This window comes from Paractinoplanes tereljensis, from assembly GCF_016862435.1.
Lineage (GTDB): Bacteria > Actinomycetota > Actinomycetes > Mycobacteriales > Micromonosporaceae > Actinoplanes > Actinoplanes tereljensis.
Window position 1 is genome coordinate 339,539 of record NZ_BOMY01000034.1, and the last position, 98,338, is coordinate 437,876.

The following is a 98,338-nucleotide window of genomic DNA, read 5'->3' on the forward strand; positions in this document are numbered from 1 at the left end:
CGCGGCGCCGCTCTGCCCGCCGGCCGTGTCCAGGTCGTAGTGGACCTTCGACGGCGCCAGCGCGGCCACCGCCCGGGCGTCGTACCAGAGCGTGCCCGGCTCCTTGTCGCCCGGATAGCCAGCGATGTTGACCACCCGCTCGGCCAGTTCCTCGTCGGGAAACACGCCGAAGCCGAGGGTGCCGACAGTGTCGCCAATCGGAGTGGGCACCACGATCGCGGCATAGTCGTAGTTCTGGTCGCCGCCGTTCGCCCACCCGTGCACGGTCCAGAAGCGGTTCGCCGTGACGGCGCCGAACGGCAGGGCCGTACGGTTGCGCCCGGGCATCACCTGAATGCTCAGCACCCAACCATTGCGCGCCGCCACCGGGCTGTTGTTGATGTAGACGCAGTGCCCCGCGGTGGCCAGCACGTGCGGGGCGATGAACCAGCCGGTGCCGATCCACTGCGACCCGTCCCGCGCTGTGATCAGCAGCGACGCCATGCTCGACCACGGATAACGGGCGGTGTCCGAGACCGCGACCCGGTCGTCGGCCCCATGCACTGTCTCCATCTGCATCTCGCCGCCGAACGAGGCAACGCCGATATCGGGCAGCACGGCATCCGGCGCAAGCAGCTCACCGGCCGCCTCCCGGCGTAACCCAGCAATCGACTCCACCACGCCGTTCGGCTCGATCGGCTCGGCCCGGCCCGGAACCGGAGGCGACAGCTGGACTGCGCCTTCGCTCTCCTCCTCGACCGGCACATTGGTGATCGGGGCGTGCGGGTCCACCACGCCTGCGACATCGCCCATTGTCTCTCCCCTTACATGTGCCGTGACCTGCATCGACGTGGTGTCGCCGTAGAGAGCGAAGCGTCACACCGGACTTGCCATGGTGTCGAGGCTGGTGTCCTAGATCCGGCCGGTCACGGCCTATCACCCGTTCGGGGACGCGCAGGGAAACCGTCAAGACTCCGGCATTCAGTGATGTCACGCTGATGTGCGATCTGACATTCAGCCCGGACGGGCGGAAGCTGGCCGCTGACTGGCAGTTGACGCCGCAGCGCCCGCGACCCCCTCCGGCCCCGCCTATAGTCGGGACGTGCAGCGTGTCCTCGTCGTGGCAATGTCCGGGGCGGGGAAGACCACCGCGGCGGGGCGGCTGGCTGATGTTCTCGGGCTGCCGTTCCACGAGATGGACGCCCTCGCCATCGGCCCCGGCTGGGCGACCCCACCGACCTTCGTCGCCGACGTCGAGCGCATCGTCCGGGAGCCCGGCTGGATCTTTGATTCGTGGGGGCCGCCGGACGTGCGCGACACGATGTGGGCCGCCGCCGACACCGTGGTGTGGCTCGACTATCCCCGCCGTGTCGTACTGCCCCGGCTGCTGCGCCGGTCCCTCTCCCGCTCGTGGCACCGGGAGAAGATCTTCGGCGGAAATGTCGAGCTGTGGCGCGACTGGCTGTCCCCGGTGCACCCGTTCTGGCACGCGGTGACCAACTTCGCCGCCCGGCGCGCCTACCTGGCCGAGCGGACCGCCCGGGAGACGCACCTGCGGACCGTTCACCTGCGCACCCCGGCCGAGTTCGACACGTGGCTCGCCCTAGTCGTGGGCGATGGCGCGTAGGACATTGAGGCGGGCCGCGCGGGCCGCCGGGGGCAGCGAGGCCAGCACGCCGGTGACGACGGCCAGGCCCAGGTAGGCGCCCATCCGGTCCAGCGGCACGACCAGGTCGGTGACGCCCTGGGTCTGCAGGGCCCGGACCGTGGCGGCGCCCAGGGCGGCGCCGGTCAGGACGCCCAGCAGGGCGCCGAAGATGGAGATCACGGTAGCTTCGGCGGCGGTCATCAGCATGGTCTGGACCCGGTGCAGGCCGACCGCGCGCAGCAGACCTAGCTCGCGGGTGCGTTCCAGGACCGACAGGGCGACAGTGTTGACGATGCCCAGTACGGCGATCACGACGGCCAGGGCCAGCAGCAGCTGCACGATCCGCAGGAGACGGTCGGCCTTGGCGTTCTGCTGGGCCGTGTAGGCGGCGCGGTCGCTCACGACCACTTCGGGGCTGTCCGCGAGCAGGGTCGTCAGCTGCTGCTTCGCCGCGGCCGCGTCGGCTCCGGGGCGCAGCCGCACGAAGGCCTGGGTCGGCTGGCCGGAGCGGAACCCGGCGGCCGCGGAGGCGGGCAGCAGCCATCCGTTGAGCAGATCGGTATCGGTGTAGACGCCGGCCAGCGTGTACTGCCGGGCCTCACCGCGCGGCAGCCGGACGGTCACCCGGTCACCGACGTGCGGGCCGGCTGCGGTCACGTTGCGCTCGTCGACCAGGATCTGGTCGGCGGCGAGGGTGCCGATCCGGCCGGCGGCCACGGTCAGCCCGAGCATGTCACGCAGTGCGGGAACGTCGGTGACCGTCTCCACGTACGCCCGCTGCCCGTCGATGTCGGCACCGCCCTCGCCCAGCCCGGTGACCGCCTGCACGCCGGGCAGGGCGGCGATCCGGGTGAGGACCGCCGGGTCGAAGCCGGCCCGGCCCGCCCCGTTGGCGTCGCCGCTGATCATCAGGTCGGCCCGCACCTGATCCTCCACGAGCCGGCCGACGCTGGTCGTCGCGGAGACGAACACGGTGGAGATCCCGGCGAGCAGCGCGACCCCGACCATCAGGGCCGCGGCCGTCGCGGCGGTGCGCCGCGGGTTGCGCCGGGCGTTGAGCCGCGCCAGCCGCCCCGGCACCGACCAGGCGAACACCCACCCGATCAGTCCGGCCGCCGGCCGCGCGGCGGCCGGCGTGAGCATGACCGTCCCGGCGAACCCGGCACCCACCCCGCCGAGCAGCAGGGACGCGCTGCCGCCGGCGTAGCCGAACCCCAGCAGCCCGGCTCCGGCGGCGAACACGACGGCTCCGGCGACCGTGAGCCTGGTCAGCGGCCGTTCGGGTGCCTCGGTGTCGCGCAACGCGGCGATCGGTGGCACCCGCGCCGCGTGCCTTGCCGGCACCAGCGCGGCCAGCATGGTGACGAGCAGTCCGACGGCGAACGCGGCGCCGACCGCGCTGCCCGGCACGACCAGCGGCGCCCGGGCCACCAGAGCACCGACTCCGATTCCAGCGGCCAGCCCGGCGACCGAGCCGGCGAACCCGACGAGGGCGGCCTCGGCGAGCACCGAGCCGATCAACTGACGACGGGAGGCACCCATGGCGCGCAGCAGCGCGAGTTCCCGGGTGCGCTGCGCGACGAGCATCGAGAAGGTGTTGAGGATCAGGAACGCGCCGACGAACAGGGCCACCCCGGCGAATCCCAGCAGGAGGTCGTTGGTCAGGCTCAGCGAACGGCCACGGTCGGCGCCGTCGGCGATGCTGACCTGTTCCCCGGTCCGGACCCGGTAGCCGGAGCCGAGGGCCTCGGCGACCCGCTGCCGCAGCTCCGGCGCGGACACGCCGGCGCGGGCGGCGACCGAGATCGACGAGTACGCGCCCGGCGCGCCGAGCATGACCGTCTGCGCGACCGGTTCGGTGAACGCGACCACCTGCTGCTCGGTGTCGGGGTAGTCGAAGACGCCGACGACGGTGAACGTGCGCTTCGGTCGCAGGGTCAGAACCGCGGCCTGGTCGCCGACCCGCACACCGGCGGTCCGGGCGAGCGCGGCACTGATCGCGATCTCGGTGTCGAGTCCCGGGCCGCGCCCGTCGCGCAGCTGCGCCGCGCGGCCCAGGCCCGGCCAGCTGACGCCCAGGCGGGCCTGATCCGGCGAGGACACGACCTTGCCGGATGCGCCGATCAACCGGGCGCCGTCGGCGGACACCACGCCGGTCGCGGCGGCCACCCCGTCCACCGTGGCCAGCCGGGCGGTCAGTGCGGCCGGCACGCCGGCGGCGGAGATCGGGTCGGCCGAGCTCACCACCACGTCGGTGCCGGCCTGCACCCGGCGGGCGACGTCGGTGTAGGAGCCGCCGAGGGTGGCGGTGAGGATCAGCGCGCCCGCAACGAACGTGACCCCGAGCATCACCGCCAGCCCCGACAGCATCAGCCGGCGCCACCGAAACACGGTCCCCTTGACGATCATTCGCAGCACCGGACCATCCTCGCCCGCGGGCGGTGCCCGGTCGTCAGACCTCAGAACGACGCCATGGCCGTACTGATCTCGGGGAAGGTCCGGATATCGCCTCAGGGTCACACGCCGACGGTCAGAGCGATGCTGAAGCCCTTGGTTACCGAGCCGGTTACCGAGGCCATCTCCTGGGTGTAACCGTCGGAGAAGACGTTGTCGGTCTTCAGGCTGACCTGGGCCAGGTTCTTCTTGCTGGCGCTGTAACCGGTGGTGGCGTAGACCTTCGAACAGACGTCGGCGGGCAGCGCGACCTGGGAGGTGTGCAGCTTGTTCTTCACGCTCGACGCCTTGGCCAGGCTCGGGTAGACCTCGAAGTGGATGTGCGGCCACCGGCCCGAATAGCAGGCGGGGAAGACGCTGAGGAAGGTCACCCAGCCGTTGCTGTTGGTGGCCTGGATCCCCCGCAGGTAGTTCTCCGCGGTGACACCCTTGCCGTACAGCGAGTAGAGACCGTCGCGGTTGCAGTGCCAGAGGTAGACCGCGAGGCCCGCGGCCGGCTTGCTGGTCGAGGCGGTGAGCAGCTTCAGCTTGATGGCCACCGGGATGCCCTTGGCCACCCCGGTCGCCGTGCCGAAACTCTTACGGATGTTGCTGCGCACGATGCCCGACTTGGTGAGCACGTTCGGCCCGTTGGAGCCATCACCGGGGTACGGTCCGGCGGTCTCCTCCGGGATCGTCTTGAGCGCCGCGTCGGCCGGCGAGGCCAGCGCGCCGACGGCCAGGGCCGCCACTGTGGTGCCTGCCGCCACCCCGAGTAGTCGCCGCCGGTGCATCAGCGGAATGTCGTGGGACAGGCCCATGTCGTGGTCGTGAAGTTCCTCGTGCTCGCTGTTCATTGTGGGTCTTTCCGCTTGGCTCGTACGGCTTTTGCCGCACAACGGAACGATCGGCAGCCCGCCCGGCCGGCTAAGCCGGCCGGGCGGCTCGACGGAGAACTACGGCGTCAGCCAGCGCAGCGGGACCGCGGCGGCCAGGGCGGCGTAGCCGGTGGGGTTGAAGTGCAGGTGGTCGCCGCTGTCGTAGGCCGGGTTCAGCTGGCGTGGGGTGGCCGGGTCTCGGGCTGCCACGTCGACATCCCGGTCCAGGCGGGCCAGGACACTGGGGCCAGGCCGTCGTTGAGGATTCGGTTGCCGCCGGCGGCCTGGTTGAGGATGGCTATTCGCTGGCGGCGGGCGAACAGCTGGTCGGGCCAGCGGTCGTTGCCGTTAGTTGTCGAACCTCGGCCGTCGGTCAAGGAGTCGCCCACTACGGATCCGAGTTGAGTGCACTCGATCATGCCCGGGGGCGCCTCGTCAGACTCTCGCTGCGCCGTGGCCAGCACCGTCATGATTAAGGCGGCTCACTTATTTGCACTCAAGCGTCTTGCGAATTACCTCTTTTCGGCATCAGCGTTCACAACAGCCATCCACCCCTCCGCCTCGTAGGGAACATAACCAATTACACTGCTGAACGGCTGACGCCATTCACGTTCGTTGAACCACTGCGGAGACTCTTTGACGACCCAATCTTCAATGACCCACGGAACTCTCCACCACCCCAGACCTTCACGCTTGCAGACTAGGGCGATCCTTATTGGACCTTCGTAGTCCTTCTTGGTTGCGACGATAAATACGCGCTTACCGAAGAGTGGCCAGCCCACGTGGCCGTTGTTGTCGTTGGCTGTTTCTCGGAGAAGAGGTGCCAGGCTTGCCGTGACCTCCCGCAGGGCATCGTCCGCCGAGCGGATGTTGCCATCAGCGTCTAGGTAACGCTGTTCGGGACGGACCCATCCGACGTAGTCGATCAGCACCTCCAACGCTGTCCTGCGCGCTCAGACGTCGCCCTCACTCGATCGCCGCAAGGATTGCCGCGGCGGGTCCGGCCGCGTCATGCAGGGAGCCAGAATGGTTGTGGCCGATGGCGTCGAGAACCCGGCGTAAACGCGGCCGAATCGGACTGGGACAGGAACAGCCTGACGATGGTCAGGTGACCAGTCTGCAGGTGTCGAACGACAGGCAGCCGCAGCCTGCGCAGGCCGTGAACTGCGTCCGGTCGCGTTCCAGGCGGGCGATGCGTTCGTCGACGGCCTTGCCCCAGCATTGGGAAGCTCGTTGCCAGAACGCGCGGGTCGGGGCGATGCCCTCGGGCAGGAACGCCAGGACCTCGCTGATCTGAGCGAGGGTCATGCCGACGCGCTGCGAGGCTCGAACGAACGCCACGCGGCGCAGCGCGTTGTCGTCGTAGCGGCGCTGGTTGCTGGCGGTGCGATGGCTGGTGATCAGGCCCTGCCGCTCGTAGAAGCGCAGTGTCGAGGCGGGCGCGCCGCTCCGGCGTGACAATTCGCCGGTCGTGAGCATCGGCATGGTGTCGGCCGTCACCAGGTCAGCGTAGCGCTTGACGTGAACCTTAGTTCACCACGAAGCATGGCCGTCATGACAGACACCGAGCAGGCCCTGGTGATCGGGGCGAGCGGCAACATCGGCCGGCACGTGGTGCGGATGCTGCGTGACCGAGGTTTGGCGGTACGCGGGCTGGCCCGCGACGTGAGCGACCTGCCCGAGGGCGTCGACCGGGTCAGGGCGGACGTGCGGGACCTCGGCGCGCTTCGCGCCGCTGTGCGGGACGTCGACGCGGTACTGCTGGTGTGGCCCTTCATGGCGGCCGACGGCATCGACGAGGTCGCGGCCGTGATCGGCCGGCCGGGGCGGCGGGTCGTGTACGTCTCGGCGATGAGTGTGCGCGATGATGCCCCGCCCGAGCGCAACGGCGTGTGGGGCCAGGTCGAGGACGCGGTCCGGCGCAGCGGCGCCGACTGGACGTTCTTGCGGGCGAGCGGTTTTGCGACGAACACCCTGCAGTGGGCGCCGGCGATCCGGGCCGGGCGCCCGGTGCGGATCCCGTATCCGCATGCGGCTCGGTCGCTCATCGACGAGCGGGACATCGCTGACGTCGCGGTCCTGGCCATGACCTCGCCCGGCCACGCCGGGCGTGCCTATGCCCTCACCGGGCCGGCGGCGGTCACCCAGGCCGAGCAGGTACGGCTGATCGGGGCGGCGGCCGGTCGACCGGTGCCGGTCGAGGAGGCCGGACACGACGAGGCCCGGGCGGAAATGCTGAGCTGGGCTGATCCCGGCTTCGCCGATGCCGCCCTGGCGTACTGGGCCTCGTTGGTCGCCACGCCCGAGCCGGTGACCGACACGGTACGGGAGTTGACCGGATCGCCGGCCCGGTCGTTCGCGTCGTGGGCCGGTGACCACGCTGCCGACTTCCGTCCGCTGCCGGTCGAGGAGGTCGCCCGGCGCTACGTCGAGGCGTTCCGCGCCGGGCGGATGGACCGCGCGGTGACCCTGACCGACCCCGGCCTGGTCCGGATCGCGCCCGCCGAGACCGGTGGCGAGCGCCTGGAGTTGGGCGGTCTGCCCGACATCATGGCCAACGCCGAGCGGCTGACCGCGGACCTGGAGATCCACACCGAGACCGTCGAGGGCCCGTTCGTCGGCGGCGATCGCTTCGTGGTCCGGTTCACTTTCGATCAGACTCACAGCCCGACCGGGCGGCGCGCCGAGGCGACGAAACTGTCTCTGTACACCGTTGCCGGCGGCGCGATCGTCCGCGAGGAGGTCAGCTACTTCGATCCCCCGACCCCGCCGCGCTGAACGGCACGGCTCCGGCCGGAGCGGCTCGCGACGGCCGGGAAGCCGTCCACGAACTGCACGAGCCAAGATCGGGTGTACGGATTTGCCGCGATCCGCGTGCTGGCTGGCTGCGGTGAGTGATGAATGGGAGCTGGTATTTCGCTTGTGTCGTTCCGGTCTTGCCGGGCCGGCGCGAACGACTGCACCGTGGCGGCTACCTGACTCGCCGTGAGGCGATCGCCGCCCGGGACGGCCTGCTCGGTGACGGAGACACGGTCACCGCCGAAGGCTGGACGATGCAGCCGTGGTTGCGGTACTGGTTGACCACCCGCACGAGGATCCGCCCGATTGGTGGCATCGGGGCCGGAGGCCTCACTCCGGACATACCAGGAGCCTGGCGCGGCATCGGGGTCGCCCACCGAGGCCGCAACCGGCTCGCTGCCCCTTCTGTCGTGCTTCGGGCAAAACCGCTGTATTGCGGCAGGCATCGCGCGCCCGTCGGCGCGGGGGCTCCTGTCCGTGCCCGCCGCGCTGATGCCGCGCGCACGGATCTGTTTGAGCCGGATGCCCGGCTGATGATCGTCGCTGCTGACGGAATCCGGTGGGCTGGGGAGGTGGGCGAGCCGCGATGACTCACCCATCGGCCGGCGCGTACTTCGCAATGTGCCACATGGCACCTTGAAACATGGCGGAACACCCGAAGACTTTGATTGACTGGTTGCAGCTGTTCGGAGAGGGCCGAGAGGGTCCGAACGGCACTTGGCGGCAACCGAGTGCCGTAGAGGCGCCCAAAGCGCTCCTTTTCGGAGTTCCACCTTCCGATCATGGGCTCGACAACACATCATCTCCGTAGGTACGCGACTTCGCTGGCTGCAGTTCGCAGCCAGCGAAATTGCACAATGGAGTTTCACTCCATCGTCTCGACGTTGAAGGACCTCATGGCTGAGGATGACTCGCCCACCGTTGCGCGACGTCGCGTGCGCATTGCGCTGCGCGAGGCGCGCGAGGCGGCCGGGTTTGCGCAGAGCGAGGTCGCCGAGGAGATGGAGTGGAGCCTAAGCAAGGTCATCCGGATCGAGAACGGCGATGCGAGCATCGCTCCGAATGACTTAAGGCCACTGCTGGCGTATCTGAATGTGAAGGACAGGGCGCAGGTCGCCACTCTGATCGAGTCGGCGAAGATCGCGCGGACGCGGCAGCGGCAGGCCTGGTATCAGACGCCGGAGTATCGCCAGTCCCTCACCGATCCGCTGCACAAGCTGATCGAGTACGAGGCCGAGGCGGCCTCGATCCAATTCTCGGTGTTCCACATACTCGGCTCGTTGCAGATCATGGAGCACCCCTCCGTGCTGATCGACATGTGGAGCGAGGATCTCGAGCAGAGCGGGTACCGCTTGCAGGCGCGGAAGTTGCGGCGTGACGCGGCTCTCGGCCGGGTGGGCCTATCGCGGATGACCGCGCTCTTCGACGAGTCGGCGTTCCGCACGCGGGTGGCCGGGACGGCTGTGCCGCGAGCACAGTTGCAGGAGCTGATCCGGATGTCCGAGATCGCCATGCGGGCGGTGCGAATGGTCCCATTCTCGACACCGGTAGCGATGTCCTACAACGCCAGGTTCGACAATCTCTTCCTCGCCGACGATGGTGACCTGTCCTGCGCGGTGATGTATCGCGAGACGGGCACCACCGACGAGATCCTCGAGGACGCCGCGGTTGAAGACGGGAGGTGCGCGGCATCACCTCACCGGACGCCGCAAGCCCTCGATTCGACCGCTATAAAAAGCTCTGGAACGCAGCCCGCAATGAAGATGACACAATCGCCTTTATTGCGAGCGGTATTCGCAAGTTGGTGTGACCAAAAGTCACTCTATAGACCAATCCAGAGAATCTTATTTCACCAGACAAGTAAGCTGACTCGGAAGGTCAGGGTTAACAGCCGTGGCGATCCAGTTGATCGCCGCACTAATCTTCGTAGTATTTTCCCTCGTGATAGTTCTCGGCTTCGCGGACCGCCAATCGAAGCAGTCCGCCGGACGTAACTGGAGGCTAATCCTCCAGGTCGCCCGACTCCTGAGAATTGAGTTCATCATGGGTGAGCGAAGCGACGTGCGGCAAGAGGGCAAGGTTCCCGACAAATCCGTCGGCAGCACCGAGCCAGGTACTTTGAAAAATGCTCCGGCACTCTCGGAGGGCGAAATAGGCAAGACGAAAGACGTCGGGCCAGCGAACTAGATCTGACGGGTGGGTGACCTGCTATTCGAGCGGGTCACCCACTAACTTTGAAACCTCGCCAGCCGTCCGGCAAGATTGTCGCCACGCCGTTTCGCCGCGCGGGCCGGCGCCGTGGATGACCAGGATGGTTGTGATTGTCTTGCTGTCGGCGGGTTCGGGAAGTGACTTCTCCGAAGAGCCGATGTGGGGATGAGAGCCGGTCACGCTGGAGTTCGTTGACGTTCCCTGGTGTCCTCCCGAACCCGGCGCCGTCGCCGTGGTGGCGTCGTTGAGCATCTGCCGGTAGACGATGTCGGACAGACGCCGTTTCAGCGCCCGCATCGCTTCCATCGACGTCTTCCCGGCTGCTTTCTTGCGGTCGAAGTAGGCGCAGCCTTCGGTGGGATTGCGCAGCTGGACGGTGGCCATGATGTGCAGGACCCGGTTGATCGGCCGGTTCCCAGCCCGAGAGTGCCGGCCACCCGGATAGGGACGCTGCTGGACTTGCTATAGCTATTCGGCGTCCCTGATCAGCTGGAGCGCTGCGGCAAGTCTCTCGGCATGGATGGCTGGCCGCTGGTTGGCCAGCGTGACGGCCTCGCGGCCGGCGGCTTTTGCCTCGGCGGGACAGTCAGCCATCAGGAGCCACGTACCGTGATCGACGAGGACGTCGATCAGCTCACCCGTGTACGCGGCGGGGTAGGTGGCGACCAATGTCCGGTATGCCGCGAGCGCTTCCGCGCTCCGGGCGACGGCATCGATCGGCCGGTCGGCACGCGCCAGGAAATATGCGTGGCTCTTGACCGCCTGGGCGAAGTCATGCCGATACGCATCCGGATTGCGGTCGGCGAGTTCGCGGTAGATATCCACCACCTCGGCGCTGGCCCGCACCGCTTCTTGCGGCATCTCTCCGTCGTCCAGGTAGAGCGCGTAGTTGGACAAGGCATGCGCCAGGCTGGTGTTGTCAGCTCCCGGGCATGCCTCGACGACCCGACGGACAAAGTTGATCGTATCGGCGTAAACCTTCGGTTGTATCTCCAGTTGGCCAGCCTTCGCTCTCCAGGCGAGTTGGTTGATCATGGCGTGCACGAGGATGGGAAGGTATTCGTCCGGGTCGTCGTCCCCGAGTTGCACGAGCACCGCGATCGCGCTCTCGTTGATCTTTCCCGCGCTCTCGAGCAGTCCGAGTTCGGCCTGGTTGACTGCGAAGTTCACTCCGTTGATGACCAACTCACCCCGGTACCTGCCGGGGTCGGAGGCTTCCAGCGCCTCATAGATCTCGATGGCTTGACCCCAAGACTGGCTGGCGGCCAGACGGCGATTTGTCTCTGCAAGCCGCTGCGCGTGCAGGGCCAGCCACGCCGCACGCTTGGGCCGTGGGGTCTCGGAGCTGTGCTGGTCGATCACCATCCGAGTGAGGAATACGCCGACGTCCTTCAACTCGTCCGATGGCGTGGACAGGCTCAGCGCAAGCTCTTCCAGTCGAGGCAGGTCGATCACGACACGGCTCAGAAGGTTCGCGACCAACGGGGCGAATTGCCCGGGAAATCGTGGAGCTACGCGTAGCGCGGCGCCGGCCATGGTGACCGGGTCAGTACGCAGGACCGCCTTGATCAGCTCACTGCCCGGGTCCGCGCGACCCAGCACGGTCAATGCCCGTTCAGCTTGCGTGGGCGAGGCGCCGGCCAGGGCGGCCTCCAGATCAGCCGGTTCCATCGCGGTGAGTACCTCAACGGCAAGGCACTCCGCGAGCAGGTCAGGCTGAAGCGTTCCGAGGAATTCTCCGGATTGTTCGTCCGCCGGGTACATCTCCGAGAGCCATCGTTGCCACACCAGCGGTTGGTCACCCTCAAGTCGCCGCCCGAGACCGGCCAGCTCAAGGACATCGGAGGCGCCGAGCAACGTGGCCACGGTTACCGACCGGCGGAGTACCTCGTCCGCCAGTCCGACGTCACCTGGCAAGGCGAGTCCGGCGCGGTGGGCGCTGGTTCGCCAGTAGCGCGCCTCATGCAGCAGCAGCTCCGACAGCACATCAGGTCGACGTTGTTGGTCACCGGTGCCGTCCAGAACCGAAAGAAGGGCAGCTGCATGTAGACGCAGTACCGATGTGGCGGCCGGGTACGGCGGGAAGCGGAGCCGGCCGGGCACCTCGATTCCCAGTTCGGCGCCGAACTGGGTCGCAGCGCTGTAAAGCATCTCGCCCGGCTCGAGCTCACCGACGTCGGCGGCCAGTTCGATCACATTGCCCGGCGTCGTGAGGCTGTCCAGGACCATGCCCTGCTCGGGATAAGCGGCTGAAAGGGACGTCCACCACGGACCGGCGGTACGTGCGATCAGCAGCATCCGAACGCGGTTCTCCCTCTCCCCCGCCGCGGTGTAAATGAGCTCGGCGAGATACCGCGGGTCGCGCGACTCGGCGTAGTCGATGATCAGTAGGAGCGGGCTGTTGTCGTCGCGGCTCGAGAGATATTCGGTCGTTGCGGCCTCGCGCCCAAGAGCAATTGACAGCTGCTCCCCACTTTCGCGGTCTGGACGTCACACGGGACGCGAACTCGCGGGCCAGCCGGGTTTTCCCAAAGCCGCCTGGCGCCGCGAGCAGACGAACCGGTGCAGCGTCGGGGTCGTCCGCCCACTCGGTGAGCAGCAGCAACTCCTCCGCACGGCCGAAGAACCGGACGACCGGCCAGGCCGGATGTAGCAGCCACACCACTGAGCGGTGCAGCTCACCCACCCGCAGCCCCTCGATGTCGTGGCGAGGGCGATCGCGACCACGAAATAGCTCGACGATGGTCGGAGCGAACGTGCCGGCCAGAGTAGCGACCGCACCGGTGACCACGGCAGCCGGCGCCTTGCCATCCGCGACCAACGCGAGGACGGCAACGACGGCAACCGCGCCCACCACTCCGCCCACGAGCAACCGCGCCAACCACCCGACTCGGCGAGACGTCACGCGAAAACGGTACTCGCACCGATCCACGAGTCCGTGTTCTCGCCAGGGACGTTCATCGATAGATGGCCGGCGACCCCTTGTGTTCTCGGCGTGGGCGGATTGGTCAGGGAGCCGGGCGTGCGTGGCGGCGGGACCGCCCGGCTCGACGGAGAACTACGGCGTCAGCCAGCGCAGTGGGACCGCGGCGGCCAGGGCGGCGTAGCCGGTGGGGTTGAAGTGCAGGTGGTCGCCGGTGTCGTAGAGCGGGTTCAGCTGGCGTGGGGTGGCTGGGTCTCGGGCGGCCACGTCGAAATCGGCTATCTCGTCGAAGATTCGGCCTCGGCGGATTTCTCTGTTCAGGAACTGGCGGGAGGCCTCTCGCAGGCCGTCGGGATCGTCGTAGCCGGTGTTGCCGCCGAACGGGGTTATCGTCGCGCCGTAGACCGTTATGTCTCTGGCATGTGCTCGCTCTGCTATCTGGGTGAAGGCGAACAGCAGGTCGTCGGTCACCTGCTTCTGGGCGGCCGGCGTCGCTGCGGCCGTGCCTATGTCGTTCACGCCCTCGAACAGGAGCATGCGGTCTACGCCGCCGGTGGCCAGAACATCCCGGTCCAGGCGGGCCAGGACGCTGGGGCCCAGGCCGTCGTTGAGGATTCGGTTGCCGCCTGCTGCCTGGTTGAGGATGGCTATGCGCTGGCGGCGGGCGAACAGCTGGTCGGGCCAGCGGTCGTTGCCGTTGGTGGTGGAGCCTCGGCCGTCGGTCAGCGAGTCGCCGACTATCGCCAGCGCCGGCGCGCCGGCCAGGACCTCTACGCCGCTGATCAGGTACCAGTGGTCGGCGCGGGTTGCGGTGGGCAGGTCCGGAGCGGTCAGCAGGTTGCCTTTGACCAACCATGACGACGTACGGGAGCCGGGGTGTGAAGTTAGATTCAGGGTGGCCTGGCCGTCGGCCAGATAGACCGTGATGGACAGGTTTTCGCCGGTGTGCACCGGGAGGGCGACCGGGTCCGAAACCACCTGGGCTCCTACCGGGACCACCACTCCGGGGCGGCCGCCGAAGGTCAGTGGACGGAGGCTGCCGGGGACCACCCCAGGAACCCCGGCCAGCCCGTCCGTGGGGCGGCCCAGTGCGGCCGCGGTGATCGGCAGCGCGGCGCCGCCGAACGCGTTGGAGAAGCGGACCCGCACCCGGGGGCCGCCGATCGTGATGTGCACCGTCTGGCGGAGGGTGGTGTCGGTCAGGACCGACGCCGCACCGGTGAACGGGGCCGGCGGCAGGTTGCCGGGCTCGGTGAGCTGCGGCATCGCCACCCACGTGTGCACCCAGCGGCGGGACGACGAGGCCACCGCCGGGCTGCTGAGGGTCAAGGCGGCCGGAACCGCGGCGCCGCCGACCCCGAGAAGTGTGCGTCTGCGCATGTCAGGCCTTCCGGCTCTCGGGCGGGCCCAGGTAGCTGTACTTGACGCCGCCGGTGTCGACCACCAGGCGCTGGACGATGACGGTCGGGTCCACCGCCCAGAAGGTCACCGTGTGTTTGCCGGGGGCGGCGACGGTGTGGGTCGTGGTGGTGCGGTTGATGTTGTCGGAGGTGTTGCGGGCCCACTGGCGGTTCATCGTCGTGTCGTTGGCGCCGGTTGCCGTGGTCACGTTGACCACCTGCGGGGTGGCGCCGTCCACCGAGATGGCGTATTTCAGGCCGTCGGTCGGGCGGGTGTTGTTGCGCGGTGACAGGTAGGCCGTGATGGTTACCGGGCCGCTGCTGGTCAGGGTGACCGGGTAGTCGAGCCTGCCGGTGCCGTCGAGCGAGACCAGGCCGTTGCCGGTCTTGCCGATGCCGGGCAGCAGCAGCCAGCTGCCGGTCTTGCGGCGGTAGTGGTCGGCCTCGATCGCCACGTAACCGTTGGCCTCCAGGAAGCCGGCCGGCTTCAGCGCGGACCGGGAGACCGACACGGGTACGACCGTGGTGGTGCCGGCTCCGGTGATGGTGACCGGAACCTCGGTGACGCCGAGTGGGGCATGCCGCCAGTCCACGGTGATCACCGGTCGCACCTGGTCACGCACGGTTCCGGCGGACGGGGTCACGCGCAGCCACGGAGCGCCGCTACTGATCGTGTAGCGGAACGGGGTCGTGCCCTTGTTGTAGACCTCGATGTGCTGCGCGGGCAGGCTCTGCCAGGGACTCAGGACCGGCAACGAGGCGAATACGCCCAAGGCCGGCTCGGAAGGGAGGGAAATCCGCTGAAGGTACGGGTAGATCTCGTCGGGCAGCGCCACATTGTTCAGTTCCGGCTGCTGCCACGGCGCGTTCGGGCCGTAGCGGGCGACATTCCCGTACCCGATCTTCGGTTGCAGTTGCCAGTTGTGCCATTTGCCGCCGGCCAGGGTGTTGTTGTAGTAGTCGCTCATCGCCTGATCCTCGGCGAACAACTCCTCGGCCCGGTCGGCCAGCGCATTGGTGGCGGCGCGGCCCTGCGACGCGTACCAGATGTTGGTGAATTCGGCCCGGCGCAGGTCGTAGACGATCGCCGTGTCCTTCAGCGCGTAATAGACGAGCTGATAGAACGCGTCCTGCCAGGCGGCCGGCACTCTTGCGCGCAAACGATCAGCGCGGGAGGCGAGCGCCAGCCATTCCTCGGTGACCCGATCGATCTCGTCGTAGTCGGTGAGGCTGAACGGGGTGGCCTGATCGTCGTAGACGATCGCGGAGGAGTCGGTAGCCGGGTCCTTCGCGGGATCCACCGTGATTCGGCGGTTGAGCAGTTCCGGCTTGCGGCGGGACTGCAATTGCCCGTACTCCTCGAGCACCTCGGCGATCGCCGGCGCGAGTGCCGCGCCGAAGTTCTCGGCGGCGAAAGCCCGGGTCCACTCCCCCAGCCGGCCCACCGGCCAGGCCGACGGGTTCCAGGCGTAGTCGAGGAAGAACTGCAGGGGCAGTTCCTCGTTCTTCAGGTCGCCGACATTCACCGCCCAGAGCCGATCAACCCCGCTGCGGTACGCGAGATGAAGCTGTTCCCAGGTGTTGGTGAGATTGACGGTGTCGGCCCACTTGTAGTTACGCCCGTCGCCGACGTAGTCGAAGTGGTAGTAGATCCCGTAGCCACCGCTGCGGGCCGGCAACGAGGGGTCGGGCAGCTTACGCAGGTTGCCCCAGTTGTCGTCGCAGAAGACCACCGTGACGTCGTCCGGCGGCCGGTAACCCTTGTCCCAGTAGCGCTGCACCTCTTTGTAGAGGGTCTGCACCTGGGGCCGGCCGACCAGCCCGGTGTTCTGCAGAATGGTCCGCTGGCTGTCGATGATGGAGCTCATCAGGTCGATGCCGTCGCCGTCGGGCAGCGACACGTCGCCGTTTCCGCGCATGCCGAGGGTGATGACGCCCTCGATGTTCTCGTCCCGCATGCGTTCGGCGCCGAACTGCCAGTAGGCCTTGATGGCGTCGGCGTTGCGGCGGAAACTCCACTCGCGGGTGCCGGCCGGGTGCCGGTTCCATTCCTCGATGCCGCGCATCATCGGCGCCTCGTGCGAGGTGCCCATCACGACGCCGTACCGGGTGGCGGTGGCGTGGTTGAGCGGGTCGTCCTCGGCGAACGCCCGGCCCCACACGGCCGGCCACAGGTAATTGGCCTTGAGCCGCAGCATGGTCTCGAAGACCTTGGCGAAATAGTCGGCGTTCAGCCCGCCGGGATAGCCGGGCGCCTTACCGGGGCCGAAAAACGAAGGGGCCCAGGTGCCGGTGGCCGGGTTCTCGTCGTTGATGAAGAAACCGCGGTATTTGACCGCGGGCGTGCCCTGGGTGTGCCGGCCGGGCAGCACATAGAGGTTGTCGTGCTGGGCGGCCGGGACGTCGTCCCAGAAATACCACGGCGAGATGCCGATGTTCCGGGACAGGTCGTAGGCGCCGTAAATGGTGCCGCGCTGGTCGCTGCCGGCGATCACGAACGCTCGGCGTACGCCCGGAAGCGGGTTTTCGACGATCTGTTCGATCGTCGTCTCCCACTTGCCGAGGATGCCGGAGACATCCAATTTGCCCCGCGCGATGATCTTGTCGATGAGCGGGCTGCGACCGATGGTGCCGAGAATGATCGGCGGGTTCCCGTCCGAAATGTCCGACCCGGTGACCTTGTGGAGATCGCTGCGCAGGTCCTCGGCCACCCGGACCACGCCGGGGAAATCGGACTCGGACACCAGGACCGGCGCTCCGGCCAGCGCGAATCGCCCGGAACCACCGTGCGTGCTGACATAGCCGGAGGTCTGGTCGGGCGACGAAAAGGCGGACGACGAGGCGGACGCCGGGGACGGCACGGCCAGGACGGCCGGCGTGGCCAGCGCGCCGGCCAGCAGGGACCGCCGCTTCATCGGAAGAACCGCAGCGGTACGGCGGCGGCCATCGCGGCCATGCCGACGTCGTTCGGGTGCAGGTGGTCGCCGGAGTCGTAGGCCGGGTTGAGCCGGATCGGATCGGCCGGGTCGCCCATCGCCCGGTCGAAGTCGATCACCCCGTCGTACTCGCCGCCGGAGCGGATCCACCGGTTGAGCTGCTGGCGCTTGCGCTCGTTCTCGACCGTGTAGAAGCCGAGCGTGTCGTCTTTGAAGGGCAGAATCGTTCCGCCGTACGCCGAGAGTCCGCCCTCGTGCGCCCGGGCGATCAGCTGTCGATGCCCGGCGATCAGGTCGTCCGCACTGACCGCCTCGGACAGCGGCGCGATGGTGCCGGGGTGACCGAGGTCGTTCACGCCGAGCAGCACGATCAGGTATTGCCGGCCGGGCTGGGCCAGTACGTCCCGGTCGAAGCGCTTGAGGCCGTTGACGCCGAAGAAGTTGGCGAACGTCTCGGCGTCGCTGCCGGCCGGCGGGTTCGGGTCGTGCAGCAGGCGGTTGCCGGAGACGCCCAGGTTGGCGATGCCCCGGTCGATCCGGGCCGCGCGCAGCCGCTCGGCGAGCAGGTCGGGCCAGCGGTGGTTGAGGTTGGCGACGGTGTTGGCGCCGTTGGTGATGGAGTCGCCGAGGGTGACGATCGCGGCACCGCCGCGCTTGCGCACGGCCACTCCGGACAGGAACAGGTCCTGCTGCAGGGTGGCGACCGCGGTCACGGTGCGCGCGGCGGTGACGTCACCGTTCGCGATCACGTTGTCCTGGTAGGCGAACGCGGCGAGCGTGGTCACCGTCGTACGCTCCGGGAACCAGATGCTGATCGCCAGGTCTCCCCCGGCGGGCAGGCGAAGCCGGACCGGATCGCTGACCAGCGGCGCACCGGCCGGAATGGTCGCGCCGCCGTGCCCGGAGAAGGTGACCCGGCGGTCGGTGCCGGCGACGGTCGAGGTGCCCTCGGCGCGCAGGGCGACGTGCACGGCCCCGATGTGCAGCGGCGTCGTGCCGAACTCGTTGGTGAGCCGGATGCGCAGCTCGTCGCCGCCGGTGGAGGCGTGCACGACGTGCCGCACGGTCTGCCGGTCGAGGACGGTCGGCGTGCCCCGGACCGGAATGGTGGTAGGGACGGACGCCCAGGTGGCGACCCAATCCCCGGCGGGAGACGAAGCGGCCGACGGAGAAGCCGAGGCCGGGGAACTGGCGGCGACGGCGCCGGCGGCGGTCCCGGCGGTGAGGGCGAGCAGTTCGCGGCGGGTGGTGGACATCAGGCGACCTCCGTTGTCAGCCGCGGCGCTGCGGCAGGGTGAAGCGCCAGCCCTGGGCGCGCAGCTCGGGAATGATCTGGTCGACGGCCGCGACGGTCTGGCTGCGGTCACCGCCGCCGTCGTGCATGAGCGCGACCGCGCCCGGCGTGATCCGGTCCCGGATCCGCTGGGCCAGCACGTCGGTGCCCGGCGGAACCCAGTCCTCGATGTCGAAACGCCAGCCCAGCGGCTGCATGCCCAGGTCGGCGGCGACCTGCGGGGACTGTCCCCAGGCGCCGTAGGGCGCCCGGAAGTAGGCGATGTGCGCCCACGGCACGGCCTGGTGGATGAGCTTGCTGGTCTCGGCCAGGTCGGCCCGGATCTGCGCCGGGGTCAGGGCGCTCAGGTCGTCGTGGTGCAGCGAGTGGTTGCAGAGGGTGTGGCCCTCGGCGGCGATCCGCCGGACCACCTCGGGATGAGCCTTGACCTGGTCACCGACGAGGCAGAAGACCGCCTTGACGTGGTGCTTCCGGAGCACCTTGAGCAGGGCCAGGGTGTCGGGCGGGTTGGGGCCGTCGTCGAAGGTGAGGCTGAAGACGTTGCCGTGGCCTCTCGCCGTGTCGACGATGGCCGCGGTCGGCCCGCCGTGAGCGAGGGCCGGGGACGAGATGGCGGTCAGGGTGCCGGTCGCCGTGACGGCGGCGAGCAGGCAGCGAAAAAGGAAGCGGGACACGTGGAACCCCCGGGAGGACGGTCGGAAGTTTCGGAAACATGTCAGCCGAACATTCGTAACGTAGAGGCGTCGATCTATGCCGTCAAGCCTTGTTCGAGTTGATCTTCTATGGATTTACGTCATTGACGTGGGCGCCTGCGGCAACGAAGCTTTCCGGAAGTTACCGCAACTTTCGGTTCCACCACCGGAGGGAACGTCAGATGATTTCGATACGTCAAGGACTGGGCGCAGCCGCTCTCGCCGCGCTCACAGTCGTCGGTATGGCCTCTGTGCCGGCATCGGCCGGCGACACCGGGCTGCGGGCCGCCGCCCGCGGCACCGGCACCAAGATCGGCACCGCCGTGGACATGTCGGCGCTCGCCGCCGACGCGCCGTACGCGGCCGCGGTCGCCCGCGAGTTCGACACGGTCACGCCGGAGAACGTGATGAAGTGGGCCGAGGTCGAACCCACCCAGGGCACCTACAACTGGGGACCGGCCGACGACCTGATCAAGTTCGCCCGCAAGAACGGCCAGGCCGTCCGCGGGCACACCCTGGTCTGGCACAGCCAGAACCCGTCCTGGCTGACCGAGGCCAACTTCACCCCGGCGCAGCTGAAAGCCCTGCTGCGCAAGCACATCTTCGACGAGGTCGGGCACTTCAAGGGCCGGATCTGGGCGTGGGACGTGGCGAACGAGGTGTTCAACGAGGACGGCACCCTGCGGGACACGATCTGGCTGCGGGCGCTCGGCCCGAGCTACATCGCGGACGCGTTCCGCTGGGCGCACCAGGCCGACCCGAGCGCCCTGCTGTTCCTCAACGACTACAACGTCGACTGGCTCGGCCCGAAGAGCGACGCCTACTACGCGCTGATCAAGTCGCTGCGGGCGCAGGGCGTGCCGGTGCACGGTTTCGGCCTGCAAGGGCATCTGGGCATTCAGTACGGCCTGCCCGGTAACGTCCTGGAGAACGTGCGCCGCTTCGACGCGCTCGGCGTCAAGACGGCGTTCACCGAGGTCGACATCCGGATGATCATGCCGGCCGACTCGACCAAGGTGCAGGCCCAGGCGGAGGGCTTCGGCCTGCTGCTGCGGGCGTGCCTGCTGGTCCGCAACTGTGTCTCGTACACGGTGTGGGGCTTCACGGACAAGTACTCCTGGGTTCCGGGCGTCTTCCCCACCGAGGGCTCGGCCACGCCGTTCGACGAACAGCTGCAGCCGAAACCGGCGTACGACACCCTGCGGGAGACGTTCCTGCTGGCCAAATAGTCGCAAGGAGCGGGCGGCGGCGCGGATGCGCCGCCGCCCGTCTTTCTTCGGGTTACGCCGTGCTACAGGTCAGGTTGTTGACCGTCGGTGGCGCGGTCCCTGAACCCAGGAACCCGAAGGTGGTGTAGTTGTTCGCGGCTACCGTGCCGTTCCAGCTCGCGTTCTTGACCGTCACCAGCGAACCGCTGGTGGTGGCCGTCCCGCTCCAGAGCTGTGTCACGGTCTGCGACCCGGGGAAGGTCCAGGTCACGGTCCACTTGCTGATCGGTGTGCTGAGCGCGTGCACCATCACCTCGGCCTGGAAACCGCCGGTCCAGGCTCCGGTGATGTTGTACATCGCGGCACAGCCGGTCTCACCGGGTGCGCTGGTGGTGGGCGCGGTCGTCGGCGCCGTGGTGGGCGCCGTGGTGGGCGTGGTCGTCGGCGCGGTGGTGGGCGTCGTCGTCGGAGGTGTGGTCGGCGTGGTCGTGCCGCCTACTCCGGTGACCTCACCGTTGCCGCCGTCGAAGACGACGTCCGAGCAGCCGTAGAACGTCTCGGTGCTGTCCGACCGGGACCACACCGAGTAGATCAGGTGGTTGCCGGACTTGCCGGACGGCAGGGTGGCGTTCCAGTAGTAGTGCCCGGTGTCGGTGCCCGGCCCGCCGTCGGCCGGCGGGTTGGTCGCCTGGTTGAACGGCGTCGGTTCGAGATCGCTCCAGGCCAGCGGCTTGGTCGGGTCGTAACCGTCCTTCGTGATGTAGAGCGAGAACGTGCCCGGGTGCTTGGCCCAGTCGTTGTAGTCGATCTCGATCGTCTTGCCGGCCGTCAGGTGCGTCTTGGGCCAGTCGGTCCGGGCCAGGTTGAAGCCCGTGAAGTTGTACGGACCGCCGGTCCCGCCACTGCACAGCTGTCCGTCCGGCAGGAAGCCGGACACCCGGCCGGCCCCGTCCGAGCGGAGCACGGCGAACCAGTTGTACATCGCGGTGACGCCGCTCTGCGCGACCGCGGCCGCGCACGCCGCGTTCTTCGGCACGATCTCCCCGGTGCTGGTCTTGCCGTCCTGGTAGCAGAGCCAGGTACGGCTGCCCGGCGTCATCATCGTGCCGTGTGCCTCAGCGATTCCGGGCAGGACGAACGCCCCGCCGCCGATGGCGATCAGTGCCGCCACGGCGTACGAAAGCAGTCGCCTTCTGGTTTTTCTCATGGTGCCTCCTCTCAACCGTTCGGGAACAGCCGGGCGAAGTCGGCGTAGCCGGTGGCGACGTCGACCTGAGCCCAGAAGCGGTGGTAGTTGAACGTCGGTGCCGCACCGCCGTTGAGGTACGCCTGGACCTTGGGGAAGTCCGGGTCGTTCTTGTAGAAGGAGCGGATGTCCAGGAAGGACTTTCCGGGGGCGATCACGTCGCCGTTCGGCATCTTGCCGGTCCAGCCCGGCGGGATGTAGAGGCCCTGGCCGGTCGAGGCGTTGTAGACGTCGTCGAACCGGTTGTAGTCGGCGCGGGTCTCGGTGACCGACACGCCCTTGGCGTCCTTCTTCGTCCAGATCGCGTCGAGCAGGTTCTTCGCGGCCGTCTTGGCCGCGGTGTCCCCGGACTTGGCCGCGTAGTAGGTCAGCAGCTTGGCGAACGAGCCCGCCACACCGAGGTCCTGGCCCTTGCTGGTCACCGTCACGTGCAGACCGGTGTTGGCGGTCGGGCTGGCCGGCACCCAGGTGTTGGGCTTGCCGGACCACGACATGTCGGACGGGATGGAGAAGCTGGTGGCGCTGATGGTCGAGTTGGCCAGGGCCCACGGGACCCACTTGTCCAGCACCGACTTGGCTTTGGCGTCACCGGTCGTGTAGTAATACTCGGCCAGCCGCTCCAGCGACCAGGTCTGCATGCCGAACCACTGGTTGGACGGCGGGTCGGCGTAGACCGGGGCCTCGACGTAGGCCAGGCCGTAGAACGTCGGGGTGCCGGACGGCGGCGCCGAGTAGTTGCCGTTCCAGCTGTTGGTGGCACCACCGGCGATGGCACCCTCGGACGACTGCAGCCACTGGTAGAACTCGAGCTGCCGGTTCAGGCTGGCCTGCCAGTCCGCCTTCGCGGTCGCGCCCTTGGGAGCGAACGCACTGACGTTGGACAGGATGTAGGCGGCCATCGGGTTCTGGTAACCGAAGTGGCTCGTGCTCGAGCCGATCCGCCACGCCCAGCCGGCGCTGGTGTCGGTCGCACCGCCCCAGGCGTAGTACCAGGACATCAGGTTGTTGGAGGCGTTCTTGCCGGTGCCCGCCGCGCAGCTGGTCGAGGTGCAACCGGGCTGCTTGAAGTACTTGTCGTAGAACGAGTACCGCAGGTAGTCGCCCATCTTGGCGGCGTTGGCCACCGCGGCGGAGATCTGCGAGCCCTTACCCTGCGCGGTCGCCCAGGTGTACGCCCAGTACGCCGCCTGCACCGCGCGCGAGTCCGCGTCCGGCGCGTTGGTGTACTTCCACTGCTTGGCGTAGCTGGAGTCCTTGGTGAACAGGTCCAGGTAGCCGTTCGGGCCGCCGGCGGTGAACGTGTCGCAGGACGGCTGCGGGACGGTCTCCCACGTCGACTCCTGCTGTCCGCGCTGGAAGGTGTTGATGTACGCGACCCGGGTGGTCTTGTCACCGCAGTGCCCGAAGCCGTAGACGTTGTCGACGTCCAGCAGCCAGTGCATGCCGTAGATGTCGTCGGTGCCGTACGCGCTCTTCAACTCGGACGCGAGCGGGTCGGAACCGACCGAGACGCTGGTGTCCAGCGCCGACGGGTACTGCGACGGCAACGGGTACTCAGCCGCGTAGGTAGCCGGCTTCGACGCGTTGTAGTTCGCGTTGGTGGGCTGGTCGGCGTGCGACGGAATGATGTACTTCTCCATCGTCGACCAGGCCGCGTTGAACGGCGCCCAGTCCTCGGTGGCGTTCCCGTGCTCGGCCTCGAGCCACAGCCAGTAGCTGAACGCCTCGGAGGTGGTCTCGTGACCCTGGTCGGGCGCCTCGTCGATCAGTGTCTCGATCGAGTGGTACGGCACGCCCTCGGGGCTGAAGTAACCGTTGGCCGGGAGCTTGATGTCGTTGTACAGCTGAGTGAACCGGGCGTCGACCGCACCCGCCGTCACCACGTTGGCCTGCACCGAGACGGTCGTGTAACCGGTCGCGGTGGCCGCGAAGGTGGCATTGGTGCCGGCCGCGGCCGCGCTGGTGGCGGCGACCGTGACGGTCTGGCCGGTTGCGTAGTTGGCCGGGGTGAAGGTCAGCGACGCCGGGGTCGCCGACACCGTGGTGACACCGGCGCTGCGCGCGACGGCCACGGTGACGTTCGCGCTCGGCGCCGAGGACAGCGCCAGCTTGTACGTCGAGGTACCGCCGGGCGACACGGTGACGCTGGTGGCGTCCGCGACGATCGCCGGCGAGGTGCTGGCGTCGACGAAGACCGGCACGTCGGCCGTGCTGCTCTTGGTGCCGGCACTGTCGTACGAGACGGCCTGCAGGTGGTACGCGGCGGTCTGGGCCGGCACCCCGCTCCAGGTGTACGCGTACGGCGCGGCCGTATCGGTGTTGATCAGCAGGCCGTCGTGGTAGAACTCGACCTTGCTGATCGTCTGGCCGGTGGCCGCGGTCGCGGTGGCCGCGATCGGGATGCTGGCCGGCGCGGTGTACCGGGTGTTCGCGGCCGGCGACGAGATCGCCACAGTCGGCGCGGCGGCCGCGCCGTTGCACGCGGTGCCGTTGAGGCTGAACGCCGTCGGCACCGGGTTGGCCGTCCCGAAGGTGCCGTTGAAGCCGGTACCCACCGTGGCGTTGGTGCCGATGCTGCCGTTCCAGCTCGCGTTGTTCACCGTGACGTGCGCGCCGGACTGCGTATAGACGCCGTTCCAGCCCTGGGCCACCTTCTGCGCGGCGTCCGGGAAGTCGTACTCGAGCTTCCAGCTGCTCACCGGGTCACCGGAGTTGGTGATCTGGATGTCGCCGGTGAAGCCGCCGGACCACTGGCTCTGCACCTTGTAGACCACGGTGCAGCCGGCCGCCGCTTGGGCGGGGACACCCGCGGCCAGGGCAACGCCGGCACCGAGGACGACGGTGCCACCGACTGCCAGCCCTCGGCGCAAGCGCCTCAGGCGTCTCTCTCGTGGGAGCACGGGGGATTCCTTTCGTGGGGGTTGGGGAGCGACTCAGCTGGACGCTGAGCAGGTGATCGGGGAGGGAACCGGGTTGGTGGTGCCGACCGAGCTCGCCAGGAAGCCGAACGTGGTGGACCCGTTCGCGGCGAGCGTGCCGTTGTAGGAGGCGTTCACGACGCGGACGCCGGTGCCGGTCTGGGTGCCGGTGCCGTTCCAGACCTGCGAGACGACCTGGCCACCGGTGAACGTCCAGCTCACGGCCCAGCTCTTGGTGGCCGCGGAGCCGGTGTTCTGAACGACGACCTCACCCTGGAAGCCGCCGCCCCACTGGCCGGTCACCTTGTAGGTCGCGGTGCAGCCCCCGGTGGCGGGGGTGGTGGGCGACGTGGTCGGTGACGTGGTCGGTGAAGGCGATGACGTGGACGGCGACACCGTCGGCGAGGTGGTGGTCGGCGTCACGGTCGGTGACGTCGTCGGCGCCGTGGTGGCCGTCGTCGTCCGGTCCGCGTAGAAGATGCCGCGGCCGTTGGTGCCCAGGTAGACCCGCCCGAAGACGTTCGGGTCACCGGCGAGTGCGTCGCCGGCGTTGCCGTACTGGTGGGCGTCGTCGTTGATCCGGACCCACGAGGTGCCGGCGTCGTCGGAGCGGAAGACGCCGGTAACGCCGTCGACCGTGCCGACCAGGAAGATCGCCTTGTGCGCTTGGCCCGGGGCGGCCTTGCCGAAGGCGACGTTGATGCCCGAGGTCACCGAGGTGACCTTGGTGAAGGTGACGCCTGCGTCGGTGGATTTGAACAGTCCACTTTCGCCAGAGACCCAAACCTCACCCTCAGTTCCCGGTACGGCCTTCAAGTGCAGCCGGCCAGTGGTGGGCAGCGTTACCGACGACGCGGTGAACGTCGCCCCGCCGTCCTTGCTGGTGTAGAACTTCCCCGCGGCGTACGCGTAGAAGGTCTTGGGGTTGACCCGGTCCGATTCGACGATCGCGCCGGCCGGCAGGCCGGAGGAGGCGGTCCACGAGCTTCCTCGGGTGGTCGAGTAGTAAACCCCGGTTCCCTGCGGCGACCAGACCATGTACCCGGCGTCGGCACCGACCGCGATGGTTCCGCCGCCGGTCACCCCCGACGGCTCTTGACCCTGGTACCAGTTCTTGCCGCCGTCGGAGCTGATCCCGATGTGCGGGGCCGCATCAGCGTTTCCGACTCGCGCGAACACCGTGGGCGTGAGTTCGGCGAAGTCGAGAGACGTGTTGCTGCCCAGCGACGGGGTGTCGTGGAAACTGGCCTGCACCGCGTCGAGCGACGCGTGGTAGAAGCCGCCGATGTCGCCGAGCGCGCTGACCAGCGGCGCACCGGTCGGCGGGGCGGCCAGGTCGAGCACCGCGGTCTCCTCGAGGCCCTTGGCCAGCGGCTTGATCGTGATGGTCGAGCCGGTGTCCCAGTTCGTCAGGTTCGACGTGCTGTAAACGGTGGCGCCGGTGCCGTAGAACAGCCGGTTGGAGTTGAACGGGTCGATCGCGAGGGTCTCGTTCATCCAGCCGAGCTTCGGGGTGGCCTCCGGCGGCTGCGGGTTCTGGTTGAAGTCGAGCCACGGGTTGGCCGAGATGTCGATCGTGTACCGCTTGGACATGCTGGGGTAGCTCGTCCAGTCCCAGGCCCGGGTCCAGGTGGCCCCGTAGTCGGTGCTGCGGAAGAAGATCGCGTCCGGCCACCAGGAGATCTGGGTGGCGACCATCAGGGTGCCGGGCTTGAGCGGGTCGACGGTGAGCCCGGAGTAGCCGTAGTACGCGTCGGCGGCCGGGGTCGGCGTGATGTCGGTCCACGTACCCGTGCTGATCTGGTATTTCCAGACCTGTCCGGCGGCACCGTCGTACGGTCCGCCGGTGTCGCTGGTGGCGATGTAGAGATAGTCGCCCTGCACGACGCCCTTGTGCGCGAGATAGCCGGTTGGCTGGCCGGCGATCCGGGTCCAGGTGGTCCCGCCGTCGGCCGAGGTGTAGACCGGGTTGGCCTTGTCGCCGACGCCGACGAAGATGCGGTTGGCGGCACCGAACGTGACCCAGCTCAGACCCTGGTTCTGGTTGAGGTAGTTGTTGGTGTCGGCCGCGTCCTGCACGTAGTTGCCGGCGTTCGGGAACGCGGTCACCTTGCTGAACGTCACGCCGTAGTCGGTGCTGCGGTAGAGGCCGTTGCCGCCCTCGGCCGCGAAGTACACGTTCTTGTTGTTGTTCGGGTCGACGGCGAGCCGCTCGCCGACGCCGCGGCCGGGCATGTTGCCGCCGTTCTTGAACGGCAGCGTGGTGATCTGCCAGGTGTTGCCCTTGTCCGACGAGCGCAGGATGGCGCCGTTGTTCGGATCCCAGTCGTTGGTGTACATGCCGACCGCCGCGTAGACCCGGTTGGTGTCGACCGGGTCGGGCGCGATGGACAGCACGCCGTTGTAACCCCAGTTGTTCTGGCCGACCCAGTCGAGCAGCGGTGTCCAGCTCTGGCCGGTCTCGTTCCATCGGTAGGCGCCACCGATGTCGGTGCGCGCGTAGATCAGGTTCTTCTCGCCCGGGTTGAAGACGACGGCTGGGACGAAGCCGCCTCCGTCGATCCGGACGTTCTTCCAGTTGTACGGGTCAGCCGCGGCGGCCGAGGCCGTGTTGGGCTGGGCCAGGGCGACCGCCACCGCCCCGACTAACAGGGCGGCGACAGCCCCTCCAAGGGCAAGCCTTCTCATCCGGCACCTTCCATTGACGTACGTGCACATGGGAGCGCTCCCAGAAGCGTCGGGTGCCGGACACATCCCTGTCAAGACCTGGAAACCCGGAGTTGACAATCGTGGATATTTTGGCCGTCCCGGCCCCGGCCGCACCGCGCCTTTGTCATCCCGTTCTTGGAATTGACGCCGTTAAATTGCTTAAAAACGTTCAGCAACACCGCGAAATGGGGCGACCACTTACCGTCAACCTGATGGACGTTTTGGTCACCTGGATGCGTTTTCCGCGCCGTGTATCCTCTGGCCTGATTGCACGAGCGACACCGGGGGTAGACACGATCCGGCAAGCGGATCGGGCCGGCGGTGGAGGAGCGTTACATGAAGGTTTGCGTCGTCGGTACCGGCTATGTCGGCCTCACCACCGGGGTGAGTCTCGCTTTCCTCGGGCACCAGGTGACCTGCGTCGATCTTGACCAGCACAAAGTCGACATGCTCAACGGCGGACGCTGCCCGATCTACGAGCCGGGGATGGACGAGCTGCTCGCCGAGGCGGCCGGCAATCTGACCTTCACCACCAGCTACTCCGACGGCGTACCGGGCGCGGATGTGGTGTTCGTCGCCGTGCAGACCCCGTCGGCCCCCGACGGCAGCCCTGACCTGCGTTATCTGCGCTCGGCCGCGGAGAGCGTGGCGGGCAATCTCGACCACGACTTCACCGTGGTGGTGAACAAGTCGACAGTGCCGATCGGCAGCGGGAACTGGGTGGACGCGATTCTCCGGGAGTCGTTCGCGCAGCGCGCCGACCGGCCCGCCGGCTGCGAATTCTCGGTGGCTTCCAATCCCGAGTTCCTGCGTGAGGGCAACGCGATCCACGACACCCTCTTCCCCGACCGGATCGTGATCGGGTCGGACAATCCGCGCAGCCTCGAGGTGCTCAACCAGCTCTACCGGCCGATCATCAACCAGACGTTCACGGCGCCGAGCTTCTCGCCGCGCCCGGACGACATCGGCGCGGTCCCGCTGGTCTCCACCGACCTCGCCTCGGCCGAGCTGATCAAATACGCGGCCAACGCGTTCCTGGCTCTGAAGATCAGCTACGCGAACGAGATCGGCCAGCTGGCCGCCAAGGTCGGCGCCGACATCACCGAGGTCACCCGGGGCATGGGGCTGGACCAGCGGATCGGCTCGCGCTTCCTGCAGGCCGGCGTCGGCTGGGGCGGCTCCTGCTTCGGCAAGGACACCAAGGCCCTGATCGCCACCGCGGCCGAGTACAACTACTCGATGCCGATCGTCCAGGCCGCCCGCGAGGTCAACGACCGGCAGCGGCTGATCGCGGTCGAGCGGCTGCAGGACGAGCTGCGCATCCTCAAGGGCCGCAAGATCGGCCTGCTCGGCGTGGCGTTCAAGCCCAACACCGACGACCTGCGCGACTCGCCGTCGCTCGACATCGCCAATCTGCTGCTGGCCCGGGGTGCCCGGGTGCGGCTGCACGACCCGATCGCGGGCGAGCGCTTCAAGCGTGAGCAGCCCGATCTGGCCCCCTATTTCAGCGACACCATCGACGCCCTGTTCGACGACTGCGACGCGGTTGTGCTGGTAACCGAGTGGGCGCAATACCTCGAGCTGGACTGGAGCAAGTTCGTCGGCCTCATGCGCACTCCGATCCTGCTCGACGGCCGGCACGTGCTGGACGCCGACCGGATGGCGCGCCTCGGTTACAAATACTTGGCAATCGCCGGGTAAGCCCGTTTTAGCCGAGACACACCGGCCGTCCCATCGGATATCCCAGATATCCCGGCGGGGCGGCCGCTTTGCGACTAGGGTCCTCAGAGGGGCTTTGGGGGCGTGACCAGCGGTTCTCCCTTAACCGGTTAAGGTGATCGGGACACCGCTGCCGTATCGTTACCGAGTCGATCAAGCGGAAATCATTGCGCAACGTCCCGGTTACCTCTTGACTGTGAGCCAAGTAGCGCTTCGGACGGCGACGTCTTCGGACGTCGGAGGCGCGATTTGACATAGGGAGCGGTATGTTCGGTCAACCTACGAGCCCGCGTTTTCGGGCCGTGCTCGCCGGCACGCTGAGCGCCGGGCTGATTTTCAGCGTGGCAGCCTGCGGTGGCAGCGATGACTCCGACAGCGACACGACGACCGACGCCTCGGCGTCGGCGATCGACTGTTCGCCATACACCAAGTTCGGGGACATCAAGGGCAAGACGATCTCGATCTACACCGGAATCGTCACCCCTGAGGACACCCCGCACATCAACTCGTACAAGCCCTTCGAGAGCTGCACCGGTGCCACGGTGAAGTACGAGGGTGACAAGTCCTTCGAGACCCAGATCCTGGTGCGCGCCAAGGCCGGCAACCCGCCGGACCTCGCGATCGTGCCGCAGCCCGGCCTGGTCAAGCAGCTCGTGGCCACCGGCAAGGCGGTCGTGGCGCCCGACGAGGTCTCGGCCAATGTCGACAAGTTCTGGGGCAAGGACTGGAAGGCCTACGCCACAGTCGACGGCAAGTTCTACGGTGCCCCGCTGGGTGCCAGCGTGAAGTCCCTGGTGTGGTACTCGCCGACCGACTTCAAGGACGCCGGCTACACGGTCCCCACCACGCTCGACGAGCTCAAGGCGCTGAGCGACAAGATCGCCGCCACCGGCGCCAAGCCGTGGTGCGCGGGCATCTCCTCCGGTGACGCCACGGGCTGGCCGATCACCGACTGGATGGAAGACTTCATGCTCCGGCTGTACGGCCCGGAGGAGTACGACAAGTGGGTCAACCACACGATCGCGTTCAACAGCGCCGAGCCCACGGCCGCGCTTGACGCCGTCGGTGCCTACCTGAAGAACGACAAGTACGTCAACGGCGGCCTCGGCGACGTGAAGAGCATCGCCACCACGACGTTCCAGGACGCCGGCCTGCCGATCACCGAAGGCACCTGCTTCATGCACCGCCAGGCCAGCTTCTACGCGGCCAACTTCGACAAGAAGACCAAGGTGGCCGAGGACGGCGACGTCTTCGCGTTCTACCTGCCCGGCAAGGACGCCAGCAGCAAGCCGGTTCTCGGCGGCGGCGAGTTCGTGGTGGCCTTCGCGGACCGCCCCGAGGTCAAGGCGTTCCAGACCTACCTGTCGTCGGACACCTGGGCCAACACCAAGGCCAAGCTGTCCAGCGGCTGGGTCACCGCCAACAAGGGCCTCGACCCGAACAACCTGACCAACCCGATCGACAAGCTGGCGGCTACGATCCTGCTCGACCCGGCGACCCAGTTCCGGTTCGACGGTTCCGACCAGATGCCCGCCGCGGTCGGCTCGGACGCGTTCTGGAAGCAGGCCACCAACTGGATCACCGGCCAGGACACCAAGACCACGGTGGACAACATCGAAAAGGCCTGGCCGAAGTAAGCAATTGGTTTGAATAGCTCCACCGGGGCCGGTCGGGAGGAAAAATCTCCCGGCCGGCCCTACCCTCTCTCCTCTGAAATAAGCACGAAGGAGGTTCGGGTCGCGTGTTCAATGCCGCCTCCACCACCCCAGGCAAGCTTCTCCAGATGCTCGCGGCACTCCTGCTGTTCGCCGCCATCATGGGCGTCATTCTCTTCATCGCCGGACGACTCGGCCGCGGCAAGCGCGGCGACAAATGGGTGGGGTACCTGTACCTCGCGCCCGCCGTGCTGCTGCTGCTGGTCGGCCTGGTCTATCCGGGCCTGCGGACCATCTACGAGTCGTTCTTCGACGCGGCCGGCAAGGGCTTCATCGGTTTTGACAACTACAAAACCATCTTCAGTGACAAGGACGAACTCACCGTCCTGCGCAACACGGTGTTCTGGGTGGTGCTCACGCCATTCGTGGCAACCGCGGTCGGCCTCCTGTACGCCATTCTGGTGGACCGGTCGCCGTTCGAATCGGTGGCCAAGGCCCTGATCTTCCTGCCGATGTCGATCTCTTTCGTGGCGGCCTCGGTCATCTGGAAGTTCATGTACGAGTACCGGCCCGACCAGGGCAACGTGAAGCAGATCGGCCTGATCAACCAGATCATCGTCTGGCTCGGCGGAAAGCCGGTCCAGCTGCTGATCGAGTCACCACTCAACACGTTCCTGCTGATCGTCGTGATGATCTGGATCCAGGCCGGCTTCGCCATGACCATCCTCTCGGCGGCCATCAAGGCGATCCCGGACGACATCATCGAGGCCGCGCGGCTCGATGGCGTCAACGCGTGGAGCATGTTCCGGAACATCACGCTGCCGAGCGTGCGCCCGACCGTCGTGGTCGTGCTCACCACCATCGGTATCGGCACGCTGAAGGTCTTCGACATCGTCCGCACCATGACCGGCGGCCAGTTCAAGACCAACGTCGTGGCGAACGAGTTCTACAGCCAGACGTTCCGGGCCGACAACCAGGGTCTCGGTGCCGCGCTCGCGGTGCTGCTGTTCATCCTGGTCATCCCGATCGTGGCGTACAACATCCGCCAGGTCCGTCAATCGTCGGAGGCATGATGAGCACCGTTACTCCGCTGACGACCGACCCGGCCCTCAAGCCGAAGCCGGAGACGGCCGCCTCGATCGCCAAGAAGAAGCTCAGCTCGCCGTGGGCGTCCCTGGCCGCGATCGTGATCGCGGTGCTGTGGACACTCCCCACGTTCGGCCTGCTGGTCTCCTCGTTCCGGCCGGAGCGGGCGATCAAGCGCACCGGCTGGTGGACGTTCTTCAGTGACCCGCAGGTCACGATGGAGAACTACAAGGCGGTGTTCGGCCAGGACGGTGGCGTCAACCTGGGCGACTACTTCGTCAACTCGCTGGTGATCTGCATCCCCGCGGTGCTGATCCCGCTCGCGCTGGCGTCGATCTCCGCGTACGCCTTCGCCTGGATCAACTTCAAGGGCAAGAACTTCCTGTTCCTGGCCATCTTCGCGCTGCAGATCGTGCCACTGCAGGTCACCCTGATCCCGATTCTCGAGATCTTCGTGAAGCTGCACCTCACCGGCACGTTCTGGACGCTGTGGCTGGCCCACTCGACGTTCGCCCTGCCGCTCGCCATCTACCTGCTGCACAACTTCATGCAGGAGATCCCGGCCACCCTGATCGAGGCCGCCCGGATCGACGGCGCCGGCCATGTATCGATCTTCTTCAAAGTGATGCTGCCACTGCTCACCCCCGCACTGGCGGCATTCGGCATTTTCCAGTTCCTGTGGACCTGGAACGACCTGCTTGTCGCGCTGGTCTTCGCCGGCGGCGGCAACGAGGTAGCACCGATCACCCTGCAACTGGCCAACCTGAGCGGTACGCGAGGCACTGCCTGGCAGCTCCTCTCGGCGGGTGCCTTCGTCTCGATCATCGTCCCGGTGACGGTGTTCCTGCTGCTGCAGCGGTTCTTCGTCCGCGGCCTGCTGGCCGGCAGCGTCAAGGGCTAGGTTTTTTCGGCGGGGGGCCAAGGCCCCCCGCCTTCTTTCTTTCTTACGGCCGGATGTTCTCCAGGTCCGCCAACAGACTCGGGTGTACGGGCTTCCAGCCGAGTTTTTCCTGGGTGTAGACACTGGACGACGGCTGGTCGGTGGCGAAGATCGCGCCGAGCGGCCCGAAGTTCTCCTCCGGCAGCGGCTGGACCGGGAGGCCGAGCCGCCGCCCGATCACCGCGGCGATGTCCCGCACCTGATCGCCCTCGTCGGCCACGGCGTGCCAGGCCGTCCCGGCCGGCGCCTGCTCCAGCGCGAGCCGGAAGAGCACGGCCGCGTCGAGCGCGTGCACGGCCGGCCAGCGCTGAGTGCCGTCCCCCGGGTAACCGGAGACCCCGGCCTGCCGGGCGATCTGGGTCAGCAACCCGGCGAAGCCACCGGCACCGTTGTTGTGCACCGTGCGCGGGAGCCGGATGGCCGAGGTCCGCACCCCGGTCAGCCCGAGGATCGCGGTGACCGTGCGGCCCCGGCCACCGACGATGCCGTCGGTCGGCAGCGGATCGGTCTCGACCGACAGCCGGCCCGGCACCCACGGCGTGCCGGACACCGTGACCAGCGGCCGGTCGCTGCCCCGCAGCTCCTCCCCCAGGCTGGTCAGGGCGGCGGTCTCCTCGGCGACTGACCGCGCGACCGCGTCGGCACTGCTGAAGTCGTTGGAGAAGGCCAGGTGGATCACGCCGTCGGCACGGGCCGCCCCGGCCCGCACGGCGTCCAGGTCGGCGAGGCTTCCGCGCAGCGGCTCGGCGCCGGCCTTCTCGAGGGCCTGGGCGGACGCGTCGGAACGGGCGAGCGCGAGGACGGTGTGGCCGTGGCCGAGCAGCTCGGTGACGACGGCGGTGCCGATCAGGCCGGTGCCACCGGTGATGAAGACGTGCATGGAAGCTCTCCCGCAAGTGATGGGACTCTTGTCCCGTCAAACGCTACACCGCGATGGGACTGTTGTCCCATCACCTATGATGTAACCCATGGGTAGATGGGAACCGGGCGCACGCGAACGCCTCGTGCTGGCCGCCGTCGACCTGTTCACCGAGCAGGGCTACGACGCCACCACTGTCGCGCAGATCGCCGAGCGGGCCGGCGTCACCAAGAGCACGTTCTTCCGGCACTTCGCCGACAAGCGCGAGCTGCTGGTGGCCGGGCAGGAAGCGCTGAGCCTGCTGCTGACCGAGGGCATCGCCGAGGCACCGGCCGGGGCCGGCCCGCTCGAGGCGATCGCGGCCGGCCTCGAACGGGCGTCGATGGCGATGGGCCCGGTGAACCGCGAGCTGGCACCGCGGGTGAAGGCGGCCGTCGCGGCCAGCGCCGAACTGCAGGAACGCGACGCGCTCAAGAGCGTCAGCCTGGCCGCCGCGATGACCGCCGCCCTGGTCGCCCGGGGCGTGCCCGGCCCCACCGCGGCCCTCGCCGGCGAGCTGGGCGTGCTGGCCTTCAAGCGCGGCTTCGCCACCTGGTCCGAGGGCGACCACGACACCGGCGAGGAACTGGCACGCCTCACCCGAGCAGCCCTGGACGACCTGCGGGCCGCCGCCGCTGCGCTGGGCTGACCGCTCAGCCGGTGGATGGCAACGGCTACCGGTAGATCGTCGCCGCGGCCACGCCGCCGGTGACGGTGACCACCGCGCAGCCGATCAGCAAGGCCGTGCACAGCCGGTTGAGGTGTCGTCCGGAGAACGCGCCGGGCTGGTCGAGCATGGCGATCACGACACCCCACGCCACCGCAACGGCACCGATCATGAGCCCGAACATGTCACCGCATCTGCTGGCCGAGAATGATGGGACTACTCAACGCGACAATGGTGTCCGTGGTGGTGACCGGCGCCTGACCGCCCGGCGTCCAGAACATGAAGGCCCGGCGGGGTGGCGCAGCCGGATGGCAACGCCCGAATCGGGGATTTCCTTCCGGCGGGAACTTCGCCAACATGGTCGGTCGTGCATGGACAACGGTTACGCGGTGTGGCGTTCGCTGTCGTGGCAATGCTCGCGCTAGTCGTGGGGCTGTCGACGCTCGGGTCCCTGACGCTGGGCGACGTCGATCCGCTCGGTGCGGCCATCGGGTTCGCGTCGTTGCTGGTCGGCATCGCGTCGCTGGTGGTCGCGGTGCGGGCCTGGCGGCTGCAGCAGGCCGACACCGCGCTGCTGACCAAGCGGCTGGCCGGGCTGGTGCTGAGCCGGGAACAGCAGGCCCGGCGGCAGCTGCTCGGCGGGGCCGGTGACGCCATCGACGTGGTCTACGACCTGTACGCCGACGGTGCCCGCCGGCCGGGCCGGTTGAGCCAGGTGGCGGACCACTACCGCGCCCTGCAGCCGCGCCGGATGATGGTCGCCGGTGAGGCGGGCGCCGGCAAGACGGTGCTGGCGGTCGAGCTGATCATGATGCTGCTGGAGGCCCGGGCCGACGGCGACCCGGTTCCTGTACGCCTGTCGGCGTCGTCCTGGGATCCCGGCACGGTCCAGATGCCGCAGTGGCTCGCCGCGCACCTGGTCCAGGTCTACCGGCTGCCGCCCCGCTCCGCGCAGGCCCTGGTGGATGCCGGCCTGGTGCTGCCGGTCGTGGACGGCCTCGACGAGCTGGACGCGACCGAACGGCCCGGCTACGAGTCCCGGGCGGCGCAGGCACTGCGGATGTTCAACGCGTACGAGCTGTACCGCGGCAAGGCGCCGTTGATCGTGACCTGCCGCACGGGCCACCTGCGCGCCCTGGTCGAGGGCGGCAACCGGCTGGCGGACGCCGCCCACCTGGAGATCCGGCGGCTGAGCCCCGAGCAGATGCGGCAGTTCGTCACGTCTCGCGCGGCCTACGGCCGGCGGTGGTGGCCGGTGCTGGAGCGCATCGACCGTGATCCGTACGGTGCGCTGGCGACCGGCCTGGCCACCCCGTGGCGGCTGACGCTGGCCGTGACCGTCTACGAGCAGCGCGGGCCGGGCGGCGAGTTCCCGATGGATCCTGGCCGGCTGACCGATCCCGCGCTGAACACCGCGGAGAAGGTGCGGGATCATCTCCTCGCCATGTTCGTGCCCGCCACCCTGCGGAGCGTTACCGGCGTTCCCTACGACGCGGCGCGGGTGCAGCGCTGGTTGTCGGTGCTGGCCGGCCACCTGAACCGGAACCGGCAATCGCATCGGGGGCTGGGTGGCCGGCGTCTGTCCGGCACCGACATCGCGCCTCATGAGCTGTGGCCGATCGCGGGCCGGTGGTTGCCGCGCGCGCTCTCATTCACCCTCCTGCTCCCGTTCTGGCTTTACCACCTTTATACGTATTTAGACGAATTGCTGGACTCGCCGTCCTTCGGCAGCGCATTGCTGGTCGGCCTCCTGTTCACCGGCATCTGGCGGACCTGGTCCCGGCGGTGGCCGAAGCCCCGGCGGGCCGACCCCGCCCAGCTGCGCACCCCGGCGGGCCGGCTCCGGCTCATCCTCGCCATGGTCGGTGGGCTCGGGCTCGGGCTACAGCTGGCTCTCGAAGGCTTGACCCACATCTCGCCGTCGGGCCTGCTGTGGGATGCCGGCGAGGCCCTCGGACAGGGCCTGCTGTTCGGGCTCACCCTCGGCCTCGTACTCGGGCTCATGGACGGCGGTCCCGCCGCGACCGCCAGCCCACGGTCGATCATCCAGAACGACATCGCGCTCACCCTCGTGTTCGGAGCCGCCTTCGGGATCCGGAGCTGGATCGTGACCGCCTACCTGTCCGCGAGTGGAGACCTGCATGAGCAGACCGGCGTACTCGCCAGTTTCGGGTCCGGATTCCGGTTCGGGGTCCTCATCGCCCTGGCCTCCGGCACCGGCATCATCACCCTGCGGTACGCCGCCATGCTGCTGCTGACCCGCCGCGTCACCCGCCGCTGGCTGCCGTGGCGCCTGGGCCGCTTCCTGGACGCCTGCCACCGGGCCGGCCTGCTCCGCATCGCCGGCGCCGGCTACCAGTTCCGCCACCGCGAACTGCAGGACTACGTCGCCGCCCACCCAGCCTGAGCGGTCAGGCGGGCCGTTACCGCGGCCGGCCCCGCGTCAAGGCGTCGTCGGCGGCGGATGCGCCGCCGGAGGCGGTGACTCGAGCTGGCCCTCCTCGTCCGGCTCCGGGACCTGATGTTCTTCCCGGAGCAGCGCGATGAGCCGGAACGCCCTGCTGGATCGTCGTTCACCGCCCAGAAGTGCCACCCAGCAGGCGAGGTTGAGCGGCGAGAGCAGTCGGCCGAGCAGAAAGACCAGCATGGCAGCAATGCCGACGACGCGCGACTGGCCGATCACCTCGGCGATCCACGGTGGTAACAAGACAGGCTCCCCAACGAGATCGGGAGCAGTCCGTTCAACGCACGGCGAACTCCCGGAAGGCCAATGGGCTGGTCTTCCGGGCGGTGCTGGGTGCGCGGCTGCGGTGACAATGGACCGAGTGGTCCCCGCCGTGCAGAGGGAATGTGGTCACTGGTCGACACCTGACCCGAACCCGGAGCCTCCGGCGGAGCAGAACCAGGACGCGCCGCAGCAACGCCCGCGTCACCGCGGCGACCACCTTCGACCTCAGCGCGTCGGCGTCGTAGCGGGTTGCCTCAGGATCAGCAACAGTCAGGCGCGAGCTCTCGTCGGCGCCACTCCGTGCCGTCTCCACGAGCGTCGCGCCGATGCGCCGAGGCAGCCAATGCGAATCGGATCGTTCCGAATTCCGGTTGCTGAAGGCCACGGCCAATAGCTGGATTGGGGTCAGCCCTCGGCTGTGCGCACGGCGGAGGACGTCGGCCGTCAAACGCAACCGGACCGGTTGCAGGCCCGGCAGCTCGACAATCAGCTCATGCGCATCCTCGTCCGAGTGCACCCGCACCGTCGGCTCGGAGCCTGGGGCTTCCGATTTGAGGGCGTCACGCAGGGCTATGGCGACAGACTCCACCAGGTCCTGCAGATCGGCCCACTCCCCGGACATGATCCGAGCGTAGACGCTCCGTGCATATACGGCTACCGAGCGGTCAGGCCCGCTGATCTCCGCGCCGGCCGGCTGGGCGGCCAGAGGCTCGGCTCGTCCTATGTTCAGGCCGGGCGGGTCCAGTCGAAGGTTCGCTCTACCGCTCGGCGCCAGTTGCCGTACTCGGCTGTGCGGATTGCTGGGTCCATGGTCGGTAGCCACTGGGCGGCTCGGTGCCAGTTCTGGCGTAGGCCCTCCAGGTCGGGCCAGTAACCCACGGCCAAGCCGGCCGCGTACGCCGCGCCCAGCGACACCGTCTCGATGGCCAGCGGGCGGACCACCGGCACGTCCAGGACGTCGGCGATGAACTGCATCAGCAGGTTGTCGGCGGTCATGCCGCCGTCCACCCGCAGCGTGGTCAGGTCCAGGCCCGAATCGGCGTTCATCGCGTCCACCACCTCGCGGGTCTGCCACGCCGTGGCCTCAAGGACCGCGCGCGCCAGGTGGCCCTTGGTGATGTAGGAGGTCAGGCCGACTATCACTCCCCTGGCCTCGCTTCGCCAGTACGGGGCGTACAGGCCGGAGAACGCCGGGACGATGTAGCAACCGCCGTTGTCGGCCACCGTGCGGGCCAAGGTCTCTATCTCGGGGGCGCTGGCTATCAGCTCCAGCTGGTCCCGGAACCACTGCACCAGGGAACCCGTGATCGCGATCGAGCCTTCCAGCGCGTACGCCGCTGGTTGTCCTTGCATTTGATAGGCGACCGTGGTCAGCAGGCCGTGGGTGGAGCGGACCAGCTCGGCGCCGGTGTTCAGGAGCAGGAAGCTTCCGGTGCCATACGTGCATTTGGCCTCGCCGGGCGCGAAGCAGGTCTGGCCGAAGAGAGCTGCCTGCTGATCGCCTAGGGCGGCCCCGATGCGTACGCCCGGGAAAGCCGCCACCGCCGTCCCGAAGACCCCGACCGAGGGTCTTACCTCGGGCAGCATGGCCCGGGGAATGCCGAAGAACGCCAGGGCGGCCGGCGACCAGTCGAGGGTGTGGATGTCGAGCAGCATGGTGCGGCTGGCGTTGGTGACATCCGTGACGTGCAGGCCGCCGGTCAGTTTCCAGATCAGCCAGGTCTCCATGGTGCCGAAGAGGATCTCGCCGTGTTCGGCCCGCTCGCTCAGCTCGGGATGATGGTCGAGCAGCCAGCGCACGCGCGGCCCGGAGAAATAGGTCGCCATCGGCAGCGCGGAGTCGTGCTCCACCTGATCAGCGCCTTCGGTCAAAGACAAAGACCGGACCAAGCCATCGGTACGAGTGTCCTGCCAGACAATCGCATGGCCGACGGGGAGACCGGTGTCCCGCTCCCAGAGCACCGTGGTCTCCCGCTGGTTGGCGATGCCGAGGGCGGCCACCTGGGAGGCGGTGATGCCGGCCCGGCGCAGGGCCTCGGGAGCCAGCCGCTCCACGTTGCGCCAGATCTCGGCGGCGTCGTGCTCCACCCAGCCGGGCCGGGGAAAGTACTGCTTGTGTTCGTGCTGGGCCAGCGAGACCAGGCGGCCGCGGCTGTCGAAGACGATGCACCGGGTGGACGTGGTGCCCTGGTCGATGGTGACTACGAAACGCTCGGTCATGAGAGTCCTTACCGACGGGCGGCTCCCAGGTCCTGGGAGATGGCGCGGGCCGCGTCCCGGACGTAGGCGACCAGGTGCTGATGTGGGTGGTAGTGGCTGTCGCAGATGCGTTCGACCAGGCCGCTGATGCCCAGCGCGCCGACCACCAGGCCGCCGTAACCGCGGATCGGCGCGGCCACCGCCGCGATGCCGGGGGTCATCTCCTCGATGTCGGCGGCCCAGCCGGACTCGTGCACCCGGTGGAGTTCGGCGGCCAATGCTCGGGGGGTCAAGATCGTGCGGCGGGTGAAGCGGTCGAGTTCGCGGGGCGGGGCGACGGCCGCCGCCCGATAGGCGACGAGCACCTTGCCGAGCGCGGTGGCGTGCAGCGGCAGCATCGTGCCGACGTCGAGGGTCTGGAAGGTGTCGTCGGGGCGGAAGACATGGTGGACGACCTGCACCTGTCCGGCCAGGACGGTGCCGATGCGGACGGCCTCACCGCTGCGTGCCGCGAGCGGGTCGGCCCAGTTGATCGAGCGGGAGCGCAGTTCGTTGACGTCCAGGTAGTTGGCGCCCAGGTGCAGCAGGGCGGGGCCGAGCCGGTAGTGGCCGGAGACGCGGTCCTGTTCGACGAATCCGACGTGTTGCAGGGTGCGCAGGATGCCGTGGGTGGTGCCTTTGGCCAGGTCGAGCGAGCGGGCGATCTCGCCCAGGGGAAGGCGCCCCGATCCGCCCGACAGCAGGCGCAGGACCGCGGCGGCCCGTTCGATCGACTGCACTGTTCCGGGCACGTTACCGACTCTATGCCACGACGTGAACGCTCACCGTGATCAATGTTCGGTAATGCCGAACGGTCGTCATTGCTCGTGCCTGGACCGCTACCTAGCGTCCGGAGGATCGAGCAAGGAGGGCACATGGCGGAACGACTCAAGATTCCGGGGTTGCTGGGCGAGCTTGCCGCCGAGTTCGCCGGAACCATGATCCTCATCCTCTTCGGCGTCGGCGTGGTCGCTCAGGTAGCGGGTGCCGGCATCGGCGATCACGACAGTATTGCCTGGTCGTGGGGCCTCGGCGTGACACTCGGCGTCTACGTGGCGGCCCGGGTCAGCGGCGCCCATCTCAACCCGGCCGTCACCATCGCACTCGCGGTCTTCAAGGGCTTCGAATGGCGCAAGGTGGCCCCGTACGCACTCGCGCAGTTCCTCGGGGCGTTCGTCGCCGCCCTGCTGGTGCGCTGGAACTACACCGAGGTCCTGCACGCCGCCGACCCCGGCCTGACGATCAAGACGCAGGGCGTCTTCTCCACCCTGCCGGGCAACGGAACCCTCCCGGTCGGCGAGTGGGGAGCCTTCCGCGACCAGATCATCGGTACGGCCATCCTGCTGTTCCTGATCCTGGCCATCACCGACTCGGCCAACACGGCACCGCTCGCCAACCTCGCCCCGGTGGTCATCGGCCTTCTGGTGGTCGCGATCGGGATGGCGTGGGGCACCAACGCGGGGTACGCGATCAACCCGGCCCGCGACTTCGGGCCGCGACTCGCCAGCTTCTTCACCGGGTACGGCGGGGCAATGCGGGACCAGACGGGTTATCTGTACTTCTGGATTCCGATCGTCGCCCCCATTATCGGTGGATTGATCGGCGCCGGGCTGTACCAGGCACTGATCGGGCGGTTCCTGCCGTCCGACGCACCGCAGGAGCCGGGCGAGATCCCGACCCAACGCGACAACGTGGAGGCAACGCATGGCTGACTTCGTCGGCGCCGTCGACCAGGGCACCACCAGTACCCGCTTCATGGTCTTCGACCATGCCGGGAACGAGGTCGCCCGCCACCAGCTGGAGCACGAGCAGATCCTGCCGCAGGCGGGCTGGGTCGAGCACAACCCGGTGGAGATCCTGGACCGGACCACCACCGTCGTGCGGACCGCCATGCAGAAGGCCAACCTGCAGGCCAGCGATCTGGCCGCGCTCGGCATCACCAACCAGCGGGAGACCGCGGTGGTGTGGGACCGCACCACCGGCCGGCCCTACTACAACGCGATCGTCTGGCAGGACACCCGCACCGACCGGATCGCGTCCGCTCTGGACCGGGACGGCCGCGGCGACGTGATCCGCCGCAAGGCCGGCCTGCCGCCGGCCACCTACTTCTCCGGCGGCAAGATCCAGTGGATTCTGGAGAACGTCGACGGGGTACGCGCGGCGGCCGAACGGGGCGATGCCATCTTCGGCAACACCGACAGCTGGCTGCTGTGGAACATGACCGGCGGCGTGGACGGCGGGAATCACGTCACCGACGTGACGAATGCCAGCCGTACCATGCTGATGGATCTTGAATCTTTGCAGTGGGACGACGAACTGCTGGGCTTCTTCGGGATCCCGCGCTCGATGCTCCCCGAGATCCGGCCGTCGTCCGACCCGAACACCTACGGCGTGGCCCGCTGGCCCGGGCCGCTGGGCGGCGAAGTGCCGCTGACCGGCGACCTCGGCGACCAGCAGGCGGCTACCGTCGGGCAGGTCTGCTTCGCGCCGGGCGAGGCCAAGAACACCTACGGCACCGGCAATTTCATGCTGCTCAACACCGGCACCGAGCTGGTGCGCTCGGAGAACGGCCTGCTCACGACCGTCTGCTACAAATTCGGAGACGCAGCCCCGGTGTACGCGCTGGAAGGCTCGATCGCGGTCACCGGTTCGGCGGTGCAGTGGCTGCGCGACCAGCTCCACGTGATCAAGGACGCGGCCGCCAGCGAGGCCCTGGCCGCGTCGGTGCCGGACAGCGGCGGGGTGTACTTCGTGCCGGCGTTCTCCGGCCTGTTCGCACCGTACTGGCGGTCCGACGCCCGCGGCGCCATCGTCGGCCTGTCGCGGTTCAACACCGACGCGCACATCGCCCGGGCCACCCTGGAGGCGATCTGCTACCAGAGCCGCGACGTCGTCGACGCGATGGCGACCGACTCCGGCGTCACCCTCGACGTACTCAAGGTCGACGGTGGCATCACCGCCAACAACCTCTGCATGCAGATCCAGGCCGACGTCCTCGGCGTACCGGTCAGCCGTCCGGTGGTGGCCGAGACGACCGCGCTGGGCGCGGCGTACGCGGCCGGTCTGGCTGTTGGTTTCTGGAAGTCGACCGACGAGCTGCGGGACAACTGGAACGAGTCGCAGCGCTGGCAGCCGACGTGGTCCTCTTCTCAACGCGAAACCGGCTATGCACGATGGAAGAAAGCGGTCGAGCGCACTCTCGACTGGGTGGACGTGTCCTGATGGTCGCTCTGTCCCCGGAGTATCGGGCTTCGGCGCTGGCCGCGCTGGCCGGCGCCGAGCTCGACGTCCTGGTCGTGGGCGGTGGCGTGGTCGGCGCGGGCTGCGCCCTCGACGCCACCACCCGCGGCCTGTCGACCGGCCTGGTCGAGGCCCGCGACTTCGCATCCGGCACCTCCAGCCGGTCCAGCAAGCTGATCCACGGCGGGCTGCGCTACCTGGAGATGCTCGACTTCGCGCTGGTCCGCGAAGCGCTGCGGGAGCGCGGTCTGCTGCTCACCCGGCTGGCGCCGCACCTGGTCCGGCCGGTGCGCTTCCTCTATCCGCTGCTGCACCACGGCTGGGAACGGGTGTACGCGGGCAGCGGGGTCACCCTCTACGACACCATGGCGCTCGGTGGCGGACTCCCCCACCATCGCAACCTGACCCGGCGAGGTGCGCTGCGCGAATGCCCCGCGCTGAAGAAGGACGCGCTGGTCGGCGCGCTGCAGTACTACGACGCCCAGGTCGACGACGCCCGGCATACCATGTTCCTGGCCCGGACCGCCGCCGCCTACGGCGCGCACGTCGCGTCGCGGACCAAAGTGGTGGGTTTCCTCCGGGAGGGTGAGCGGGTCACCGGGGTCCGGGTTCAAGACCTGGAACATGACAAGACCTTCGAGGTACGGGCGCAGCAGGTGATCAACGCGACCGGGGTGTGGACCGACGACACCCAGGCCCTGATCGGCGAGCGTGGCCAGTTCCACGTGCGCGCCTCCAAGGGCATCCACCTGGTCATCCCGCGGGACCGCATCCAGTCCCGGACCGGGCTGATCCTGCGCACCGAGAAGAGCGTCCTGTTCGTCATCCCGTGGGGCCGGCACTGGATCATCGGCACCACCGACACCGACTGGACCCTGGACAAGGCGCATCCGGCCGCGTCCAGCACCGACATCGACTACCTGCTGGAACACGTCAACTCGGTGCTGTCCACGCCCTTGAGCCGGGCCGACGTGCAGGGCGTCTACGCCGGCCTGCGCCCGCTGCTGTCCGGCGAGTCGGAGTCGACGTCGAAACTGTCCCGCGAACACACCGTCGCCAGTCCGGTGCCGGGCTTGGTCGTGGTGGCGGGCGGCAAGTACACGACGTACCGGGTGATGGCCCGCGACGCGGTCGACGCCTGCGTGCACGGGCTGGGCCGCTCGGTTCCGGCGTCGTGCACCCACGACGTGCCGCTGCTGGGTGCCGAGGGATACCCCGCCCTGTGGAACCGCCGCCGGGTGCTGGCCGCCGAGTCGGGCCTGCACGTGGCCCGGGTAGAACACCTGCTGGGCCGGTACGGAACCCTGGTCACCGAGGTCCTGGACCTGATCCGGGCGGATTCGGCACTGGGCGCACCGGTCGAGGGCGCCGACGACTACCTGCGAGCCGAGCTCGTCTACGCGGCCAGCCACGAGGGCGCCCGCCACCTGGAGGACCTGCTCACCCGCCGCACCCGCATCTCGATCGAGACCTTCGACCGGGGTGTGGCCGCGGCACCGGTGGCCGCCGAACTGGTGGCCGGCGTGCTGGGCTGGACACCGGCGCAGACCGAACGGGAGATCGAGCACTACCGCCTGCGGGTCGAGGCCGAGCGGCGCTCCCAGGAACAACTCGACGACGAGACCGCCGACGCCGCCCGGCTCGGTGCACCCGAGGTGGTGCCGCTGAGACCCTAGACCCGCTCGAGGATGACCACCGGGATCTCCCGGTCGGTCTTCTTCGTGTACTCGTCGTAGTCGGGCCACACCTCGGTCATCGCCGCCCACCGGGCCGGTTTCTCGGCCGGGGTGGCGACCCGGGCGGTGGCCCGGAACCGGTCACCCTTGATCTGCACCTCGACGTTCGGGTCGGCAGTGAGGTTGACGAACCAGGCCGGCGGCTCGGGCGTGCCGCCCTTGGACGCGACGACCAGGTAGGCGCCCTCGAACTCCCGGTAGATCAGCGCGTGCGAGCGCTGCTCCCCAGACTTACGCCCGGTGGTGAACAGGATCAGGATGGTGGTCCCGTTACGCCAGTGATAGCCGTCCTCCCCGTTGGTCTCGAGGTAGCGCTCCACATGCGCAGCACCGTGCAAATCAATAGCTGAACTCATAAACCGACCCTACTGCGTGATCCCCTCCAGCAACCTGGCGAACGGATCAGGGTCACCATGCCGAAAGTCGGCGGCATGCCACTGGGACAGGAAGCCGGTCACCTGACCCGCGTACCCGGGCAGCTGAACCGGAATGATCCGCAGGTCACGCCGAGCGGACTCGTTAACCAGCAGTTCCTCTTCCATCTTCTGCCACATGCCCAGGCCGTGCGGCCCGAGGAAGATCGCGCCGGCCCGGACCCGGCCAATCTGCCGTTCGAGCTCCCCTCGCCACCGTGCGCCGGGCACGAGGTCGACTGGCGCGAACCAGGCCAGCACCCCGGCGTCCCGCAGCCGCCCGGCGATCTCCGCGACAGCGCCGTGGTCGGCCGTGTTGTAGGACAGGAAAACGTCGTAGTCCTGGGTGGCCTCCTTGCCACGGATCCGTGCCGTGTTCACGGCGGCCTCCCGGCCTGCGTCGGCGCTGGCGTTCATGTCCCGCACCGCGGCCGCATGGGTCAGCCGCTCCTCCCGGTCGAGCAGCAGGATCCGGGCCTCCTCGCAGTCGGCGCACAGCACGTCGATGGCGCCCCGCTCCAGCCGGCGGCGCACCACCGCCGGATCCACCCGGTAGGCACACTTCGGGCAGACGAAAAGCCGCTCCCGCCGCACCGAACCGTCGATCGCCCGGGCCCGCAGGTGCGCGTGCACGTAGTCCTCGAAGAGGTAGCGCGTCTCCTCACTGGAAGCCGCGTCGAAGAACACGGTCAGCTCGCCGCGCCCCTCCTCGGCCTGCACGACCCGCAGGCCGCACACCCCACCGACCTTCGCCCGATAGGTGCTCCCGTTGCGCCACATCTCGCTCTGCGAGTACGCCGAAACGCGCGACAACCGCACGACGAGCGTCGCGTAGACGGCGTGCACCGCACCGTCGAACCGGAACACCACGTCGGCCGCCTCCGGGTCGGCGTCGATCGGACGGTCCGCGGTGAGCTGCGAGGGAAACACCAGGTCGACGCCGCTGTCGCTGAACTCCCGCAGGCCCAGGTCATGCCTCAGCAATTCCTCGACGACCGCGATGAGTAGCAACCGTTCCTCGGCGGCCGGCAGGCGCCCGTCGCTCGGCATCGGGAAGTCACCGGCAAGTGCGCGCGGCTCGCTCAGGCAGCCGAGGCCGTCGGGCTGGGCGCGCGCCTCGTCGATGAGTGCGGACGCGTAGAAGTCCAGCATCTCCGGCCGGAGCAGGACGAAGTCACCGAACGACAGCCGGCGGAGCAGGTCGCGCAACTCCAGCAGCCGCACACACGCGTCGAAGCTCGGCCGCAGGCTTCCGTCGTCCGGTAGCGCCGGGTGGTGCCGCCGGAAGTCACGGAACAGGTCGCCGGCCGTGGCCAGGACCCGTTCACCGTCACGCTCCCCGACCAAGAACTGCTTGATCGTCTCGAACAGCTCGGTGGAGACCGACAGCGGCAGCGCCCCCCAGTCGATGGTGGCCCGGATTGCGGCGGCCAGTTCCGGGATCTGCCGCCCCTCCCGTGCACTCGTCTCGAAGTAGCCGACCAGACCCAGCTCGTCCCGCAGGGCAGCGATCCGCTTGTCGCCGGCCGGGACACCACCACGGTCGCCGCGGGCCGCCACCAGCAGCGCGGCCGCTCCGGACTGTTGGCGAAGGGCCCGAGCCCAGTAACGGACACCGGCGAACGGGTCGGTCTCGCTCCGCCCGTCGAAGACGATCAGGGCGGCGGTGGCCTCGGCGAGATGCAACTGATGGATCAGCCGGTAGCCGGACTGGCCGGCCATGTCCCACAGCAGGGTCTCGCGCCTCTCCACCCCGCCGTCCGGCAGCGCGACCTCGGTGTCCTCAAACGTGAGGACCTGGCGGGCGTGGGTGGAGTCGGTCGGGCGGTACGCCTGACCACTCAGCACCAGACCGAGACCCGACTTGCCGACGCCGGTCTCGCCGACCAGCACCACCTTGGCGTTGCGGTACGTCCGGCTGGGATGGGCCGGCCCGTCCAGGAGAGTGTCTACGTCGACCTCGTAGGTGTTGATGCGCCGGCGGATACCTCGGCGCCACAACGCCAGCATCGGGCCGGCCGGAGACGACGCGACGCCCCAGCCTTGGTTCCCCGCGTCGGCCAGACCGGCCTGCACCACCATCTGCCAGGTGTCGGTTCGCCAGCAGCGCAGTTCCCGCTGGTAGGCGGCACACAGCAGACGGTCGTCGGCCGAGAACGCGACGACGGCGTTCACCAGGCCTTCCAGCTCGGCAATGGAGTTACCCTCGGCGTCCCAGACACGCAGCATGGGAGAGTGCGCATCGGCCGCACACAGCATCCGGCCGTTCCACGACCAGGTCATGCCGGTGAGCGGGCGCGTGAAGTCGGCCAGCTTAACCGGGACGGCGTTCGGATCCGGCAGGATATGGGTGCCGGTCGGCCCCTGGACAACGATCTGGTCGCCGGCCGGTGACCAGTACACCTCGTCGGCGGTGTCCTTCAGGACCAGGTCGGCGGCGACTCCCCCACCGGTCAACTGAGTAACGTGGACCGTGCGCGAGCCATCGGCAATCGCCAGGCGCGCACCGCGGGACGAGAACGTCAAGCCGCCGGCATGCAGGCGACGCGACATCGGTTGCCGCCAGACCATCATGGTCAGCGAGCTGGTCGTGCGATAGACCTCCACTCCCTCTTGTCGCACGCACGCGAAGGTGGTGGCGTCGTACGGTGACCAGACCGCCGTGCCGACCGGATTCCGGTAAAGCGTTTCCGAGCGCCATTCGCGCCGCCACCTGCCGTCGTGGAACATCCATACCTCGGCGCTGTCGCTGATCACCAGGAGCCGTCGGCCGTCGCACGACCAGCTGCAGGTCAGCGGTTCGGCGGTGCTGGAGGACGGGGGCGGGAGCTGCGAACGCCAGGTGATCGCGGGGTGCAGGTCGCGCTGGGTTGCAGTCATTGGCCGATCCTTGGTCGTCAGGGCGAACGCCTTCAGACCGTAATCGGCACCGGCCTCCCGTTCGTATCCGTCGTGTGGGTGATGCCGGTTCAGTTCTCGCCTCGGCCGACAAGCCCGAGCGCAGCCGTCGCTGCCGCCGTGGCGAGGATCCAGCCGGCCACCTGCAGGACGTCCGCGACGATCTGCAGTCCCTCGCTTCGGTAGTGCCAGGATGACTTCTGGCCGAGGTCTACTACCGGCACCAGCAGGTCCATCGTGTACAGACCAGGGCTGAACCGGCCACAGTAACCGGGCTGATCGGCGACCGGGTCGGCGGCCGGCTTCACCACGCACTCGCTGCTGTTGCCGCGCGCGTCGACCACCGGGACCGGGTCCGGTCGCTCGGCCGGGGCCAGGAAGCCGAAGACCAGGAAGCCGGCCAACCACAGACCGGCCAGCCAGTACAGCGCTAGCTGCAACCGATACCCGTAGCCGACGGTGATCCGATACAGATAGCCGGCCACCGCGAGCGACCACCGGCGCATGCCCTGCGCCTCCGAGATGCGTTGCGCCCACTCGCGTTTGCGCATCTCGTACAGGATGCGGCGGGCCACCGAGTCGGCACCGGTGGCCCGGTAGATGGCGGCCAGCTGCAGATACGGCTGGGACAGCTGGCCGGTCGGCAGGGCCACGTCGGTGCGCAGCGTGGACGGCGGCGGCAGGATCTTGGTGCTTTCGAAGCGGCGGATCTGGGTGTGCCAGTCGGCGGTGCCGGGCCGGGCGTCCAGGTCGATGTGCACCTGGTATTCGAGTCCGTGCAGGTCCAGGTGGGTGGCCTGCCACAGGTTGGCGTTGTCGGTGAGCGAGATGACCACGGCCCGGGACATGTCGACGTTGCCGCGCAGTGGCTGGCCGGGCGCGACCACCAGGTCGGGGGTGCGCAGGCCGGCCAGGTCCAGCACGAGCAGGCCGGGGTCGGGCGGGTCGGCGGCCCGCCGGCGGCGCCGCCGCTGTTCCGGCACGCGCGGTGGGCCGGCCGCGCGGGCCGCGTCGATCGCCTCGGGGGAGGCGTCCCGCCGGGCCTGTTCGGCGGCGGCCCGCGCGGCCTCGATGCCGCCCTCGACCGCGGCCTCGGCCGCGTCGGCCATTGCCGACGCGATCATCAGGGCCCGTTCGCGGGTGGCGGCCACGTCGGCGGGAGCTTCGGCCGAGACGTGTACGGCGAGAGCGCCCAGTACGACATCCTTGAGCCCGACCGACCGCCGCACCACGGCCCGCCGCAGGCGCACCATCCCCTCGGCCCGGGCACCGTCGAACCAGATGTCCCCGCCGATCTCGGCCGCCCCGCCGTCGACCGACGCATCGGGCCGCCCGCCGGTGCGCAGGGTTTCCACCGCGACCTCGTTCCACCGCAGCCGGCATCGGGTCAGGTCGACGTCGCCGGCGATCCGGGCGTCGGTGATCCGCACCCCGCCGACCGCGTCGAGCCCGGACAGGTAGAGGTCGGAGCAGCTGGTGGTGGACGCGTCCAGCGCGAGCCCCTCGCCCGAGCTGATCTCGGCCTGGATGAACTGCACGGACCGGGAGATCCGGGCGCCGCGCAGCCCGACCACGCCCTGCGCGGTGAACGGCCGCCCGGCCGGGTTGCCCCGCACGGTCCCGGTGATCTCCGCGCCGATGAGGTTGAGCACCGGGTCGAACCCGCGCGTGCCGGGCCGGTAGATGCGCTGGTCGGTGCGGCAGGGCGCGCTGAGCCGGGCGCCGGAGACGAACACCGAGCCGGCCGTGACGTCGGCCAGCCGCAGCGAACCCTGGGCGGTGACCTCGCCGCAGTCGATGGTGCCGCCCACCCGGGCCCGGTGCAGGTTGAGGGCGTTGCCGCCGGGGTTGGTCAGGGTGGCCCGCTGCAGCAGCACGCTGTGCTGGATGCGGGCGTCCTGCAGGCAGATCTCCCCGGCGACGGCAGCGTCCGCGACGGTGACGTGCCCGCGTACGACGGCACCGTTGGCGACCACCGCGTACGCCTCGCCGGTGCGCCCCAGCGACGAGCCGTCGAAGCGCAGGTCGCCGCCGATCTCGGCGCCGGACAGGCGCACGCTGCCGCGGGCGGTGAACCCGGCGTCGAACTCGACGTTCCCGCGCACCTCGGCCCGGTCGAGTACGACCAGGGCGGTCGGGTCGAACTCGGCGTCCCCGCTCGGCCCGGCCGCCCGCCGCAGGCCGCGCTCGGGTTCGACGGCGGTGAGCCGGCCGGCGCTGAGGTCGACCATCCCGCCGATGACGACCCCCGGCAGGTAGAGCCGCCCGGTCACGTCGAGCAGGTCGCCGGTGGTGCGGTCGGAGCCGACCGGCCGGGCGTTGACCTCGGCGTGCACGATCGACCGGCGGGCCCGCTCGTGCCGCCGGTCGGCGCTGAGCGATCCGCCGACCCGCAGCTCGGGCCCGTTGAGCGCGGTGCCCGGCACCGCCCCGTCCGCGCCGCGCGCGGCCAGCCGGGAGCTGTCCAGTTCGAGGTCGCCGCCGATCCGCGAGTTGGCCAGGTCGAACATGCCCTGGCAGTCGATCCGCGGCGCGCTGAGCATGCCCCCGATGGTGAGCCGCCGCATCCGCACCGGGCAGCCGCGCGGCACGACCGAGATGGCGTCGGTGCGGTCCTGGGGCCCGAACGTCGACCCGTCGAGGTGCATCGACCCACCGACCCGGGCGTCGGTGAAGTCGATCCCCGACGGGAAGGACGACTCCTTGAGCCAGACCTCCAGGGTGATCACGCAGTTGGCGGCGTCCACCCAGGCCGCGGTGGTGCGGTCGAGCTGAAGACCGGGCAGCGACGCCTCGAGCAGGTTGAGCCCACCGCGCACGACGCACTCGATGAGGGTGAGCTGCACGCCGAGCGTCGACCCGCGCAGATCAAGGTCTCCGTCGATGGTGATGCCCTGCAGGTGGAGCTGCCCGGTCGGGTGGTCCTCCGGCCCGGGTGGTTGCAGCAGCGCCCGCCGCAGCGTGGCCGCGTCGATGACCCGCGGCCCGTCCACCACCCGCCCGTCCCGGCTGGCCGCGACCAGCTCCCGCCAGAGCGCGCCTTCCCCCGCCACCATGCGCGCCAATGTAACGGATCAATGCGACGCCAACCACGCAGCGTCGCGACGCTCGCCGGCATGGAAGGCCGATAAAGTGCCGCCATGAACGGGGACGCGGTTGGCAGAAACATGCCGTCGGTCGTATCGCTCGACGATCTGACCGCGATGATGACCGCCGATGAGGTGCACCGCTACGAGATCGGCCCTGAGGGAGCGATGTCCATCGTGCCGCCTCAGGGCTATGCCCATGCGATCGTCGCGACCAGGATCATGGCCTGGCTCGCGGCAGCGGGGGTGCCGGCGGAGCGGATCGCCCAGGCCGTCGGGCTGCGGATTCCGGGGCGCGACGGCGGCGTCGGCGGACGCATTCCAGACCTGGTCGTCTGGAGCAAGGCGCCATCGGACGGCGTCTGGCTGCCGGTCACCGGCGTGCTCCTCGTGCTAGAGATCATCTCGCCGGGCTCCGAGGGCGTTGACACGGTGACCAAGCGCAAGGAGTACGCGGTCGCCGGCATCCCGCAGTACTGGATGGTCGATCAGGATCCGGCCCAGACCGTCACCATGCACCGCCTCGACGGCGACCACTACACCGTGCACGCGACGATGCCGCTCGCCTGGGTCCTCAACACCGATCCGGCCGAGCACGGCCTCAGCTGACCCCTCAGCGCTGACTGACGCGCGGCGAGGCCGGCGTCACGGCTGGATCGGATCTCGACCGGAACAACACGATGGGGCCCCGGCGCCCCGACCGGCCCTCGATGTCAGCGGGTGACGCGGCGCCGAGCCCCGGGGATGCGGGGTGCCGCGCGGGGTCCCCGGCGCAGGAGCAGAGCCGCGATGCCGCCCGCCGGCAGCAGCAACCAGCAGGAGATCAGCCGGTAGATCAGCACGGCCGCGGCGGCGGTCGCGGCGGTGGCGCCGGCTGCGGTCAGGCCCGCCACCAGGGCGGTGTCGACCACGCCGACGCCGCCGGGGGTCAGCGGGACCTGGCGGACGATCTGCACGCCCAGGTAGATGCCGGCCAGGGTGGTGATGCCGACCGGCAGGCCGACCGCGCGGCAGGTGGCGGCCAGGCAGAGCAGGTCGGTCAGCCAGTTCAGGGCGAAGAACAGCAGGCCCGCCACCCAGTCGCGGGCGCGCAGCGAGGCGCCGGCCTGCCAGGCGTCGCGGGCCGAGGCCAGGAGGGTGCGGATCCAGCGGATGACCCGGCCGTTGCGGTGGGTGCCGACCGTGAACGACGGCAGGCGCCGGCCGAACAGGATCGCGAGCGTGGTGAGCCCGGCCAGGGCGGCGACCACGGCGAGGGGGCGCGGGCTGAGCAGCAGGGCCGGGTTGCGGCCGAGGACGGCCAGGCCGCCGGTCACGTAGAGCAGGGTCAGGCCGCCGATCGAGGCCAGACCGGAGACGATCATCGAGGCGGCGGAGAGCTCCTTGCTGACGCCGCCACGCTGGTACTCACGGACCGCGTAGCCGGCCGAGACCGCGGCGCCGGCCGGCATCGAGATGGAGATGGCGGTGCGGGCCAGGGTCACCGCGGCGGCGCGGCGGGCCGAGAGGCGTACGCCCAGGGCGCGCATCAACTGCCGCTGCTGCCAGGCGAACGCGGCCAGCGACAGTGCCTGAAGCACGGCCGCGAGGGTGACCCACCGGTAGTCGGCACCGGTGAGCCCGGAGACGAACGCCCGCGGATCGGGCAGCCGGCCCCACAGGCCCAGCGCCGCCAGCCCCAGACCGGCCGCGATCAGCAGCGGCAGACGCAGCCGCACCCACCACCGGCGCACGGCCGATGAGCGCGGCGGCTGTTGCTGGTCACGGGACACGTGGCGATCCTGGCAAACGAGGTCAAGATTCGGCTACCCCGTGTGACGTCAGTCGCCGGAGTAACCCCAGAAATACAGCTCGGCGGGCCGGCCGTACGCGTCATGAAGGGTCGCGCAGCGGCCTATGCCCCGATATTTAGCCAGGTCGGTGATCTTCTCGACGTGGTCATTGGTCAGTTGCGCGGTGCCGGCGGCCTCCATCGCCTCCTGTTCGGAGAGCGGGACGATGATGCCGTACTCGGGGTTGCCGTGTTCCTTGACCAGCGCCATGTACTCCTCGAAGGTCTCGTAGGAGTACGGCAGCCAGCCGTAGTTGGGCTTGTCGCCGTCGTCGAGCACCCGGTACATGTCGAGGATCGAGTGGGTGCCGGCCAGCCGGACCGTCTCCTCGGCCCACAGCTCGTCCTCGGTCTGCGGGCGGTTCGGGTAGTCGCGGGCCATCTTGCCGTCCTCGCCGGCCACCGCCCACCAGAACTCGCCGCTCTCGAAGACCTGCTGCCGCAACCCCACAAAAGCCGCATACCGGTCGGGCTGGTAGGGAACGTAATAGTCCCACCCGGAAGCGCCCAACGAATCCTCCTCAACGATCTTTTTCTCGCGGCACTGTACCGGGAGAGCGGGCAGGTTCACCCCTCTCCCCCGGCACAGTTATTCGCGGTCTAGCAGCGGCCGAGGTCCTGCCACTGCTGCGTCCAGCCCGGCTCGGATCCCTGGGTCCAGTAACGGGCCTTCCAGAGGTGCTTCCCGTCGCCGGACGGCGGCCCGCTCGGGTCCCCGTACCTGCTCTTCTCGTGCTTGACGAGGTTCCCCCCGGTGTAGACGGCGGAGAACTGCCACTCGGGCGCGTTGGTGCAGTCGGTGGCCGGCGGCGTGGTGGTGGGGGCGGTCGTGGGCGACGTGGTGGGAGTCGAACATCCGCCGGTCGCGTTCACCGTGTCGGTGAAGGCCGTCCCGGAAGATCGATACGCGGCGGCCGCCGAAGAAGCCGCCGACGGCGACAGAACCTGATTCTTGGCGAACAAAAGCCAATCAACCTGCTGGATGTACGTCGAGAGCCCGCCCGTGTGCGCCGCGGTGTCGATGAACCACAGGTTCCAGTTGATGGTCATCGTCTGGCGCGGATAGAACTTGCCGGAGTGGTCGCCGACCTGCACCCCGTCGATGAAATAGATCATGTGCCCGTTGGCGACCTGGACCACCAGGTCGTGCCACCCGTTGAAGCTCTGCCGCTGCTCGGAGTGCACGTTGTCGGCGTACCACGGGTCGTTGCGGTAGGTGTACCAGCTGGTCTGGTAGTTGATCGGCCCGGTCTCGCCCCACCCGCCGTTCGGCAGGTACTCGGAGATGTCCAGCTCGGAGTACGTCGGGTCGAGGTCGCCGTTGAGCGGGCTGATGGTGAAGAAGGTCTCGTTGATGTGATCACCATCGTTACCGAGCACTGGCGCGTCGGTGAACCGGATCCGGCTGGCGTAGGTCCCGTCCAGGAACCGCTTCTGGGTGGAGTAGAGCTCGGCCTGGTTGGTGCCGGCCCCAGTGCCGTCGGTCGACGCGGTCAGCTGCATGACCTGGTCGCCGTTCGAGGACGGAAAGGTGATGCTGTTCGCCGACCAGGTCGCGCCGGGCACGCCCGGCCCGCCGGCGTAGGTGCGCGGCGTCCAGCCGTGCGCGGTGAGGGACGAATCGGACGACGACCCGTAGTGGAAGTCGTCGAAGAGGTAACCGCAGTCGGCGGCCGAGGCGGTTCCGGTGGACAGGGCGACAATGCCCGAAGCCACCAGAACGGGGATCGCCCAAAGAGCCAGTCGACGTTTCATGGGCACACTCCTCCTCATTGAAAAAGGGGATGGGGGGACTTACTTGACCGCGCCGGCGGTCATTCCGGCGCGGATGTGGCGCTGAAACGCGACGTAGGCGACGAGCACCGGCAGCATGGCGATGGTCAGGCCGGCGAACAGTCCGCCCCAGTCGCTGCGATACCCCTGGCTGACCGACAGGGCGGCCAGACCCTGCGCCAGGACGTAGCGGTCCGGGTCGGGATTGAGAACCAGCGGAAGCAGATACTGGTTCCAGAGCCCGAGGAAATTGAAGATGCCCACCGCGACCAGGCCGGGCCGGGCGAGCGGCAGCATGACGCGGAAGAACACCCCGGCGTGCGAGCACCCGTCGAGAAAGGCCGCCTCGGCGAGCTCGCTCGGCAGGGTCCGGAAAAAGGCATGCAAGAAGAAGACCGTGAAGGGTACGGCGTAAGCCGCGTAAACCAGGATCAGGCCGGGATAGGTGCCGAGCAGCCCGAGTTGCTGCACCACGAAGAACAGCGGCACCAGGGCGAGGAACACCGGGAAGAACATCGCCGCGACGAACGTGTAATAGAGCAGCCGGTTGCCGCGGAACTGATAGCGGGCCAGGGCGTAGGCGACGAGCGCCCCGAGCAGCATGGTGAGCAGCAGCGCCCCGCCCACCACGATCAGGCTGTTCAGGAAATACCGCCCGATGTTCGCCTCCGACCAGGCGCGCGCCCAGTTGTCGAAACGTGGCGTCGACGGCAGCGACCACGGTTCGTTGAGGATCTCGTCGTCCGACTTGACCGAGGAGACGACCGCCCACAGCAGCGGAAGCGACGTCACCACGGCCCAGCAGAGCATCGCGATCTGCGGAAGCGGATTGAGCCGGCGGGTCATGCCAGTTCCAGCCGGTCTTTGCGCCCCGCGCGGAGAGCCAGAATGGCGAGGGTCAGGGTCGCGAAGAACAGCGCCACACCCATCGCCGAGGCATAGCCGAACTTCCCGTAGGTGAAGGCGTTCCGGTACAGCGACAGGCCGATCACCTCGGTCGCGCCGTCCGGCCCGCCCGGCCCGACGGTCATCACCTGCACGACCGCGAAACCGTCCAGGGCCGCGATCCCGAGATAGACGAAGGCGACCTGCACGGATTCCCGGACGAGCGGGATGGTGATCCGCCGGAACGTGGTCCACGATCCGGCCCCGTCGATCAGCGCGGCCTCGTACAGCTCGGCCGGAATGGCGTCGATGGCGGCCCGGAACAGCACCACGTAGAACCCGACCGACGACCAGATCAGCACCGCCATCACCGCGGCCAGCGCGAACGCCGGATCGGCCAGCCAGCTTTTCGTCAAGCCGCCCAGCCCGACCGCCCGCAGCCCGGAATTGAGAAGCCCGGTGTTCGGGTTGTAGACGAACCCCCACAGCACCGCGATGACCACCAGCGACAACAACTGCGGAAAGAAGTAGACGATCTGGTAGCCGGCCGAGCCGCGCCGGGTGCGCAGCAGCGACGCCAGGCCGAGGCCGAGCGCGATGGTGGCGATCGGCACGACGAGGAGCATCACCGCGTTGTTGCGGACCGCGTCGAGAAACAGCGAGTCGCCGCCGAGGCGGGCGTAGTTGCCCGCCCCGACGAAACGCGCCTCGCCCGCCACCCCGGTCCAATCGGTCAGGGACAGATAAAAGGCCTGGGCGTACGGCGAGAGAACGAAAACGACGTGCAGGACCAGCGCCGGCACCAGCGCGCCGAGCAGGAACCGCCACCGGCCGTGCCGCATCAGCGCGTGTATTTCTGCACGGTGGAGTCCTTGGCGAGGGCGTCGGCCGCCTTCTGGATACGGGTGGCCCAGTCGGCCGGTGAGAGGCGCTTGTTGACCAGTTCCCCGGTGGCGTCGTCGACGGCTTTGGCGAGCGGCGCGTACCACGTACGGAATCGGTAGGTGAAGGTGCCGGAACCGGCCGCGGTGACCGCGTCGCGCACCGAGCCCAGGCCGCTGGAAAGGGTGAGGCCGTCGGTGGCCCCGGCCACCGCGGGCAGCGTGGAATTGGCCTCGGCGAAGGCCTTGGCCGACGCCTTGGCGAAGAGGATCCGCAGGTATTCCTGGCCGCCGGCCGGGTTCTTGGCCTTGGCCGGCACCAGGAACGATTCGCTGGACGCGGCCTGCACCGCGGCGACCGGCAGCTTGTCGCCGGCCGAGCCCGGGACGGCACCCATCACCATGTCGAAACCGGCCGGGGCGATGCCTTTCTGCTCGCTTTCCAGCCACGATCCGCACGGGATGAACGCGGCCTTCTTCTGGCACCAGGCGGCCTGCGCCTCGGTGTGCGACAGCGCCTCCGAGCCGCTCATCAGATAGCCCTTGCCGGCCAGTTCGGCGAAAGCGGTGGCCGCCTGCACGAGGCCGTCCTGTTTCCAGGCGTTCGGCTGCAGGTTGTCGACCGCCTTGACCAGGTCGAGCCCGCCGGTCTTGGCGGCCATGCCGAGCAGCGGATCGTTTATGTACTCCGGGTATTTCCCCTGATAGGTCCAGGGCGCGACGCCGCTCTTCTTGATGGTCGCGCAGAGCGCGAGCATGTCGGTCCAGGTGGCCGGATAGGCCCAGCCCTTCTCCGCGAAGAACGACTTCGAAAACCAGAGACCCCAGACGGCGTACGTGAAATTCAGCGCGACAGTGGTTCCGGCGAAGGTGCCGTCCTCGACGACGCCGGGCAGCAGCGTGTCCCGTACCTTCTTACCGGGTTCGTCGAAGGCCGGCGCGTCCAGGAGCTCGGCGAGATCGGACACCTGATTCGCGGCGACCAGGGTGGCGATGTCGAGGCGGCCGGCGCCGGTGTTGTCGACGACGTCGGGCGGATTCCCGGCGACGAATCGGGGCTGGATCGCCTCGCCGACCTTCTGCAGACCCTTGTGGTCGACCTTGGCCTGCGGATATTTCGAGGTGTACTGGGACTCGGCTTTTACGGCGTACTCATCGCCGTACCCTCCCTTGAAAACGACCACCTCGAGCGGTGCGTCGGCCTTGACCCCCAGGGGGTTGTCGGCGGTTTTCGCGCCGGTCGCGACGGCTTCGCCGTCGTCCTTCTTTCCTCCCGTGACGCAGGCCGAGAGAAGGGGTGCGGCGACCGCGGCCGTCGCCGCCGTCTTAAGGAGGCTTCTTCGGGTGGGGTACGGTCTGAGCTGGGATTCGGGGTTCATTGGCGTGGGCCTTCTTCCCTATGCGGTACGCCGGATGCGCCCGGCGTACCGCGCTTCTATTTGCGCGTTGTGTTCCTTACCGCCGGGCACGTTGTCCGACAGGTAGACCGGCGGCGTAATGCCCGCCGCGAGGAGGTTGGCGACCACCTCGGTGACGATCTGCTGGGCGAGTAATGCGGCCGTGATCGAGGAGACGGCTCCTACGGCCCCTCCGCCGGGAAGCGGGAGGGTGGCGTCGCCGTAGGGGGCGCCGTTGTCGAGCGCGACGTCGGCGATATCGCCGAGCTTGCGGCCGCTGGGGTGGCGGGAATCGACGCCGGCCGAGTGCTGCGCCGAGGTGATGGCGACCAGGGTGTGGCCGCGTTCCTTGACGAGTAGCGCCATTTCGACGACGGCACCGTTGATGCCGGAGTTGGAGGCGATGACGAACGCGTCGTCGGGTTTGATCGGGGCCAGTTCGTAGAGGCGGTGGGCGATCTCGGTCTTTCTCTCGATGGCCGGATCGGCGAGGTCCTCCATTTCCGAGCCGCCGTAGAGGACGATGTCGCGCAGGGCGATCCGGTTCGTGGGGACCAGACCACCGGCCCGGCCGGCAATCTCCATCGCGAGAGCCTCGGAGTGCCCGCAGCCGAAGGCCTGGATCACTCCCCCGTTCCGTACGCTCGCGGTCAGGATTTTTGCGGCTTTGTTTTTTTCGTCCTGCTGGCCGGTGCCGACTCTTTTGACGATGGCCTCGAGCTGTCTCAGGTATTCGCTGCTGGTGACACTCACGCTGGTCCTTTCGGGCGGCCGCGCTTGCGGGACGGGATCTTCTCGGGCAGTCGGTGGGCGTCGACGGCGCGGACGGTGAGTTCGAGGGCCTCGGCGGTGCGCTCGTAGGTGCGCTGGGCGACCGCCACGTAGATCAGGTCGAGCACCAGCAGCTGCGAGTGCAGCGCGGAGAGCGCGGCCAGCCGGAACGTGGTCTCCTGCACGCTGGTGGTGAACACGACGTCGGCGACCTCGGCCAGCGGTGACCGACCGAAACTGGTCACCGCGACGGTGAGCGCGCCGTGGTCGGCCGCCTCGGCGAGGGTCTCGATGACCTCGCGGGTGCGGCCGGAGTGCGACAGTCCGATCGCGACGTCGCCGGGCAGCAGCAGGGCGGCATTGGTGAGCGCGGTGTGCGAGTCGGTGCGGTGCCAGACCGGAACCCGGATGCGCTCGAGCCGGAACGCCATCTCCCGGGCGGCGGTGCCGCTGGACCCGAGCCCGAAGATCTCCACCCGTTGCGCCGCCGCGATGGTGGCGGCGACCCGCTCGACGGCCGAGACGTCGAGGCCGGCCGCCGTGCCCTGGATGGCCCGGGTGTCGGCCGCGGTGACCACGTCGAGCACCGCGGCGAGCGGGTCGTCCGGGGCGATGTCCCCGCTGATGTCGGTCTCCCAGCGGGCCTGCTCGGCCCGCCCGGTCTCGGTGGCGATGGCGACCCGCAGGTTGGCGTAGCCCTTGAAACCGAGGGTGCGGCTGAACCGGGTGACGGTGGCGGTGCTGGTCCCGGACCGCTCGGCCAGGTCGACGATGCTGGCGTGGGCCGCGGTCTCCGGGTCGGCCAGGATCGTCTCGGCGATCCGGGCCAGAGCCTCCGGCATCTGCGTCCCCTCGATGCGCAGCCGCCCGAGCAGCCCGCCACTCTCACCCGTCACGTCGGTCATCCTTTTCATCGATTGCCGTTGCCGATGAAAATTACGACCACTCTGGACGCTAGTCAATAACTGTTAGCTATGTTTCGATCTGGCTCATGGATCTCGTCGTGGGGGTGGACGCCGGCGGCACCGCGTCGCGAGCCGTGGTGGCCACCGTCGATGGCTCGGTGGTCGGCCGGGGCGTCGCCGGGCCCGGAAACCCGCTGTCCGGCGGGGTTTCCGCAGCCTCGGCCGTGGGCGCCGCTCTCGTGGATGCGCTGTCCGGATGTGATCCGTCGCTGGTGGCCGGCGGGGTGCTCGGCCTGGCCGGCACCAGCGCTGTTGCCGATCCGGTGATCGCCGGCGCCTTCGACGCGATGTGGCGCTCACTCGGTCTAAACTGCCCGATGCGCATCGTCGGCGACGTGGTCACCGCCTTCGCGGCCGGCACACCGGCCCCGTCCGGGGCCGTGCTGATCGCCGGCACCGGCGCGGTGGCCGCCCGAATCGTCGACCACGCGGTCGTAGCGGTCGCCGACGGCTTCGGCTGGCTGCTGGGCGACGAGGGCTCGGGTCGTTGGATGGGCTTGCAAGCCTTGCGGTCCGCTGTCCGCGATTGGCCATCCACATTGGCCCTTTTGGTCGCCGCGCACGCCCGGGTCACTTCGGCCGATGCGCTGATCCGCTGGGCGCAAGCCTTGCCGTTCGCCGCTATCGACGACCTCGCCCCGGTCGTCTGCAACGCCGCTCGCAACGGTGACGCGTCCGCCGGTTTGATCGTTTCTGAGGCGGCCACCCGGCTGCTCGCGACGCTCGATCAGGTCGTCGCGGCCGCGCCCACCGGCCCGCCCTCGCCCGTGTCCGCCCGGCCCTCGCCCGCCCTGGCTTCACCCGCGTCTGCCCCCGCTTTGACCAGGCCGTCCTTGCCGGCGTCCGCTCCAACTCCGACCAGACCGGTTGTCCTCGCCGGTGGCCTGCTGGCGGGCGACACCCCGGTGCGCGAGGCCGTCGCGGAGACCCTGCGGAAACGTGGCACCACGGTCGGGACGAGCCGGGATCCGGCCGCGGCGGCGGCCTGGCTGGCGGCCCGCCCGCTGAGCGGATCCGGCGCTCCGGCCCTGCACGCCGCCCTGCTCGGCTGAGCCGCGACATCCGCTGTTATCGCATTGACACCTTTCTAAGCATCCTCTTGCAACCTTGACGAAAACTCTTCCAATCCATGCAAGCGATTGCTACGGTCCTCGTCAATATGAACGCGGGATTACGCCCGTGTCACCGGCTCCGACGCGTGGTGGCACGGGCCTCGCGTTCTTCGGCCCCCGCGTCAATCCTTCGATCGAGACGCCCCCTGAGGTCGTTGGAGGAGTCCCCGTGTCCAGAAAACGCCCCTGGTGGCTCGTCGCCCTTGTCGCGACGCTGACCGCCATCCCCCTGTTGGTCGCCCCGGCCTTTGCCGCCACGACCAACACCGTGAAGGTCTTCTACAAGCCGGCCTCGGCCTGGAGCACCGTCAACATCCACTACGCGCCCACCGGTGGATCGTGGACGACCGTGCCGGGTGTGGCCATGAGCGCTGCATCATGCACCGGCTGGTACACGAAGGACATCGACCTCGGCACCGCTACCGGGATGCAGACCACGTTCAACAACGGGTCCGGCACCTGGGACAACAACTCGGGGCGCAACTACAGCGTCGGGACCGGGATCGTCACGATCACCGGTGGCGTGGTCACCGCGACCGACCCCTGCTCCGGCACGGTCGTCGACCCGCCGGCCGGGGACAACACGGCCACGATCTTTTACCAGCCGGCGTCGTCCTGGGCCACCACCTACCTGCACTACGCGCCGACCGGGGAAGCCTGGACCACCGTGCCGGGTGTCGCCATGAACGAGACGGCCTGCACGGGGTGGGTCAAGAAGACGGTGGAGCTGGCTGCGGCTACTACGCTCGCGGCCACCTTCAACAACGGGTCCGGGACCTGGGACAACAACTCCGGGCGTAACTACAGCCTGACCGCCGGCACCTCGAAGGTCGCCGGCGGCGTGGTCACCGCCGATGCCACCGACCCGTGCACCGCGGTGCCGGCCGACACCACCGCGCCGACGGCGCCCAGCGGGCTGACCGCCACCGTCGACCACGTCACCGTGTCGCTCGGGTGGACCGCGTCGACCGACGACCGCGGGGTCACCGGTTACCAGATCACCCGCAATGGCTCGACCATTCTGACCAGTGGATACGCCTCGTACATCGACGGCTCGCTGGCCGCGAAAACGGCGTACAGCTATGTGGTCCGGGCTGTTGACGCGGCCGGGAATCTCTCCGCGCCCACCGCGACCGTCTCCGTCACCACCGGGGACGCGCCGCCGCAGGCGGCCGGCGGCAGCATGCTCGGCGGCGATCCGCGTAAGGAGACCATCTACTTCGCGATGACCGCGCGGTTCTACGACGGCGACACCTCGAACGACCGGGGTGGCAGCCAGGACATCAACTCGGGCAACGCGGCCAACCACGACCCGATGTTCCGCGGCGACTTCAAAGGGCTGATCGACAAGCTCGACTACATCAAGGGGCTCGGTTTCTCGGCCCTATGGATCACGCCGGTGGTGCTGAACCGGTCGGACTACGACTACCACGGTTACCACGGGTGGGACTTCTACCGGGTGGACACGCGGATCGAGTCGCCCGGCTCCACGTACCAGGACCTGATCGACAAGGCGCACGCCAAGGGCCTGAAGATCTTCCAGGACGTGGTCTACAACCACAGCTCACGGTGGGGTGCGAACGGGCTGTTCGTACCCAAGGTCTGGGGTGCCAAGGACGGCTCCTGGGACTGGATGTACTCCACCAAGGTCGACGGCGAGTCCTATGACCCGCTCAACGAGTTCCACGGCACCGACCCGACGCTGACCGCCGCGCAGAACCAGATGAAGCAGGGCCGCGCCTACAACGGTGACCTGTGGAGCACCACGGAACCGGCCGGCAACACCTGCCGGAACTGGGGCACGTTGACCGGGCAGTACAACCCGCAGGGGTACGCGATCCACAACTGCCAGTGGCCGTCGCCGACCTCCGGGATGTTCCCGTCGACGCTGTATCACCAGTGCTGGATCGGTAACTGGGAGGGTGAGGACGCGCGGTCCTGCTGGCTGCACGAGGACCTCGCCGACTTCAACACCGAGAACCCGGTGGTCCAGAAATACCTGATCGACGCGTACAACAAGTACATCGACATGGGTGTCGACGGGTTCCGGATCGACACCGCCGTACACATTCCGCGGGTCACCTGGAACCGGCGCTTCCTGCCGGCCCTGCAGAACCACCTCGTCCAGAAATACGGCGCGACGAAGGCCAATGACTTCTTCGTCTTCGGTGAGGTCGCCGCGTTCGTCAACGACAAGTGGAACCGCGGTTCGGTCAACCACTCGGCGCAGTTCTACACCTGGAAAGAACGCAAGACCTACGTCGACGACGACGTCCAGGCCGCGCTGGATCAATTCAACTACGAGAACAATCTGGGTACGGCCGGTCAGCCGACCAGCACCAACGCGTTCCTGAGCGGCAACACGTACCACGCCCCGGACCGCAGTCAGTTCTCCGGCATGAACATCATCGACATGCGCATGCACATGAACTTCTCCGACGCGTCCAACGCCTTCTACAACGGCAAGGACTCGGACGACTCGGTGAACGACGCGACCTACAACGTCGTGTACGTGGATTCGCACGATTACGGGCCGAACAAGTCGTCGTTCCGGTATTCCGGCGGCACCGACGCGTGGGCCGAGAACATGGCGCTGATGTGGACGTTCCGCGGGGTGCCCACCCTCTATTACGGCTCGGAAATTGAGTTCCAGGCCGGTAAGCAGATCGACTGCGGGGCGTCCTGCCCGCTGGCCACCACCGGCCGTGCCTACTACGGCGACAAGGTCGAGGGCACGGTGACCGCGTCCGATTACGGCGTGGTGTCCAGCGCCAGCGGGGCGGTCGCCACCACGCTGGCTCAGCCGCTGGTCAAGCACCTGCAGCGGCTCAACCAGATCCGCCGGGCCGTGCCGGCGCTGCAGATGGGGCAGTACTCCACGGAGGGCGTCAGCGGGAACATCGCCTACAAGCGGCGCTACACGTCCGGGTCGGTGGACAGTTTCGCGCTGGTCACCGTGTCCAGTAGTGCCACCTTCACCGGGATTCCGAACGGCACGTACACCGATGCCGTATCCGGGGACGTCAAGACCGTCACCAACGGGACGTTGACCGCTTCGGTCAGTGCCAAGGGCAACATGCGGGTGTACGTGCTCGCACTGTCCGGGAACCCGGCGCCTGGAAAGGTGGGCACCGATGGGCCGTACCTTCGCTGAGCTCCCACCCGTACGCCCGGCTCCTCGACCTTTGCCCTTGACCTTTGTTCTTCCGAAGCCCGCCACCTATCGTCCCTTCTCCCCCGTCGCAGGTCTGGCGGCGTCCGCGCCGCCGGCCTCGCGCCTGTCCCGGCCGTTCGCCGGCCCCCGTCTCCCCCTTCCGGTTCCCCTATCTGTCCCCGTTCCGGTCCCCATGGAGGTGTCCGATGACTCGAACCACCCGGCGCTGGGTGATACCTGGCGTGATGCTGTTGATGCTGGCGACAGCGCTGGTCGCGATCGGGCGGCCGCATAACGCCGACGCGAAGGCCGACGCCAACCCGGGCGCCCGAGACGTCATCGTACACCTGTTCGAATGGCCGTGGGCCTCGATCGCGTCGGAGTGCACCAATGTGCTCGGGCCGAAGGGGTTCGGCGGGGTGCAGGTGTCGCCGCCGCAGGAACACGTGGTGTTGCCGTCCTCCGGTTACCCGTGGTGGCAGGACTACCAGCCGGTCAGCTATCAGCTGGTCTCCCGGCGCGGCGACCGGGCGGCCTTCGCGTCGATGGTCTCCACCTGCCACGCCGCCGGGGTGAAGATCTACGTCGACGCGGTCATCAACCACATGGCCGGCGGGGCGTCGAACGGCACCGGCACCGCCGGGAACACCTACAGTCACTACTCGTATCCCGCGGTCGCGTACGGCAACAACGACTTCCATCACTGCGGCAAGAACGGCAACGACGACATCGTCAACTGGGCCGACCGGTGGGAGGTGCAGAACTGCGAGCTGGTCGACCTGTCCGACCTGGCCACCGAGTCGTCCTACGTGCGCGGCAAGATCGTCGGGTTCCTCAACGACCTGATCTCGCTGGGGGTCGACGGCTTCCGGGTCGACGCGGCCAAGCACATCCCGGCGTCGGACCTCTCCGCGATCTACGGCGCGCTCAGCGGCACGCCGTACATCTACCAGGAGACGATCGAGGGCGGCTCGGGTGAGGTCAGCCCGACCGAGTACACCGGCCTCGGCGACGTGACCGAGTTCCGCTACGGCGACGTGGTCGGCAACGCCTTCAAGGACGGGAACCTGTCCGGGCTGTCGTCGGTGTCGAGCCAGATGCTTGTCGCCTCCGGCGACGGGGTCGCTTTCATCGACAACCACGACACCCAGCGCAACGGCCGGGCCAAGCTGACCTACAAGGACGGTGTCTCCTATGCACTGGCCGAGGCCTTCATGCTGGCCTACCCGTACGGCACCCCTGCGGTGATGTCGTCGTTCACGTTCTCGAACGCCGACGCCGGCCCGCCGACCGCCGCCAACGGAACGACGAGCGCGGTCAACTGCTCGTCCGGCTGGGCCTGCGAGCACCGCTGGCGCACGACGGCCAACATGGTCGCCTTCCACAACGCCGCCGCCGGGACGTCGCTGACGAACTGGTGGTCCAACGGCGGAAACCAGGCGGCCTTCGGCCGGGGTGCGGCGGCCTACGCGGTGTTCAACCGGGGCGCTTCGCTGAACCGTACGTTCCAGACGTCCCTGCCGGCCGGCACCTACTGCGACGTCGCGAACGGCGACTTCGCGGGCGGCGCCTGCTCGGGCACCACCTACACGGTGAGCTCGTCGGGGACCTTCACCGCGACGGTGGCCGCGAACAGCCTGCTGGCGCTGCACATCAACGCCCGCACGTCGGGCTCGGTGCCGACCTCCGGCGCGACCACCACGCCGGGCGCGTGCACCACGGTAGCGACGTCGTTCGGCGTGAACGCGACCACGGTGTGGGGCGAGAACGTCTACGTGCTGGGCAACCAGGCCGCCCTCGGTAACTGGAACACCGCCGGCGGCGTGGCGCTGTCGTCGGCCTCGTACCCGGTCTGGACCGGCACGGTGAGCCTGCCGCCGAACACCACAATCGAATACAAGTACGTCAAGAAGAACGGCTCCGCGGTGACCTGGGAGTCGGGCACGAACCGCACGCTCACGACGGGTTCGTCGTGCACCACCGCGGTGAGCGACACCTGGCGCTCGTAGCGCCTTGCGTCTGGGCGTCCATGTTGACTCGTATTGATTGCGTCAACATGGACGCCCGCGCCTGTACATGTTGACTGTCAACATGTTCTACAGTCGCGCGGTGACGTTGGAGCGGGTGCGGGACGCGTATTCATCGGCGGCGGACCTCTACATCGGGCTGTACGAGGACGGCTGGCGGGGCGCACATCCCGACGACCTGGCCATCATCGGCGAGCATCTGTCAGGGCGGTCCGGTCCGGTGCTCGACGTCGGGTGCGGTCCCGGCCACTACACCGACTATCTCAGGTCGCTCGGCGCCGACGCGAGCGGGCTCGACATGGTCCCGAAGTTCATCGCGCACGCCCAGGCGAACCACCCCGACCTTTCGTTCCGGCTCGGCTCGATGGACGACCTAGGCGTTCCCGACCACTCGGTCACCGGCATCCTGGCCTGGTATTCACTGATCCACCGGCCACCCGCCGAACTCCCGGGCGTGCTGGCCGAGTTCCGCCGGGCCCTCACGCCGGGCGGGGCCCTGGTGGTCGGCTTCTTCGACGGGGACGAGGTCGAGCCGTTCGACCACCGGGTCGTCACCGCCTACCGCTGGCCGGCCGACGAGATGTCGAAGCAACTGGCGGCGGCGGGTTTCACCGAGGCCCAGCGAGCCCAGCGGGACACCGACCGACCCGACCGCAAGCTGGCCGCGATCGCAGCCACCGCCAACTGAAACCGGTCGCCGCGACCGCGGCGACCGCCGGCTGACACGGCCCGGGGCGGCCGGCTACGCCGAGTCCGGCGGCGGCAAAGCGATCAGGCTGGCGACGGCTCGAGGTCCGGCCGGATCAGGCTGTAGACGGCCAGGTCGAGGCGGCCGCCGTCGCGAGCGGGGAAGACGCTGCGCTGCACGCCCTCGAAGTGGAAACCGGCCGCGTCGGCCACCCGGCGCGACGCTATGTTGTCGACGGCGGCCCGAAGGCTGATCCGTTCGAAGGCGACGTCTCGCAACGCCCACTCAGCGACCGCCCGAGCCGCCTCTCCGGCGTAACCGTTCCCCCGGGCCCACGGGGCCGTCCAGTAGTGGACCTCGGCGATCCGGATCGACCAATTGACGCCGAACAGAGCCACGTGTCCAAGCAGCCGGCCGCCGTCGCGGGGCTCGATGGCCAGTTCCACTCCCAGGCCGTCCTGGCGTCGCTTCTCGGCGCCGGTGCACCATCCGGCCGCCGTTTCCAGATCGGCACCCGCGAACAAATAGCCGACCGACGCGGTACGGCCGAACAACTCGTCCTGCCACGCCTCGTGAACGTCCGCCGCGTCCCGTGCGCCGAACGCACGCAGGCGCAGTCGCGTGGTCACGATATCGGTCCGCGGGAACACCTCATCCGGCATGGAACGAACCTACGTGATCGACACCTCCGCGGGTGCCCGCCGGCCTTCGCATGCGTCCGGCAAGGGTTGCCGGCGACGGGCGACGATCCTCAGTTGGTCAGGGGGATGACGTACTGGATGAATCCGCGGTTCTCGGCGACCTTGTCGTAGAGATTACGGGCGACATGGTTGTCGTGCTGGGTGTGCCAGTACAGGCGGGCACAGCCGCGGGCGGTGGCCCACTCCTCGATCGCCTTGATGAGGACACGAGCGACACCCTGGCCGCGAGCCACGGGGTCGGTATAGAGGTCCTGCAGGTAGCACACATCGGCGGACGTCGTGCTGGCATGCGTGAGATAGTGCGCGATCCCGACGACCCGTCCGTCCGATGTGGCCGCGAGGCCGTGCAGGACGATGTCCTTCTGTATCTCCTGCCATGCCCGCGTCGCGTCCGCCTGTTCCAGGACCCGGCCGTAGAAGGCGTTGTATCCGCGGAACAACGACTCCCAGGCCGGCCGGTCGCCGGGAGTGAGAGGACCGACGGTGATCATGTTTCCTCCGGCTGGGAACGTAGCCATTCGACAACCTCGCCCGCGTGTCGCTCCGGCTCCGGGATCGGGTGGAAGACATGCTCGACCGCGCCGCCGGCGATGACCATGGTCAGGCGTCGGTACAGGGCAGTGCCGTCGGCGTCGAACGTCGGGAGCTTCAGCACGTCCCGCAGGATAAGGCTCGGGTCGGCGAGGATCGCGAACGGCAGGCGGAGCCGATCGGCCAGGAGCATCGAGGCCGCAGGCTGGGCACCTGGCTGATCGACAGCATCGTCGAGGACTTGTCCGCCTACTGATCGACGGGCCCGACCGCGCGGGTGCCCGTGGGATCATGGGCCGATGTCCGCCCACCTCCGGCTGTTCCTGGTGACAGTAATTGCCGGTGCCGCCGTGGCCGGGTGCTCGTCGGGCGGCGCCGGAAAGGACCCGGCAGTCGCGCGGGCCACCGCCACGCCGGACGCCTCGACCGAAGCTGGGCGGGACATCGAATGCACCCAGCGGGAGGCGCATGTGCTGACCACCTTCGCGCCCGCCGCGAACGATCTGGTGGTCGGCTCGATCAGCTGGCCAGGTCTACTCGGCTGGGCGAGCACCGATCCGGCCGCCCCGGACGGGAACCACAAGATCGGGGCGGTGGTCAAGGCGGGGAAGGTGGTCACGGTGTCCGTCGCGGACGGTACGGCCGGCCTCAGCTACGGACAGGGGTGGGGCTACTCGCCGGCACCGGCGGTGACGTTTCACGCCTGCGCCGATGCGGACACCGCCTTCATCGGCGGCTTCCACGTCCCCGAACGCCGCTGCGTGCCGCTGGTCATCACGGAGGATGGGATGCCACCGGCCCGAATCACGGTGTCGTTCTTCGCCGGCGCCTGCTGACCGGTTGTCAGCCGACGGGGCTGCCGGTCACGGGAGTGGCGCCGTACAGGGCGGCGACCCTGACCATGCCCGCCCAGCCGCCGTCGTAGCCGAGCAGCACCCGGGTGGCCGGGTCGGGGCCGTCGCCGTCCGAGCGCTGCACGATGTCGCGGAGCTTTGCCGCCTCCGTGGCGTCCAGGGAGACGCCGTGGTCGGTGCCGGTGGCCTGGACGGTGCCGAGCGAACCGTTCAGCACCACGCACAACCCGGTGCCGTCCACCTCGACGTAGTAGCTGTCGGCGTCGCACATCCCGATGAACCGGCCGATCACCCGGGCCGGTCGGCGGCCGGCACCACCGTGGTGATCGCGTCGTCCACGGTGTAGACCTCCACCGTGTGCAGACCCTCGGGAAGGGGTTCGTTGCCGGCGTGGGTCAGCACATAGGCACCGGCCGAGGCGATAGCCATGGCGACCGCGCCCAGGCTGAACAGCCAGCGCCGGCGGCGGCGATGCCGGCCACGTGCGTCGGGAGTCGTGCTCGGACGATCCATCGCGATGCTCGAAGTCATGGGCATCAACCTATGAATGGGCCACCCCCGACGGCGTGAGTCGGCGTACTCAAACCCGATTGGGTAGAAGCTTCGCGCCGGGCGTATCGGGCGGTATGAATACCGGATGGACCTGCGAGTATTTCCGCTTCCCAGTTTTGGGGCCGAGGACGTCGTCGTGGCCGCCGACGGGCGTGTTCTCACCGGGACCGAGGACGGCGTTATCTGGTGGATCGACCCGGAGAGTTCGGAGATCGGGCAGGTGCTCACCACCGGTGGGCGGCCGCTCGGGCTTGAATTCCTGCCGGACGGGCGGCTTCTTATCTGCGACGCCCGCCTCGGCCTGCTCGCCGCCGACCTCAAAGGCCGGGTCGAGACGCTTGTCGACACCGTTGGCGGGGAACGCATGCGGTTCTGCAACAACGCGGCGGTCGCTAAGGACGGGACCATCTACTTCTCGGACTCGTCCACCGTGCATCCGATCGACCGGTGGAAGGCCGAAGTCGTGGAGCTGACCCGGACCGGGCGGCTGCTGCGCCGGACGCCCGACGGTGAGGTCACCGTGCTCGTCGACGGGCTCTCGTTCGCCAACGGCGTTGCCCTGGCCGATGACGAGTCGTTCGTCGTGGTCGCGGAGACCGCGGAACGCCGGCTGACGCGCCACCACCTCGGCACCGGGAAGACGGACGTCTTCCAGGCCGGCCTGCCGGGCTACCCGGACAACATCTCGACCGGGAGCGACGGGCTCATCTGGATCACCGTCGCCAGCCCGCGCGACCCGGTCGTCGAGGGGCTTCAGCGGGGGCCGCTCTGGCTACGCCGGCAGGTCACCCGGATTCCCGAGAAGCTTCAGCCGGCCCCGAAACGTACGGTGCGCGTTCAGGCGTACGGCCGGGATGGGGTCTTGAAAAAAGATCTTGATCTTAAGACCGAGCGCTTTCACATGGTGACCGGCGTGCGGGAGCACGCCGGTCAGGTCTGGCTCGGCAGCCTGCATGAACCGGCCGTCGCGGTGCTCACGAACAGTGGTGCGTGACCGGCGACAGCCATTCCTTCAAGCTGGGTCCCAGGACCTTGTTCACGTCGTCGGTGGTCTTGATGTTCTTGAAGAAGGTGGCGTCCGCCGCCTTCTTCTGCAGGCTGTCGGCGGTCTGCTTACCGTCCGCCTTGATCTGCGCATCGGTGCTGCTCGCGGTGGCCGTGAGCACCGCGGTGGCCAGCGCGCCCAGCTTCTGCTGGGCGTCCTTCTGGGTCGCGGTGGCCGGGCCGGCCACCATCTTGCTGAGCGACTCGGCAAAAGGACCGACGTTCTTGGTGTACGCCTGACCCAGCGCCTCGCAGGATTCCTTCGTCTCGGCCAGTGCGGACGGCAGGGCGGCACCGGCGGGGGCCGGAGCGGCCTGCCCGCCACCGGGGGTCTGCCCGGCGGCGGTGCCACAGGCCGCCATGGTGCTCAGCGCACCGCCGACCATGAGCACGAGCAGGGCACGGCGCATGACGAAACCTCCAGGAAACGTGGTGAGGACCGTAGGCTACGACGGCCGGTACAGCGACGTCCATATATCTAAGCAAGATTTTGGGAGCGCTCCCAATCAGTAGGGTGAGCGGCATGCATCCCGCGCGGCGGTACAACTACTGGCTGGGCGGCCAGGACCACGGGCCGGCCGACCGGGCGTCCGGTGACGCGATCGCGGCGGCGTTCCCGATCGTGGCCGAGATGGCCCGGGCCAACCGGCGGTTCCTCGGGCACAGCGTCGCCTTCCTGGCCGGGCAGGGCGTCCGGCAGTTCCTCGACATCGGCACCGGACTGCCCGCGCCGGGTGACATCGCGCACGTGGTGCCCGGTTCGAAGGTCTTCTACGTCGACAACGACCCGGTCGTGAGCGCCCGGATGATCGGCCGGCCCTACCTCGAGGCGGACGTCCGCGACCCGGAGAAGATCCTGCGCGGGCAGACCCTCGACCTCACCCAGCCGGTCGGGCTGGTCATGCTGACCGTCCTGCACTTCGTGCACGACGACACCGAGGCCGCGCACGCGGTCCGCACGCTGCTGCGCGCGCTCGCGCCGGGCAGCTGGATGGTGCTCACCCACGGCACGATGGATTTCAGTACGCCGGCCGGCGTCGCCGCGTACGAGAAGATGTTCGCGGCCGGCGGCACCGACGTGCGGGCCCGCACCAAGGCCGAGATATCCGGTTATTTCGCCGGCACCGAGCTGGTGCCGCCCGGCCTGGGGCCGGTCGACCAGGCCTTGGTGACGAACGACCTGAACATTTACGCCGGGGTGGGACGCAAGCTTTAACGTTCACGTGCTTGGGTGTACGCCGTGACCGACACCGACGAGCTGCGGGGCAGCACCGCCTGGACCCGCCGCGTAGCCACCCCGCTACGGGCCTTCCTGCGCACCGAGGCCGGCAGCGCGGGCGTTCTGCTGGCCGCCATCGTGGTGGCGATGGTCTGGGCGAACGTGGCCGACGGCTCGTACGAGAGGTTCTGGCACACCGACCTGTCGATCCACCTCGGCGACATGAGCGTCGAGCTCACCCTGCGGGAGTGGATCAACAGTGGCCTGATGACCCTGTTCTTCCTGATCGTCGGCCTGGAGGCGCGCCGCGAGTTCGACCTGGGTGACCTGCGCGACCGGCGCCGCTTCATCCTCCCGGCGGCGGCCGGCATCACCGGCATGATCCTGCCGGTCTCGATCTTCCTGGCGGTCAACCACGGCGGGCCGGGCACGGCCGGCTGGGGCGTGGCGATGTCCACCGACACCGCCCTGGCCCTGGGCCTGCTCGCGTTGGTCGGCAAGCGGGTCCCCGACCAGGCCCGGCTGTTCCTGGTCACCGTGTCGGTGGTCGACGACCTGGTGGCGCTGATCGTGATCGCGGTCGCCTACACCGACGAGATCAAGCCGATGCCGCTGGTGGTGGCGATCGTGCTGTTCGCGGCCACCCTGGTGATGGCCCGGCTGAAGGTGCGCACCGGCTACGCGTACGTGCCGTTCGGCATCGCCATCTGGGGTGCGATGCTGGCCAGCGGCATCGACCCGGTCGTCTCCGGGCTCGCGCTGGGGCTGACCGCGGCCGCCTACACCCCGGCCCGCGGCGCCCTGGAAGAAGCCAGCAACGTGTTCCGGTCGTTCCGCGAGCAGCCCACCGCCGAACTGGCCCGGTTCGCCCGGGTCAGCCTGGTCCAGACGCTCTCCCCCAACGACCGGCTGCAGCGCACCTACCAGGGCTGGAGCAGCTACCTGATCGTGCCGCTGTTCGGGATCGCCAACGCGGGCATCGCGATCGACGCGCAGTTCCTGCGCCGGGCCATCACGTCACCGGTGACGATCGGGGTCTTCCTCGCGTACGTGCTGGGCAAGCCGATCGCCGTCACCGGCGTCTCGGCCCTGATCACCTGGTTGTCCCGGGGCCGGATCCGGCCGGCCGTGGGCTGGGCGTCGGTGCTGGGCACCGGCACCATCGCCGGGATCGGGTTCACCGTGTCGTTCCTGATCGCGGCGCTCGCCTTCGAGGGGCCGCTGCTGGCCGAGGCGAAGCTGGGCGTGCTCGCCGCGGCGGTGGTGGCCAGCGTGCTGACCTGGACCGAGTTCCGGATCACGTTCATGCTGCCGAAGGCGAAGCGGGCGGTGGCGCTGCTCGGCGACACCGACCAGCTGACCGACCTGATCCCCGAGGTCGACGAGGAACGCGACCACGTGCGCGGGCCGTCCGACGCGTCGGTGACGCTCGTCGAGTACGGCGACTTCCAATGCCCGTACTGCGGCCGGGCCGAGCCGATCGTCCGCGAGGTGCTGACCGACAACGACCTGCGGTTCGTGTGGCGCAATCTGCCGCTGACCGACGTACACCCGCAGGCGCAGATGGCCGCCCAGGCGGCCGAGGCGGCCGCCTGCCAGGACAAATTCTGGGAGATGCACGACCTGCTCCTGGCCCACCAGGACAAATTGCGGATCATGGACCTTCTTCGGTACGCCCAGGAGCTCGGCCTCGACGAGGAGAAGTTCCACGCGGACATGATGGCGGCCGGTGATGCCGGGCGGGTCGTCGAGGACGTGGAGTCGGCCGATCTCAGCGGCGTCTCCGGCACCCCGACGTTCTTCATCAACGGCCAGCGCCACTACGGCGCGTATGACGTGCACACCCTGAAAGAGGCGATCCGGCTAGCGCGCGTCCGGGCCAAGATCGCCGCGCGGCGCCGCTGATTTTAAGAGCGGCCCGCCGCCACTAGCTCTCGGCGGTCCGCCGCCGGCTTCGTCGTTTCCGCCAGAAGTACGCGAGGAGTACGGCGGCCGCCAGCGCGACTGCCACCACCAGATAGCGGCTGACTGTGGTGGCGATCTCCTCGAGGTGGTCGCCGGCGAAGTAGCCGGCCGTGGACCAGCAGCCCACCCAGAGGGCCGCGCCGAGCACGTTCCAGACCAGGAAGCGGCCGAACGGCATCCGGGTCGAGCCGGCCACCACGCCGTTGAACTGCCGCAGCCCCTCCACGAACCGGGCGACGACTACCATTTTGGGGCCGTGCCGGGACATGAACGACTCGACCCGGTCGAGGCGGTGCGAGGTCAGGCGTACGTACCGTCCGAAGCGCAGGAGCAACGGCCGGCCGCCACGCCGCCCGATCCAGTAACCGACGCTGTCGCCGACGGCGGCCGCGACGAAGGCGGCCAGCGCGACCACGAAGATGTTGAGATGGCCACGGCCGGCGTAGGCCGCGCCGGCGATGATCGCCGTCTCCCCCGGCGCCGGGATGCCGAAGCTCTCGATGAAGACGATGGTGGATATGCCGGCATAGCCGAACCGGTCCACCGCACCGAGCAACTCGAGCATCTGCCCACCGTAGGCTTCGAACCGGCCGGTAACCCAGCGCAGCGGCGGACGTCACTACGCCGGTTTTGTCCCGGTGAGAAGCATGGTGCGCCCGAGGACCTTGTGGTGTCGCAGCGGGAACGGCAGCGTGACCTGCTCGGCGAGCGGGGTGTACTCCTCGGTCCCGGGCGGCGGCGTGAAGTTCGGGTAGTAGGCGCGGTCGGCGAACGGGTCGACGAACACGAACCGGCCGCCGGGTCGCAGGACGCGCAGCGCCTCCCGGAGCGCTATGCCCGATATTTCGTGAAAGGTCATGCAGCTGACCACCACGTCGAACGCGTCGTCGGGGAAGTCCAGGGCGGCGGCGTCCTGCCTGAGGAACGTCACGACGACGCCCTCGGCCCGGGCGTTGTCCAGGCAGAGCTGCCGCGAGTACTGCCAGCTCGGCCCCCACGAGTCGACGCCGGTCACGGTCGCGTCGGCCCAGGCCTTGACGATCTTGATGCTGAGGCTGCCGCTGCCGCAGCCGACGTCCAGCACCGTGCCGCTGCCCGCACGCCGGGCGATCGTCTCGTGGATGCGCCACTGCGCGCCGCCCGGCCCGAGCCGGTAGGCGCTGCCGAGCAGGATCACCGTGATGTAGCCGAAGGCCGCCAGCGGCACCAGGAACAGCAGGAACCACGGCGAGACGAGCGCGAACACGCACCCGGCCAGGCTGAGCACGGACAACACACCGACGGTGTACAGCCGGCCCGGCCTGAGCCAGGTGCGATATCGAGGCATCCGCCGAGACTAGGCGTCAGCGGTCGCGCGCGGGAACAGGCTGTCGAAAACGGCACCCCGGTCGAACTCCATCGCTTTCGCCCGGGCCCGGCGTTCCAGGTCGGCTTTCTCCTCCGGGGTCATCTCCAGGATCACCCGGTCGAGGGCCTCGGCGAGCCCGGTGATGTCACCCGGCTCGACGATGACCGCCGCGTCGCCGACCGCCTCGCCGGTGCCACCGGTCAGGGTGGTCACCACCGGCCCGCCGCCGGTCAGCATCTTCTCCGCGAGGGCGATGCCGAACGTCTCGACGAAGTCCGGTTCCGGCTTGGTGGGCAGCGCGTACGCGGCACACCCGCGCATGAGCAGCGTCTTCTCCTCGTCGTCGACGTCGGACAGGAAGACGATCCGGTCGTCCTCCTTGGCCATCGCCCGCACGTGTTCCAGGGCCGGTCCGTTGCCGGCGATCACCAGTTTCACGTCGTCCCGGCACCGCATCTGCCCGTACGCGATGACCAGGTCGTAAATGCCCTTGGCCCGGGCCACCCGGGACAGGAACAGGATGTAGCCGTCGCGCTTGAGGCCGCGGCGTTCCAGGGCCGCGTCGACCTCGGCCGGGTCGGGGTCGAGGAACGCGGCCGAGTCGATCGGCGGGTAACTGACGGTGACCCGGCGGCGGCACTGCTCGGCGAACGTGGTGCCGGAGTGCGCGTCCACCTCCTCGGCCGTCGCGATGATCTCGTCACGGGTGTACTCGGACACCGCGACCAGCTCGTCGTTGGCCAGGAACGTCGTGAACAGCACGGTGGCGGCGCCCCAGCGGCCCTCCCGCAGGCAGGACCGGATCACGTTGGTGACGTCCGAGCCGACCGCCTTCGCGATCGTGCGGACCTGCGGCGTGAACCCGGCGGCTCGGGCGGCGTTGACCGCGTCGATGACCACGGTGGTGTGCGGCACCAGGTACATCGACAGGCAGACCGTCGGCACCGGCTCGCTGAGCAGCTCGACCAGCCGGCCGGTGAGCCCGGCCAGGTGGCGGCCGTCCGGCACCCGGTAGTCGCCGACCGCCTCGGGGCGTTCGACGGTGATGCCCTCGCTGTACGGCAGCAGCCGGTCGAGCGGCTTGAGCGGCAGACCGGCCGCTTCCAGGGTGGCGATCGGCCAGGTAAGCAGCCGGACGTCGTCGAAGCCGCGGGTCAGCGCGACCTCGGCCAGGTTGCGGGCTTCACCGGAGTGGCCGCAGATCACCGGGTCGGCCCGGACCACGATGACAAGGCGGCGGCTGGGGTGGCTCATGGGGGTCCTTGGCGGGTGTCAAGAAAGGGACGGGGGTCGGAGCTGGTGGCCCCAGGTGCTCGGCTCGGGGCCGAGCTTCAAATGCAGCCGGCCGCCCCGGTGTACGTCGGCGGCGGACAGGTGGGTGGTGTGCAGGGCTTCGCCGTTGAGGGTGGCGGACTGCACGTACTGCACGGGCGGGTCGCGGTCGAGGCCGTCCACGCCGATCGGGGTCTCCCGGTGCCCGGAGGTTTCGATCACGAACTCGCTGTCGCCGGCCTGCAGCACGGAACGGCCGAAGGCGGGCGCGTTGATCAGGAAGAGGTTCTGCCCGGCCACCGGGAACAGGCCGAGCGACGCCCACACGTACCAGGAGCTGAGGCCGCCGGAGTCGTCGTTGCCCGGCAGCCCGCCCGGTCCGGTGCCGAACTGCCAGGTCAGCGCGGCCTGCACGACCTCGGCGGTCTTGTCGGGGCGGCCGGCCCAGTGGTACGACCAGGGCGCCTCCATGTCCGGCTCGTTGTTCAGGCCCTCGAACCGGTGCAGGGCGTACCCGGCGGCCATCTCGGCCGGTTGCGGACACTGGCCGGGCTGCTTGACCGGGTCGGCGCCGTACCCGAAGAACCGGTCGAGCATGCCGATGAACGCGTCGTCGCCGCCGGCCAGGGCGATCCGGGCGGCCATGTCGTGCACCAGGCGGAACGAGTAGTTCCACTTGCCACCCTCGTAGAACTCGGAGTCGCGCAGCAGCCCGGTGGCCGGGTCGAAGGCGTTGACCCACTGCCGGCCGCGGCGTTCCAGGTCGTCGGCGAGGCGGCCGTCGTTGAGCGAGCGGGCCACCCGGGCGGTGCAGTGGTGCGCGTACGCCAGGTCGAGGGTGTGCGTGATCGGGTGCACCACGCCGTGCTCGAAGAAGTCCTCGCCGTACATCCGGCGCAGGTCGTCGACCATGTGCACGAGCGCCCAGGACCAGTCGATGCCGGCCCGGCCGAGCGCGTGCGCGTCGGCCAGGGCGGTGTGCGCGAGGGCGCTGGCCTGCCGGAAGAACCGGTCGGCGCCGCGCGCCATCCGGTAGCCGATCGGGAAGTTGCCCTCCTCCTCGCACACCCGGATCAGCGATTCGAGGATGTCGGTGTGCCGCTCCGGCGCGATCGCGGCCAGCAGCGGCAGCTGGGTCTTGTAGATGTCCCACATGGTGCAGACGTCGAACGCGTACGGCCCGGAGTTGGGCCAGAACGGGCTCTCGTCGTCGGCCACGCAGGGTTTGATCAGCGAGTGGTAGAGCGCGGTGCCGAAGACCGTGCGCCGGGCGGTGGTGCCACCCTCCACCTGGACCTTGCCGACGTGTTCGCGCCAGCGGGCCCGGGTGCGGGTGCGGACCACGTTGAAGGCGGGCTCGCTGTCCCGGCCGCACTCCCGTTCGAGGTTGCGTTTGGCCTGCTCGTGGCCGCGCAGCGAGAAGCCCATCCGGATCTCGACGGTCTGCCCGGCCCGGATCGAGCCCATGAACAGCATGCCGAACGGCCGCAGCGTGGTGTGCCGGATGCTGTCGAAGTCGAGGCGGGTGCCGCCGTCGATGAGCCGCCGGTCGTACCAGAGCATCTGCCGCCAGCCGGGGGTGTCCGCCTCGATGTAGACCGACAGCGGCACGCCCTCCATCACCACGGTGCCCTGGGCCTGGCCGTAACCCATGCTCTCGGCCTGGGCCCGCAGCGGGACGGTGCGGCCGAGGTCGATGCCGAGCCCGCCGCAGGACAGGTCGATCACGACCCGCGCGGAGCGGTGCTCGGGGAAGGTGTAGCGGTGCACGGCGACCTTGGCGCCGACGGTGATCTCGCTGCGCACCCCGGTGTCCAGGGTGGCCGCGTAGTAACCGGCCTCGGCGACCTCGTCGTGCAGCTCCCAGGACTCCCCCAGCGCGTCCAGCGGCTGGACCATCGGGGTGACCCGGACATAGTTGTAATACTTCCGGATCGCCCCGGTTCCGGACTGCTGGAAGTGGGTGAAACCGGACGCCTGGAGCCGGTCGAACATCTCCTCCGGCACGCCCTCGGTGTTCTTCGCATACCGCCCGTAACCGGTCGGATAGGCACCCGAGTACGGACAGGCGGACACCATGCCGAACGGCGAGGTGGCGCCCGGATGGGTGTTGCCCACCTGCGGTTTCGGCCACCACCAGGTAGCGGCCAGACCATGCGCGCGGGGCAGGTCGGTCGCTGCGGTGCCGATGAACGGATCGATGTCGTCGAGGATCCCGGAACCATACCTACTGCGGGCCTTGCGGCGGTTTCAAACAGGTGAACTAGATGTTGATCATGTGCTGGGCTCAGGGCCGGGGGGTCGATGACCGAAAGGAGATCAGGTCGTTCCGACCACCCCCCGGACGGAGTTGTCAATGGCACGAAGCTGGAAACCCCGGCTTGCCGCATTATCCGCTGCTGCCCTGGCCGGCGCACTGGGTCTGGCCGCCCCGGCCTACGCCGCCGCGCTCAGCGGCGTGTCCTGGTCGCTGTCGCAACCACAGCCGGGCGTCACCGGCGTCCGCTACACCTGGAGCTTCACCACCGCCACCGCCGGCATCATCCAGTCCGTCACCTTCACCGTGCCGGCCACCACCGCGGGCACCCCAAGCGTGGTCGACGTCTACGGACTCACCGGCGGCAGCGCCGCCCTGAGCGGTACGACAGTCACCTACACGGTGACCGCCCCGGCCCTGGTGGCCGGCGGCACCTCGGTGCTGGTGTCGATGGACGGTTTCACCAACACCACCAACCCCGGCACCTACACCAGCACCGTGACCACCGTCGTCGGCGGCACCAACACCGACACCGCGGCCAGCAACGCGGTCACCCTCAACAGCAACACCACGGCGGTCAACGTGGTGGTGGCCCGCTCGACCGCGTTCACCAGCGACACCACCAGCTTCACCATGCTGATGGACCCGTCGGTGTTCGCGCTGTCCGACGAGACCCGCGCGGTCCACCTCGGGATCGCCACCAACGCGGCCAACGGGTACGTGCTGAACGTCAAGACCAGTCAGCAGCTCACCGGTGCGCTGCACGCCGGCAGTCACTTCACCGCGGCCACCCCCGACAGGACCACCGGGGTCTCCTCCGGCGCGTTCGCGAACGGCACGTTCGGCTACTCGCTGGCCACCACCGGGCTCGGCACCGGAACCTCGTCCCCGCTGACCTCCGGGCTCTACGTCGGATACGTCGGCGGAACCGGGGACAACGTGGTGTCGGCGAGCGGGCCGACCAACGGCGACACGGTAACCGTCACCAACCGAGCCAAGATCGACTACACCCAGCCGGCTGACAACTACAGCGCCACGGTCACCTACACGGTGGTGCCCAGTTATTGATCTGCGTCGAGTCGCCGTGTTCGCCACCGTCCTCGCGGTGGTGGCGGGCACGGCTGTCCCGGCCGGGGCCGCCCCGGTGGTGCCGCATCCGACCACCAGCGGGTCGGCCGACTTCTCGGTGAGCACGTCGGCCGAGCCGGTGTCGCCGGGAACCGACGGCGTGGTGCGCACCCAGCTCACCGTGGCCAACAACGGCGGGCACGACCTCACCGTCACGCTGCGCTCGGTCAGCGTGCACGCGCTGGACAACGGGCAGGCCGAGCTGACCGACGACGTCGACCCGGTCTGGTCGTCCGGGGTCACCGTCACCCCGTCACTCAAGCTGGCCGCGCACACATACCGCAGTGTCCCGGTCGCCATCACGGTGCCATCAGCGCTGCTGCCCGACATCTACCTGCTCGGGTTCGTCGCCGAGGCGCAGCCGGTCCGGCCCGCCGACGCCGTACGCATCTACCACCGGATCGGCGCGCTGGTCACCCTGCAGCTGGCCGGCGCCCGGCAGCGGCGGCTGACGGTGACCGTCGAGCACAACGGGTTCATCACCATCGGGTCGACGTTCGACGGCGCGTTCGACGTCACCAACGTCGGCGAGGCGGCCGCGATGGCCCGCACCCAGGTGTACCTCCCCCGGGCCGGGACCCTGCAGACCGGCGACGGCATGCAGCTGATTCCGAAGGGGACCCACCGGCACGTCGAGTTCAGTCACCGGGTACGCGGCTTCTTCCTGTTCTCCCGGCCGCAGGCCCAGGTGCTGTACGGCAACGGCACCGGCACCCTGCAGACGGTCACCGCCGACGGGGACACGCTGCTGGTCATCCCGTGGCTCACCCTGATCCTGCTCGGCATCGTGGCGGCTGTCCTCACCGCGTACCTCATCTGGCTGCGCCGCCGCGCCCGTCGCCCGGGCCGGCACCGCGCCACCCACCAGGCGAAGCCGGCATGGGCCGGCTGAGAAATGCGCTGCTGACGATCGTCCTGATAGCGGCGGTCGCTGCCGCCGCGCCCGCCCAGGCCGCACCGGGTGACCTCGCCACCGTCGCCGGGACGGTGGTGCCGACCGCCGCCGCCACCGCGATCGGCATCGGCGCCCGCGGCGTGGCGGTGAACAGCGCCGGAACCGCGCTGTGGATCGCCGACCAGGACAACAACGCGATCCGCAAGGTGGACCTCAGCACCGGCACGGTCACCGTGGTGGCCGGCATCGGCGCGCCCAACAACGGCGGCGACACCGGGGCGGCGACCTCGGCCGGCCTGAACAATCCGTACGACGTCGACCTGGACGGCTCCGGCAACCTGATCATCGCGTCCACCTCGAACCACCGGATCCGCAAGGTCACCGTGTCCACCGGGGTGATCAGCCTGATCGCCGGGACCTCGGACGGTTACGCCGGCGACGGCGGCCTGGCCAACGCGTCCACGACGAAGCTGCAGAACCCGGCCGGGGTGGCGGTCGCGCCGAACGGTGACTACTACATCGCCGACACCGACAACTTCGTCGTCCGCAAGATCACCGCGGCGACCGGCGTGATCAGCACCTTCGCCACGTTTCCCAGCATCGCCACGCCGGCCATCCGCGGGCCGGAGGACATCGCGTTCGACAGTTCCGGCAACGTCTACGTCACCGACTGCGTCGGCAACACCATCAACCGGTACGCGTCCTCGGGCGGCGCCGCCACCGTGGTCGCGGGCACCGGCACCGCCGGGTACAGCGGGGACGGCGGCCTGGCCGCCTCGGCGATGATCAACTGCCCGACCGGCATCTACATCGACGCCACCAACGTGATCACCTTCGCCGACTCGACGAACGACCGGCTGCGCCGCTTCACCGTCGGCGGCCTGATCACCACGTTCGCCGGCACCGGCAGCACCGGCCTGTCCGGCGACGGCGGCCTGGCCACCCTGGCCGCCCTGGACCGCCCGACCGACCTGGACCGGGACGGCCTCGGCAACTTCTACTTCGCCCAGGGCTCGCTGCCGATCAACACGCAGACCGCCGCCGACTCGGTGGTCCGGAAGATCAGCACGCTCGGGGTGATCAGCACGGTCGCCGGCAACACCTGGCGCAGCTATTCCGGCGACGGCGGCCAGGCCACCGCCGCCCAGCTGGGCCATCCGGCCGGCGCGGCGCTGGACGCGGCCGGGAACCTCTACGTGGCCGACTCGACGAACAACCGGATCCGGAAGATCAGCACCACCGGGGTGATCAGCACGGTGGCCGGCAACGGCGTCGCCTGCGTCGCACCCTGCGGCAACGCCGACGTCGGCGACGGGGGCCAGGCGACAAGCGCCAACCTCTTCACCCCGCAGGCCGTCGCGGTGGCGTCGAACGGCGACCTCTACCTCTCCGACACCGGCCACAACCGGATCCGGAAGGTCAGCTCCACCGGCGTGATCACCACGGTCGCCGGGACCGGCTCGTCCGGCAACACCGACGGCGCGGTCGCCACCGCCAAACTCAGCAAGCCGTACGGGCTGACCGTCACCGCGAGCGGCGTCGTCTACTTCGCCGACTACGGCTCCCACAAGATCCGGATGGTCAGCGCCGGCACGGTCAGCACGGTGGCCGGCACCGGCACCGCCGGCTACAGCGGCGACGGCGGCGCCCCCGCCTCGGCGGCCCTGTCCAAACCGGGCGACGTGCGCATAGACCCGGCCGGCGACATGTACATCGCCGACGGCGGCAACGACGTGGTCCGCCGCATCCACGCCGGCGTGATCAGCACATTCGCCGGCACCGGCACCGCCGGCAGCACCGGCGACGGCGGCCTGGCCGGCGCCGCCACCCTGAGCGGCCCGGCCGGCCTGGAGTTCGACGCCACCGGCGACGTCTACATCGCCGACACCGGCAACCACGTGGTCCGCCGGGTCGACCGGCACGGCATCATCCACAACGTCGCCGGCAAACTCGGCAGCGGCTCGTGGGGCGGTGACGGCCAGGCCGGCGCGGCCACCGGTTCCTACCTGTTCGGCCCCGGCCGCCTGGTGATGGACCCGACCGGCAACCTGTACATCCCGTCCTCCGGCGAGCTGCGGGTCCGGATGCTGACCACCCAGGGCACCGCCGCCACCTTCTACGTCTCCGACGCCACCGCCACGCACACCGGCACCACGTACGCCTGGGAGTTCGTCGCGCAGACCGCCACCGCGATCGGAAAGATCACCTTCACCGTCCCGAGCGGCACCACCAATCCCGGTCCGGTCCTGGTCACCACCGTCGACCTGCCCACCACCGGCACGCTGGTCCTGGACACCAGCGCGAACACGCTCACCTACACGTTCGCGACCCCGATCACGATTCCGGCCGGCCGGCACGTCTACCTCTCGGCCGGCAACTTCACCAACACCGCCACCACCGGCCCGCAGTACAGCACCGTCACCACCCTGACCAGCGGCGGCACCGTCGTGGACACGGCCCGCTCGGGCGCGGTCAGCTTCACCACCCCGAGCGCCACCGTCCTGCCGATCCCGAACCCCACCGAGCTGGTCACCGTCGCCGGCACCACCACGATCCTGGTCGATCCGATGATCGGCGCGGATGTCAGCACCACCATGCCGATCACGCTGCGCACCAACGCCACCCACGGCTACTCACTCAGCGTGAAGGGCACCACGCTGACCGGCCCCGGCGGCACGATCACCCCGGTCTCCGCCGGCCAGGCGACCGCGGTCAGCTCCGCCGCCTTCGGCGCCAATCGCCTCGGCTACACCGTCGCCGGCGTCAGCGGCAGCGGCGTGCCCACCCTCACCAGCACGTACGCGGGTTTCACCGTCGCCGGCGAAACCGCCGTGACCGCCACCCGCCCGACGTCGGTAACCGGCGACACGATCGCCCTGGTGACCCGGATCAAGGTCGACAGCCTGCTTCCCCCCGGCGTCTATACCGGCACCCTCGGCTACACCGTCACCCCGTCGTACTGACGACCAGTTCCCGCACGGTAGTCACGAACAGGTCGATGTCCGAGGCGGTGGTCCGCCAGTTGACGATGGCCGGCCGCAACGCCACCCGCCCCTCATGGACCGTAAGCCCCGCGAGGAATCGCCCGTCCGAGACGATCGCGGCGCCGAGGCGCCGATTGAATTCATCAAGACCCTCTTCCGGTACGCCCTCCGGCCGCGCCCGGAAACACACGATGCAGAGCGGCACCTCGGCAAGTCGTTCCAGCTCCGGGGCGTCGTCGACGAGCCGCTTGAGGTGCTGGGCGAGGTCGAGGTGGCGTTCCACCATGGCCCGGTAGCCGTCCCGGCCGTAGGCGGCGAGGGTCGCCCAGATCGGCAGCGCCCGAGCCCGGCGCGACGACTCCGGCCCGAACATCGCGTGGCCACCCGCCGGATCGCCGACCGGCGGCAAATAAGGCGCACCCGGCATGCCGTACGCCGTACCCAAGCGGTCTGGATCTTTGATGAGGGCGAAGCCCGATTCGTAGGGAACGTTGAGCCATTTATGCGCGTCGGCGGCGATCGAGTCGGCCCGCTCGATGCCCGCAACCAGGTGTTCCGTCCGCGGCGACAGCGCCGCGAACAGCCCGAACGCGCCATCGACGTGCAGCCAGCAGCCGTAGTCGGCGGCCAGGTCGGCCATCGCCGCGATCGGGTCGAAGTCGCCGGTGTTGACCTCCCCCGCGTTGCCGATGAGCACCGCGGGTTGCCCGTCCAGCGCGTCGAGCCGCCGCCGGATGCCGGCGAGATCGGCGGTGTGGACGGCGTTCCGGCCGTGGCCCAGCATTTGCAGGGCTTTGCGGGCGCTGGCGTGCACGTAAGGCGTGGAGAGGACCGGCATCCGCGGCAATCCGGCCAGCCCGTCGCTGACGGTGTCGGCCCCGTGCCGCTCCCCCCACCATTGGGTGGCACAGCCAAGCCCGGTGAAGTTAGCGAAGGTGGCCGACGCGACGAGGGCTCCACCCCAGCCGGTCGACAGCCCGAAGAGCTCCCGCAGCCAGCCGACCGCGACGGTCTCGACCTCGGTAGCGAACGGCGACGACACCCGTCCGTAGGCGTTCTGGTCAAGCAGCGAGGCCAGCCAGTCCGCCGCCAGCGCCGCCGGGGTGACGCCCCCGATGACCAGGTGATAGAACCGCGGCCCGGAGGAGGCGGTCCCGGCGGCTGTCCCGATGTCCACCAGCCGCGCGACCGTGCCGGCCGTGCCCGCTCCCGATTCCGGAAGCGCCCCGCCCAGCCCCGCCAGCAGCCCCAGCGCGTCGTGATCGAGAACCGGCCGCCCGGCCAGCGAGTCAAGGTAGGGCCCGGCCGCCTCGGCAACCTGCCTGAGCGCGTCGCCGGCCAAGGCCACATCGAGCAACGGATCAGCCATCGGGCCGCCTCCTCCGAGTCGGATGATCGGACAGTACTAAATAGACGAACGCCTACGTCTGTCCGGAAGTCACCGTCCGTACAACTCCAAGGCCGGCCGTTGGGGGGCGGCCGTCCTGGGGAGCGTGGAATGACAAATCCGGTAGACGAACAGAAGCCCACGTCCGGAAAACGGGCCAAGGTGGTCAGGTGGCTGACCATAGCGGGTGTAATCACCGGAATCGGCGTCTTCGCCGACGTCTCCCAGGTATTCGGCGTCAGCGTCGTAGACGCCCTGGATTACGTGCGAGGCCGCAACACAGTCACGGCGACCCCGTCGGCCGGCCCTGGCTCGGCGCCGGCCTCGACCCCGCCGTCAAGCACGCCGACGTCGACACCTACCTCCCCGCCATCGTCCGGCGGCAGCTCGGGAACCGGCGGCACCGTCAGCGGCGGTTCGGGCAACGGCGGTGGGCTGGGCAATCAGCGCGTCCCGGTGAACCCCACGACCACCACACCCAAGGTCATCGACACCACCACGCCCCCGGTGACGGTCAGCGCCCGGGCAACCATCACCGCACCGGCCAACGGCCTGACCACGCAGGAAACCAAGGTGACGCTGTCAATCTCCGCGTCCCCGGCAACGGTGTCCGGCTGGGTCTGGTACGTGGTAGTCCAGCCCGCCCACCACACAACGTCGGACTACCTGTACCGCCTACGCCCAGAGACCGGCACCCTGACCGTAGGCATAGGCCCAGCCACGGGAGGCTCCGGCGCCACCGACGACTACGTAATCCGCCCAGCCCTGATCAGGTCAGCGGCGGCCACCGACATAGGCGGCTACCGAGATGACGTCTTCGCCCCCGCCGACACCCGCTACTTCACCGGCATAACCATCCACCGCGAGTCCCAATGACGGCTGCGGCCATGAGGCCGGCGCTCCGCCATTCTTGTGGGCAGCTTCAAGAGCACGGCGCTCGATCGCGAGCGGTGATCTGTCGCGATCCGGGCTGACCCAGGGTCTGGCCGCCGAGGTCTGCACCGACAAGACTGCTCCTATGGATCTGACCGAGCAGGCGGCCAGGAGCGCACGGGTGGCGGCGGTCTTCGACCAGGTAGCCGACGTCTACGACACCGTGGGCGTGCCGTGGTTCACGCCCATCGCGCAGGAGTTGGTGCGCCTTGCCTCACCCGTCAGCGGTGAGCGGGCCCTCGACGTGGGGTGCGGACGGGGAGCCGCCACGGCCGCCCTGGCGCGCGCAGTAGGCCCCGGCGGCCATGTGCAGGGCATCGATCTGTCGCCGCGCATGGTCGAGGCCTGCGCGGCCGACATCGCCGGCCTCGGTCTGTCGAACGTCGACGTTCAGGTCCTGGATGCCTCATCGCCGTCGTTGCCGGCTGCCGCGTACGACCTCGTGATCTCCTCTTTGGTCGTATTCTTCCTGCCTGATCCGCTCGCCGCTCTGGTCGCCTGGCGGCGCCTCCTCGCGCCGGGCGGCCGGTTGGCGATCTCGACCTTCGCAGGCCGTGATCAGGTGTGGGAGACGGTCGACGCGACTTTCCGGCCGTACCTACCGGCCGGACTGCTCGACGCGCGGACCACCGGAGCCGCCGGACCCTTCAGCAGCGACACCGGCGTCGAAGAGCTGATCGTGGCAGCCGGGTACACCGGTGTGCGGACGACCCACTTCGACATCGAGGTGACCTTCACCGACGTCGACCAGTGGTACACCTTCAGCCGATCACACGGCCAACGAGCGATGTGGGACGCCATCGCGAGCACCGACCACGACACCGTCAAGGCCATCGCCGGTGACCACCTCGAACGGGCCCGCGGCACCGACGGCCAGATACGTCTACACCAGCAGGTGCGCAACACCTTGGCCCTGTCTCCATGACCACAGGTGCGCGGCTCGGCGCCTAGCGAAATCCCTTGCCTGCCTACTCCGCCGGCTGCGGAATCGGCTGGAAGGCTACGTCGGTTACGTCGGCGGCCAGTTCGGTCAGGTCGGTGCCGTAGGCGGCCGGCTCCACTATGCGCAGAACAAGTGCGAACGGGCGGTCGGCTCCATAAGTTTGATAGAGGTCGGTGTGGTGGGCGACCAGGTAGCGGGCGCCGGCCAGGTTGCTTCCCGCGCTCAGGCCGCCGACGAAGAACACCGGGTGCCCGCCGACCGGCCCCCAGAAGCGGGCCAGCAGGACGTAGCTGGTTTCCGGGCTGAGGACGTACTCGATGCCGCCGACGGTGAACGACAGCCGGCGCTTCTCCTCGTCGAAATACTCGTACTTCACGCCTCGCAGGATCGTGCGTACGTGGGTGGCGCTGCGTGGGCTGGCGTCGCCTGGGCCGCCCACGCAGAACTCGGTCAGTCGGCCTATCTCTCCGGTTGGCTGGCTCTCGCCTACCCGGTCGGCGTGTGCGCCGCACTCTCGGGCGATGGTTGCCAGCTCCACCAGCGCGGCCACGTCGCGGCGGTGCACGCTGAACTCGCGCGGTGACGACGCGTGCCGGGACACCACCAACAGGCAGCTTCCTCCGGCGGTCAGGCCGAAGAAAGCACGTTCCCGGCTCAGCCTACGTCGACGCAGCAGGAAGCCCGCGAGCCAGACGGCCGTGCCGGCGATGACGCTCGCCAGCAGATTGATCAGAAGGTCGCCCACGCGTTGATGATGTCCGATGCCGCGCGGCCGCGGTGCCTCAGGCTCGGTCGTGAAGGGTGATCTGGTAGCCGTCGGGGTCGGCGAAGGTGAACGTGCGGCCGAAGGGGCCGTCGATCGGGGCCGTGACGATGGGGTGGCCGTCGGCGGCCAGGGCGTCGTGGATTTGCTGGACATCCGTGGCGTGCAGCCAGATCGCCGCTCCGATGCCGGGCTGGGGCACGGACGCCAGGTCGGTGCCGGGGACGATGTCGCGCAGGGCGAACGCGATCGGCTTCGTCTCGAAGACCACGGCGTGCGGCGGGCCGGCCGGCGAGCGCACCAGACCGAGATAGCGCTCGTAGAACGCCTGCGACGCAGCCAGGTCGCTTGCCTGCAGGGAGATGAAGTCGGGGCCGGTGACGGGCATGTTGATCCTCCTGGGAAGCGGTGTCAGTTACCTGACATGCACCACGGTATGTCAGAATGCTGACATGAGTCAAGACGACGCGGGCGTCGACCTGGAAACTTCACTCGGCTACCTGCTGAAAGAGGCGTCGAGTTCGCTGCGCGCGGCGATGGAGGCGGTGCTGCGGCCGCTCGGCATGACCGTCACGCACTACTCCTGCCTCGAGCTGCTCGCGCAACGTCCGGGGCTGTCGAACTCCGAGCTCGCCCGGGGAGCGTTCGTGACCAGGCAGTCGATGAACGTGCTGCTTCAGGCCCTGGAACGAGACGGGTACGTGACCCGGCCGGCCGAGGCGCCGGTGGGGAAGGTTCTGCCCACCCGGCTCACGCCCAAGGGCCGGCGCAGCCTCGCCAAGGCCTCGGCCGCGGTTCGATCCGTCGAGGTCAGGATGCTTGGCGGGATGACCCAGGCCGAGCAGTCGGCGGCGTACGCCAGTCTGCAGAGCATGATCCGGTCCCTGCGTGATTGACACCGGGTTGGTTCGCGCCCTGGTCGATGGCCAGTTCCCGCAGTGGGCCGGCCTCCCGCTGCGCCGGATGGCGCAGGCCGGCTCCGACCATGTGATCCATCGGCTCGGCGACGACCTCGCGGTCCGGCTACCCCGGCACGACGGCGCGATCGGGCAGGCCGAGAAGGAGTACGCCTGGCTGCCCCGCCTCGCTCCGCACCTCCCGCTCGCCATCCCCGAGCCGGTCGCGGTGGGCCGGCCGGCGCTGGGTTATCCCTGGCCGTGGGCGGTGTCCCGGTGGCTGCCCGGCGAGGTGGCCACGGTCGAGCAGTTCGGCGAGTCGATCCAAGCGGCAACAGAGCTGGCCGGATTCCTGGCCGCGCTGCAGGCCATCCCGGCCGGCGACGCGCCCTCCCCCGACGGCCGGTCCCTGGCCGCGCGGGATGCGGAGACTCGGGCCGCCATCGCCGAGGTCTCGGCGGTATTCGACGCGGCGTCAATGACCCGGGTGTGGGAAGCGGCGCTCAGCGCGCCGGAGTGGGACCGGACGCCGGTCTGGTTCCACGGCGACTTCCACACCGGGAACCTGCTCGCCGTGGACGGGCGGATCAGCACGGTCATCGACTTCGGCGGGCTGGGGGCCGGCGATCCGGCGAAGGACATGATGATGGCGTTCACGCTGCTCGGGCCGGGGCCGCGGGCGGCGTTCCGGGAGGCGCTGGCCGTGGACGACGCCACCTGGGCGCGCGGGCGGGGGTGGGCGCTGGCGAGCGGGCTCAACGCGTACACCTCGTACGCCTCGATTGATGCTCGCGTCGCCGCACAAACCACGCGCCAGATCGCCCAGGCCATCTCTTAGCGGGCGAGAGCCCGCTCCAGCTCGGCCTTGCTCATCGACGAACGGCCGGCGATGTTGCGCTTCTTGGCCTCGTTGTAGAGCTGCTCCTTGGTGCGCCCGGCCGCGCCGGTGTGCGAGCGCTTGCCGCCGCGGTGCCCGGACGAGACGTCCTTCAGCGACGAGCGGCTGGCGGTCTTGGACTCGCCGGCCCGGGCCCGCTCCTTGTTGACCGTGCGGGCCGCGATCTCGGTGGCCAGCTTCTCGGAGCCGCCGCGGTCCTTGACGCTGTCCTTGATGTGCTCGTACTGCCGTTCCCTCTTCGGGCTGGAACCTGCGGGCATCTCCGCCTCCTTGGCCGTCCTTGGATGCGCGATTCCCATTCCCCGTGGTCAGAAACCCACCCCGATAGCATCGTTGACGTTATACCTTCGCCGCCGTACTATCGGCGCCGTGCAAGAACCCACCTTCCTGATCCTGACCGCGCTGGCGGCCCAGCCGCTGCACGGTTACGGCATCGTCCAGGCCGTTGCCCAGCTCTCCGACGGGGAGGTGCGCCTGCGGCCCGGCACGCTCTACGGCGCCCTCGACCGCCTCGACCAGCAGGGATTGATCGCCCTCGACCGGGAGGAGCCAGTCGACGGCCGCCTCCGCCGCTATTACCGCCTCAGCGAAAGCGGCACGACCGCCCTGGCCGAGCAGGTCGACCACCTGCGCCGCCGGGCCGACGTCGCCGCGGGACAGCTTCGTTTGCGGCCCGGTTTCTCGGGTGGTGCCGCATGAGGATGCTGCTGGCGGCCTACCCGGCCCGGCTGCGCCGCAAGCACGGCGCCGAGCTGATCGAGACCATGGCGGAGATGGCCGGCCCCGGCGGCCGCGTGACCCGCGGCGAAAGACAACAACTCGTGCTCGACGGCCTGCGCGAGCGGTTCCGCCCGCCGACCCGCCGCCCGCTCGCGGTGGTTGCGGCCGTCCTGGCCCTGCTCATCGGCGGGGCCTTCGGCGCCGCCGTCGGCTCCTGGCTGGGCACGCTCGGCTACGCCGATCTGCCCGACGTCCGCTCGGCCCTGGCCCAACCCGGGGTCAGTTCAAATTCCAACCACTATGTGTACGCCGATGGCACGGTCCCCGCCGGCACCGACCTCCGGCGAGCCGTGGAAGCGACGAGTCAGCGGCTGGCCGCCGACGGCTGGACGACCGGCCCGGTGATCTCCGGGGACGGCTCGGACGGCGTACTGGCCAATTTGCATTTTGCCGCGGAGAACGCGGACGTCCGGCTGGACGTCTACGCCTACCCCGACGCCGGCGGCCAGCCGGCGATCACCATCGCCGGCTGGCCGAAACGGCCGGCGTCCTATCTGCCGCTGACCGTCGCCGGAGTCCTGCTGGGCCTGCTGGCCGGCTGGCTGATCGGGGTCGCGTTGTCGCACCGCATCCAGGCGGCCCGGCGTCCCAAACTCAGCTCGCTGCTGACCGCGACCGGCCTGCTCCTGGTGATCCCGTCGGCCATCGGTTTCCTGGCGTCGCTGGTGCGCTACCTGACCATCGCCGACCCGCTGGGCACCGGCGAGCTGGTGCACGCCCAGGGTTTCGCCTTCGGTCCCACGATCGACCTGCTCCGGGCGCTCGACCTGGGCGAAGGCTGGTATCTGACGCCCAGCGACTTCCAGCAGCTACCGCTCTTCGGGTTCGCCCTGATCGCGATCGCCGCCATCCTCGCCCGGCCGAACCGGGAGCACCGAGCCGTCGCCTGACGCCGTTCGCGGACCCAGGTCGCCGATGGTCCAGCCGTGCGGATAGACCGGGGACGCGAGCCGGTCCATGCCGCTCGGCTTGCCCGGCACCGGGTCGGCGGTCGGGCCCGCCAGCCCGACCGCCCGCAGGACGGCGTCGGACACCCGCTTGCGGACGCGGGACGGCACCGGCAGGCCGCAGGCGCGCAGCACCCGCGGATCGACCTGGGCCACCAGGAGCGCCGTCACCGCCGGGCGGGCCGGCCGCGGGAACAGTCCGGCGACATATCCCAGGAAGGCTTCGGCCAGCCGCTTGTTCTGGGGTTCGAAGGCAGCCTGGGCGTCCAGGTACCGATCGCGGAAGGCGACCATCTCGCCGACGGTCGCGGGCACCGGCCGATGCGCGCCGAAGGCCCGCGCCTCGGCGGTGTAGTGGATGCGCAGCGCTTCCCGCTCGGCGTCGGTGACCGGCCGCCAGCCGAACCGGTCGGCGATGTCGATGGACATCACCGGCGCGTCACAGGCGACCGCGGTGAAGTCGTCGGGGTGGATGTCGTAATGCCGGTGCATGGCGTTGACGGCCCGGGCCGCATCCCGGCCCGGGCCCGGCTGCAGCCCGTGCTCCAGGACCGCCCCGGTGAGCAGCGCGGTGTCGACGAACCGCTTGGCGGTGTGCCGCTCGAACTGCCCGGTCGCGCTGAGAATCCGCGACATCCGAGGCACGGCAAAGGTCATCAGGTTGCCGGTGATCGCCTGCAAGATCATGATTGTCCCGAAGTCGAGGTAGAACAGGGACGAGATCTCCCGGTGGTCAGCCTCAGGGTCAAGCCCCTCAATCCGGCGCAGCCGGTCCTGACGTCGGCGCATCCCCTCAGTGTCCAAGATGGAACCACCGCTGCCAACCGCCCAAACCGGCAGCAACCGGGGCGCCAGCTCAGTTCGACGACTGCGGCAAAAGACGAATTACGCCCACGGAGGTGTCCTCAGAAGGCGAGGCATGGACGGCGCTGACGGTCCAGCTACCGGACGGAACGGAAACGGGGGCCTGGTCCGGCAGACCTCCGCCGTTCGGGTACTCGGACGAAAGCTCGAGGCCGGCTGTCACCGAGTCCATAAGCATCGCCGGTCCGTCCGTCGTCCAGACGCCACACTCCTCCCACACGATCGCGGTATCAGCGAGCACAGCGCGAGCCGCCGCGATCAGATCACCTTCGTCATCGGCGCCCAGCCAGCGGACGAAGGCTCTGTGCTCTGGCAGATAGCAACTGAGCGCGGGTTCGTCGGCCAGGACAAGTCCCTGGTCACCGTCGTCGCCGACAGCAATCACGCCGGCCAGACCGTCGACCTCGCAGGCGCGGTCGTAGTCATCGAGCGCACTGCCGCTGCCTGCGGCGATTCCCGATTCGGTGCCTCCGCGCCATCGGCTCAAGGCAGAAATCGGCACTGCTATCAGGGGGCCGCCCAGCGACTCGACCCAGGTGAGCGCTGGCTCAGCCGAGCCAGCAGCCGCAAAGGACGTCTCCACGGGGCCAGTATCCCCGCAGCCGTCCCCTGGACCTTCAGACTCCCGGCTTCGTCAGCGAGTTGGGCGCCAGATGTTCGCGACTTCCGCACCACCCTGCCAGCACCGCGCGCCGTAATGTCCGTTAGAACTGGCACCACTCGCGGATCTTGGCCGCCCAGTAACATCGGCGGCCGTCCTCGGGCAGCTTAACGCTGCGTGCAAGCGATCACGAAACCACCCGAGACCCAAATGCGCGGATCTGCCGATGAGCGCGCCTTGCGAGTGGCTGAGTTTTCGGACGGGCGGATTCCGGTCTGCGTCCCGGTTTCTCGCCGGTAGGCGGTTCAGAGCGCCGGCTGGTGGCGACGCTGCGGGTTCGCCGCCGAATCCGTGTAGATCTAGCCGAGTTGCTGTTAGGAGCTGACAGTAACTCCGCAAGGTCGACACCACAGCTGCCGAATTGTCCGACATGTAGGCACTCCATGCGGCCAGGTTTGTCGGTGCTGCGCGGCCTGCGTGTGGATCGTGGAGGGTTCCTGTTCTGAGCGAGCAGGAACTTCGCAAGATCAACGTGACAGTGCACGGAATGCCCGGCTTACCACCGCTTCGCGGAGGGGTCTGACATCTTGCGGGACGGTGATCCAGCGAGTGGACGACGGCGTCAGGCATCCGGATCTGCCGCTGACCGAGCGCGGAGCTTGCCATGGGCCATAGCGCTCCGTGCCCCTGCTACGTGGCCGCTCTCGCACCGCGATACCGTCCCGGCGTGCATCGATCTCTATCAAGCCTATGCGTGGTAGCAATGCTGGTCGTCCTGGTCGGGTGCGCCACCCATCAGCAACCCGGTGTTCCGCCAGTGTCCGCTTCGCCTGTTTCGACGGTCTACTACTCCGCGCTGAGCGGCGAATGCCCCACTCTCGACTCTCCGGAGGCCAAGCGATTCACCGGCTCCAGGAAGGGGCGTCTGGTTCCCAGCCCGCCGCAGCAGGAGGCCTACCAATGGATCAACTGCAGTTGGCGCCTGCCGTCGGGAGCCCTCTGGGTCACCCTGCTCATCAAGATTTATCGGGATGGCTTCGCTCCGACCCAGACCGCTCACGGCAACGCCGAGATCGACGTCACCAACAGTGCCGCCACCGATGCAGCCCGGGTGAAAACAGATAAATCTGGTGCGTTCCGGGCCATCGAACGAACGACGCCTTCGGGACGAGCCGCCATGAGCGCAGATGGCACCGCCGATTCTCTAGTACAGACCACCGCCGTCGGAAACGTCTCGGTCACCGTGATGCTGTTCAAGTCGGCGACTCCTGGGGCGAACGCGAGCGCACGCGCCGACGCGTTGATAGCGCAGCTGGCCACCATCGCGGATGCCATGACAGCTGAGATTGCCGGGCAGCTCGTGGCTCAGCGGTAGCCGAGCCAGCCGACGTCATCCCGAGACAGCTCATCGGCCGAACGTACGGGCCATGCACATTGACTGGCTGTCCAATCGGGGTCCTGAACTTCAACCCACCACAGCAAATAGGCGGTCACACCAGACGAATATCGGGCTTGGCCGAAATCCTGATCTGCCGCTGGTCGTGAGCGATGGCCAGCGATGGTCCGTCACACCGGGTAGACGCGGTACTGCAGCTGTTCGTCGTACCGGAGACCGGTGACTGCCGTGATGATCGACCAGAGGAAGTCCTCGTCTGGGCCCCAGGACGGCAGGGCAATCTCGGCCTCGACCGGCAGCGGTGTTCCTTCGTCCTCGACGGCCACACCGTCGGCGTAGACGTAGTGCCGGGTGCGTTCGCCCTGCGTGAACAGCGTGAAGCCGTATGTGCTCGAAACGCTGCTGAAGAAGACCACCAAAGCGTTGGCCGGGTCGGTCGGCTCCCAGCCCATGACCACATCCATCATCGGGTTCCAGACCTGCACCCAGCCATCCGACTCGGCGGCATAGAGGGCGTCGGGCTTGAGGGCGCTTGTGGCCTGGTCGGCTCCGACCAGTTCGCCGCTGAAATCTGTGATGGCGAGGTCGTCCACAGCCTCGTCCGCCGTCACGTCCTGACGGAAAAGCACCGAGGTGTTCCAACCCATGATCAAAACCTTTCCTTGTACGGCGGGGCCGCCGCCCATTGTTCAGGGCGGTCCGGTCAGGACAACGTGGGAGGGCGCCGCGAATTGCTCGCTGCGGGCGCCGCATCAGGTCAGCGAGATCGCTGGACGTACTCGCATCGTGGCGAAGCTGTCGTCGTTCGCGACTTCGACGGCGTGGTGGGATCGCGGTACGCGATCGCGATGGTGAGCCATCTCGAATCTGCACCAGTTCGACGCCGGCGCGGACGGCGATCGACTCGGCCACCCTCCCGGCGGCATCGGTGTCAATAATGAACCACTGTGCCGCGTCGATGATCAGCGCCGCAGACCACCCTGATCCTTCGCCATCGACCAGAGCCGTACAGGAGGAGAGGTTCAGAGATTGGCACCGGGATACGACCATGAGCGTGTGAGCGGGGACGACTTCAGACCGCGGCAAGCGTTGCTGGTGCTGGCCGGCTTCTGGACGGTTGGCGTTGTGTTGCTGGTGGCGTCGCTGTTCGGCTCAGTCGGCTTGGACCGGTTTCGGCAGGCTCCCACCTGCTCGAACAGTCTGGTGTTCACCACGGCGTATTGCCGGATCACGGTCGACGCGACGTTGATTGCGCTGACGCGCGAAGAGATCGTGATGGATGTCGGCGCCCGCCGGGTTGCGATCGATTCGTATCTCCACGGACCGTTACCCGATGACGTAGCGGGCCGTCCGGTACGAGTGACGTTCTACCGGGGCGTTGTCGTTCACGTCGAGGGCGGCGACCTGAACTTCGACACGGTAGCCGCACCCATCGACAGGACCGACGAGCTCCGATTTGCCGGCTTGTTCTTTCTGATCGGCGGTACGTTTCTGGTCGGGATCGACACGCTGCGCCGGTCAGCCCGCCGCGCCGACTCCCCATAACGCACCCGCCCCGTCGGCGTTGCGGCATGACATCGTCTCCAGCGGCGGCCTCTCCCTGCCGCAGGACGCTCGCTCCACGGCGCTACATCCCGCGCAGGTGCCCAAGGCGCGCGGTGGGCAGCCGGGCCGAGCGAGACTTGCGGACGTGCTGCTCTCATCGGACCTTTGCGAACGAGGTAGATGATCGGTCCATGGACGGGGAAGAACTCAGCACGCGAGGTGGAATGTGGCTCGTCGGCCGCGAAGACACATTTTGGGATTACTTCCCCGGCCCTGAACACCACGCGACCTGGCCGTTTGCCAGGCTTCGTGGGCCCCGCAGGCGCCATTCGGACATGCCGCGAACCGCTCGCTACCCGGCGCCGCGCGCCGCGCGCGCCGCAGCCGTGCCGATCGGCGTAGGTGCAACCGCCGTTCGCGCTCTGTACGGTGCGCCTGTGGACGAGCTGCCGGCCTTTCGTGAGCTGTTGATGCGGCTGGCTGAGGTGCGCGATCTGGATCGAGAAACGATGGCCCGCCAAGCGCGTTTGCCGGAAGCTGAAATCACCTCAGTGCTCAATGGCGCCGAACCGAGCCCGGACCTTCTGCGTAGCCTGGCACCGGTCCTCGGCCTTCACCGCAGCGACCTGTTCGTGATAGCGGGCCAGCCGGTACCCGATGATCTTGCCCCACGGGACGCGAGTGCGCGTCACGAGATCAGAGACCTGGCATGGCCGTTGACGTTCCTGCCGCGCGCCGTCCCCGAGCTGTATGAACTCGTCCGGTCACTGCCGACGCTGCCTCACCCCAGCGGGCCGACAGAACCGGCACCGCTCTATCGCACCGATCCGAACACCCCCGGCGGACTGATACTGCGGCTACTACTCAACCGCAATCTCGACCGGACGGCGACCGCCTACTATCTCTACGGCATCGGCGGCGGTCCGATGCTGTCGACTTCGACGATCTACCTGATCGGCGAAGGCCGGAAGGCCCTGACGCCCGACCTCCTAACCAGCCTCAGCGCCATCCTCGACGTCAGCAGAAGTGATCTGGGAGCGCTCGCCGGCATGGATCTGTCTACGGCCGTTGTCCGGGTTCATCGGCACTCCGATGAAGCCGCCGAACTAGTCTGGCGTGCCCGCCGGCTCACCGCCGAACAGTTGCGCTCGGTCGTTGACCGCGCGCACGAAATCCGCCATGAACGGGCCGGAGAACTCGAACCCCGACACCGATGTCACTGCACCGGACGCACATAAGGCGGCCGCGGCCACTTAGCGTAACTCTCGCGTCGAGCCCCGGAAGTCGGATCCGAGAGCGCGGTAGCTTGTCCAGCCGCGAGTCACGGACCAGCCAGTGCGCGGCATCGAGTCACCTTGCCGTTGTGTGTGGACGCCGATTCCCTGCAGTTAAGGGCTGACTCCATGTACCGGGTGGCCGTCCTCCAGATAGCGCACCCGTTTTGCCTTCCAAGCGGCGCGTACACGCCGTCGGACTGGTCCGCTGAGCAACGGCAGCGCCGCTTCTATCGGCAGGATCTGGCTTTCGGCGATCTCGACCGGCTGAATGACCACCGTGTCCAAGACGGCTTCGTCGAAGACGCCGCAGTCGAAAAGGAAGCGCATACCACCCGGACGGTCAGGGCGTGGGCGGAGGAAGTCAACGCACTTGAGCCGCCCCGTGGTGACGTCGAGGCCGCACTCCTCCCTGGTTTCGCGGCGACACGCATCCCAGGGTGACTCGCCGATCTCGACAATCCCACCCGGGATCGTCCAGCCGCTCTTGTACGTCGGCTTCAGGATGAGCAATCGGCCCTTGCGGCCACGTATAAGAGCCCCGGCCGAGGCCGGGATGGTCGGGAGTGCGAACGTCAGCTCAGGTAGATCACCGGGGTCGACGTCGCTCATGGAGAGCATGCTAGATCTGGCGCCGGTTACTCATCCAGCACTTGAAGACGACGCGTGATGGGCGCATCTCATTTGCCGCGAGTGCTGCGCGTGAGGCAGGGCATTGCTGTCACAGTGCGTGACGGCAGCGGCGATGCCGAGGCTTGCTGTCGTGCCGGTGTCCGATGCTCGGCGGCTCGACGTCGTGGTCGAGTCGAGCGGTTACCCGTCCGATGGCCCGGTCGTCGTGCTGGCTCTATGAGATGCTCGGATGCTCGCGAAGTGGGACGGACGGATCAGCACGACGACGCTCGATCGTGCAGATCGCAGCCCCAGCCATCGGCCTGGGCGTGGGGACGTCGGCCAGCCCCGTGGCCGGCATCGGCGCCGACCTTAACAGCGGCACGGGTGTCGTGTCGTCGACGACGGACCGCAGGTCGGCGGTGCCGCCGTGGTCCGCGGCAGCCGAGCGAGCAGGACGGCGAGTGGGAGCTCGGTAGGCGCCGCGGCAACGTTCCTGGGCGGCGCAGCCGGACCGTAGGATGGCACGCTGTGCATTTCTACGCCACCGTCTTCCTGCCGTCGACGCCCCCAGCCGACATCGCGGCCACCCTCGCTGCGGCGCTCGCCCCGTACGACCGCGACAACTACACCCGCGGCCTGTACGACCCTTCGGCTACCTGGGACCGCTGGGAACCGGCCCGCGACGCCGCCGCGTTCCCGCTGCTCCAGCGCGGCCTCGACCGCCTGCGCCCCGGCCGCAGGCGGGTTGCCTTCGCGGCCCCCAAGGCAGCGATCGACTTCGCGGCCGAGCGGGACCGCGCGGTGCAGCACGCAGCCGGCGAGTTCGACGCGTGGGCGAAACTGACCGCGGCCCACCCCGGCACCCGACCCATGCCGGACTTCGACAGCCAGGGTGAATGGCTGGCCCAGCCCGCAGTCCAGGCAGTCGCCACCGCAGCAGCGACCCAGCGCCACCCCTACTTCACGTTCTCGTTCCTGCTCGCCGACCCGGTCGCCACCCTCGCCGACGGCCGCCACGCCCACGTAGCCCGCGCCGCCGCCCAAGCCTTGTCCACCTACGTCTACATCACCCTCACCGGCGACTGGCTCAGCGAGGAGACCGGCAACCGCGGCGCCGACCAGCACGCTCTAGCCCTGAGCTCCTACCTCGCATCGGTCGCACCCGACACGATCCTGGCCCGGGTGCGCTGTCACGCCTGATCAGCGAAGACGCACCCAGGGCGACCGGCCGGCACGTCCGTGAGAAACCTCTGCCGGCAGACGCCCAGGCGCTGCGGGTGCCGACAATGTCATGCGTGCTGGTCAAGGGGCTTGACCGGCGCGCGGCGGCCAGATGGTCGAGTAGATGCCGTCAGAGTCGTAGTTCGTATGCCGTGAGATGTCGATGAAGACCGGGCCGTACTTGGACACGATCCGCCAGTGCTCAAACTGGTCCAGCTCGAAGTCGGCGTATCTGGCCAGCAGGCGGCACATTATGCCTAGTTCGTCATCGCTTAACGGCTCAAGCGGTTCGTCGACAGCCATCCGTTAATGATGACGTATTGCGGACAGCACCAATCCGCGGGATGAACTGCAAATAGCTCGGCCGGACTTCGGCGCGCATCCTCTTCCGCCGCTCTCATCGAACACCAGCCTGCGTGGCAGTCACTTTTCCGTGCCCGTCGGTTGGCGAAGGCATCCCTTT

At 68.8% G+C, this 98,338-nt stretch carries 87 protein-coding genes and 1 pseudogene (1 of these 88 only partly in view); 37 read left to right on the top strand and 51 right to left on the bottom strand.

Annotation, left to right across the window (positions count from 1 at the left end; translation table 11 throughout):
* On the bottom strand, positions 1 to 792 hold the 5' portion of the coding sequence (locus tag Ate02nite_RS26685; protein WP_203810232.1) for a trypsin-like serine peptidase. Its footprint begins 129 nt before the window's first position; the window shows 792 of its 921 coding nt (coding positions 1-792); its start codon is at positions 790 to 792; its stop codon lies off the left edge, out of view.
* Between the two features lie 289 nt (positions 793 to 1,081).
* Here Ate02nite_RS26685 and Ate02nite_RS26690 point away from each other — a divergent pair, with 289 nt between their 5' ends.
* Entirely contained in the window at positions 1,082 to 1,606 is a 525-nt protein-coding gene (locus Ate02nite_RS26690; RefSeq protein WP_203810234.1) for a P-loop NTPase family protein, read from the top strand.
* Here Ate02nite_RS26690 and Ate02nite_RS26695 read toward each other — a convergent pair.
* From Ate02nite_RS26695 to soxR, 6 genes are all read right to left on the bottom strand, one after another.
* Positions 1,583 to 4,045: an ABC transporter permease gene (locus Ate02nite_RS26695; RefSeq protein ID WP_438871254.1), complete on the bottom strand. Its 2,463-nt coding sequence runs from the start codon at positions 4,043 to 4,045 to the stop codon at positions 1,583 to 1,585. The genes Ate02nite_RS26690 and Ate02nite_RS26695 overlap by 24 nt on opposite strands.
* A gap of 98 nt (positions 4,046 to 4,143) precedes the next feature.
* Positions 4,144 to 4,917, bottom strand: a complete 774-nt coding sequence (locus Ate02nite_RS26700) for an intradiol ring-cleavage dioxygenase (protein ID WP_203810236.1) — start codon at positions 4,915 to 4,917, stop codon at positions 4,144 to 4,146.
* 99 nt (positions 4,918 to 5,016) lie between these two features.
* The gene (locus tag Ate02nite_RS49735) at positions 5,017 to 5,148 is read right to left on the bottom strand and encodes a hypothetical protein (protein WP_307873290.1); all 132 of its coding nucleotides are present in this window, start codon (positions 5,146 to 5,148) and stop codon (positions 5,017 to 5,019) included.
* Positions 5,112 to 5,327 carry an SGNH/GDSL hydrolase family protein gene (locus tag Ate02nite_RS26705; protein ID WP_307873291.1) on the bottom strand — a complete coding sequence of 72 codons (216 nt, stop codon included), beginning with the start codon at positions 5,325 to 5,327 and terminating at the stop codon, positions 5,112 to 5,114. The genes Ate02nite_RS49735 and Ate02nite_RS26705 overlap by 37 nt, the downstream gene beginning before the upstream one ends.
* Before the next feature lie 123 nt (positions 5,328 to 5,450).
* On the bottom strand, positions 5,451 to 5,870 hold the full coding sequence (locus Ate02nite_RS26710; RefSeq protein WP_203810238.1) for a hypothetical protein: 420 nt from the start codon (positions 5,868 to 5,870) through the stop codon (positions 5,451 to 5,453).
* Between the two features lie 172 nt (positions 5,871 to 6,042).
* The gene (gene soxR / locus Ate02nite_RS26715) at positions 6,043 to 6,438 is read right to left on the bottom strand and encodes a redox-sensitive transcriptional activator SoxR (protein ID WP_239147708.1); all 396 of its coding nucleotides are present in this window, start codon (positions 6,436 to 6,438) and stop codon (positions 6,043 to 6,045) included.
* A 54-nt stretch (positions 6,439 to 6,492) separates the two neighbouring features.
* Between soxR and Ate02nite_RS26720 the strand changes: the two are divergent.
* The 3 genes and pseudogenes from Ate02nite_RS26720 to Ate02nite_RS26725 form a co-directional block, all read left to right on the top strand.
* Positions 6,493 to 7,329 (top strand): annotated as a pseudogene (locus Ate02nite_RS26720) (NAD(P)H-binding protein); the annotation flags it as partial.
* Between the two features lie 6 nt (positions 7,330 to 7,335).
* Complete coding sequence (locus tag Ate02nite_RS48955; protein ID WP_275422963.1) at positions 7,336 to 7,716, top strand: nuclear transport factor 2 family protein; 381 nt, start codon at positions 7,336 to 7,338, stop codon at positions 7,714 to 7,716.
* An 878-nt stretch (positions 7,717 to 8,594) separates the two neighbouring features.
* Complete coding sequence (locus Ate02nite_RS26725) at positions 8,595 to 9,731, top strand: Scr1 family TA system antitoxin-like transcriptional regulator (protein WP_203810242.1); 1,137 nt, start codon at positions 8,595 to 8,597, stop codon at positions 9,729 to 9,731.
* A gap of 214 nt (positions 9,732 to 9,945) precedes the next feature.
* On the opposite strand, the gene Ate02nite_RS26730 is transcribed toward Ate02nite_RS26725, so the two are convergent.
* The 6 genes from Ate02nite_RS26730 to Ate02nite_RS26755 form a co-directional block, all read right to left on the bottom strand.
* Entirely contained in the window at positions 9,946 to 10,332 is a 387-nt protein-coding gene (locus Ate02nite_RS26730; RefSeq protein WP_203810244.1) for a hypothetical protein, read from the bottom strand.
* A gap of 84 nt (positions 10,333 to 10,416) precedes the next feature.
* Positions 10,417 to 12,246 carry a tetratricopeptide repeat protein gene (locus Ate02nite_RS26735; protein ID WP_203810246.1) on the bottom strand — a complete coding sequence of 610 codons (1,830 nt, stop codon included), beginning with the start codon at positions 12,244 to 12,246 and terminating at the stop codon, positions 10,417 to 10,419.
* Positions 12,247 to 13,006: 760 nt separating this feature from the next.
* On the bottom strand, positions 13,007 to 14,251 hold the full coding sequence (locus Ate02nite_RS26740; RefSeq protein ID WP_203810248.1) for an SGNH/GDSL hydrolase family protein: 1,245 nt from the start codon (positions 14,249 to 14,251) through the stop codon (positions 13,007 to 13,009).
* 1 nt (position 14,252) lies between these two features.
* On the bottom strand, positions 14,253 to 17,186 hold the full coding sequence (locus tag Ate02nite_RS26745; RefSeq protein WP_203810251.1) for a glycosyl hydrolase 115 family protein: 2,934 nt from the start codon (positions 17,184 to 17,186) through the stop codon (positions 14,253 to 14,255).
* A complete protein-coding gene (locus tag Ate02nite_RS49515; protein ID WP_203810253.1) occupies positions 17,183 to 18,463 on the bottom strand; it encodes an SGNH/GDSL hydrolase family protein in 1,281 nt (426 codons plus the stop codon). The genes Ate02nite_RS26745 and Ate02nite_RS49515 overlap by 4 nt, the downstream gene beginning before the upstream one ends.
* A gap of 16 nt (positions 18,464 to 18,479) precedes the next feature.
* Complete coding sequence (locus tag Ate02nite_RS26755; protein WP_239147709.1) at positions 18,480 to 19,175, bottom strand: polysaccharide deacetylase family protein; 696 nt, start codon at positions 19,173 to 19,175, stop codon at positions 18,480 to 18,482.
* Between the two features lie 260 nt (positions 19,176 to 19,435).
* Between Ate02nite_RS26755 and Ate02nite_RS26760 the strand changes: the two genes are divergently transcribed.
* Positions 19,436 to 20,422 carry an endo-1,4-beta-xylanase gene (locus Ate02nite_RS26760; RefSeq protein ID WP_239147710.1) on the top strand — a complete coding sequence of 329 codons (987 nt, stop codon included), beginning with the start codon at positions 19,436 to 19,438 and terminating at the stop codon, positions 20,420 to 20,422.
* A 52-nt stretch (positions 20,423 to 20,474) separates the two neighbouring features.
* Here the strand turns inward: Ate02nite_RS26760 and Ate02nite_RS26765 are convergent, their stop codons facing one another.
* Genes Ate02nite_RS26765 through Ate02nite_RS26775 form a run of 3 tightly spaced genes read right to left on the bottom strand, consistent with a single transcriptional unit; the run spans position 20,475 to position 27,253 of the window.
* Positions 20,475 to 21,608, bottom strand: a complete 1,134-nt coding sequence (locus tag Ate02nite_RS26765; RefSeq protein WP_203810257.1) for a lytic polysaccharide monooxygenase auxiliary activity family 9 protein — start codon at positions 21,606 to 21,608, stop codon at positions 20,475 to 20,477.
* An 11-nt stretch (positions 21,609 to 21,619) separates the two neighbouring features.
* Positions 21,620 to 24,547: a glycoside hydrolase family 48 protein gene (locus Ate02nite_RS26770; RefSeq protein WP_438871255.1), complete on the bottom strand. Its 2,928-nt coding sequence runs from the start codon at positions 24,545 to 24,547 to the stop codon at positions 21,620 to 21,622.
* A 33-nt stretch (positions 24,548 to 24,580) separates the two neighbouring features.
* Positions 24,581 to 27,253 carry a cellulose binding domain-containing protein gene (locus Ate02nite_RS26775; RefSeq protein ID WP_203810258.1) on the bottom strand — a complete coding sequence of 891 codons (2,673 nt, stop codon included), beginning with the start codon at positions 27,251 to 27,253 and terminating at the stop codon, positions 24,581 to 24,583.
* Between the two features lie 357 nt (positions 27,254 to 27,610).
* Here Ate02nite_RS26775 and Ate02nite_RS26780 point away from each other — a divergent pair, with 357 nt between their 5' ends.
* From Ate02nite_RS26780 to Ate02nite_RS26795, 4 genes are all read left to right on the top strand, one after another.
* The gene (locus tag Ate02nite_RS26780; RefSeq protein WP_203810260.1) at positions 27,611 to 28,975 is read left to right on the top strand and encodes a UDP-glucose dehydrogenase family protein; all 1,365 of its coding nucleotides are present in this window, start codon (positions 27,611 to 27,613) and stop codon (positions 28,973 to 28,975) included.
* 284 nt (positions 28,976 to 29,259) lie between these two features.
* Complete coding sequence (locus tag Ate02nite_RS26785) at positions 29,260 to 30,630, top strand: ABC transporter substrate-binding protein (protein ID WP_203810262.1); 1,371 nt, start codon at positions 29,260 to 29,262, stop codon at positions 30,628 to 30,630.
* A 146-nt stretch (positions 30,631 to 30,776) separates the two neighbouring features.
* Positions 30,777 to 31,721 (top strand): carbohydrate ABC transporter permease, encoded by a 945-nt coding sequence (locus tag Ate02nite_RS26790; protein ID WP_203810456.1) that lies wholly within the window; start codon positions 30,777 to 30,779, stop codon positions 31,719 to 31,721.
* Positions 31,721 to 32,635 carry a carbohydrate ABC transporter permease gene (locus Ate02nite_RS26795; protein ID WP_203810458.1) on the top strand — a complete coding sequence of 305 codons (915 nt, stop codon included), beginning with the start codon at positions 31,721 to 31,723 and terminating at the stop codon, positions 32,633 to 32,635. The genes Ate02nite_RS26790 and Ate02nite_RS26795 overlap by 1 nt, the downstream gene beginning before the upstream one ends.
* A 43-nt stretch (positions 32,636 to 32,678) precedes the next feature.
* Here Ate02nite_RS26795 and Ate02nite_RS26800 read toward each other — a convergent pair whose 3' ends face one another.
* On the bottom strand, positions 32,679 to 33,554 hold the full coding sequence (locus Ate02nite_RS26800; RefSeq protein WP_203810264.1) for an SDR family oxidoreductase: 876 nt from the start codon (positions 33,552 to 33,554) through the stop codon (positions 32,679 to 32,681).
* Between the two features lie 88 nt (positions 33,555 to 33,642).
* On the opposite strand from Ate02nite_RS26800, the gene Ate02nite_RS26805 reads away from it, so the two are divergent.
* Positions 33,643 to 34,221, top strand: a complete 579-nt coding sequence (locus tag Ate02nite_RS26805; protein WP_203810266.1) for a TetR/AcrR family transcriptional regulator — start codon at positions 33,643 to 33,645, stop codon at positions 34,219 to 34,221.
* A 25-nt stretch (positions 34,222 to 34,246) separates the two neighbouring features.
* Here Ate02nite_RS26805 and Ate02nite_RS26810 read toward each other — a convergent pair whose 3' ends face one another.
* A complete protein-coding gene (locus tag Ate02nite_RS26810; protein WP_203810268.1) occupies positions 34,247 to 34,411 on the bottom strand; it encodes a hypothetical protein in 165 nt (54 codons plus the stop codon).
* Between the two features lie 219 nt (positions 34,412 to 34,630).
* On the opposite strand from Ate02nite_RS26810, the gene Ate02nite_RS26815 reads away from it, so the two are divergent.
* Positions 34,631 to 36,646, top strand: coding sequence for an NACHT domain-containing protein (locus Ate02nite_RS26815; RefSeq protein WP_203810270.1), 2,016 nt, complete (start codon positions 34,631 to 34,633; stop codon positions 36,644 to 36,646).
* 36 nt (positions 36,647 to 36,682) lie between these two features.
* On the opposite strand, the gene Ate02nite_RS26820 is transcribed toward Ate02nite_RS26815, so the two are convergent.
* The 4 genes from Ate02nite_RS26820 to Ate02nite_RS26835 form a co-directional block, all read right to left on the bottom strand.
* On the bottom strand, positions 36,683 to 36,946 hold the full coding sequence (locus Ate02nite_RS26820; RefSeq protein ID WP_203810272.1) for a hypothetical protein: 264 nt from the start codon (positions 36,944 to 36,946) through the stop codon (positions 36,683 to 36,685).
* A 34-nt stretch (positions 36,947 to 36,980) separates the two neighbouring features.
* Positions 36,981 to 37,589: a hypothetical protein gene (locus Ate02nite_RS26825; protein WP_203810274.1), complete on the bottom strand. Its 609-nt coding sequence runs from the start codon at positions 37,587 to 37,589 to the stop codon at positions 36,981 to 36,983.
* 104 nt (positions 37,590 to 37,693) lie between these two features.
* Positions 37,694 to 39,187: a glycerol kinase GlpK gene (glpK, locus tag Ate02nite_RS26830; RefSeq protein WP_203810276.1), complete on the bottom strand. Its 1,494-nt coding sequence runs from the start codon at positions 39,185 to 39,187 to the stop codon at positions 37,694 to 37,696.
* 8 nt (positions 39,188 to 39,195) lie between these two features.
* Positions 39,196 to 39,957 carry an IclR family transcriptional regulator gene (locus Ate02nite_RS26835; protein ID WP_203810278.1) on the bottom strand — a complete coding sequence of 254 codons (762 nt, stop codon included), beginning with the start codon at positions 39,955 to 39,957 and terminating at the stop codon, positions 39,196 to 39,198.
* Between the two features lie 123 nt (positions 39,958 to 40,080).
* On the opposite strand from Ate02nite_RS26835, the gene Ate02nite_RS26840 reads away from it, so the two are divergent.
* The 3 genes from Ate02nite_RS26840 to Ate02nite_RS26850 are packed head-to-tail and all read left to right on the top strand — an operon-like array spanning position 40,081 to position 44,121.
* A complete protein-coding gene (locus tag Ate02nite_RS26840; RefSeq protein WP_203810279.1) occupies positions 40,081 to 40,917 on the top strand; it encodes an MIP/aquaporin family protein in 837 nt (278 codons plus the stop codon).
* Entirely contained in the window at positions 40,910 to 42,427 is a 1,518-nt protein-coding gene (glpK, locus tag Ate02nite_RS26845) for a glycerol kinase GlpK (protein WP_203810281.1), read from the top strand. The genes Ate02nite_RS26840 and glpK (Ate02nite_RS26845) overlap by 8 nt, the downstream gene beginning before the upstream one ends.
* Positions 42,427 to 44,121 carry a glycerol-3-phosphate dehydrogenase/oxidase gene (locus tag Ate02nite_RS26850; RefSeq protein ID WP_203810283.1) on the top strand — a complete coding sequence of 565 codons (1,695 nt, stop codon included), beginning with the start codon at positions 42,427 to 42,429 and terminating at the stop codon, positions 44,119 to 44,121. Before glpK (Ate02nite_RS26845) ends, Ate02nite_RS26850 begins: the two co-directional genes overlap by 1 nt.
* Here the strand turns inward: Ate02nite_RS26850 and Ate02nite_RS26855 are convergent.
* From Ate02nite_RS26855 to Ate02nite_RS26865, 3 genes are all read right to left on the bottom strand, one after another.
* Positions 44,118 to 44,537: a nitroreductase family deazaflavin-dependent oxidoreductase gene (locus tag Ate02nite_RS26855; protein ID WP_203810285.1), complete on the bottom strand. Its 420-nt coding sequence runs from the start codon at positions 44,535 to 44,537 to the stop codon at positions 44,118 to 44,120. The genes Ate02nite_RS26850 and Ate02nite_RS26855 overlap by 4 nt on opposite strands.
* A 9-nt stretch (positions 44,538 to 44,546) precedes the next feature.
* Positions 44,547 to 47,474, bottom strand: coding sequence for a TIR domain-containing protein (locus tag Ate02nite_RS26860; protein ID WP_203810287.1), 2,928 nt, complete (start codon positions 47,472 to 47,474; stop codon positions 44,547 to 44,549).
* Positions 47,475 to 47,563: 89 nt separating this feature from the next.
* Complete coding sequence (locus Ate02nite_RS26865; RefSeq protein WP_203810289.1) at positions 47,564 to 50,548, bottom strand: hypothetical protein; 2,985 nt, start codon at positions 50,546 to 50,548, stop codon at positions 47,564 to 47,566.
* 111 nt (positions 50,549 to 50,659) lie between these two features.
* Between Ate02nite_RS26865 and Ate02nite_RS26870 the strand changes: the two genes are divergently transcribed.
* Positions 50,660 to 51,187, top strand: coding sequence for a Uma2 family endonuclease (locus Ate02nite_RS26870; RefSeq protein WP_203810291.1), 528 nt, complete (start codon positions 50,660 to 50,662; stop codon positions 51,185 to 51,187).
* A 104-nt stretch (positions 51,188 to 51,291) separates the two neighbouring features.
* Here Ate02nite_RS26870 and Ate02nite_RS26875 read toward each other — a convergent pair whose 3' ends face one another.
* From Ate02nite_RS26875 to Ate02nite_RS26910, 8 genes are all read right to left on the bottom strand, one after another.
* Positions 51,292 to 52,350, bottom strand: coding sequence for a lysylphosphatidylglycerol synthase transmembrane domain-containing protein (locus tag Ate02nite_RS26875; protein ID WP_239147711.1), 1,059 nt, complete (start codon positions 52,348 to 52,350; stop codon positions 51,292 to 51,294).
* A 48-nt stretch (positions 52,351 to 52,398) separates the two neighbouring features.
* Positions 52,399 to 52,920, bottom strand: coding sequence for a hypothetical protein (locus tag Ate02nite_RS26880; protein ID WP_203810292.1), 522 nt, complete (start codon positions 52,918 to 52,920; stop codon positions 52,399 to 52,401).
* Positions 52,921 to 53,009: 89 nt separating this feature from the next.
* Positions 53,010 to 54,164, bottom strand: a complete 1,155-nt coding sequence (locus Ate02nite_RS26885) for a glycosyl hydrolase (protein ID WP_203810294.1) — start codon at positions 54,162 to 54,164, stop codon at positions 53,010 to 53,012.
* Positions 54,165 to 54,203: 39 nt separating this feature from the next.
* The gene (locus Ate02nite_RS26890) at positions 54,204 to 55,028 is read right to left on the bottom strand and encodes a carbohydrate ABC transporter permease (RefSeq protein WP_203810296.1); all 825 of its coding nucleotides are present in this window, start codon (positions 55,026 to 55,028) and stop codon (positions 54,204 to 54,206) included.
* Positions 55,025 to 55,909 carry a carbohydrate ABC transporter permease gene (locus Ate02nite_RS26895; RefSeq protein WP_203810298.1) on the bottom strand — a complete coding sequence of 295 codons (885 nt, stop codon included), beginning with the start codon at positions 55,907 to 55,909 and terminating at the stop codon, positions 55,025 to 55,027. The genes Ate02nite_RS26890 and Ate02nite_RS26895 overlap by 4 nt, the downstream gene beginning before the upstream one ends.
* A complete protein-coding gene (gene ngcE / locus Ate02nite_RS26900) occupies positions 55,909 to 57,327 on the bottom strand; it encodes an N-acetylglucosamine/diacetylchitobiose ABC transporter substrate-binding protein (protein WP_203810300.1) in 1,419 nt (472 codons plus the stop codon). The genes Ate02nite_RS26895 and ngcE overlap by 1 nt, the downstream gene beginning before the upstream one ends.
* A gap of 18 nt (positions 57,328 to 57,345) precedes the next feature.
* The gene (locus tag Ate02nite_RS26905; protein WP_203810302.1) at positions 57,346 to 58,098 is read right to left on the bottom strand and encodes a sugar isomerase domain-containing protein; all 753 of its coding nucleotides are present in this window, start codon (positions 58,096 to 58,098) and stop codon (positions 57,346 to 57,348) included.
* Positions 58,095 to 59,021, bottom strand: a complete 927-nt coding sequence (locus tag Ate02nite_RS26910) for a MurR/RpiR family transcriptional regulator (RefSeq protein WP_239147712.1) — start codon at positions 59,019 to 59,021, stop codon at positions 58,095 to 58,097. The genes Ate02nite_RS26905 and Ate02nite_RS26910 overlap by 4 nt, the downstream gene beginning before the upstream one ends.
* Before the next feature lie 86 nt (positions 59,022 to 59,107).
* On the opposite strand from Ate02nite_RS26910, the gene Ate02nite_RS26915 reads away from it, so the two are divergent.
* From Ate02nite_RS26915 to Ate02nite_RS26930, 4 genes are all read left to right on the top strand, one after another.
* Positions 59,108 to 60,133 (top strand): N-acetylglucosamine kinase, encoded by a 1,026-nt coding sequence (locus Ate02nite_RS26915; protein ID WP_203810305.1) that lies wholly within the window; start codon positions 59,108 to 59,110, stop codon positions 60,131 to 60,133.
* A gap of 229 nt (positions 60,134 to 60,362) precedes the next feature.
* Entirely contained in the window at positions 60,363 to 63,347 is a 2,985-nt protein-coding gene (locus Ate02nite_RS26920; RefSeq protein ID WP_203810307.1) for a carbohydrate binding domain-containing protein, read from the top strand.
* A gap of 206 nt (positions 63,348 to 63,553) precedes the next feature.
* Entirely contained in the window at positions 63,554 to 65,356 is a 1,803-nt protein-coding gene (locus Ate02nite_RS26925) for a carbohydrate-binding module family 20 domain-containing protein (protein WP_203810309.1), read from the top strand.
* Positions 65,357 to 65,456: 100 nt separating this feature from the next.
* Positions 65,457 to 66,062 (top strand): class I SAM-dependent methyltransferase, encoded by a 606-nt coding sequence (locus tag Ate02nite_RS26930; protein ID WP_203810311.1) that lies wholly within the window; start codon positions 65,457 to 65,459, stop codon positions 66,060 to 66,062.
* A gap of 83 nt (positions 66,063 to 66,145) precedes the next feature.
* On the opposite strand, the gene Ate02nite_RS26935 is transcribed toward Ate02nite_RS26930, so the two are convergent.
* Together Ate02nite_RS26935 and Ate02nite_RS26940 are read right to left on the bottom strand one after the other, a co-directional pair.
* Positions 66,146 to 66,724, bottom strand: coding sequence for a GNAT family N-acetyltransferase (locus Ate02nite_RS26935; RefSeq protein WP_203810313.1), 579 nt, complete (start codon positions 66,722 to 66,724; stop codon positions 66,146 to 66,148).
* Between the two features lie 89 nt (positions 66,725 to 66,813).
* Complete coding sequence (locus tag Ate02nite_RS26940) at positions 66,814 to 67,254, bottom strand: GNAT family N-acetyltransferase (RefSeq protein ID WP_203810315.1); 441 nt, start codon at positions 67,252 to 67,254, stop codon at positions 66,814 to 66,816.
* 44 nt (positions 67,255 to 67,298) lie between these two features.
* Here Ate02nite_RS26940 and Ate02nite_RS26945 point away from each other — a divergent pair, with 44 nt between their 5' ends.
* Together Ate02nite_RS26945 and Ate02nite_RS26950 are read left to right on the top strand one after the other, a co-directional pair.
* Positions 67,299 to 67,550: a hypothetical protein gene (locus Ate02nite_RS26945; RefSeq protein ID WP_203810317.1), complete on the top strand. Its 252-nt coding sequence runs from the start codon at positions 67,299 to 67,301 to the stop codon at positions 67,548 to 67,550.
* A 43-nt stretch (positions 67,551 to 67,593) separates the two neighbouring features.
* Positions 67,594 to 68,130, top strand: a complete 537-nt coding sequence (locus Ate02nite_RS26950) for a hypothetical protein (protein ID WP_203810319.1) — start codon at positions 67,594 to 67,596, stop codon at positions 68,128 to 68,130.
* A gap of 7 nt (positions 68,131 to 68,137) precedes the next feature.
* Here Ate02nite_RS26950 and Ate02nite_RS26955 read toward each other — a convergent pair whose 3' ends face one another.
* Entirely contained in the window at positions 68,138 to 68,419 is a 282-nt protein-coding gene (locus Ate02nite_RS26955; RefSeq protein ID WP_203810321.1) for a hypothetical protein, read from the bottom strand.
* Between the two features lie 17 nt (positions 68,420 to 68,436).
* Complete coding sequence (locus tag Ate02nite_RS26960; protein ID WP_203810323.1) at positions 68,437 to 68,679, bottom strand: hypothetical protein; 243 nt, start codon at positions 68,677 to 68,679, stop codon at positions 68,437 to 68,439.
* A gap of 106 nt (positions 68,680 to 68,785) precedes the next feature.
* Here Ate02nite_RS26960 and Ate02nite_RS26965 point away from each other — a divergent pair, with 106 nt between their 5' ends.
* Entirely contained in the window at positions 68,786 to 69,694 is a 909-nt protein-coding gene (locus tag Ate02nite_RS26965; RefSeq protein ID WP_203810325.1) for an SMP-30/gluconolactonase/LRE family protein, read from the top strand.
* Here Ate02nite_RS26965 and Ate02nite_RS26970 read toward each other — a convergent pair.
* On the bottom strand, positions 69,675 to 70,154 hold the full coding sequence (locus Ate02nite_RS26970; protein WP_203810327.1) for a hypothetical protein: 480 nt from the start codon (positions 70,152 to 70,154) through the stop codon (positions 69,675 to 69,677). The genes Ate02nite_RS26965 and Ate02nite_RS26970 overlap by 20 nt on opposite strands.
* 113 nt (positions 70,155 to 70,267) lie before the next feature.
* On the opposite strand from Ate02nite_RS26970, the gene Ate02nite_RS26975 reads away from it, so the two are divergent.
* Together Ate02nite_RS26975 and nhaA are read left to right on the top strand one after the other, a co-directional pair.
* Complete coding sequence (locus Ate02nite_RS26975) at positions 70,268 to 70,960, top strand: SAM-dependent methyltransferase (protein ID WP_203810329.1); 693 nt, start codon at positions 70,268 to 70,270, stop codon at positions 70,958 to 70,960.
* 24 nt (positions 70,961 to 70,984) lie between these two features.
* Positions 70,985 to 72,868, top strand: a complete 1,884-nt coding sequence (gene nhaA / locus Ate02nite_RS26980) for a Na+/H+ antiporter NhaA (protein ID WP_203810331.1) — start codon at positions 70,985 to 70,987, stop codon at positions 72,866 to 72,868.
* Positions 72,869 to 72,890: 22 nt separating this feature from the next.
* On the opposite strand, the gene Ate02nite_RS26985 is transcribed toward nhaA, so the two are convergent.
* From Ate02nite_RS26985 to Ate02nite_RS27000, 4 genes are read right to left on the bottom strand one after another with little or no spacing between them, the layout of a single operon-like run.
* A complete protein-coding gene (locus Ate02nite_RS26985) occupies positions 72,891 to 73,493 on the bottom strand; it encodes a DedA family protein (protein ID WP_239147713.1) in 603 nt (200 codons plus the stop codon).
* Between the two features lie 54 nt (positions 73,494 to 73,547).
* On the bottom strand, positions 73,548 to 74,255 hold the full coding sequence (locus Ate02nite_RS26990; RefSeq protein WP_203810333.1) for a class I SAM-dependent methyltransferase: 708 nt from the start codon (positions 74,253 to 74,255) through the stop codon (positions 73,548 to 73,550).
* Positions 74,256 to 74,264: 9 nt separating this feature from the next.
* A complete protein-coding gene (locus Ate02nite_RS26995; protein WP_203810335.1) occupies positions 74,265 to 75,530 on the bottom strand; it encodes a glycosyltransferase in 1,266 nt (421 codons plus the stop codon).
* A gap of 18 nt (positions 75,531 to 75,548) precedes the next feature.
* Entirely contained in the window at positions 75,549 to 77,762 is a 2,214-nt protein-coding gene (locus Ate02nite_RS27000; protein WP_203810464.1) for a GH92 family glycosyl hydrolase, read from the bottom strand.
* Positions 77,763 to 77,904: 142 nt separating this feature from the next.
* Here Ate02nite_RS27000 and Ate02nite_RS27005 point away from each other — a divergent pair, with 142 nt between their 5' ends.
* From Ate02nite_RS27005 to Ate02nite_RS27015, 3 genes are read left to right on the top strand one after another with little or no spacing between them, the layout of a single operon-like run.
* Entirely contained in the window at positions 77,905 to 78,873 is a 969-nt protein-coding gene (locus tag Ate02nite_RS27005) for a hypothetical protein (RefSeq protein ID WP_203810337.1), read from the top strand.
* Between the two features lie 16 nt (positions 78,874 to 78,889).
* A complete protein-coding gene (locus Ate02nite_RS27010) occupies positions 78,890 to 79,825 on the top strand; it encodes a COG1361 family protein (RefSeq protein ID WP_203810339.1) in 936 nt (311 codons plus the stop codon).
* Entirely contained in the window at positions 79,813 to 82,791 is a 2,979-nt protein-coding gene (locus Ate02nite_RS27015) for an NHL domain-containing protein (RefSeq protein ID WP_203810341.1), read from the top strand. The genes Ate02nite_RS27010 and Ate02nite_RS27015 overlap by 13 nt, the downstream gene beginning before the upstream one ends.
* Here the strand turns inward: Ate02nite_RS27015 and Ate02nite_RS27020 are convergent.
* A complete protein-coding gene (locus tag Ate02nite_RS27020; RefSeq protein ID WP_203810343.1) occupies positions 82,775 to 84,181 on the bottom strand; it encodes a pyridoxal phosphate-dependent decarboxylase family protein in 1,407 nt (468 codons plus the stop codon). The two genes, Ate02nite_RS27015 and Ate02nite_RS27020, sit on opposite strands and share 17 nt — an antisense overlap.
* Before the next feature lie 129 nt (positions 84,182 to 84,310).
* On the opposite strand from Ate02nite_RS27020, the gene Ate02nite_RS27025 reads away from it, so the two are divergent.
* Positions 84,311 to 85,075: a hypothetical protein gene (locus tag Ate02nite_RS27025; RefSeq protein WP_203810345.1), complete on the top strand. Its 765-nt coding sequence runs from the start codon at positions 84,311 to 84,313 to the stop codon at positions 85,073 to 85,075.
* A gap of 142 nt (positions 85,076 to 85,217) precedes the next feature.
* Positions 85,218 to 86,057, top strand: a complete 840-nt coding sequence (locus Ate02nite_RS27030) for a class I SAM-dependent methyltransferase (RefSeq protein ID WP_203810347.1) — start codon at positions 85,218 to 85,220, stop codon at positions 86,055 to 86,057.
* A gap of 43 nt (positions 86,058 to 86,100) precedes the next feature.
* On the opposite strand, the gene Ate02nite_RS27035 is transcribed toward Ate02nite_RS27030, so the two are convergent.
* Positions 86,101 to 86,820 carry a hypothetical protein gene (locus tag Ate02nite_RS27035; RefSeq protein ID WP_203810349.1) on the bottom strand — a complete coding sequence of 240 codons (720 nt, stop codon included), beginning with the start codon at positions 86,818 to 86,820 and terminating at the stop codon, positions 86,101 to 86,103.
* 37 nt (positions 86,821 to 86,857) lie between these two features.
* Positions 86,858 to 87,226 carry a VOC family protein gene (locus Ate02nite_RS27040; protein ID WP_203810351.1) on the bottom strand — a complete coding sequence of 123 codons (369 nt, stop codon included), beginning with the start codon at positions 87,224 to 87,226 and terminating at the stop codon, positions 86,858 to 86,860.
* A gap of 64 nt (positions 87,227 to 87,290) precedes the next feature.
* Between Ate02nite_RS27040 and Ate02nite_RS27045 the strand changes: the two genes are divergently transcribed.
* Together Ate02nite_RS27045 and Ate02nite_RS27050 are read left to right on the top strand one after the other, a co-directional pair.
* Positions 87,291 to 87,734, top strand: a complete 444-nt coding sequence (locus Ate02nite_RS27045; RefSeq protein ID WP_203810353.1) for a MarR family winged helix-turn-helix transcriptional regulator — start codon at positions 87,291 to 87,293, stop codon at positions 87,732 to 87,734.
* On the top strand, positions 87,727 to 88,572 hold the full coding sequence (locus Ate02nite_RS27050) for an aminoglycoside phosphotransferase family protein (RefSeq protein ID WP_239147714.1): 846 nt from the start codon (positions 87,727 to 87,729) through the stop codon (positions 88,570 to 88,572). Before Ate02nite_RS27045 ends, Ate02nite_RS27050 begins: the two co-directional genes overlap by 8 nt.
* On the opposite strand, the gene Ate02nite_RS27055 is transcribed toward Ate02nite_RS27050, so the two are convergent.
* On the bottom strand, positions 88,569 to 88,892 hold the full coding sequence (locus tag Ate02nite_RS27055) for a plasmid stabilization protein (protein ID WP_203810355.1): 324 nt from the start codon (positions 88,890 to 88,892) through the stop codon (positions 88,569 to 88,571). The two genes, Ate02nite_RS27050 and Ate02nite_RS27055, sit on opposite strands and share 4 nt — an antisense overlap.
* A gap of 109 nt (positions 88,893 to 89,001) precedes the next feature.
* Between Ate02nite_RS27055 and Ate02nite_RS27060 the strand changes: the two genes are divergently transcribed.
* Together Ate02nite_RS27060 and Ate02nite_RS27065 are read left to right on the top strand one after the other, a co-directional pair.
* Positions 89,002 to 89,331, top strand: coding sequence for a PadR family transcriptional regulator (locus tag Ate02nite_RS27060; protein ID WP_239147715.1), 330 nt, complete (start codon positions 89,002 to 89,004; stop codon positions 89,329 to 89,331).
* Positions 89,328 to 90,302, top strand: a complete 975-nt coding sequence (locus tag Ate02nite_RS27065; RefSeq protein WP_203810359.1) for a hypothetical protein — start codon at positions 89,328 to 89,330, stop codon at positions 90,300 to 90,302. Before Ate02nite_RS27060 ends, Ate02nite_RS27065 begins: the two co-directional genes overlap by 4 nt.
* Here the strand turns inward: Ate02nite_RS27065 and Ate02nite_RS27070 are convergent.
* On the bottom strand, positions 90,222 to 91,148 hold the full coding sequence (locus Ate02nite_RS27070) for an oxygenase MpaB family protein (protein ID WP_203810361.1): 927 nt from the start codon (positions 91,146 to 91,148) through the stop codon (positions 90,222 to 90,224). The genes Ate02nite_RS27065 and Ate02nite_RS27070 overlap by 81 nt on opposite strands.
* Positions 91,149 to 91,215: 67 nt before the next feature.
* Positions 91,216 to 91,806: an Imm21 family immunity protein gene (locus Ate02nite_RS27075; protein ID WP_203810363.1), complete on the bottom strand. Its 591-nt coding sequence runs from the start codon at positions 91,804 to 91,806 to the stop codon at positions 91,216 to 91,218.
* Positions 91,807 to 92,587: 781 nt separating this feature from the next.
* Here Ate02nite_RS27075 and Ate02nite_RS27080 point away from each other — a divergent pair.
* Entirely contained in the window at positions 92,588 to 93,199 is a 612-nt protein-coding gene (locus Ate02nite_RS27080) for a hypothetical protein (protein ID WP_203810366.1), read from the top strand.
* A gap of 191 nt (positions 93,200 to 93,390) precedes the next feature.
* Here the strand turns inward: Ate02nite_RS27080 and Ate02nite_RS27085 are convergent, their stop codons facing one another.
* Positions 93,391 to 93,867 (bottom strand): hypothetical protein, encoded by a 477-nt coding sequence (locus Ate02nite_RS27085; RefSeq protein WP_203810368.1) that lies wholly within the window; start codon positions 93,865 to 93,867, stop codon positions 93,391 to 93,393.
* 409 nt (positions 93,868 to 94,276) lie between these two features.
* Here Ate02nite_RS27085 and Ate02nite_RS27090 point away from each other — a divergent pair, with 409 nt between their 5' ends.
* Entirely contained in the window at positions 94,277 to 94,765 is a 489-nt protein-coding gene (locus Ate02nite_RS27090) for a hypothetical protein (protein WP_203810370.1), read from the top strand.
* A 437-nt stretch (positions 94,766 to 95,202) separates the two neighbouring features.
* A complete protein-coding gene (locus Ate02nite_RS27095; RefSeq protein ID WP_203810372.1) occupies positions 95,203 to 96,003 on the top strand; it encodes an XRE family transcriptional regulator in 801 nt (266 codons plus the stop codon).
* 150 nt (positions 96,004 to 96,153) lie between these two features.
* Here the strand turns inward: Ate02nite_RS27095 and Ate02nite_RS27100 are convergent, their stop codons facing one another.
* Positions 96,154 to 96,651, bottom strand: a complete 498-nt coding sequence (locus Ate02nite_RS27100; RefSeq protein WP_203810374.1) for an NUDIX domain-containing protein — start codon at positions 96,649 to 96,651, stop codon at positions 96,154 to 96,156.
* 531 nt (positions 96,652 to 97,182) lie between these two features.
* Here Ate02nite_RS27100 and Ate02nite_RS27105 point away from each other — a divergent pair.
* Positions 97,183 to 97,854 (top strand): hypothetical protein, encoded by a 672-nt coding sequence (locus Ate02nite_RS27105; protein ID WP_203810376.1) that lies wholly within the window; start codon positions 97,183 to 97,185, stop codon positions 97,852 to 97,854.
* 102 nt (positions 97,855 to 97,956) lie between these two features.
* On the opposite strand, the gene Ate02nite_RS27110 is transcribed toward Ate02nite_RS27105, so the two are convergent.
* Positions 97,957 to 98,178: a hypothetical protein gene (locus Ate02nite_RS27110; RefSeq protein WP_203810378.1), complete on the bottom strand. Its 222-nt coding sequence runs from the start codon at positions 98,176 to 98,178 to the stop codon at positions 97,957 to 97,959.
* Positions 98,179 to 98,338: the final 160 nt, after the last annotated feature.

What these genes read in the sequence shown, in the direction of transcription:
- Ate02nite_RS26995 (WP_203810335.1), bottom strand. Translation starts at nt 75,530, where the DNA reads ATGAGCCACCCCAGCCGCCGCCTTGTCATCGTGGTCCGGGCCGACCCG.
- Ate02nite_RS26965 (WP_203810325.1), top strand. Translation starts at nt 68,786, where the DNA reads ATGGACCTGCGAGTATTTCCGCTTCCCAGTTTTGGGGCCGAGGACGTC.
- Ate02nite_RS26985 (WP_239147713.1), bottom strand. Translation starts at nt 73,493, where the DNA reads ATGCTCGAGTTGCTCGGTGCGGTGGACCGGTTCGGCTATGCCGGCATA.
- Ate02nite_RS27070 (WP_203810361.1), bottom strand. Translation starts at nt 91,148, where the DNA reads ATGCGCCGACGTCAGGACCGGCTGCGCCGGATTGAGGGGCTTGACCCT.
- Ate02nite_RS26790 (WP_203810456.1), top strand. Translation starts at nt 30,777, where the DNA reads ATGCTCGCGGCACTCCTGCTGTTCGCCGCCATCATGGGCGTCATTCTC.
- Ate02nite_RS26775 (WP_203810258.1), bottom strand. Translation starts at nt 27,253, where the DNA reads ATGAGAAGGCTTGCCCTTGGAGGGGCTGTCGCCGCCCTGTTAGTCGGG.
- Ate02nite_RS27030 (WP_203810347.1), top strand. Translation starts at nt 85,218, where the DNA reads ATGGATCTGACCGAGCAGGCGGCCAGGAGCGCACGGGTGGCGGCGGTC.
- Ate02nite_RS26890 (WP_203810296.1), bottom strand. Translation starts at nt 55,028, where the DNA reads ATGACCCGCCGGCTCAATCCGCTTCCGCAGATCGCGATGCTCTGCTGG.
- Ate02nite_RS26885 (WP_203810294.1), bottom strand. Translation starts at nt 54,164, where the DNA reads ATGAAACGTCGACTGGCTCTTTGGGCGATCCCCGTTCTGGTGGCTTCG.
- Ate02nite_RS26725 (WP_203810242.1), top strand. Translation starts at nt 8,595, where the DNA reads ATGGAGTTTCACTCCATCGTCTCGACGTTGAAGGACCTCATGGCTGAG.
- Ate02nite_RS26865 (WP_203810289.1), bottom strand. Translation starts at nt 50,548, where the DNA reads ATGGTGGCGGGGGAAGGCGCGCTCTGGCGGGAGCTGGTCGCGGCCAGC.
- Ate02nite_RS26785 (WP_203810262.1), top strand. Translation starts at nt 29,260, where the DNA reads ATGTTCGGTCAACCTACGAGCCCGCGTTTTCGGGCCGTGCTCGCCGGC.
- ngcE (WP_203810300.1), bottom strand. Translation starts at nt 57,327, where the DNA reads ATGAACCCCGAATCCCAGCTCAGACCGTACCCCACCCGAAGAAGCCTC.
- Ate02nite_RS26855 (WP_203810285.1), bottom strand. Translation starts at nt 44,537, where the DNA reads ATGAGTTCAGCTATTGATTTGCACGGTGCTGCGCATGTGGAGCGCTAC.
- Ate02nite_RS26730 (WP_203810244.1), bottom strand. Translation starts at nt 10,332, where the DNA reads ATGGCCACCGTCCAGCTGCGCAATCCCACCGAAGGCTGCGCCTACTTC.
- Ate02nite_RS27005 (WP_203810337.1), top strand. Translation starts at nt 77,905, where the DNA reads ATGGCACGAAGCTGGAAACCCCGGCTTGCCGCATTATCCGCTGCTGCC.
- Ate02nite_RS26860 (WP_203810287.1), bottom strand. Translation starts at nt 47,474, where the DNA reads ATGACTGCAACCCAGCGCGACCTGCACCCCGCGATCACCTGGCGTTCG.
- glpK (WP_203810281.1), top strand. Translation starts at nt 40,910, where the DNA reads ATGGCTGACTTCGTCGGCGCCGTCGACCAGGGCACCACCAGTACCCGC.
- Ate02nite_RS26810 (WP_203810268.1), bottom strand. Translation starts at nt 34,411, where the DNA reads ATGATCGGTGCCGTTGCGGTGGCGTGGGGTGTCGTGATCGCCATGCTC.
- Ate02nite_RS26940 (WP_203810315.1), bottom strand. Translation starts at nt 67,254, where the DNA reads ATGATCACCGTCGGTCCTCTCACTCCCGGCGACCGGCCGGCCTGGGAG.
- Ate02nite_RS26955 (WP_203810321.1), bottom strand. Translation starts at nt 68,419, where the DNA reads ATGTGCGACGCCGACAGCTACTACGTCGAGGTGGACGGCACCGGGTTG.
- Ate02nite_RS26765 (WP_203810257.1), bottom strand. Translation starts at nt 21,608, where the DNA reads ATGAGAAAAACCAGAAGGCGACTGCTTTCGTACGCCGTGGCGGCACTG.
- Ate02nite_RS27100 (WP_203810374.1), bottom strand. Translation starts at nt 96,651, where the DNA reads ATGAGCGACGTCGACCCCGGTGATCTACCTGAGCTGACGTTCGCACTC.
- Ate02nite_RS26840 (WP_203810279.1), top strand. Translation starts at nt 40,081, where the DNA reads ATGGCGGAACGACTCAAGATTCCGGGGTTGCTGGGCGAGCTTGCCGCC.
- Ate02nite_RS26975 (WP_203810329.1), top strand. Translation starts at nt 70,268, where the DNA reads ATGCATCCCGCGCGGCGGTACAACTACTGGCTGGGCGGCCAGGACCAC.
- Ate02nite_RS26825 (WP_203810274.1), bottom strand. Translation starts at nt 37,589, where the DNA reads ATGTCCGGGGAGTGGGCCGATCTGCAGGACCTGGTGGAGTCTGTCGCC.
- Ate02nite_RS26910 (WP_239147712.1), bottom strand. Translation starts at nt 59,021, where the DNA reads ATGACCGACGTGACGGGTGAGAGTGGCGGGCTGCTCGGGCGGCTGCGC.
- Ate02nite_RS26700 (WP_203810236.1), bottom strand. Translation starts at nt 4,917, where the DNA reads ATGAACAGCGAGCACGAGGAACTTCACGACCACGACATGGGCCTGTCC.
- Ate02nite_RS27040 (WP_203810351.1), bottom strand. Translation starts at nt 87,226, where the DNA reads ATGCCCGTCACCGGCCCCGACTTCATCTCCCTGCAGGCAAGCGACCTG.
- Ate02nite_RS26970 (WP_203810327.1), bottom strand. Translation starts at nt 70,154, where the DNA reads ATGCGCCGTGCCCTGCTCGTGCTCATGGTCGGCGGTGCGCTGAGCACC.
- Ate02nite_RS26870 (WP_203810291.1), top strand. Translation starts at nt 50,660, where the DNA reads ATGCCGTCGGTCGTATCGCTCGACGATCTGACCGCGATGATGACCGCC.
- Ate02nite_RS27080 (WP_203810366.1), top strand. Translation starts at nt 92,588, where the DNA reads ATGCTGGTCGTCCTGGTCGGGTGCGCCACCCATCAGCAACCCGGTGTT.
- Ate02nite_RS26805 (WP_203810266.1), top strand. Translation starts at nt 33,643, where the DNA reads ATGGGTAGATGGGAACCGGGCGCACGCGAACGCCTCGTGCTGGCCGCC.
- Ate02nite_RS27015 (WP_203810341.1), top strand. Translation starts at nt 79,813, where the DNA reads ATGGGCCGGCTGAGAAATGCGCTGCTGACGATCGTCCTGATAGCGGCG.
- Ate02nite_RS26960 (WP_203810323.1), bottom strand. Translation starts at nt 68,679, where the DNA reads ATGACTTCGAGCATCGCGATGGATCGTCCGAGCACGACTCCCGACGCA.
- Ate02nite_RS27065 (WP_203810359.1), top strand. Translation starts at nt 89,328, where the DNA reads ATGAGGATGCTGCTGGCGGCCTACCCGGCCCGGCTGCGCCGCAAGCAC.
- Ate02nite_RS26990 (WP_203810333.1), bottom strand. Translation starts at nt 74,255, where the DNA reads ATGCCTCGATATCGCACCTGGCTCAGGCCGGGCCGGCTGTACACCGTC.
- Ate02nite_RS27045 (WP_203810353.1), top strand. Translation starts at nt 87,291, where the DNA reads ATGAGTCAAGACGACGCGGGCGTCGACCTGGAAACTTCACTCGGCTAC.
- Ate02nite_RS26935 (WP_203810313.1), bottom strand. Translation starts at nt 66,724, where the DNA reads ATGCCGGATGAGGTGTTCCCGCGGACCGATATCGTGACCACGCGACTG.
- Ate02nite_RS26895 (WP_203810298.1), bottom strand. Translation starts at nt 55,909, where the DNA reads ATGCGGCACGGCCGGTGGCGGTTCCTGCTCGGCGCGCTGGTGCCGGCG.
- Ate02nite_RS27085 (WP_203810368.1), bottom strand. Translation starts at nt 93,867, where the DNA reads ATGGGTTGGAACACCTCGGTGCTTTTCCGTCAGGACGTGACGGCGGAC.
- Ate02nite_RS26925 (WP_203810309.1), top strand. Translation starts at nt 63,554, where the DNA reads ATGACTCGAACCACCCGGCGCTGGGTGATACCTGGCGTGATGCTGTTG.
- Ate02nite_RS26950 (WP_203810319.1), top strand. Translation starts at nt 67,594, where the DNA reads ATGTCCGCCCACCTCCGGCTGTTCCTGGTGACAGTAATTGCCGGTGCC.
- Ate02nite_RS27020 (WP_203810343.1), bottom strand. Translation starts at nt 84,181, where the DNA reads ATGGCTGATCCGTTGCTCGATGTGGCCTTGGCCGGCGACGCGCTCAGG.
- Ate02nite_RS26795 (WP_203810458.1), top strand. Translation starts at nt 31,721, where the DNA reads ATGAGCACCGTTACTCCGCTGACGACCGACCCGGCCCTCAAGCCGAAG.
- Ate02nite_RS26735 (WP_203810246.1), bottom strand. Translation starts at nt 12,246, where the DNA reads ATGCTGCTGATCGCACGTACCGCCGGTCCGTGGTGGACGTCCCTTTCA.
- Ate02nite_RS26915 (WP_203810305.1), top strand. Translation starts at nt 59,108, where the DNA reads ATGGATCTCGTCGTGGGGGTGGACGCCGGCGGCACCGCGTCGCGAGCC.
- Ate02nite_RS26850 (WP_203810283.1), top strand. Translation starts at nt 42,427, where the DNA reads ATGGTCGCTCTGTCCCCGGAGTATCGGGCTTCGGCGCTGGCCGCGCTG.
- Ate02nite_RS26780 (WP_203810260.1), top strand. Translation starts at nt 27,611, where the DNA reads ATGAAGGTTTGCGTCGTCGGTACCGGCTATGTCGGCCTCACCACCGGG.
- Ate02nite_RS27055 (WP_203810355.1), bottom strand. Translation starts at nt 88,892, where the DNA reads ATGCCCGCAGGTTCCAGCCCGAAGAGGGAACGGCAGTACGAGCACATC.
- Ate02nite_RS27025 (WP_203810345.1), top strand. Translation starts at nt 84,311, where the DNA reads ATGACAAATCCGGTAGACGAACAGAAGCCCACGTCCGGAAAACGGGCC.
- Ate02nite_RS26740 (WP_203810248.1), bottom strand. Translation starts at nt 14,251, where the DNA reads ATGCGCAGACGCACACTTCTCGGGGTCGGCGGCGCCGCGGTTCCGGCC.
- Ate02nite_RS26760 (WP_239147710.1), top strand. Translation starts at nt 19,436, where the DNA reads ATGGCCTCTGTGCCGGCATCGGCCGGCGACACCGGGCTGCGGGCCGCC.
- glpK (WP_203810276.1), bottom strand. Translation starts at nt 39,187, where the DNA reads ATGACCGAGCGTTTCGTAGTCACCATCGACCAGGGCACCACGTCCACC.
- Ate02nite_RS26800 (WP_203810264.1), bottom strand. Translation starts at nt 33,554, where the DNA reads ATGCACGTCTTCATCACCGGTGGCACCGGCCTGATCGGCACCGCCGTC.
- Ate02nite_RS49515 (WP_203810253.1), bottom strand. Translation starts at nt 18,463, where the DNA reads ATGTCCACCACCCGCCGCGAACTGCTCGCCCTCACCGCCGGGACCGCC.
- Ate02nite_RS26745 (WP_203810251.1), bottom strand. Translation starts at nt 17,186, where the DNA reads ATGAAGCGGCGGTCCCTGCTGGCCGGCGCGCTGGCCACGCCGGCCGTC.
- Ate02nite_RS27110 (WP_203810378.1), bottom strand. Translation starts at nt 98,178, where the DNA reads ATGGCTGTCGACGAACCGCTTGAGCCGTTAAGCGATGACGAACTAGGC.